Origin of the sequence: Streptomyces sp. NPDC053513, from assembly GCF_044544765.1 — a bacterium.
GTDB lineage: Bacteria > Actinomycetota > Actinomycetes > Streptomycetales > Streptomycetaceae > Streptomyces > Streptomyces litmocidini.
The window spans coordinates 244,606-358,223 of sequence record NZ_JBITXP010000007.1 but is presented as its reverse complement, the minus strand read 5'-3'; the positions used below and the strand labels follow the sequence as shown (position 1 = coordinate 358,223).

Sequence of the window (113,618 nt, the reverse complement as noted above, 5' to 3'; positions counted from 1 at the left end):
ACCGTCCTGGGAGCGATCATCGGCGGCCTGGTCCTCGGCGTGCTCAACAACGGCATGAACCTCGTCGGGGTGGGCACCGACTGGCAGCAGGTCATCAAGGGCCTGGTGCTGCTCGCGGCGGTCGGCTTCGACGTGTGGAACAAGCGCAGGGCGGGCGCCTGACACCCGCCCTGGACATGGCTGTGCCCGCCGGTACCTCCCCACCGGCGGGCACAGCCATGTCGTGTGTACGGGTCGGGGGTTCAGGCGCTGGTACGGAACCGCAGGACCGTCCTCGACCGGTACTCGTCGCCGGGGAGCAGCACCGTCGACGGGTCGTCGGGCCGGTTCGGGGAGTCGGGGAAGTGCTGGGTCTCCAGGGCGATCCCGGCGCCCGCGCGGTACGGCGTACCGCTCTTGCCGAGGACCGTGCCGTCGAACTGCCCCGCGCTGTAGACCTGGATGCCGGGCTCCGTGGTGAGCACCTCCATGCGGCGGCCGGTGGCCGGCGCGTGGAGAACGGCGGCGCGGCGGAGGACGCCGTCGGCGCGCGGGCTCAGGACGAAGTTGTGGTCGTACCCGCCGTCCGTGCCGGGCCGTGCGAGGGCCTCGGCGATCCCGAGCGGCCGGCGGAGGTCGAACGCGGTTCCGGCGACGGGAAGATGGTCGCCGGAGGGGATGAGATCCGCGTCGACCGGGGTGTAGTGGGAGGCGTCGACGGCCAGTTCGTGGCCGAGGATGTCGCCGGATCCCTCTCCCTCCAGGTTGAAGTAGGCGTGGTTGGTGAGGTTGACCAGGGTGGGAGCGTCGGTGACCGCCGCGTACGAGAAGGCGAGTTCGTCCTCGCGGCCGACGAGACAGCTGACGGTGACGTCGAGGTTGCCCGGGAAGCCCTGGTCGCCGTCGGGGCTGCGCAGGTGCAGGAGCACGCCGGTCCACTCGGGGGTGTGCACGCTCTCGGCTTCCCAGAGCCGGGTGTCGAAGCCGTCCGTACCGCCGTGCAGGCTGTGGCCGTCCTCCTGCGTGGTCAGCCGGTACGTCTCCGTCCCCAGGGAGAAGCGGCCGTGCGCGATGCGGTTGGCGTAGCGGCCGACGGTGGAGCCGAAGTACCGGGCGGTGGTGGCCGTGAGGGCCGGGTCGCGAGGGGAGAGGACGACGTCGGCCGGGGTGCCGTGGCGGTCGGGCACCCACAGTGCGTGGAGGCGGGCGCCACGGGTGTGCACCTCCGCCGTGAGTCCGCCGGGGAAGCCGAAGGTCCAGCGCTCCCCCGCGTCCGGGCAGAGTTCGCGGACCGGCGGTCCTCCGGTGGAGGTGGGCGATGACGGGTTCACGGGAGTTCCTTGTCCGAGGATCCGAAGAGGGGTACGGCCCGGAACGGGGGCAGGGAGTCCCTGCCCCCGTTCCGGGCGCGGTCGTCAGGTGGCCGGGGCGGGTCATTCCGCCGTACGGGCTCCGCCGAAGAGGCGCTGGAGCAGGATGAAGACGAACAACAGGCCGCCGATGACGATGCGCGTCCACCACGAGCTGAGCGTGCCCTGGAAGCTGATGACGGTCTGGATCAGGCCGAGGACCGTCACGCCCAGCGCGGTGCCCAGGACGAAGCCGGAGCCTCCGGTGAGCAGCGTCCCTCCGATGACGGCGGCCGCGATGGCGTCGAGTTCCATGCCGACGGCGTGCAGGGCGTAGCCGGACAGCATGTAGAAGGTCAGCAGCAGGCCGCCGAGGGCGGAGCACAGCCCGCTCACGGCGTACACCGCGATCTTGGTGCGTCCCACGGGCAGGCCCATGAGACGGGCCGAGGACTCGTTGCCGCCCAGGGCGTAGACGGTGCGGCCGAAGCGGGTGTGGTGGAGGACGACGAAGGCGAGCGCCAGCACGACCAGGGCGATGACCACGGCGGGTGAGACGAACAGTCCCCCGGGCAGGAGCACCCGCGTCTGGGCGATCCGCGCGGTCGTCGGGTCGGTGAGGGAGATGGACTCGGTGCTGATCATGTAGCAGAGGCCGCGGGCGAGGAACATGCCCGCGAGGGTGACGATGAAGGGCTGGATCTCGAAGGTGTGGATCACCCAGCCCATGAGGGCGCCGCCTGCTGCGCCCACCAGCAGGACCAGCGGCACCGCCAGGGCGAGCGGCACGCCGTTCCGTTCGACGAGCCAGGCCGTCAGCATGGTCGACAGGGCGACCACGGAGCCGACGGACAGGTCGATTCCGCCGGTGAGGACGACGAACGTCATGCCGATCGCCACGACGAGCAGGAAGCCGTTGTCGATCAGGACGTTGAGCAGGACCTGCGCGGAGAAGAAGCCTTCGTACTGCAGGGAGCCGATCGAGAACATCGCGATCAGCAGAGCGGTCGTCACCATGAGCGGCACATGGGCGGCGTGGCGCACCGAGAACCGCTGGAGCGGCCCGGTGAGGGAGCTGAGGGCGGTGCTCACGGGTGGACCTCCTGTCGGCGGGCTCCCGCGGGGGCCGGGTCCAGGGCGGCCGGTCGGCGACGGCGCGAGAGTCGCGCGCGGAACGCGGGCGACTGGACGAGACACACGACGATGACGACCAGGGCCTTGAAGACGAGGGTGGTCTCCGGCGGTACGCCGAGGGTGTAGATCGTGGTCGAGAGGGTCTGGATGATCAGTGCGCCCAGGACCGTCCCGCCGAGGGAGAAGCGGCCGCCCGTCAGGGCCGTACCGCCGATGACCACGGCGAGGATCGCGTCCAGTTCGATCCACAGGCCCGCGTTGTTGCCGTCGGCGCTGGACACGTTGGAGCTGATCATCAGGCCGGCCACCGCGGCGCACACGGCGCTGACGACGTAGACCATGACCAGGAGCCCGGCCGCCCGGATGCCGACGAGCCGGCTCGCGACCGGGTTGCCGCCCACCGATTCGATGAGCATGCCGAGCGCGGTCCGTCGGGTGACGAGGGAGGTGACGGCGACGAGGGCCGCGGCCAGCAGGACGGCGAAGGGCAGGGTGAGCCAGTAGCCGCCGCCGATCATCTTGTAGGCGCTGCTGGACACGCTGATGATCTGGCCATCGGTGATCAGCTGGGCTACGCCCCGCCCCGCGACCATGAGGACCAGTGTGGCGACGATGGGCTGGACGCCGAGACGGGCGACGAGGAAGCCGTTGAGGAGGCCGATCACGGCGGCGACGCCGAGCGCCACGGCGATCGCCGACGTGACGGTGCCCGGGCTTCCGGGGTTCTGCGCGGTGGCGATGTGCTCGCACGCGAGCGCGCCGGCGATGGCCACCGTCGAGCCGACCGAGAGGTCGATGCCCCGGGTCGCGATGACCAGCGTCATGCCGAGCGACACCAGGATCAGAGGGGCGCCGAACTGGAGGATGTCGATCAGGCTGCCGTACAGGTGTCCGTTCTGGACGCGGACGGCGAGGAAGTCGTGGGTGAGTGCGACGTTGCCGAGCAGCAGGGCGGCCAGGACGGCGGCGGGCCAGAAGAGGCGGTGTCCGGTGAGCCGCCGGGCGCCGGGCGCCCGGGCCGGACGTCCTCCGGCGCCGGTGTCGTCAGGTGGTGTCATGAGGTGGCTCCGGTGGCGATGGTGCCCAGGATCCGGTCGGGCGTCAGGGTCGGGTCGTTGGGGAGGGTGGCGACGAGCCGGTGATCGCGCAGGACACCCACGCGGTGGCTCAGCCGCAGGACTTCCTCGAGCTCGGCGGAGATGAAGAGAACCGCGGTGCCCTCCGCGGCCAGCCGGGTGACCAGTCTCTGGATCTCCGTCTTGGCGCCGATGTCGATGCCCCGGGTGGGTTCGTCCAGGATCAGCAGCTCGGGGTCGGTGAGCAGCCACCGCGCGAGCAGCACCTTCTGCTGGTTTCCTCCGCTGAGGTTGCGGACCTGGGCCTCGGGGTCGGCCGGGCGGATGTCGAGGACCTCGGTCCACCGGGCGGCGATCTCGTCCTGCCGGGTGCGGGAGAGGGGCCTGGTCCAGCCGCGTGCGGCTTGCAGGGCCAGCACGATGTTCTCGCGGACCGTGAGTTCGCCGATCAGGCCCTCCGCCTTGCGGTTCTCCGAGCAGAAGGCGATCTTGTGGGCGATCGCGGCGCGCGGCGAGCGCAGGACGGCGCGCTCGCCGTCGATCCGGAGCTCGCCTCCGTCGGCGTGGTCGGCGCCGAAGAGCAGCCGGGCCGCCTCGGTGCGTCCGGATCCGAGCAGCCCGGCCAGGCCGATGACCTCGCCGCGGTGGATGTCCAGGTCGTACGGCTGGATGGAGCCGGTCCTGGCGAGCCCGCGGGCGCTCAGGAAGGGGGCGTCCGCGGACTCGGAGGCGGCCGTGGTGCCGGTGTGGGACGTCTCGGCCAGGTCGTCGAGGGTGCGGAGTTCGCTGCCGACCATGCGGTGTACGAGGGTGACGGGGGTCAGTTCGTCGATCCGGTACTCGCCTTCGAGGCGTCCGTTGCGCAGGACGGTCACCCGGTCGCACAGGTCGAAGACCTGGTCGAGGAAGTGGGTGACGAAGAGGATCGCGGCGCCCCGGTCGCGCAGTCGGCGCACCAGGGCGAACAGCTGGGCGACTTCGTCCCGGTCGAGGCTGGAGGTGGGCTCGTCGAGGACGAGGACCTTCGCCTTGATGTCCACGGCCCGCACGATCGCGACGAGTTGCTGGACGGCGAGGGAGTGCGCGCTCAGCGGCAGGCGGACGTCGAGGTCGAGTTCCAGCTCGGTGATGAGCTGTGCCGCGCGCCGGTGGAGGGCCGACCAGTGGACGAGTCCCAGGCGCCGGGGTTCACGGCCGATGAGGATGTTCTCGGCGACGGAGAGGTTGGGGCACAGGTTCACCTCCTGGTAGACCGTGCTGATTCCGGCGTGCTGTGCTTCCAGGGGTTCGGTGAACCGCTGGGGGCTGCCGTCGACGGAGACCGTTCCCGCGTCGGGCGGGTGGACGCCGGTGAGCACCTTGATGAGGGTCGACTTGCCGGCGCCGTTCTCCCCCATCAGCGCGTGGACCTCGCCGGGGAAGAGGCGCAGGTCCACGCCGTCGAGGGCGACGACGCCGGGGAACGCCTTGCGGATGCCGTGGGCCTCCAGGACCGGTCGGCCGGTGCGTGGGGGTGTGCGGGGGGTGGGTGGGGCTGTCATCCGCCCTCCTCTCCTGAGGGGCCGGGGGCGGCGCGGGAGCCGCCCCCGGTCCGGTGCGGGCGGTGGGTCAGTACTGGCGGCCGGGCAGGGCGGCCGCGGCCTGGTCCTGGGTGAAGACGCCCTCCTTGACCTCGACCCGCCGCGGGACGCTCTCCCCCGCCGCGACCTTCTTGGCGAGGTCCATGAGCTGGTCGCCGAGGAGCGGGTTGCACTCGACCACCACGTTGATCTTCTTCTCCTGCATGGCGACGAAGGCGTCCTTGATGCCGTCGACGGAGATCACCTTGATGTCGACGCCCGGCTTCTTGCCCGCCTCCTCGATGGCCTGGATGGCGCCGAGGGCCATGTCGTCGTTGTGGGCGTACAGGACGTCGATGTCCTTGTGGGACTTGAGAAAGGCCTGCATGACCTCCTTGCCCTTGGCTCGGGTGAAGTCCCCGGTCTGGGAGGCGACGACCTTGAACTTGGGGTCGCCCTTGATGGCGTCGGCGAAACCCGCCTTGCGGTCGTTGGCGGGTGCGGAGCCGGTGGTGCCCTGGAGCTCGACGAGGTTGACCGGCGCGGAGCTGCCCTCGTACTCCTTCACGAGCCACTTGCCGGCCTCCCGTCCCTCCTTGACGAAGTCGGAGCCGAGGAAGGTCCGGTAGAGGGAGGTGTCCTGCGAGTCGACGGCGCGGTCGGTGAGGATCACGGGGATGCCAGCGTTCTTGGCCTCCTTCAGGACGGTGTCCCAGCCGGACTCCACCACCGGCGAGAAGGCGATGACGTCCACCTTCTGCTGGATGAAGGTGCGGATCGCCTTGATCTGGTTCTCCTGCTTCTGCTGCGCGTCGGAGAACTTCAACGTGATGCCGGCCTTCTCGGCCGCCTCGCGTATGGACTTGGTGTTGGCGGTGCGCCAGCCGCTCTCGGCTCCCACCTGGGCGAACCCGAGCACCAGCTTGCCGTCGGAGGAGCCCTTGCCGGTGGTGCCGGTGGTCGCGGGCTCGGTGGTGCAGGCGGTCAGCACACTGCCGGCCAGGGCGGCGGCGACGATGATGCGGAGGGCTCTGTGGGCCATTGTCGTGGTTCCTCTCGGGACGTGCGTCGTACCAGGCGGAGCCCTGAAGGAGACGGGCCCGGTGAAGGCGTGGCTGCGCAGGGGTGGTTGAGCCGGGTGAGGCAGGACGAAGCGTCGGCCCCGACGATCGGCGGGCTGGCGAACGCGACACATTGTGAGCGCTAACACTGCTGTAACTCAAGGGCTTGTACGGCCGTTACCCGTTCTTGACGCGCAGGAGCGAGTCGACAGGGGAGTTCAGGTCGAAAGTTGTGAGCGCTAACACCTCTGTTCATCATTCCGTGCACGCAAGCGGAGGAGGGGCGACATGGTTCCCGCCCACGCGCGCACCCGGCCGGAGGGCCGGCGGGGCCCGGCGAAGCCCGGGGCCACGTCCACGCCGCCGGGATCCGCGGCAGCGAGCGTGATGTCCGCACGGGCCGCCGCCCCGCTCCGTACGTCCGCCGTGCGGTCACCCGGGCCACGAGCGGTCCGGCACCGTCTCGCCGTGGGAGAGGACGCCTCCGCTTCCCTGACCGGCCGCGCCTTCCGCACGGCACGGCTGACGCCGCTCGAACTCCTCACGTGCCGACTGGACATCGACGAGTTCGAGCGGGCTGCGGTCCGTCAGGCGCTGGCGCGGATGACCAGGCGCGTGGGGAGGATCAGCGGGGTGGGGTTCTGCCCGTTGACGAGCGCGACGAGCATGCGCGCCATCTCACGACCGAGACCCTCTACGGGCTGGTGCACCGTGGTGAGCGGCGGATCGGCGATCCGGGCCACGGCCAGGTCGTCGAAGCCGATCACGGCGACGTCGGCGGGGACGCGGCGGCCGCTCTCGCGCAGCGTGCGCAAGGCTCCCGCCCCCATGTTGTCACTGGCGGCGAACACCCCGTCCAGGTCCGGGTGGCGCGCCAGCAGCGCGGCCATGGCTTCCGCTCCGCTCGACTCGGTGAAGTCACCCGCCTCCGGCGGACGGGGTTCGAGACCCGCCGCCAGCATGGCGTCCCGGTAGCCGCGGTGACGGGCGCGCCCCACCTCGGTGTCCAGCCGCCCGCAGATCGTGACGACGCGGGTCCGGCCGAGCGAGATCAGGTAATCGGTCGCCGCGCGCGCTCCGCCGAGGTTGTCGACGTCCACGTACCACCGGGGGTCCAGACCGACCGGACGCCCGCCGAACACCACGGGAATCTCCGCCTCCTCCGCCGTACGGGCCAGCGGATCGTCCTCGCGCAGCGCCATCAGCATCACTCCGTCGGCCCCCTTGGACCGGAGAAGCCGCTCCACGCGCCGGCGTCCCCGGTCGGAGGCGGCCAGACACAGCATCAGGTGCAGCTCCGCGTCTTCCAGCGCGGCCGAGGCGCCCACGATCACCTGGGCGAAGAACGGGTCTGCGAAGATCGACGGATCCTCTCCCGAGACGACCAGGGCGGCCGCACCGGTCTGACGGGTCGCCAGCGCGCGGGCGGTCGGATGGGGAACGTAACCGAGCCGGTGGACGGCCCGTTCGACCGCCTCGCGTTTGGCGCGGCTGACGTGCGGGGCGTTGTTGAGCACGCGCGAGGCCACCGACCTCGAGACTCCGGCCAGTTCGGCCACCTCGTCGAGTGTCGACTGCCGTCGCGGCACGTCTTCGGCCATGATCCGCCTTCCTGCCGCGATCCGAACGCCTGGAAGACCGGGAGCGCTTCCAGTTCCAGGACTGTAAAGCCCGATCACCTTCATGTGAAGTGCCGGTTGCACGAGGCCACTTGACAGTGTCCATCGGTGCAACACACGATACGGCCACGCCCCGGACCCGCAGGCCGCAGACTGGAACCGCTTCCAATGGGAGCGCTTCCACAGATCTCCGTACGGCCGAGGCGTGCTGGTGTCCCGCCGGTCGACCCACCGCCACACGGGGACCTCGTACCACCGCACTTCCTCAGTGCGTCGCCCGCTCGGGACGAGAGCGCGCGACGCGTCCGCCGTCAGGAAACCGAGGTACAGCCATGCGCCGCAGAATCCGCGCCCTCGTCGCATCCCTCTCCGCGCTGCCGTTGGCGCTCGCCGTCGCGCCGTCCGCCCACGCGGCCGATCCGACCACCATGACCAGCGGGTTCTACGTGGACCCGGACTCCAGCGCGAAGAAGTGGGTCGCCGCCCATTCCGGTGACGGCCGGGCGCCCGCGATCAACGCGTCCCTCGCCAACACCCCCATGGCCCACTGGTTCGGCTCCTGGAGCGGCACCATCGGTACCGCCACGGGCGCGTACGTCGGCGCGGCGGACTCCCGGGACAAGCTGCCCGTCCTGGTCGCGTACAACATCTACCACCGCGACTACTGCGGCGGGCAGTCCGGAGGCGGCGCCTCCTCCCCGTCCGCCTACGCGAGCTGGATCGCCCAGTTCGCCGGTGGAATCGCCGGCCGCCCGGCCGTCGTCGTCCTCGAACCGGACTCCCTCGCGGACTACGGCTGCATGAACCAGGCCCAGATCCTCGAACGCCAGGGCATGATCAGCGGCGCCCTCGCCGAGTTCAACCGCCAGGCCCCCAACACCTGGGTCTACCTCGACGCCGGCAACCCCGGCTGGGTGAGCGCGGCGACGATGGCCCAGCGCCTCCACGAGGCCGGGCTCCGACAGGCGCACGGCTTCTCCCTCAACGTCTCGAACTACTACACCACCGCCCAGAACACCGCCTACGGCAACGCCGTCAACAGCGAGCTGGCCGCCCGCTACGGCTACACCAAGCCGTTCGTCGTCGACACCAGCCGCAACGGCAACGGCTCCAACGGCGAGTGGTGCAACGCCGCCGGCCGCCGCATCGGCACGCCCACCCAGCTGGGCGGCGGCGCCGAGATGCTGCTGTGGATCAAGGCCCCGGGCGAGTCCGACGGCAACTGCGGCACCGGGACCGGTTCCACGGCCGGCCAGTTCCTCCCTGAGGTCGCCTACAAGATGATCTACGGCTACTGACGACCGGCTCCTGTGGCCCGGCGTCCGCCGCCCCGCGAGCGGGCCACGGGTATCACCAGCCCTCCTCGCCCCCATCCCCCGACCAGGAGCCCTCATGAAGCCACGCAGCCTACGGCGCCGTGCGACCGCCGCCCTCGCGGCACTCGCGGCCTGCGCCGCCCTCACCGCGACGCAGGGGCAGGCGCAGGCCGTACCCGCCGGGGACACGCTCACCCCCGCCACGAGGTTCTACGTGGACCCGCACAGCAAGGCCGCCGAGCAGGCGCTCACCGACCTCGGGAACGGCGACTTCGCGAACGCCGTGAACATGGCCAAGCTCGCGAGCCGGCCGCAGGCCGAGTGGTTCACCGAGGGCACACCCGACGAGGTCCGGGCCGAGGTGAGAAGCCTGGTCCACAAGGCCCGGGTGGTGAACCGGACCCCCGTCCTGGTCGCCTACAACGTGCCGGGCCGGGACTGCAGCCAGTACTCCAGCGGCGGTGCCGCCTCCTCCGCCGCCTACCGGCAGTGGATCGACGCCTTCGCCGCCGGCATCGGCGACGGCAAGGCCGTCGTCGTGGTCGAGCCCGACGGCCTGGCCCTCCTCCCGAGCGACTGCGGGCCGGGCGTGGACCCGACCGGCGAACTCACGGCGGCCCGTGTCGCCGACCTCGCGTACGCGGTCAGGAGCATCAAGTCCAAGGCCCGCACCACGGTCTACCTCGACGCGGGCAACGTCCTGTGGCGGCCCGTGGGCGACATGGCGCGGCGACTGCTCGACGCCGGCGTCCAGGACGGCGACGGCTTCGCCCTCAACGTGTCCAACACCCACCCCACCGACCACAACGCGCGCTACGGCACCTGGATAGCGAAGTGCATGTGGTTCGCCACCGAGGGGCCCGAGCACGCCCGCGGCCACACCGACTGGTGCGCCACCCAGTACTACTCGTCCGCCGCGCCCAACGACGGCGCCCCCGGCAACGCGGTCGACTCCGCCGACCCCGCCACCTGGCGCTGGACCGACGCCTGGTTCGACCAGAGCGTGGGCACCCCGTCGAACGACGCCCTGCGCCACTTCGTCATCGACACCAGCCGCAACGGCCTGGGCGCCTGGACCCCGGAACCCGGCAAGTACACGGGCGACCCGGAGATCTGGTGCAACGCGCCCGGCCGCGGCCTCGGCCCGCGCCCGACCGCCGACACCGGTGTACCGCTCGTCGACGCCTATCTCTGGATCAAGATCCCGGGCGAGTCCGACGGCAGCTGCACCCGCAACACCGGCGGCACGATCGACCCCGAGTACGGCATCGTCGACCCACCCGCCGGCACCTGGTGGCCCGACCAGGCCCACACGCTGGCCCGCAACGCGGCACCGCGGCTGACCTTCGACCGCTGAGCTCCGCCCCTCCCCCGTCCGCGCCGGCCACGGGAAGCCTCTCGCCCGTGGCCGGCGGCGGTTCGTCGCCCGTCAGGTGGCGTGGTGAGGGGGAGGCGGCGGCATGGTGGGCAGCCCCGGCGGCGGTTCGGGCCACACGAGCAGCACCGGGCAGGGGGCGTGGTCGACGACGAAGCGCGCGGCGGGACCGAGGCTGTGCGGTCCGAGGTGGGTGCGGTCGCCGTCCCGGGCCAGGACCAGCAGGTCGCCGCCCTCGGCCGCGGCGACGACCTCGCGCTCGACGCGGCCGGTGCGTTCGACGCGCGTGCAGGGGCGGTCCAGACGGTCGGCGGCGTCCTGGAGGAGCTGCCGCGCGGAGGCGGCGGCGAGGTGTTCGAGGCGCGTGCCGGGATCCCTCTCGGGATGGCCCCGGCCGAGGAGTCCGGCGAAGGCGCCGTGTGCGGCGCCCGGGACGTCGGCGGGGGTGACGTGCAGGAGGACGACGTCGGCGTCCGCCGGGGTGTGGGCGCGGGCGGCGTCCACGCAGGCGCGCCAGGTGCCCTCGACGATCCAGACGACCACGGCCATGGGTCAGCCTCCTCCGATGACGGTCAGCGAGAGCCACAGTGCCAGTACGGCGGCGGCCAGGCTCGTGGGTACCGCGTACACGCCGAGCCGGGTGAACTCCTTCAGCTCCACCTCGCCGTCGTGGGCGTGGACGATGCGCCGCCACAGCAGGGTGGCCAGCGAGCCGGCGTAGGTGAGGTTGGGGCCGATGTTCACCCCGAGCAGGACGGCGAGGACGGCGCCCGGCCCCGACGGGGCGGTCAGCGGCAGGAGGACCAGGACGGCGGGCAGGTTGTTGATGACGTTCGCGAGGACGGCGGCCAGTCCGGCCAGGGCGAGGAGTTCCGGCAGGCCGGTGCCGTCGGGGATCAGGTGTCCCAGGGCGTCGTCGAGACCGTTGTCCACCACTGCCAGGACCACGATCCCGAGGGCCAGGACGAAGGCGAGGAAGGGCACGGAGGCGGCGCGGACCAGCGCGCGGGGAGTGGTGCGGCGCCGGACGAGGGCCCGTACGGCGAGGGCGAGCGCCCCTCCCAGGGCGGCCCACGCCGGGTCGACGCCGACCACCGAGGTCAGGACGAAGCCCGCGAGCGTGCATCCCACGGTCACCAGGGCGAACAGCGGCAGCGGCGGCGGTTCGACGGCTGCGGGGGCCTGCGCTCCCGCGTCCAGGTCGGTGGCGAAGAAGCGCCGGAAGACCAGGTACTCGACGGCGATCGCGGCCGCCCACGGCAGGGCCATCAGGGCGGCGAACCGGGTGAAGGTGAGCCCGCTGGCCGCGAAGGCCAGGAGGTTGGTGAGGTTGGAGACGGGCAGCAGCAGGGAGGCCGTGTTCGACAGGTGGGTGCAGGCGTACACGTGCGGCTTCGGACGGGCGCCGATGCGGGCGGCGGTGGCGAAGACCACCGGGGTCAGGAGCACGACCGTGGCGTCCAGGCTGAGCACGGCGGTGATCACCGATGCCGCCAGGAACACCTGGGCGAGCAGCCGACGCGGCTGCCCCGCCGCCGTACGCGCCATCCACGCCCCGCAGGCCTTGAACAGCCCCTCGTCGTCGCAGAGCTGAGCCAGCACCAGTACGGCCGCGAGGAAGCCGATCACCGGCCCGAGCCGTTCCGCCTCGGCCAGGGCGTCGTCGAGGGAGATGGCCCCGGTGGCGATGACCAGGACCGCGGCCGGGACGGCCACGACCGCCTCCGGCCACCCGAAGGGGCGAATGACCGCGCAGGCCAGCACGAGGACGAGCAGGGCCGCGGACAGGGTCTCCGCGAGCTGGGGGTTCAGAGTCGGGTCCTTCCGTCGTGGCGGTCGACCGCCTGCACCATTGTGTCGAACGCTACCCGCACGGGCGTCGCGCCCCGCGGACCGGCCGGACGGTCGGCTTCGCGTCATCGCGCCGGTCCCGTTGACGGTGTGGGCGGCCCTCACTAATCTGCGCTCAGATCCCCGCCTGGGAGCGCTCCCACGCCCAGGGTACGAAGCGGGACCGACGGACATGCCCACTTCGCACCGGCACGGACCCACAGCCGCGTCCCGGCCCACCGGGGCGACCGCCTCCGCCTTCCGGCAGGCGGCCCGCCCACCCCGTTGATCCCCTCACCCACCCACAGGAGCCGCACATGCCACCCTCTCGTTCGTTACGGCTCTCCACCGCCCTGCTGACGGGCGCCCTCCTCCTCGGCGGTCCCGCGACCGCTCCGGCCGTCGCGAGCCACACCGCCACGACGGCGGCGGCTGTGACCACGGCCGTACGCGTCAACCAGGTCGGCTACCTGCCCGACGGCCCCAAGCGCGCCACTGTCGTCACCACGGCGACACAGGCGCTCTCCTGGCAGCTGCGGAACGCGTCCGGCGCCCTGGTCGCCTCCGGATCGACCGTCCCGCGCGGCGCGGATACCCCCTCCGGGCAGTCCGTCCAGGTGGCCGACTTCTCCTCGTACCGGAGCACGGGCTCGGGATACGTCCTGTCCGTGGACGGCAACAGCAGTGCCCCCTTCGACATCCGCGCGGACCTCTACGACACCTTGCGTTCCGACTCGATGGCGTTCTTCCACCACCAGCGCAGCGGCATCGCGATCGACGCCTCCCTGGTGGGCTCCGCCTACGCGCGCCCGGCCGGACACCTCGGCGTCGCGCCCAACCGGGGCGACACGTCCGTCCCGTGCCAGGCCACCGTGTGCGACTACACGCAGGACGTCAGGGGTGGCTGGTACGACGCGGGTGACCACGGCAAGTACGTGGTCAACGGCGGCATCTCCACCTGGCTGGTCGTCAACTCCTTCGAGCGGGCCAAGCGGGCCGGCGGGGACGCCGCGCTGGGCGACTCGACCCTGCGCGTCCCCGAACGCGGCAACGGAATGCCCGACGTCCTCGACGAGGCGCGGTGGGAACTCGACTTCCTGATGCGCATGCAGGTGCCCGAGGGAAGGCCGTACGCGGGCATGGCCTTCCACAAGGTCCACGACGCGGCCTGGACCGGCATGCCGCTGCGTCCCGACCAGGACGCGCAGCCCCGCGAGCTGCACCGGCCGTCCACGGCGGCGACCCTCAACCTCGCGGCGGCCGCCGCGCAGTGCGCCCGGGTCTTCCGCCCGTACGACTCCGCGTACGCCGACCGGTGCCTGTCGGCCGCCCGCCGGGCCTGGACCGCGGCCCAGGCCAACCCCGCCCTGTACGCGTCGGCTTCGGACAGCACGGGCGGCGGCGCCTACGAGGACACGCGGGTCACCGACGAGTTCTACTGGGCGGCCGCCGAGCTGTACGCGACGACCGGCGAGAGCGCCTACCGGGACGCGGTCACCTCCTCCTCCTGGCACACCTCCGCCGACGCCTTCAGCCCGTACGGCTTCGGCTGGGCGGACACGGCCGCGCTCGGCCGGCTCGTCCTGGCCACCGTCCCCAACGGCCTGCCCGCCTCCGACCTGGCCCGGATCAGGTCCTCGGTGACGGCGGCCGCCGACGGCTACCTGTCCAGGATGGCCGCCCAGGGCTACGCCGTGCCCGTCCCGGCGGACGGGTACTTCTGGGGCTCGAACGGCGAGGTCGCCAACGACGCGATCGTGCTGGCCGTCGCCGGCGAGCTGACGGGCGACGGGCGCTACCGCGCCGGCGCGCTGGAGACCATGGACTACCTGCTCGGCCGCAACGCCCTCGGCGTGTCGTACGTGACCGGCCACGGCGAGAGGTCCTCGCAGAACCAGCACCACCGCTTCTGGGCCCACCAGTTGGACGCCGCCCTGCCCCACCCGCCGGCCGGGTCGCTCGCGGGCGGTCCCGACAGCGCGCTCCAGGACCCGGTCGCGCAGGAGAAACTGACCGGCTGCGCACCCGCCGCCTGCTACGTCGACGACATCGGCTCGTACTCGACCAACGAGGTGGCGATCAACTGGAACGCCCCGCTGGCCTGGCTCGCCGCCTACGCCGCCGAGCGAACCTCCACCGGCGGCGAACCGCCCGCCGCCGCCTGCGCGGTGACGTACGCGGTGGACAACGTCTGGGACACCGGCTTCACCGCGACCGTCACCGTCAGGAACACCGACCGGACGGCCGTGGACGGCTGGCAGCTGACCTGGGCCTACCCGGGCGGCCAGCGCGTCACGAGCGCCTGGAACGCCACCGTCACCCAGAACGGCACCGCCGTCGGCGCCCGTGACGCCGGCTGGAACCGGGTGATCGCCCCCGGTGCGACCGCGACCTTCGGAGTCCAGGGCACCCACACGGGCTCGAATCCCTCCCCCGCGGCCTTCACTCTCAACGGGAAGGCCTGCGCCTGATCCGCGGTCGGCCGGGACCGGGCGGAGGCGTCCACCCGGCCCCGGCCGTCGCCGTGCCCGGCCGGACCCCCACCGCCAGGACCCCCGTGCGCCGGCTCCTCGCCCGCCCGACGGTGGTGATGGTGGTTGCCGAGGCGGTCATCGAGCTGTCGGCGTACGCGTGAACGTCCCCTCCCCCGTGTACGGACGTCGGAAGAGTTCTCCTCGGAAACCGAGAGTCGCCCAGACGGCGTCGAGCAACTTCGTGCGGCGTTCCGGTGCCCGGGGCCGGTCGGCACGGGCAGGGCCGCTACCGCGACCCGGAAGGAAGGGTTTGCTCCGCCCAGATCACTTTCCCCTCCCGGTGGTACCGGGCGCCCCAGCGCCCGGCGAACTGCGCGACCAGCAGCAGGCCGCGCCCGCCCTCGTCGAAGGTCCGCGCACGACGCATGTGGGGAGCGGTGCTGCTGGCGTCCGAGACCTCGCACGTCAGGGTGTCCTGAAGGATCAGCCTCAGCTGGACGGGGCTCCTGCCGTACCGGATCGCGTTCGTCACCAGCTCGCTGACCACCAGCTCCGTGGAGAAGGACAGCTCCTCCAGCCCCCAGGCGGCCAGTCTGTCGGACGTGAAGCGACGCGCCCGGGACACGGCCGCGGGATCGGAAGGAAGGTCCAGGGCGGCCACATGGTCGCGGTCGAGCGCCCGGGTACGCGCCACCAGAAGGGCCACGTCATCGGCCGGGCCGGTGGGAAGCAGCGCGGCCAGGAGCCGGTCGCAGACCTCCTCCGGCGAATCGGACCCGTGCCCGAGGCCGTCGCGCAGCACCGCCGACAGGGAATCCACGTCGTGTCCGGAACGGGCGACGAGACCATCGGTGAACAGGACCAGCAGGCTTCCCTCCGCCAGTTCGAACTGTGCCGTCTCGAAGGGGAAGCCACCCAGCCCCAGCGGGGGGCCGACCGCCACGTCCGGGAAGTCCACCGACCAAGAGGCCGGACCGTCGCCGCCGGTGCTCGAAGGTTGCGCCACCGCCGGCAGCGGATGCCCCGCGCCGGCCAGGGAGCACAGCCGCGAGACGGGGTCGTAGACCGCGTACAGACAGGTGGCGCTGGTCTCCCCGTCCTGTCGCTCCTCCTCGCGCCCGAGGCGGATGACCACGTCGTCCAGATGTGTGAGCAGTTCGTCGGGCATCAGGTCGATGTCCGCGAAGGCGCGGACGGCCGTCCGCAGCCGCCCCATCGTGGCCGCGGCGTGGATGCCGTGCCCGACGACGTCGCCGACCACCAGGGCGACGCGTGCCCCGGACAGGGGAATCACGTCGTACCAGTCGCCACCCACGCCCGTGTGCGTACCGCTGGGCAGGTACCGGGACGCCGCCTCGACCGCGGACTGTCTCACCGTTCCCCGGGGCAGCAGGCTGCGCTGGAGCGTGAGGGCCGTGTCCCGCTCGTGGGTGTACCGGCGGGCGTTGTCGATGAACACCGCGGCTCTGTCCGCGATCTCCTGGGCCAGGAGCAGGTCGTCCTCGTCGAAAGGGGGAGTCGGCCGGCGGCGGAAGAACTGGGTGAGGCCCAGCGTGGTCCCGCGAGCCCGCAGCGGCAGCAACAGCAGGGAGCCGACATCGGGGACAGGCGTGAGGCCCGGTGCTTCCTGCCGCTCAGGGACATCCGTCGCGGGCATGTGGCGCAGGAGGGCCTGACCCGTGGCCAGTGCACGAGCCTGTTCCGACCCCGTGGGGTAGGTGAACACCCCGTCCGCGCCGGCTACGGAGACGGGAAAGTCATCGAACACGGGCTGCTGGGCGATGCGCCGAAGTCCCGGTGCGTCCTGTGTCGATCGCCTGCTCTCCTCATGAAGAACGGAACAGAACAGATCGACGGTGACGACATCGGCGAACCCGTCTGTACCGACCTCGGCCAGTTCTTCGGCCGTACGAGCGGTGTCGAGCGTCGTCCCGATCCGCCTGCCCGCTTCGTTGGCGAGGATCAGGCGCCGCCGCAGCAGCAGGTCACGCTCCTTCTGGTACACGGCCGCGATCTGCTCCGAGGCACGGTCCACGTACTCGAACGCCGTGGAGACCAGCTTGACCGTCGCTGCGCTGATCAACTCCCAGTCGTCGGAGAGGCGGGCGGCTTCCTCCTGCAGTTGCTGCAGGAGGCTCAGGTGGCCGAGTCGGTACGCGCGCAGGGAGTCACTGATCGACACACCACGCCGGGCAAGCTGAAGGCCGACCTCCAGGGCCACCTCCGGCGCCTCCACATCAGCGACGTCGAGACGCCCCTCGAGCACGTCCAGGAACGTGGAGACGTGCGAGACGCCCTCCTCCAGCGCCAGCGCCGCCAGGTCCTCGTGCTCCAGCAGCGCGGGGAGCTCACCGCGCACGACCTGCAGCAGCTCGTCGGCCGACTGCTCCACCCGAGGCCTGAACTCCCGGGCAAGACGACAAAGGAACACTTCGGCATCAGGCCTCATAGGACGAGCCTACGGAACGCCCAGGTCATGCGCCTCTCGTCCTTCGCGGCCGCGTCCCGTCGAGCCGCGTCCCCGGCACTGAGCGCCCTCGGACTCGGCGGCGGAGCCGGCCCTGATAATCGACGACTGCTCGACGCCCACCGGCATCGGCGCACCCGGGTGAACGTCCCACCCCGGGCTCTTCCCGCCGCGGCCGACGAACAGGAACAGGAAGGAACCGGTGGGGCGGCGCGGGCCCTTGATCCCGGAGCGGGCTCGGATGACGGCGTCCGCGACCAGTTGCACTGCCTCGTCCTGGCCGATCACGCGTTCGTGGAGGATCTCGTCGAGGCGCAGCAGCTTCTTCCGTTCGCCCTCGAGGAGGCGGCTGACCGGGATGCCGGTCCAGCGGGAGACGATGGAGGCGATCTCATCCTCGGTGACGACCTCGCGCAGCAGGCGGCGTCCGCCCTGCCTGACGGCGAGCCGGTCCTCTTCGGCTCGCAGGCGCCGCTCGAGCTCGGGCAGCCGGCCAGTTCCCGGTGCAGCTCCGACAGGCGGTCGCGGCCGGCCGGGTCCTCCTCCTCGGCCAGGGCCGCCTCCTCGATCTCCAGGCGGCGCACGCGGCGGCTGAGCTGGTCCAGCTCGGCGGGCATCGAGACGATCTCGGTGCGTCGGTGCCGGGCTCCAGGAGGGCCAGGGGGACGTGGCGGCGTACCAGGTCGGGTGCGGGCCGGTGAAGGCGGCGAACTCGTCGATGCCGACGCCGGCCGGGTACGCGCCGTACACGGCGGTCACGCGGGCGAGCGGGTAGCGGTTGCGGTGGTGGTGCGCCATGGGTGCTCATCCCCTTCCGCCGGCTGGGGCGCGCGGGTCGAAGCGGGACCGGGCGGCCAGGCGCTCGAACAGCTCGCGCTCGGCGGGCGTCAGGTCGGCGGGAACGGCGATCCTCACCTCCGCGTACAGGTCACCGGCCGGGCCGCGCGGGTTGGGCATGCCGCGTCCCCGCAGCCGGAGCCGGCGGCCGCTGGAGGAGCCCGGCGGCAGGTCGACCCGGGCCGTTCCTCCGGGAGTGTCCACGGGGACCGAGGCACCGAGCGCGGCCTCCCACGGTGCGACGGGGAGGTCGACGGTGATGTCGCGGCCCTCCACCCGGAAGCGGGGGTGCGGGGCGAGACGTACCCGCAGGTACAGGTCACCGGCGGGGCCGCCGCCGCTGCCTGCGCCTCCCTGCCCCGCCAGCCGGATGCGCTGACCGTCCGTCACACCGGGCGGGATGGTGACCTCGTAGCCGCGCGGCCCGGAGGCGGTGTCGAAGGTGATGCGCCTGCGGCCGCCCGTGTAGGCGTCCTCGACGCCGAGCGTGATCTCGGCTTCCCGGTCGGCGCCGGGCATCCGCCCGAATCCGCCGGTGCCGGCGCGTCCACCGGCGCCGGTTCGGCCACCGGCGCCGCCGAACAGTCCGCCGAGCAGGTCCTCGAAGTCCGTGCCGCCGAAGCCGGTCGCACCGAATCCGCCGGCGAAGCCGGGTCCGCCGCCGGTGTCGACGTACACCCGTCGGCCGCCTCCCGCGCCGAACGGGCCGCCCGGCCCGCCGGGTCCGGCCGCGGCGCCTTCGGGCACCTGCTGCCAGGCATGCCCGTACCGGTCGTAGCGCTTGCGGTGGTCGGGATCGGAGAGCACCTCGTACGCCTCGCCGATCTCCTTGAAGCGCTCCTCCGCGGCCGGGTCCTCGTTCAGGTCGGGGTGCCAGCGGCGGGCCAGGTTCCGGTACGCGCGCTGGATCTCCTCCGTACCGGCGGTACGGGACACCCCCAGCACGTCGTAGTAGTCACGGTTCGTCTGCGCCATCGACCACACCACCGATTCCTGTCGTGCCTCTCAGCTCCGTGCCTCTCGTTCGTCCGGTCCGGCCTGCACGACCACCGTCGCGGGCCGCAGCAGGCCGCGGTCGCTGCCGTAGCCGGCGCGCAGCACCTGGACGACGGTGCCCGGCGCGGTCTGCGGCTCCTGACGGACCTGCGCCGCGTCGTGGAGGACGGGGTCGAAGGGTTCGCCGACCGCCGCGATCCGCTGGTAGCCGAGCCGGGCGAGCACGGCGTAGGCCTGCCGGCACACCCCTTCCACACCGGCGATGATCGCCTCCGGGTCGGCCGCGGCGTGCTGGAGAGCCAGTTCGAGGTGGTCCACCACGGGCAGCCAGGCCTCGCTCACCCGGTCGCGCTCGGCACGACGTACCTCCTCCAACCGCCGCTCGTAGCGCTTGCGCTGGTTCTCCGTCTCCGCCACGGCGCGCTGCCACCGGCCGTGCAGCTCCTCGACGTCGAGCTCCGGCAGCACGGGAGCAGCACCGGAGCCGTCGGCGTCCTCGGCCCCCGGGCGGACCTCGCCGGAGCCGACGGCGGGCTCGGGGCTCCGTCGGTCCTCGCCGGCGCTGGCCGGGCCCGGTCGCGGGCCGTGCTCCCGTGCCTGGTCCTCTGCCCCGTCGTACCCCGCCGTGTCCCTCGTCGGGGCCTCGGGTTCCCGTGTCTCGTCCTTCATCGTCGATCACCCACTCCGCAATCCGGTCCGGCTCTCCTCGCGCTCCGTCACCGCGCCAGGCCCGTCACTCAGGCCTGAAGTCGGCGTCGATCACGTCGTCCTGGTCGTCCTCGGCAGTCGTGAAGGTTTCGCCGGGCCGGGGTTGACCGACATGTTGGGGTCCTTGCCGCCGGTCAGCCGTCGCACCCGCGCCCGCACCGCGGGGATTCGGGTCGATCCGCCGACGAGGATCACCTCGTCGAGGTCGTCGGGGGTCACCTCGCCGTCCGCCATCGCCTGCCGGACCGGTCCCGTGCGCCGTTCGACCAGATCGCCGGTGAGCTGTTCGAAGGTCGACCGGGTCACGGTGGTCGTGAGGTGCTTCGGACCGGCGGCGACCTCGTAGGAGACCCGTTCCGCCTCCACGTCGATCTCGTCGAGGCGCCTGCCGACGAACCGCTTCGCCGAGTAGACGGTGCCTTGGGGATTCAGTACGGCCTGGCGGCGCGCCATCTGCCCGACGAGCCGTTCACCGCTCTCGGTGAACGCCACCACCGACGGCGTGGTGCGGCCGCCCTCGCTGTCGGTGATCACCCCCGGTCGGCCGTCTTCGTGGACGGCGACCACGGAATTCGTCGTACCAAGATCGATACCCACAGCCTTGGCCATCGCTCGCCTCCACGCACTACTCGCTCCGAGCGCGTCCTGCCTCCGGGCGCGGCCTGCTCGCAGGGACCGGGTCATCGCCCTGGCTCCACAAAGTTCATATATCCACGGGATAAAACTTGAGCCTCCTCTTGTCAAGAAGAATGCCGAGAGTTATACAAGAAGCGTCGGCACGCGATCGAACGGCACACACGCGAAGGAGTTGATGATCAGATGCTGATGCGGACCGATCCCTTCCGTGAGCTGGACCGACTCACTCAGCGCGTGTTCAACGGCGCGCAGGGGCCCGCGGCGATGCCGATGGACGCCTGGCGCGAGGACGGCGCGGTGTGGGTCAAGTTCGACCTGCCCGGCGTCGACGCCGATTCCCTGGACCTGAACGTCGACAAGGACGTGCTGACCGTCCGGGCCGAGCGGAAGCCGGAGATCAAGGAAGGCGCGGAAACGGTGATCTCCGAGCGCCCCACCGGCACGTTCAGTCGCCAGCTGTTCCTCGGGGAGACGCTGGACACGGAGAACATCGAGGCCACGTACGACGCCGGTGTGCTCAGCCTGCGCATCCCGATCGGCGAACAGGCCAGGCCGCGCAAGATCCGGATCGGCACCGGCAAGCGCGCGGACAGGGAACTGCAGCCGTGACGGGGTGAAGGGGCGTCCCGCCGGACCGGGCCCGGGACGGCGGGCACCCGCAGCCGGGTCCCACGGCGCCGGCTCGCCGTGGGACCCGGCTGCGCCCGCAAGCCCCGCATGTCCCCGCAAGCGACGTGCCCGCATGTCCCGCTGCGGCTGCCGCGCCTACGGAGACCGCCCGGGCGTGCCCGGACAGGACCTCTCAGGACTCCGTACCGGCCGCGCCCGGGAAGAAGGTGATCAGGGTGGCGGCACCGTCCTGATCCACGACTCTGACAGCCGGCTCGGGAACGTCCACCGTCGAGACGTCGATCTCTCTCGGGTGCCGCACCATGTGTCGCAGCACGACGGGATAACGCGGCGAGTCACCGCCGACGGCGACGATCACCACGTCGTCCTTCGGGTCGTACGTGAGGTACGAGAAGGGCAGCCGCTCGGCTTCGTACTGGTGCCCGATCGCCATGTCGAGCACTTCGATGCTCACGAGGCGCCCGCCCTGCGCCTCGGTGAGCTCCTCCAGCGCGGTCACCCAGTGACCGCGGTCGGACACGTCGTTGCCTGCCATGACCTCGATCCTCCTCCACACGCTTCTGGCGAATCGTCGCCTTCCGTCCTCGTCCTCTTCTCGCCCCTCCCCCGCCTCCGCCCTCCCGGCTTCCGCCTCACGTGGCCGCGTCGGTGTCCGGCTGCCGCGAGGCGGCGACCTCGGTGCCGGCGCTGCCGGACCGGCGGTCCTCCCCGTGCCGGCGGGCGGCGAGCCGGACCGCCCGCACCGCACCGTCCGAGTCGACGGTGGACACCGCGAGGCGGGCGAACCGGCGGCCCGGGAACAGTTCCACCACGGCCACCGGGCCCGGAGCCCGGACGGCGACGAAGTCGACGCCGGCCGCATGCCGCCTGGTGCCCGTACAGAAGCGCCCCGGGCGGCAGCGACCTCGTTCGGCGGTCCCCCGCAGGGCCCGCCACCAGTCCGGCTCGACCCAGGCTTCCCGCACGTCTCCGAGGGGAACCCGTACGCCCTTGCGACGGGCCAGGAGCGCCTCCCTCCATGACAGCCGTACGACCACGTCGTCGTTCTGGACCAGCAAGTGGGGCACCGCCCTCGACCTCCTCCTCTGACGCGGGAGACCTCCGTGTACCGGTGCGCTCAGCCGGTCGCCGCCGCCCCGGCGCGCTCCATGGGCGGCCCGAACTGCTGCGGCTGGCTGTGGGCGGACGCGCCGAGCAGCGGAGCGCCATGCCGCTCGGGGCGGTGGCCGGGCGCGTCGACGATGCTCTCGCGCGGGGTGTCAGCGGGTCCGGGGGCCGCCGGAATACGCCTGCGGGCGAGGATGCGGCCCACCCACCTGCGACCGCACCCCGGGCACGGGGCGGCACCGGCAGGGGTGTACGGCGAGGGCACGGCCACACCGTCGCGCGAGAAGTACTCCCAGTCGCCGCCCTGACCGTCCCGGTACTGCTGGACGTCGTAATCGGTGCTCCACTCGTGCCAGCAGTGCCCACAGGTGAACTGGACCCGCTCGAGTGCGAGTTCGATGATCATCTCTCTCACCTCTTTCCCCGGTCCGGCACGGGTTACGGTCTCCTCTCCCTTCGAGCAATTATGTCGACAAAATACAGCAGAGGTTCATGCCTGACCTCGAATGGCCTTACGACAAGGAGGCCGTTCGGGAACAACGGCCGGTACCTCTTGAATCTGCGCCCGCGGCGGCCTATGAACGTGTGGGAGGCCTTTTTGTCGGCCCCTCCGGCTCCGGCAGGAACGCAGGAGGCGAGAAATGTGACCGCATCCAGGCGACCGGACTACTACGCGGTGCTCGGCGTCGACCCGACCGCCTCGGTCAAGCAGATCACGAGCGCCTACCGCGCATCGGTCCGCGCTCTGCATCCGGACGCCCACCCGGAGCGACGGGCCCAGCCCCAAGAGCTCGACGAGGTGATGACCGCCTACGGCACGCTGCGTGACGCCCGGAAACGGGCGGAGTACGACAGGCACCGCGCGGCCGGTTCCCCACACGGAGCGGCGACGCCCGCGGCCGCGGTGCCGGTGCGGCACACCGGGCGCCCCGCACGGCCGTCCGTACGAGCTGTGTACGTCGTGGTCGTCGGCCCGGCATCGACGCCGCGGCACCGCGGTGCATGGCTCGAGGCGGGGCCCGTCCGCATCGGGTTCTAGCGGGCGGGAGACGGCTGGGGCCACGGTGCCGCCGACGCCTGGTCGAGGGTGAACAGCGCGCCGTCCGGGTCGCGCAGTGTCGCCTGCCCCTTCCCCGCCGGCCACGGGCCGTCCTGGACGATCGTGCCGCCGTTCTCCACCGCCGATGCGGTGGCCGCCTCCAGCGACGGGACCGTGAAGTGGACCAGCCAGCGGGGCCGCAGGTGCGGCTTGGGGGCGGCTTCCTCGACGGGCCCGCTGTTGAGTCGCGCCACGGCTTTGCCGTCGCGCCGGAGGACGACCTGGTCCTCCTCGTAGGAGATGTCGCAGCAGCCCGCGCCCTCGGCGCCCCAGTCGAGGACCTCTCCGTAGAAGAGGGCGGCGTCGAACGCGTTGCGGGTGTGCAGCTCCAGCCACAGCGGGGTCTGTCCGCCGACCCGCCAGTCGGACAGGACGCGCCCCTCCCAGATCCCGAACGTCGCGCCCTCGCGGTCGGCGACCAGAGCCGCCCGCCCGCTCGGCGGGTAGGGGACCGGGCCCACGCCGACCGTACCGCCGCGTTCCCGGACCCTCGCCACCGCGACGTCGGCGTCGTCGACCGCGAAGTACGGCGTCCAGGCGACGGGCACCGCGAACTCACCGGCGACGGCGGCGACCCCGGCCACCGGCGTGCCGTCCACCTCGGCGACGGAGAACGCCCGGCCCAGTGTGCCCCGCCGGAAAGACCAGCCCAGAACGGTGCTGTAGAACCGTTCGGCGGCGCTCCGATCTCGCGCCGCGAGGCTCAGCCAGCAGGGTGCGCCGATCAGATCGGAGGTGACGAGGACCATGGGTCGCTCTCCTTTCCGGCCGGTGTACGCCGCGGGTGGGCGGCGCCTTCCGTCGCGCCGGCCCCGGTCGTCCACCAGAGGTCACCGCCCGCCCAAGAGCCTCTTGACGGGCGGCAGGAAGAGAACTACCTAATTGTGTTGACCAGACGATTCTCATGATTTACCCCCCTCGGAAAAGCGGCAAGGCGGCCGCGGGCGGAGGGAGGCGGCCCCCATGGACTACCTTTCTGTCTCCTCCTACCACTACGACGGATTTCCTGTCATCGAGGTCTCGGGCGAGCTCGACTTCGAGACCCGTGAGCAGCTGGGAAAGCGCCTGCACAAGGTCATCGGCACCCACGACCCGGCGCATGTGATCGTCCACCTGAACGGCCTGGAATTCTGTGACGCGGCCGGCCTCGCCGTACTCGTCGCCGCGGACCGCCAGGCCAGGCAGCGGTCCGGCGGGCTCCGGCTCGTGAGCCGGAAGCCGTCGTTCAGGCGCTTGTGGGAGGCCAGGGGGCTGAGTGACTCCCTGCCCCTGTACGAGAGCCTGGCCCAGGCCGCCGGCCAGTCTGTGGGGACGAGAACCGGCCAGAAGTGATCAAGCGTCCCGCTTCCCGTACGGAAGCGCGACCGAGAGGTCCGCGAGCAGGTCGGCCGACCCCTCGGTCCGGGTCAGGAGGATTCGGCAAGAAGGCGGTTGACCAGAGTGGTGAGCTGGGCCGGGGTCTTGGCCCGGGCGAACTCCTCATCCTCGATCGCCACCCCGAACACGCGCTCCAGCCTGCTCAGCGTCTCCAGCAGGGCCAGGGAGTCGTACCCCAGGGCGGTGAATTCGAGGTCCTCGGGACGGTCGGTGGCTTCGACCGGATCGCCCTCGCCGGCGCAGTCCCGGATGATCTCCATGAGTCCGTCGGTCGTCAGCTGCTTCATGGTCGTCTGTTCTCCTGTCACTTGTGGGAGGCGGCCCGGCCGGACCGGCGCGGGCCCTTCACGACGAGGGCCGAATTGAATCCGCCCCGCCCTCGGGCGAGGATCAGCGCCGTGGCGAGCGGAGCCCGGCGCGCCGTCGTCACCAGGTCGACGGCGTACGCGGGCAGCGGTCGCGCGACGTTGACGGTCGGGGGGATGACGCCCTCGCGCAGCGCCAGCAGGGCCGTGGCCACGTCGAGTGCGGGGCCGCCGGCGCTGAGGCGGCCGGTCATGGTCTTGGGCGCGGTCACCGGGACCCCGTGGGGGCCGAAGAGCACGCGCAGCGCCTCGGCCTCGACGGCGTCCTCCTCCAAAGTGCCCGCCGCGTCCGCGAAGACGACGTCGACCTCCTCGGGGCGGAGCTCGGCGTCGTCGAGGGCGGCCCGCGCCGCCCGCAGCAGGTTCGGGGGTCGTCCCGAACCGGGCGGCGGGTCGAAGGTGGCCGCGTAACCCGCCAGCCGCCCGTAGGGGCGGCCGGCCCCGCGGTCCCGGGCGCTCTCCTCGTCCTCCAGGACGAACAGGGCGCCGCCCTGCCCCGGCACGTACCCGCCCGCCTCGGCGTCGAAGGGCCGGTAGGCGCGGGCAGGGTCGGACTCCTCGCTCATCCTGTCGGTGCTGACGTGGGCCACCCAGCCCCAGGGGCAGGGGGACCCGTCCACGGCCCCGGCGAGGACCATCGGCTGTCCCCGGCGGAGCTGGCGGCGGGCCTGCCCGAGGGCGTCGAGTCCGCCGGCCTGTTCGGTGACCAGGACGCCCGCCGGACCGCGCAGCCCGTGCCGGATGGAGATCTGGCCGGTGTTGACGGCGTAGAACCAGGCGAAGGACTGGTAGGCGCTGACGTGTTCGGGGCCGCTGCCCCAGAGCTTCTGCAGCTCCCGTTGGCCGAATTCGAAGCCGCCCGCCGAGGCCGCGGTGACGATGCCCGCTCCGAACTCCGGCAGCCGGGCGGGGTCGACCCCGGCGTCGGCCAGGGCCCAGTCGGAGGCGACCAGGGCCATCCGGGTCATGTCGTCGGTCTGGGGCAGGAGGCGGCTGGGCAGATGGTCCTCCGGGACGAAGCCCGCCACCTCGCCGGCCAGCCGGCTGGGGTAGCTCTCGGCGTCGAAGCGGGTGACGGGGCCGATCGCCGAGGCGCCGCGCAGGGTGTTGGTCCAGTGCTCGGCGTGGCCCAGGCCGGTCGGGGCCAGCACCCCCATCCCGGTGACGACCGCGTCCGCGCTCACGCGGCCGACCGTCCGCGCGCGTCGGGCCCGGACAGCACCATGGCGCTCTGGAAGCCGCCGAATCCGCTGCCGACCGTGAGGACGTTCTCCACCGGCAGGGGGCGGGCCTCCAAGGGTACGTAGTCGAGGTCGCACTCCGGGTCGGGCTCGTGCAGATTGGCCGTGGGCGGGACCACGTCGTGGCGGATCGCGAGGGCGCAGGCGGCGATCTCCAGGGAGCCGATGGCGCCCAGGGAGTGGCCGAGCATCGACTTGATGCTGCTGACCGGGGTCCGGCGGGCGTGCTCCCCGAGGCTGCGCTTGAAGGCAGCGGTCTCGTGGCGGTCGTTCTGCTTGGTCCCCGAGCCGTGGGCGTTGACGTAGTCGATCGCGGACGCTTCCGTACGGGCCCCGGCGAGCGCGACCCGGATCGCCTCCGCCATCTCCAGACCGTCGGGCCGCAGACCGGTCATGTGGAAGGCATTGCTGCGGCTGGCGAATCCGGTGATCTCCGCGTACACCTCGGCGCCTCGGCGGAGGGCGTGCTCCCTTTCCTCCAGGACGAAGACCGCGGCCCCCTCGCCGAGGACGAAGCCCCGGCGGGTGCGGTCGAAGGGCCGGGAGGCCTCGGCCGGGCGGTCGTTGTCGGGGCTCGTGGCCTTGATGGCGTCGAAACAGGCCACGGTGATGGGCGAGATGGGCGCCTCGGTGGCGCCGGCCACCATCACGTCGGCCGCCCCCTCCACGATCAGATCGGCGGCCCGGCCCACCGCGTCCAGTCCGGAGGTGCACCCCGTGGAGACGAGCGAGACGGGCCCTTCCGCCGCGATGCGGTCGTGAGCGACCTCGGCGGCGATGGAGCTGGGTACGAAGTAGTCGAAGAGGTGCGGTACGGCGTAGGTGTGGTCGACCAGCCAGTCGCCACCGCTGTCGCTGACGACCGCGTACTCGTTCTCGAGACTCGTGGTGCAGCCGACGGCGCTGCCGATGACCACTCCGATCCGGGAACCGTCGAGGGCGTCGCGGTCGATCCCGCTGTCCTCGATGCTTTCCCGTGCCGCGACGACCGCGAATTGCGCAGCGCGATCCATACGGCGGATCTGCCGGGGTGTCAGGCCTTCCGCCGAGGGGTCGAAATCACATTCCGCAGCTATTCGGGAACGGTAGGCGGTGGCGTCGAACGCGGTGATGGTGCGGGTGGCGGTGCGACCGGACGTCAGAAGGTCCCAGAACGGCTTCACCCCGATGGCACCCGGGGCCACGATCCCTATTCCTGTGATGACCGCACGGCGATTAACTGTTGTTTTCATCCGCCTCCCCCTCCACCGGAGCCTTTGCCCCGCACATTACGGAGCACAGCCCCGTGTCGGCTTCAACAGAAATGTCCACGGAGCGAGGGTGCGCGGAATGCCTCGCATTCAGCTCAATGGCGCGTGGAGGGGGGCGGAGAGCCTTGACACGGGCGGCGGAAGGGTGTCGGACGGGTCGGCCGGGGGTGCCGGTGCGACGCGCCTCCGTTGGAATCTCGCTGGAGGAACGCTCGAACCGAGGACTCGGGTCGGCCTCGGACACCCCTCCGACCGGGCACTCTGTCGCGGTTCCGGCGTACGACGGGAGGAACTTCGACCGGCCGGCGAGCCCCTCGGGCGGGGCAACGGCACGCGGCACGTGGCGGGAAGAAGTACCCGTGCGCATCAGCTTCCGGCATACGCCTCGGCCCCGACTCACCAGTTGGAAGGGCGAATCCCCGTCGAACGCGAAGTCGACGAGGGGGCCGGATATTGGCCACTCGGAGACGAGCGCGGCTTTACGGGAACTTTTCCAAGGTGCCACGAGTCCGGGCTTCACAAAAAGGACATTCCGAGCCGGTTGCCGGTGACGCACCACGGCCCCTGGAATCCACGGGAGGACATTGACCAGTCGATTTCAAGGATCTACCGTGAAGTCGAGGTGATCACGGTCGACGGCGAAGTGCGCGCTCCCGCACGAGGAGCACGGCACCGCTGCGGGAGGCGATGTGAAAGAGACAGGCAGGAGCGCGATTGCCGCGCCCCCGGACCGCATTGACGCATTCACGAGCCCCTTGCCTTCACCCCGGTCCCGTCCCCGGGCCGGCGCGCCCAGACCGAACCGCCGCGGGCGGACGTGGGGAGCACGACAGGCTGCGCATGACTTACATCGGGAGGAAACATCTTGGAGTTCCGGCTTCTGGGTCCCGTCGAAATTCTCTGGCAGGGTCGCAACATCATGCCGACCGCGCCCAAGCCGCGCCAGGTCATCTCCCTGCTCATGCTGCGGCACAACACCGTGGTGCAGGCCTCCGAGCTGATCGACGAGTTATGGCCCGAACTCCCGCCCCCGAGCGCGGTGACCACCCTGCAGACGTACATCTACAAGTTCCGCAAACTCTTGCTGAAGCAGGGGCTCGGGAACCTGCTCCACACCCAGCCGGGCGGGTACAGCCTGACCGTTCCGGCGTCGAGCCTGGACGTCAGCAGGTTCGAAGAGCAGGCCGAGGAAGGACAGAAGCTCCTCCAACAGGGCGACTCCGCAGGCGCCTCGGAGAGCTTCGGACGCGCCCTGGCCCTGTGGCGCGGGCCCGCGCTCGCCGACGTCGAGACCGGGGGACGTCTCTTCTCTTACGTGACCCGCCTGGAGGAGCTGCGCTTCCGCATCCTCGAACTGCGGATCGAGGTCGACCTGGAAACCGGTAGGCACCGTGAACTCATCAGCGAACTCAAGTCGTTGGTGCTCGCCCACCCGCTGCACGAGCACCTGCACGGGCTGCTGATGCTGGCCCTGCACCGGTCCGGACGTCGGCACGAGGCGCTGGAGGTGTACCAGAGCCTGCGCCAGAAGATGATCGACGAGCTGGGCCTGGAACCGGGCAAGGAACTCGCGCGCCTGCAGCACACCCTGCTCTCCGACTCCCCCGCCGAAGCCCCGGGGCCCGCGCGGCGGCCACGGGCCGAACCCGCCCCGCCCCACGCCCCTTCCTCTTCCCCCTCCCCTTCCCCCTCCCCTTCCCCTGCCCTCGCCCCTTCGCCCGGCCCGGACACGGCTCCGGCTCCGGCTCCGGCTCCGGCGGTCGGCTCCCCGCCGTCCCCTGCTCCGGTCCCCGTACCCGCGCCCACGCCCTCCCTCTCCTTCGGGCCCGGTCCGCTGACCACCCACCCGGCTCCGCCCGTTCCCGGCGCCGGCGACCCCGAACTGCGGGAGTCGATCGGGACACCGGCCCAGCTGCCCGCCGGACTCGCGGGGCTGGTCGGCCGACACGACGTACTGAAGGACCTGAAGGCGGCGCTGCGCGAGCCCGACGGACCGGGCGCCGAGGGCACGGCGGCCCGCATCGGCGTCGTGACCGGACCTCCCGGGGTCGGCAAGAGCGCGGTGGCCGTCCATCTGGCACACATGCTCCGTCCGCGCTTCACCGACGGCCAGCTCTACGCGGACCTGCGCGGCTCCTTTCCCGATCCGCGCGACCCCGCCGAGGTGCTCCGCGGCTTCCTGCGGGCCCTGGAGGTCCCGACCTCACGGATGCCGGAGAGTCTGGAGGAGTGCGGGGCGCTGTTCCGGTCCCGTACGGCGGGCCGCCGTGTGCTGGTGCTGCTGGACGACGTGGCGAGCTCGGCCCAGATACGGCACCTGCTGCCCGCCGACCCCCGCTGCGCGCTGCTCGTCACCGGTCGCCGGAGGATGACCGCGCTGGTCGAGGCCAAGCGCGTCGAGCTGTACCCCCCGCCCCTGGAGGAGGCCCTGGAGATCCTCGCGGCCCTCGCGGGCAGGCGGCGCGTGGAGCGGGAGCCGGGGGCCGCCCACCGGATCGCCGAGTTGCTGGGCCGCCATCCGCTGGCCCTGCGCTGCGTCGGCGGCCGGCTCGCGGCCCGGCCCGGCCTCTCGCTGACGGCGCTGGCCGACCAGCTCGACGCGACGCCGCGGATCCTCGACGTGGCCAGGCTGGGCGAGCTGGACGTGCGGTCCCGGTTCGACGCGAGCTACGCCGGGCTCACCCATGCGGGGCAGGGGGTCTTCCGGCTGCTCAGCATGATGGGCGAGACGCCTTTCTCCGCGGCACAGGCCGCGGAGCTGCTGAGCCGGCCGGTGCCGGAACTGGAGGCGGTCCTGGAGGTTCTCGCGGACAACCACCTGCTGGTCACGGACCACTGTGCCGACGGAGTCGGCCGCTACGCCTTCGACCGCCTGACCCGGGCGTACGCCAAGGAGCGGCTGGAGGAGACGCTCGCCCCGGGGGCGTCCGCGGTCGAGGAGGTGGCCGCCGGATGAGCCCGCGGCACGGCCCAGCCGGTGTCGAGACGTTCTCAACGGACGGCTGGCAGGCTCGCCGCCACGCGTCCGCGGCCGCCGGACGGACACGACGAGACGAGGAAGGCCTTCCCATGCCGAACGAGGAACATCGCTCCGACGTCGACGACGAAGCCGGTACGTCCGGCCCCTCCGGACACGGTCCCGAGGTGACCTTCGTGAACCGGTTCACCGTGCACGGGACGGCCGAGGAGTTCGAGGAGGTGTTCGCCCGGACCTCCGCCTTCATGGCGCGGCAGCCCGGCTTCGTCCGGCACAGTCTCCTGCGGGAGGTGGACGATCCGGTCGTCTACGTGAACCTGGCCGTGTGGACGGACCGGGCGTCGTTCCGACGGGCCGTACGTCACCCGGAGTTCGCCCCGCACGCCGCCGCGCTGCGGGCCCTCAGCCGGAGCGCGAACGGGCTGTTCACGGCCCGGCTGTCGGTGACGGCCGCCGACGCGGGGCACTGACGGCGGTGCGCCCGCGGCGTGCGGTCAGGACCGGGTCTTGAGGACGTCGCGCAGGGCCTCGATGACCCTGTCCTGCGCGTCCGTGGTCAAGGAGGGGTACATGGGCAGCGAGAAGATCTCACGGGCCAGCCGTTCGGTGACGGGCAGGGAGCCCTCCCGGTAGCCCAGGTGCGCGAAGCCGGTCATCGTGTGGATCGGCCAGGGGTAGCTGATGTTGAGCTCGATGTCACGCTCCCGGAGGGCCTCGATGATCTCGTCCCGGCGCGGGTGGCGCACGACGTGCACGTAGTAGACGTGCTCGTTGCCCGGGGCGGTCTCGGGGAGGATCAAGTCGGTGTCGGCGAGCCCCTCGGCGTAGCGCCGGGCCACCTCGCGGCGGGCCGCCACGTAATCGTCGAGCCGTCGGAGTTTGCGACGGAGGATCTCGGCCTGCACCTCGTCCAGCCGGCTGTTGTGGCCGGGCAGGCCGGTGACGTAGTACCGCTCCTCCATGCCGTAGTAGCGCAGCCGTCGCAGCGCGCCGTCCACCTCCGCGTCGGAGGTGACGACGGCGCCGCCGTCGCCGTAGGCCCCGAGGACCTTCGTGGGGTAGAAGGAGAAGGCGGCGGCCCTGCCCATGGTCCCGGCGATCCGGCCGTGGTGGCGGGCGCCGTGCGCCTGGGCGCAGTCCTCGAGGACGGCGAGGCCGTGCCTCGCGGCGAGTTCCTCCAGCGGGGCCATGTCGACGCACTGGCCGTAGAGGTGGACCGGGAGCAGGCAGCGGGTGCGCGGGGTGATGGCGGCCGCCACCTGGGAGACGTCCATGAGGTAGTCCTCGCGGACGTCCACGAAGACCGGGGTCGCGCCGGTGCCGGCGATGGCCACCACGGTCGGGGCCGCGGTGTTGGAGACGGTGATCACCTCGTCGCCCGGTCCCACGCCGAGCGCCTCCAGGCCGAGTTTGACGGCGTTGGTGCCGTTGTCCACGCCGACGCAGTGCGGGACTCCGTGCCGGGCGGCGAACTCCTCCTCGAACGACCGGACGCTGTCGGCGAGGACGAGGCGGCCTGAGCCGAAGACGGTGTCGACCGCGTCGAGAATCTCCTCGCGTTCTGCCGCGTACTCGTCCAGATATCCCCAGACACGAATGGTCACAGGTTTTCTCCATTTCCGCTCGGATGGGCACAGAGTCCAGCGGACACCGCTCGCATCCACCTCGATTGCACCTCGACGCCGGATTGCCGTCCTTGTGGCTCCGGATATCGCGCGGATAGCATCTCCGGCATGAAAGGAATCATTCTGGCCGGGGGCACGGGAAGCCGGTTGCACCCGATCACGCTGGCCGTTTCCAAGCAGCTCTTACCGGTCGGCGACAAGCCGATGATCTACTATCCGCTCTCGGTGCTCATGCTGGCCGACATCCGGGACATCCTGATCATATCCACCCCGCACGACCTCCCTCAGTTCCGGCGACTACTCGGCGACGGCAGCCAGTTGGGGCTCCGGATCGACTACGCGGAGCAGCCCAAGCCGAACGGGATCGCGGAAGCCTTCGTCATCGGCGCCGACCACATCGGCGACGATTCCGTGGCTCTTGTGCTCGGCGACAACATATTTCACGGGCATTCATTCTCCGAGGTGCTCCGACAGGAACGGGAGAATCTTCAGGGATGCCTTCTGTTCGGTTACGAGGTACACGATCCCGAGCGGTACGGGGTGGGCGAGACCGACGCGGACGGAAAGCTGATCTCGATCGAGGAGAAACCGTCCCGGCCCCGCTCCAACCGCGCGATCACCGGCCTCTACTTCTACGACAACGACGTCGTCGCGCGCGCCGCGGAACTGCGTCCTTCGGCACGTGGCGAGTTGGAGATCACCGACCTGAACCGCCTGTACATGGAGTGCGGACGGGCCCGGTTGCGGGAACTCGGCCGGGGCTTCGCCTGGTTGGACACCGGGACCCCCGAGTCCTTGCTCCAGGCGGCGCAGTACGTCCAGACCCTGGAGGAGCGGCAGGGGGTGCGGATCGCATGCGTGGAGGAGGTGGCCCTGCGGAAGGGGTTCATCGCTCCGGAGGACGGTCACCGGCTGGGCGCGCGGCTGGGCAACTCGGCGTACGGCCGCTATGTGATGGCGATCGCCGACGAGCTCGCCACCGCCGTGTGAGCGGTTCCCGGGCGGCGCGCGCCCGGGAACCGCGGGGACCGGAGCCCCGCGGCTCCCGGGGTCTCAGCCGCGGCGCGCGACGAAGAGGCCCCGCGCTGTCCACTCCGGCCGGAGGTACTCCGCCGGGCAGCCGGCGTCGGCGAAGGCGGCCAGGTACTCCTCGCACGTGAAGAGGGTGAGGAGGTCGACCTCGGTGAACTCCCTGATGCCCCCTGCCTCGCCGATCACGAACCGGACCTCCATGCGCGTGGTCCGGCCCTCGCGGGTCGAGTGCGAGATCCTGGCGACCGTCCGGTGCTCGTCGCTCGCCAGGTCGCCCGCCACGTAGCCGTCCAGGAAGCGCTCGGGGAACCACCACGGTTCGACGACGAGCAGCCCGCCGGGCCGCAGGTGACGGGCCATCGTGGCGACCGCCGCCCGCATGTCCGCGAGGGTCCGCAGATAGCCGATGGCGGTGAAGAGGCACACCACGGCGTCGAAGCGCCGCCCGAGGTCGAACGCGCGCATGTCGCCCTGGTGCAGGGGTACGCCGGGGAGCCTGCCGGTGGCACGCTCCAGCATCGCCGCCGAGAGTTCCAGGCCTTCGGTGTGCCCGAAGAGGCCGTCGAAGGCCTCCAGATGGGCGCCGGTGCCGCAGGCGACGTCCAGCAGGGAGTCCGCCGCGGGCAGGCGTTCCCTGATCAGCGTGCCGATCTCGGCGGCTTCCGCGGCCCAGTCCTTGCCGCGGGAGCGGTAGACCAACTCGTAGACGTCCGCCAGGTCGTGTCCGAACATCGGCCTCCTTAGGGTGCGTGCCCGGGATCGGGCGGCGGGGACCCGCGACGGGCGCGCGGGCCGGTGGGGCTCATGCGTCGACGAGTGCGACCGCGCGGGTCCAGCCCGCGCCCGCGCCCGCGATCTTCACGGGGAAGCAGGAGACCTGGAAGCCGTCCGCGCCGGGCAGGGCCTCCAGGTTGGCCAGCCGTTCGATCTGGCAGTACTCGCGGTCCCTGCCGATCATGTGCGCGGGCCAGAGCACCGAGCGGTCCCCGGTGGCCCGGTAGCGGGCGATGATGTCGTGGAAGGGGGCGTCCAGGCTGAACGCGTCCGTGCCGATGACCCGGACGCCCAGGTCGAGCAGCAGGTGGACGGCGGGTCCGTCGAGGCCGGCGAAGTCGGTGAAGTACCGCTGCGTGCCCCGGTGGCGCTGCGCGCCGGTGTGCAGCAGGACGATGTCCAGCGGGTTCGGGCGGCGGCCGACGCGGGCGAACTCCTTCTCCAGCCGGTCCGCACCGATCACGCCCGTCGGCGCGTCGGTGAGGTCGAGCACCATGCCGGGGCGCAGGAACCAGTCCAGCGGCATGGCGTCGATGTGCCGCGGCACGCCGTCGCCGTAGCCGGCCCGGGAGCCGTAGTGGGAGGGCGCGTCCACATGGGTGCCGGTGTGGGTGGTGAGGGTGAGGCGGTCGAGGGAGAGGAACTCGCCGTCGGCCAGCTCGTCGGGGTCGAAGTCGACGCCGAAGTGGGTGCGCATCTCCTCGCTCATGTGCAGGGCGCCCTCGCGGGGCGTGAGGACGTGGTGCTCCACGGGATCGGGTTCCCAGAGCGCCGCGTCCACCGGCGAGGACAGGTCGACGATCCTCACATCGCACCTCCAGGGGGTCGGGGCCGCCGTCAGGGTGGGGATCCTCCCGACCGGGGCCGGAACAACGGTGGAGCCGTACTGGAGCCGGGGACCGGTTCGGGTACGAGCCCGGCTCCAAGGGGGCGCGCGAGCATCTGCGGCAGCGACCCGCGACCCCGCGGGCGAGGAGGGAGATCCCTGATGGAGACCGTCGGCCCCCCGTACGCGCCGCTCGGCCCGGACGCGTCGCTCAGCGCCGGCATCCAGCGGTTCCACGCCCGGCAGATGCACCTGCTGGACTCGGGTGAAGCCGAGGCGTGGGCCGCCACCTTCACCGAGGACGGCCTGTTCGCGCCGCCCTCCCTGCCCGAGCCGGTCCGCGGACGCGCCGCCCTCGCGGCCGGGGTCCGCAAGGCGCACGAGGAGTTGGCCGCCGAGGGCGAGGCGCGCCGGCACCTGCTGACCACGGCGGCGGTGGGCGACCCCGAGCCGGACGGCTCGGTGCGGGTGCGCTCGTACGTCCAGGTGGTGGCGACGCGCCGGGACGAGGCGCCGAAGCTGCTGCTCATGTGCGTGTGCGAGGACGTCCTGGTCGTCGAGGACGGGGAGTGGCGGGTGCGCGAGCGGTACGTGACCCGCGACGACCGGCCCTGACGCCGGCGTGGGGCCCGGCGGACGTCTCCGTGACGTCCGCCGGGCCCCACGCGTGCACCGTCCCCGCCCCCTGTCCGCCCCGCGCGGTCAGCGGACGGAGTCGGCCGAGACGATCACCGGTTTGGGGAAGGGGAGGACGAACCGGCCGCCCGCGCGCAGGAACTCCGCCTCCTTGCGGAGGATCTCCTCCGCGTAGTTCCACGCCAGCATCAGGTAGACGTCCGGCGGATCGGCCCGGGCGTCCTCCGGGCTGCGCACCGGGATGTGCGTCCCGGGCAGCACCTTGCCCTGCTTCAGCGAAGTGGTGTCGGTGCAGTAGGCCACCTCGGCCGGCCCCAGGCCGCAGATGTTGAGGATCGTGGTGCCCTTGGCCGAGGCTCCGTAGCCGGCGACCCGATGGCCCTCCGCGACCAGGGAGCGCACCAGGGCCGGAAGCTCCTCGCGGATGGCCCGCACGCCCCGGGCGAACTCCCGGTAGCCGGCGTCGCTCCCGAGCTCGGCGCGCTTCTCCGCCTCGATCAGGGTGGAGACGGCGTGGGTGACGGGGCGCCCCGCCTCGGGCCTGCCGACGAGGACGAGGAGCGAGCCGCCGTGGACCGGCAGCCGTTCCACGTCGAAGAGGCTCAGGCCGTGGCGGGTGAAGAGGGTGTCCAGGGTGCGTACCAGGAAGTACGACAGGTGCTCGTGGTAGATCGTGTCGAAGGCGAGCTTCTCCAGGAGGTCCACCGCGTAGGGGACTTCGACGGCGAAGACCCCGTCGGGGGCGAGCAGGGCGTGCACGCCGGCGAGCACCCCGGCCAGGTCGTCGATGTGGGCGAAGACGTGCCGGCCGAGAACGAGGCGCGCGGGGCCGTGGGAGCGGCGGACGATCTCGGCGGTGGCTGCGGTGAAGAACTCGGGGAGCGTCGGTGTCCCGCGCTCGTTGGCGACCGCCGCCAGGTTCCGGGCGGGGTCGACGCCGAGCACGCGGGCGCCGTCCCGGGCGAAGACGGCCAGCTGCTGGCCGGTGTTGCTGCCGAGCTCCACCACGAGGTCACCGGGTGCGAGCCCGCCGCGTTCCCGGCAGGTGGCGGCGACGAACTCCATGTGGCGGGTGATGGTCTCGGAGTCCGAGGTGACGTAGCTGTAACTCCGGTACAGCACCTCGGGGTCGACGACGTGGGTGACGCTCATCAGCCGGCAGGAGCGGCAGGAGATCACGCCCAGCGGGTAGGCGGGTTCGTCCTCGTAGGAGGCGGCCGGTGCCAGGAAGGCGTTGGCCAGCGGCACCTCGCCGAAGGAGACGATCTCCTGCCAGTCGGAGGCGCCGCACACCCGGCAACGGGTGACCGGCCGTACGTTCTCCTCGTGGTCGGCGGCGGCGTTCATGTCCGGACCTTCCTCTCCGCGGTCGGCGCCGGTTCCCCCGGCATCAGCAGGCTCTGCAGACAGGCCACCAGACTGCGAGCCTGGATGTTGAGGTAGTGACTGTGCCGCAGCAGCTCGACGAGCTGGTGCGCGGTCATCCACCGGTAGTCGGGATCGTCGGGCGGGACGTCGAGGTCGGTGTCGACGATCAGATAGCGGTTGCGGGCGTGGTGGAAGCGTCCGCCCTCCTCCGAGAGGACGGAGTGGAACCGGACCCGCGCGGGGTCCGGATGCTCCACCTCGTCGAGGAAGCGCGGCCGGGCGCTCCTCGGCAGGTGCTCGTAGGAGGCGGGGGTGCACTGGACGGTGGGCGCCAGTTCGACGACGTCGATGTACCCCGCCTCGACCCGGGCGTTCATCAGGACGTGCAGCACCCCGTCGATGGACCGGGTCAGGAAGGCGACGACGCCGGTGCCGTGCGGTTCGATCATCGGCTGGGACCAGCGGGCGACCTCCCGGCCGCCGGCCTCCACGCGTACGCCGATCACGTCGAAGAAGGCACCGGTGGAGTGGGAGATCCGCTCCGGGGTGCGGTGCCAGCCGGGCAGGCCGGCCAGCGGGACGCGGCGCGCGCGGACCACGGTGCGGGTGCGGGCCTCGGTGATCCAGCTGAGGACGGCGCTCATGGGGTGCCGGGCCTCCGCGTACGGGTCGCAGGAGCGGAAGAGGGCCGCCCGGAAGGCGTCGGCGGGCGGCCCGAATTCCCGGGCCAGCTCCTCGTGGGCGAAGGGCAGACAGGACAGGACGGTACGGGCGTCCATGTTGATCAGGTCGTCCTCGGCGAGGAGCCGGTGGAGCTGGCCGAGGGTCAGCCAGCGGAAGCCGTCGTGGACCTCCACGTCCCCGTCGGCCTCGACGACCATGTTCCGGTTCCGTTTGTGGTGGAAGGCCGATCCCTGTTCGGACTGGCGTACGTCGACGAGCGGGCCGCGCGGGCCCGGGTCCCGGAACAGGTCCAGATAGGGTACGGGGCGGCCGCCGTGGACGCGGGTGTAGTTGCTGCGGGTGGCCTGCACGGTCGGGGAGATCTGCACGCCGTTGGCGTTGCCGGGTTCGACCTTGGCCTGCATCAGACAGTGCAGGACCCCGTCGAACTCCTTGACGAGGATGCCCAGGACGCCGACCTCGGGCTGGTTGATGATGGGCTGGCTCCAGGCGGGCACGGCGCCGGCCGGCATCCGCACCTCCAGGCCCTCCACGGTGAAGAAGCCGCCGGTGTGGTGGCGCAGGTTGCCGGTGCCCGGGTCGGTCTCCCAGCCGTCCAGCTCGTCGAGCGGGACCCGTTCCACCCGGGCGAAGGCACGTTCACCGGCCTCGGCGTACCAGTCGTGGAACGTGGAGTGCGCGGTGAGGCCGCCCTCCCGTGCGTACGCCGAGGCGGCGACGCGGAGGGGTGTGGCGGCGCGCGGAGGGGCGGAGCCGCGCGGCCGGCGCGCGGGGTGCGTGGTGGCTTCGGTCATGGCTGCTCCACAGCGTGGTCCGCGCCTGAGGCGTCCCACATGTCCTTGATCGATTCGGGCAGGTCCGTCGTCGGCCGCCAGCCCAGCAGCCGGGCCGCGCGGCCGATGTCGGCCAGGGTCCAGTCGCCGCCCCGGGAGTCGACGGGCGCGGTGCGCAGCCGGACCGCTCCGGGCGGTGGGCCGGCCGCCGCGATGAGCAGGTCGAGCAGGTGGGCCACGGGGACGGCCTCGCCGCGGCCCACGTTGACGACCTGTCCGGCGACGGGAGCGGTGGCGGCCGCGAGGACGGCCGCGGCCAGGTCCCGTACGTCGAGGAAGTCACGGCGGGCGTCGGCGACGGTCAGCTCGGCCGGCCGGTCGGGCGTGGCGGCGCGCAGCCGGCGGACGGCCGCGCCGAGGAAGCCGACGTCCGTCGTGCCCGGGCCGCAGAGGTTGACGGCGCGCAGCACCACCCCGTCCACGAGTCCGTCGCGGGTGGCCCGGAGCACGGACTCACCGCCTGCGAGTTTGGTGCGCGCGTAGGCGGAGACGGGGCGTGGCACGCGCGTCTCGTCGGCGGCGGTGCCGACGGGGAGCGGGCCGTACTCGTGGACGGACCCGATCTGCACCAGGCGGAGCGGCCTCGGTGCCCGGGCGAGCGCGGCGAGCAGGTTGTCGACGAGGAGGACGTGCGCGCGCTCGTTCGCCGTCTCGCCGGTGACCCAGCCGCCGGCCGCGTTGACCACGGTGTCCACGCCCGCGTCGGCGAGCAGGCCGGCGAGTACGGCGGGGTCGGCGGCGGCCGCGTCGAGGGCGAGGAACCGGCCGCCGGCCCGGCCGGAGGGCCGGCGGCGCGCCACCGCGACGACCGGCCGGCCGACCCGGGCGAACGCGGCGGCCACCGCGCGGCCCACGCAGCCCGTCGCGCCGAACACGGCGACGGCGGGCTCGCGTTCGGCGGTCACCGGGCCGGGCCGCCGCACAACGCCCGCTCTATCTCCAGGCACCTGCGGTACTCGGGGAGCGTGCCGGACTTCTCGGCCGTCTCCAGGGTGGGCGCGGCCCGGTCGCGTTCGGACATGACCGGGTCGATGTCCGTCGGCAGCGGTAGGTCGAGCGCCGGGTCGAAAACGGAGAGGGCCAGCTCGTTCTCCGGCACGTACTCGCCGGAGAGCATGTACGACATCACGGTGTCGTCCTCCAGCGCGACGAAGGCGTGGGCCACGCCCACCGGGAAGTAGACCGCGCGGAAGTCCTCCTGGTCGAGCAGGACGGCCTCCGAGCGGCCGTAGGTGGGCGAGCCGACCCGGACGTCGATGACGATGTCCAGGGCACGGCCGCGCGCGCAGTAGACGTACTTGGCGATGCCCGGGGGCGTGAGGGTGTAGTGGGCGCCCCGGACCGTTCCGCGCCGGGAGCGGCTGTGGTTGGTCTGGGCCACGGGGAACAGGGGGTGGCCGAGGGTCTGTCGGGCGGCGGTCTCCTGGAAGGGGGAGACGAAGAGCCCCCGTTCGTCGGTGAAGACCTTCGGGCGGAACTCGAACGCGCCGTCCACGGCGAGCTGTCGTGACTGCATGACACCGTCCTCGTTGCTGGTGGTGGTGCCGGCGTTGCCGGCGGCGTTCTGCGGTCAGAGAACGCGGACCTCGGGCACGTACACGATCCAGCGCCCCCCGGACTCGCGGAAAAGCCGCTCCTTGGCCATGATCTCCTCGGCGTGGTTCCAGGCGAAGAGCAGCGCGTAGTCCGGGTAGGGGTCGGTGAGGGCCTCGGTGGGACGGACCGGTATGTGCGAGCCGGGCATGAGCTTCCCGTGCTTGGCCGGGGTCACGTCGCAGACCCAGTCGATCAACTCGGGTCCGATGCCGCAGAAGTTGGTCACCGTGGCGCTCTTGGCGGTGGCACCGTAGCCGACGATCCGCTTGCCGTCGGCGCGCAGCTCCCGCAGGAGGCCGGTCAGATCGGTGCGGATGCGTTCGACCCCCGCGGCGAAGGAGTCGAAGACCCCGCGGGTGCCGATCCCCCTGCGGTCCTCCTCGGCGAGCAGCGCCGCCACAGCGGGGCCGGGCGTGCCCCGGCCGGCCCGCTTCAGGGTGTAGCGGAGTTCACCGCCGTGCACCGGGAGCCGCTCGACGTCGACGACCTCGAAGCCGAAGCGGGCGGCGGCGGCCCGGACCGAGCCCACGGTGAAGAAGTAGAAGTGCTCGTCGTAGATCTGGTCGAACGAGGTGCGTTCGAGGATGTCGCCGAGGTAGGGGTCCTCGAAGACGAAGGCGCCGTCCGGGGCCAGCAGGGTGTCGAGGCCCCGGAAGACGGAGTCGAGGTAGGGGATGTGGCAGATGGTGTTGGCCGAGTAGACGAGGTCGGCCGGGCCGTCGGCCGCCACGATCTCGGCTGCCGTCGCCTCCTCGAAGAACTCGGTGCGGACCCGGACCCCCTGCTGGCGGGCGAGTTCGGCGACACCGCCGGAGGGCTCGACCCCGAGGTGGCGGATGCCCTCCTTGGCCAGGGCCCGCAGCATCACCCCGTCGTTGCAGCCGATCTCCACGACGAAGGGGTCGGGGCCGCGCAGGTGTTCGCGGGAGAGCCGGCCCGCGGTCTGCTCGAAGTGGCGGCGCATGTGGACCGAGCCGGACGAGTGGTAGGGGTAGGCCTCGTGGAACATCCGGTCCCGGTCCACCTCGTCCAGGAGCTGGGTCATGCCGCAGGACTCGCAGATGCCGACGGCGAGCCGGTAGAAGTACTCCTCGTCGACGCGGGCGGGGTCCACAAACGCGTCGGAGAGCGGTTGGCGCCCGAAGTCGAAGAACTGACGGACGGGTCCTCCACAGACACGGCACATGGGGCCTTCCTCGGGGTTCATAGGGTCCGGGCCGATGACGACGGCCGGACGTTGCCTGGGCGGGCGGCGGGGAACCGGAGTGCGCCGCCGGTGATCGGGGACCGGAGCCGGCGCACCGTCTCGCCGGTCCGGACCAGTTCGGGCAGGTCGGCGGCGAGGGCCCGCAGGGCTGCCTCGGCCGCCAGCCGCACCACCGGGCCGACGAGGCCGCCGAAGTGGCCGTCGTCCGGAAGGAGGTGCCGGTCGTGGGCGGTCCGGTGGATGTCGAAGCGGTCCGGATCACGGTGGTGGCGCGGGTCGCGGTGGGCCGCCTCGATCAGCAGGACGACCTCCTCCCCCGCCGCCACCGGGGTCCCGGCGAGTTCCAGGTCCTGGCACGCGTACAGGCGGTGCAGGCGAACGGGGGGCGCGTACCGCAGGGTCTCCGCGACGACGGCGGGCGCGAGGCCGGGGTCCTCACGGAGCGCCTTCCACTGATCGGGGTGGTCGAGGAGGAGGGCGGTCGCGTCGGCGATCAGCGTGGTGGCTCCGTCGACGCCGACCAGGGCCAGCAGGGTGCACACGGTCAGGGCGTCGGCGGGCGCGGCCCGGCCTTCGGAGGCCGGGAGGGCCGCGAGCCGGCCGGCGAGGGCGTGCCCGGCGGGGTCGCCGGGGGCACCGGGGGTGCCCGACGCCGCGATCGTCTCGGCGAGCAGGGCGTGGAGTTCGGGGAGCGCGGCGCGGTACCGGCGGGCCGTGTCCAGGCGTGGCGGGCAGAGCGTCGCGTCCAGGACGCCGGCGAGCTGTGCCGACAGCTCGGCGAACCGGGCGGCCCGGCGCTCCGGCAGTCCGAGCAGGATGCGCGCGGCCTCCACGGTGGCGGGCCGGACCAGGTCGTCCAGCAGGTCGAACCGCTCCCCCACCGCGGACGACCTGCTCCGGTAGGCTCGTACGGCCGCCGCGCGCCAGGGGCGCAGCGCCCGCTCGCCGAGCACGGGGTCGGCCCAACGCCGCAGCCGCTCGTACTCCTCCCGGTCCAGCGCGGCCGGGAGTTCGGCCAGGGGAAGCGCCTCCCGCAGGGTCGGCACGTCCCAGGGCGCCGGTTCTCCGGCCGGCTCGCCGTGCGGCTCTCCGCGCACGGTGCCGGGGGGCCTCGGAGTGAGGCGCCGGTCGGTCAGCGCGGCGGAGACCACCGCCCAGTCGGCCGTCACCCATGCCTCGGCACTGCTCCAGTACAGGGGGCCCCGGGCGCGGACGCTCCGGCCGAGTTCGGCCCGGTCGTCTCCCGTCGCGCGGAGCAGCAGGGCGTACGGGTCACCTTTGGTGCCCAGGATCCATTGGACGCCGCGCAGGGTCAGCAGTATCCGCCCCAACGCGCCGTCGGTCATGCTCGCCACCATGGGGACGACGCTAGGCAGGCGTCCTCGACCACCCCTCGACTTCCCGTGGCTCGGACCGGACCGGTGGTCGAGCCGGCCACGAGGGGCGCATGGCATCCGCACCCTAGGGTGACGCGGTCATGGACATCATCGGCAAGGGTTTCATCGCCCGGCATCTGTGGCCGTTGCGCAGGACGCATCCCGGGGTGACGGTGCTGGCGGCGGGTGTTCCGCGCCAGCACCTGCCGGACTCCGAGCACGAGCGGGAGGCGGAGCTCGTGCGGGAGACGGTCGCGCGCTGTCGGCGCCGGGGCGAGCTGTTGGTCTTCTTCTCCACGGTGAGCATGTACGGCGGGCCCGGCTGCCGCGGCCGCGAGGACGATCCGCTCGTCCCGACCACCCGTTACGGCCGGCACAAGTTCGCTCTGGAGTCCGTGGTCCGGGAGTCGGGTGCGGCCCATCTGATCCTGCGCCTGTCCTACGTGCTGGGGCCGCACGGGCCGGGGTTCCGGCTGGTGCCCGCCCTGGTGTCCCAGGTGCGTTCGGGGCGGGTCCGGGTCCACCCGGGGGCCCGGCGCGATCTGCTGCACGTGTCGGACTTCGTCGGTCTGGTCGACGGACTGCTGGCCTCCGGGGTCCGCGACGAGACGGTGAACGTGGCCTCCGGCGACTGCGTGGACGTCCGGGAGATCGTCGCCCATCTGAAGCTGCGGCTGGGGCTCGAGGCGGAGGAGGAAGTGGTGGGCGGCGGTGAGAGCGCCTTCTCGCACTGTCCGTCGGTGGCGAAGTTGCGGGGCCTGGTGCCCGCGCCGGGCGCCCCGGTCTTCGGGCCCGGTTATCACCGGCGCGCCCTGGACCGCTATCTGCGGGAGACCGGCGACTGACCGGTCGCGAGGGAGAAGGCAGTGGCTTTCCAACGGTCGTCGAACCGCTGCGGACATCATCGGGACCGTCCCGATCGCACCGAGCGACCGGGGTCGAGTGAAGGAAGCGGGGAACGCGATGGCGACGCACCACAGGGACCGGGCGGTCACGGCGGATCTGCGCGACCCGAGGACCTCCTCGGGCGGAGCGTTGCTCGATCTGCTGACCGGTCACCTTCCGCGGGTCGGGGACGGGGCCCGTCGGCACGACCGGGACGGGACCTTCCCGGTCGAGGTGTTCGAGGGACTGCGCACGGGCGGGGTGCTCGGGGCCACCGTGCCGGCCGAGCTCGGCGGGCTGGGCGTCACCTCGTTGCACGACGTCTCCCTGGCCCTGACGACGGTGGCCGAGGCGGACGCCTCCACCGCGCTCGCGCTGCACATGCAGCTCAGCCGGGGGCTGACCCTCACCCACGAGTGGCTGTACGGGGACGACCGGGCGCGGGCGCTGGCGGAGCGGTTGCTGCGGGGCATGGGCTCGGGCGAGGCGGTGGTGTGCACGACGGTGAAGGACGCCGGCGGGGGCCGGGTGGTCACGCGCCTGCGGCCGGCGCCGGACGGCGGCTGGCTGCTGTCGGGGCGCAAGACCCTGGCGAGCATGGCGCCGATCGCGACCGACTTCGTCGTCTCGGCCCGCGTGGACGTGGCGGGGGTGACACGGTCGGCCGCCGCCGTCCTGCCGCGGCGGACCCCGGGGCTGACCGTCCTCGACAACTGGGACGGGCTCGGCATGCGGGCCTCGGGGAGCGTGGACATCCTGCTCGAGGACTGCCCGGTCGGGGCCGAGGACGTCTTCCTGCGCGGGCCGGTCGGGGAGGTGGCCGACGCGGCGCTGGCCGGGCAGACGGTCAGTTCGATCACCATGCTGGGGATCTACGTCGGGGTGGCCCAGGCCGCCCGGGACCTGGTGGTGTCCGAGCTCACCCGGCGGGGTGGGTCGCCCTCGGCGGGTGTGCGCACCCTGCTCGCGGAGATCGAGGCCCGGTTGTACGCGCTGCGGACCACGGTGGGGAGCACTCTGTCGGTGGCGGATCACCTGGCGTACGAGTTCGACGGCGATCCGGCGGAGCGCGGCCGGCGCATGATGTTCGACTTCCAGCGCGCCAAGTTGACGGTGAACCGGCTGGCGCCGGAGATCGTCTCCGACTGCCTGTCGGTGATCGGCGGCGCGTCCTACTCGGGGTCCCATCCGTTGGCCCGGCTCTACCGGGACGTCCGGGCGGGCGCGTTCATGCACCCGTTCACCTATCCCGACGCGGTGGACTGGCTCTCCGACGCGACGCTCGGCGGCGCGAAGGAGTGAGCCGGGACGTACCGGAGGGGAGGGGGAGGACCGGGTGACCCGGTCCTCCCCCTCCCTTCGTCGTCCGGCGCCTTCCGGCGGAGCGGGGTCAGGCGCCCAGGCCCCGGGCGTGGGCGACGGCGTGCTCCATGGTGGTCGTGCTGTTACGGCTCAGGGCGTTCCGCACGAACGCGCGGGCGTCGGCGAGGGAGGCGTCCGGTCCCAGGACGGTCGGGACGGCCTCCTCGTTGAGGACCACGGTGTGGACGGAGGTGATCCGCGCGCCCCGCTCGTCCTCCTGGAACAGCCACCGCCCCGTGTGGGCCTTCATCAGGGCGGGGGTGCGCAGCTGCTTGTAGACGATCCGGTCGTGGGGGAAGCAGATGCGGACGGAGCCCGTGGTGTGGGTGGATCCGTCCGGTGACCGGGTCTCCATCTCCAGGGTCTGCACCCCGGGGGCGTCCTCCGTCATGACGGTGTCGGCCACGTGCGGGAGCCGCTCGGGCCAGAGGTCCGCCTCGTTGACGAAGGCGTAGGCGTCCTTGATGCCGCCGCCGGTGAGTTCGACCGTGTCCTCGAAGGTCAGGAGCAGGTCGGCGCCGGCCTCGGCCTGTTCGGCCGCGGTGCGCAGCGCGGCCAGCTCGGCGCCGCTGTTGCGGTCGACGGCCTGCTCGATCCAGGCCGTCTTCTCGGGGTCGTCGGCGACGGCCCGGAAGTCGTGGAGCAGCCGTACCCGACTCTCGGTGGCAGAGATCTCCTCGACGATCCACTCACCGCCCATGGCGGCCACGGGCGGCTGGGAGACCTCCTGCCGGAAGCGGACGCGGAGCCGCTCGTGGTCGAGGAACCGACGCGAGGTCCAGGCCTTGACCTCGTCGTTGGCGGTGGCCCAGATCCGGATGCGCTCCTCGGTCCCGCTCCGTTCGACGTGTTCGACGTGCACAGTGGGCGGAAAGGTCTCGGGCCAGCGGCCGACGTCGACGATCAGGTCGAAGACGCGGCGCGCCGGCGCGGCCACCTCGATCGTGTGCTCGCAGTGGTGGGTTCGGGGCTGTGACATGGTCCTCCGTCCGGCTCCGCTCGGGGTGAGCGGAGCCAGCTTCGGTGCCGCCCCTCGTCGGGGACTCGACAACAACTCGGCACGGGGGCGCCCGGTTCGTCGAGGTGGAGCGGTCAGCCGGCCGGCGGCCGGACGCCCAGCGCGTGGTGGAACAGGTCGAGCGGGTCCCAGCGTTCCTTGACCCGGCGCAGCCGCTCGTAGTGACCGCGATGGTAGAGGGTGCTCCAGGGCACTCCGGAAGTGTTCCACCGCGGGTCGGCGAGATCGGTGTCGGGGTAGTTGACGTAGGCGCCGCCGTTGGCCGCGTTCGGCACCGGGACTCCGCCGGTGTCGGCGTGGAGTTCGCGGTAGAGGCCACGGACCCAGGCCAGTTGGCGCCCGGTCTGCTCCTCCTCGCCCCAGAGGGCCTCGTGCACGGCGCTGAAGAGGCAGTCCCGGTGGGGCATGGCGGTGGCCTCCGGGGGGACCGCGTTGATCCGTCCGCCGAGGTAGGTGAGGTAGACGGCGGCGGTGGCGAACTCCTCGCCGCCCCGGCCCAGACGGTCGTGGAGCACTCCGATCTGACGGTCGTTCCAGGGTTCCCGCAGCAGCGTGGACTTCGACTTGAAGCGGGCGCCGCCGGGCCATTGCACGCCTCCGAGGACCGACTTCAGCCACGGTGTGGTGGCCGTCGCCGCCGTGTGCGGGACCCCGGCCGCGGCCGTCAGTTCGGCGACGAGGGCGTCCAGGAGTTCCTTCGACCGCGGTCGGTCGGCGTCGAGCGCGGCGTCCATCGTGATCCGCCCGTTCGTCCGGTGGCCGAGGGTGAGCCCGCTCGACAACTCCGCGTAGGGCGAGTCGGGTCCGGCGTGTCGTCGGTGCCACTCCCCGTGGGCGCGCAGGAGCCGGGTGAAGGCCTCCCGGTCCAGGTCCTGCCACTGCCAGCCGACGGAGACCGAGCGCACGGCGGCGGGCGGCCTGGGCAGCAGGTCGCCCGGGGCCCCGTCGGCGCCGGGCGACCGGAACAGATAGCGGGTGACGACGCCGAAGTTGCCTCCGCCGCCGCCGGTGTGGGCCCACCACAGCTCGCGCTCGGCGCCCGTCGAGTCCCGGGTGACGGTGACCTGTCGAGCCCTGCCCGACCGGTCGGCGACGACCAGCTCGACCCCGTGCAGGTGGTCGACGACCAGCCCGTACCGCCGGGAGAGTGCTCCGTACCCGCCGCCGGCGACATGGCCTCCGACTCCGACCGTCGGGCAGCCGCCGCCGGGCAGGGTCACGCCCCACCCGAGATAGAGGGTCCGGTAGACCCGCCCGAGCGTGGCGCCGGACTCGACGGCGAAGACCCGGCGCTCCGGGTCGTAGGAGACGGCCGTCATCTCGGAGACGTCGATCAGGGCCCGTACGGCGGGGTCGTCCACGAAGTCCTCGAAGCAGTGTCCGCCGCTGCGGACCGCGACCCGCCTGCCGGCGCGGGCCGCCTCCTCCACCGCCCGGACCACCTGGCCGGCCGAGCCGACCAGGTGCACCACGTCCGGGGAGCCCGTGAACCGGCCGTTGTATCCACGCGTGGTGAGCTCGACGTACCGGGGGTCGTCCGGTCCGAGCACCACCGGGCCCAGGGCCGGCGCGGCCGTGACGGCGGACGGGCGGTCCGGTGGGGCACCGGACGGGGCGGTGGGGGCCGCGGCGGCGGCCGGACCACCGAGGAGTGCGGCGCTCCCGGAGGCCGCCGAGAGCCCCAGCATTCGTCTGCGTGTGAGTCGTACCAAGGGGGACACCGACCTTCCCGTCCGGCCCGCGGCCGTTCGCCATGTCGCGGCCAGCCTGAAGGCGGTCCCTGGCAGGTCGGTGGAAAGGCGCTGGTACGCGCCGCTGCGCCCTCGTTCGAAGGCCGGATCGAAATCGTCAGGGAGGCTGACAAAGACGTCATTAACGCTTCTAAGCTCGAAGAAGTCAAGGCCCCAGAGCCTCTGGCCTTCCCTCAGCCTGCCCGGGACCGAGCCGGCCGGTCCCCAGGCAGCCCGTAACCCCGTGACACCTCTCCATGAACTCTTCTCGGGAGAACCCATGATCCACACCCGCGGGCTCACCCGCAGCTTCCGCACCAGGGGAGAGACCGTCGAAGCCGTGCGCGGCCTCGACATCGACATCGAAGCCGGCTCCGTGGTCGCCTTCCTCGGGCCGAACGGCGCCGGCAAGACCACCAGTCTCCGGATGCTGACCACCCTGCTCCCTCCGTCCTCGGGCACCGCCGTCGTCGCCGGCCACGACGTCGTGGACGACCCCGCCGCCGTACGCCACCGCATCGGCTACCTCGGCCAGGGGAACAGCGCGGGCGGCAACTTCCGGGTCACCGACGAACTCGTCACCCAGGGCCGCGCCTACGGGCTCCGCCGCTCCGAGTCCCGCGCGCGGGCCGAGCGCCTGCTCACCGCCCTCGAACTGGAGGGCCTGGCCCAGCGCACGGTCGGCACCCTGTCGGGCGGCCAGCGCCGCCGCCTGGACATCGCCATGGCCCTGGTCCACGAGCCGGAACTGCTCTTCCTCGACGAGCCCACCACCGGACTCGACCCGCACAGCCGCGCCAACATCTGGGAGCACGTCCTGCGGCTGCACAAGGAGCTCGGCACCACGGTCGTCTTCACCACCCACTACCTGGAGGAGGCCGACCTCTGGGCCGAACGGGTGATGGTCGTCGACCACGGCCGGGTGATCGCCGACGGCTCCCCGGAGCAGCTCAAGGCCGACCTGGCCGGAGACCGCGTCACCGTGGGCACCGCCGACCGCGCCGACGCGGCCCGGGCCGTCGAACTCGCCCGCGCCCTGCCCACCGTCCACGAGGTGACCGCCGAAGGAACCGAGGTACAGGTGCGCGCACCGCACGGCGACGCCCAACTCCCGCTCCTGCTCCGGAACCTGGAGGCGGCCGGGGTGCGGGCGATCACCGCCCGGCTCACCCGCCCCACCCTCGACGACGTCTTCCTCTCCCTCACGGGCCGCACCCTGCGGGAGAGCACCGACGCCACCGCCCCGACCACCACGCGCGACGGAGCCTGACCATGAAGGTGATCACCGACACCCGGACCGCGTTCGCCCGCGAACTGGGGCCCGAGCTGCGGCAGCCCGCGGGACTGCTGTTCACGATGATGCTGCCCTTCCTCTTCCTCGCCCTCTTCGCGCCCCTCCTGCCGGACACGGGCGCCGGCGGGGGGACGGGCACGGGATCCCCCTGGCAGTGGTTCGTGCCCGGAATGCTCGTCCTCCTCGGCCTCTCCGCCACCGCGGGGGCCGGCGCCTCGCTCCTCAACGAGATGTCCTCGGGCGCCTTCGAGCGGATGCTCGTCACCCCGCTCAACCGGGCCTCGATGCTCGTCGGCCGGGCCCTGAAGGAAGTCGTGGTCCTGCTGACGCAGGCCCTGCTGATCCTCGTCCTGCTGCTGCCGACCGACTTCCGGCTGCACCCGCTCGGTGCCCTGGCCGGGCTGGCGCTGCTGACCGTCTTCGGCATCGGGATCGGGGCCCTCTCCTTCACCCTCGCGCTCCACTCCCGCAAGCAGCAGACCCTCTTCTACGGAGTCCAGCAGGTGATCTTCTTCCCGCTGCTGCTGCTCTCCGGGGTCCTGCTGCCCATCACCGAGGCCTCGGCACCGACGTGGCTCTACGTCCTCAGCCGGATCAACCCGGTGACCTACGTCGTCGAGGCCGAACGCGCCCTGTTCGACAACCGGTTCGCCGAGGCGGGCGTCCTGTACGGGATCGTCGCGGCGGCGGCCGTCGCGGTCCTGGGCGTCGTCGCGGGCATCCGCGGCATGCGCAACGCCACCGTGTGACGCGACGTCCGCACACCCCGTCCCCTCGAACGACGTGAAGGAGCACCCACCCGTGACCGCCGAAACCGTCCCGGCCGTCCGGCCCCCCGGCCCGCGCACCGTGGACGTGTGGCTCGACCCCGCCTGCCCGTACACCTGGCTCACCTCCCGCTGGCTGCAGGAAGCGGCCCGGGTCCGTCCGCTGGACCTGCGACGGCACCTGATGAGCCTGGCCGTCCTCAACGAGGGGGCGGACGACGATCCCGAGGGAGATCCCACGGGGTACCTCATGGTGCCGGTGCGGATCGGCACGGCCGTCCTGCACCACCACGGGCAGGAGGCGCTGGCCCGCTTCCACGCCGCCCTCTGGGCGGAGTCGAGCACCGGTGGGGAGGCCGGGCAGAGCAGGAAATGGATCAACGATCCGGCCGTGGCCCTGGTCGACGCCGGACTGCCGGCCGAGCTGGCGGCGGCCGGCGGCACGACCGCGTACGACGAAGAGCTGCGGGCCTCGCACGCGGAAGCCGTCCGGCTCCTCGGCCCGCGCCCCGGGACGCCGGTCGTCGCGGTGACGGACCCGACGGAGCCGGACCTCCCCCCGCTGGTCTTCTTCGGGCCTGTCCTGTCCCGCGTGCCGCGCGGGGAGGAAGCGGGACGGCTGTGGGACGGGACGCTGGTGGTGGCGGGCACCCCCGGCTTCCACGAGCTCAAGGGGACGCCCGCCGACCCGGATCCCGACGTCCGCCGAGGGGACGGTCCGACGTGACGGGCCCCGGTCCGGCGGGCGGTGGGGCGGCGGACGCCGGTGAACGGGCGGGCGGAGGTGCGCGGTCGCCGCCCGTGACCGGCCCCGATCAGTAGTTGCCGAGGCCTCCGCAGACGTTGAGGGCCTGGGCGGTGATCGACGCGGCCGTGTCGCCGATCAGATAGCCGACCAGGCCCGCCACCTCCTCGGGGGTGGTGTACCGGCCCAACGGGATCTTGGCCTCGAAGCGTTCGAGCACCGCCTCGGGGGTGGTGTCCCACGCCGCCGCGTACCCGGCGCGGACCCGCTCGGCCATGGGCGTCTCGACGTACCCCGGGCAGACCGCGTTGACGGTGATGCCGGTCTTGGCCAGTTCGAGGCCCAGCGCCTTGGTGAAGCCGACGACACCGTGCTTGGAGGCCGAGTAGGGGGCGCCGAGCACCACGCCCTGCTTGCCGCCGGTGGACGCGATGTTGACGATCCGGCCCCGGCCGCGTTCGAGCATCCCTCCGACGGTCAGGGCGGCCCGGGTCACCCGGAGCACGCTGTGGAGGTTGGTGTCGATGACGTCGAGCCACAACTCGTCCGTGAGCTCGGCGGTGGGTCCGCCCCCGCTGCGGCCCGCGTTGTTGACGAGGACGTCGACGGAGCCGTACCGGTCGACCGCGGCGCGCACGAAGGCGTTCACCTGCTCGGTGGAGCGCACGTCGCAGGCCTGCCCGTCGGCGTCCACGCCTTCCTCGCGCAACAGTTTGACGGTCTGGGCGACCGCGTCGGCGTCACGGGCGCAGAGATGGATCCGCAGCCCGTCCCGGCCCAGCGATCGCGCCACGGCGAGGCCGATACCGCTGGTCGCCCCGGTGACGACGGCGACCCGTCCTTCAGTGCCGGTCATGGTCCCTCCCGGATCGTGACATCGAGTGTGCGTACGCGGCCCGAGGGTGGCAACGCGCGCTCGACAGGGGCTGGACCGCCGGTGTCGACCGCGGTTCGAGCCGTCCGTCAGGACGGCCGGAAACGTCGGCGGGCCCGTGCCCGCACGACGGGACAGCGGCACCGAAGGGCTCGGTGCCCTGACGAGAAAGCGAAGGAGACGAGAGATGACCGTTCTGGTGACGGGAGCCACGGGGAACGTCGGCCGGCACGTGGTGAGGGGCCTGCTGGCGGCGGGCACCGGGGTGAGGGCGATGACCCGGGCCCCGGAGAAGGCGGCGCTGCCCGCGGGGGTGGAGGTGGTCCGCGGCGACCTGGCCGATCCGGCAAGCCTGGACGCGGCCCTCGCCGGCGTCGACCGGGCCTACCTCTTCCCCCTGCCCGGCACCGCCGAGGAGTTCACCGCGCGGGCGGCGAAGGCGGGGGTACGGCGGATCGTCGTGCTCTCCTCGGTCTCGGCCGAATACGCCGACGGTGACTACAGCGGTGACCACCACACCGCGGTGGAACGCGCCGTGGAGGCGTCGGGCCTGGAGTGGACGCACGTCAGGCCCGGCGAGTTCATGGCCAACGTGCTGAACTGGTGGGCCCCCTCGATCCGGGCCGAGAACGTGGTCCGCGCTCCGTTCGGCGGTACCCGCAGCGCCCCCGTCCACGAGGCCGACATCGCCGACGTGGCGCTGGCCGCGCTGCTGGAGGACGGACACGTGGGCAAGGCGTACTCCTTCGCCGGGCCGCAGTCCCTGACCAAGTACGAGCAGGTGCGCGACCTCGGCGAGGTCCTCGGCCGTGCGATCCGCTTCCAGGAGTTGGCCGTGGAGGAGGCCCGGGCGCTGTGGCTCGGGCAGGGCATGCCGGCGGAGGCGGTGGACTGGCTGCTCCAGGACCCGGTGGACGTGCCGGTGGGACCGACCGCCGAGCAGGTCACGGGACGGCCCGCCCGTACCTTCGCCCAGTGGGTGGCCGACCACCGCGCGGACTTCCAGCCCTCGCGCTGAGGTCCCGTGCCGGCGGCGTTCAGTGGCGGTTGAGCGGGTTTCCAGCAGACCCGCAGACGGTGTTCGGGACCCTCTCCGTGGACCGATGGGAACGCCGTCATGGTGGATGCCGCACAGAACGCAGTGATCCGACGCCTGATCCGAGCCGGAGCCGGCTCCGACGACGAGATCGACGCCCTGCTCAAGGACGTCGGTCTGGCCGAGGTGGCGCGCGTCCTCGTCGAGGAGGTGCTCTTCCGCTGCCCGGAGCCGGCCAACACCGCCTCCGTCGACGTCGCCCTCGACGTCACGTACGGCGGGGAACGGCACGGCGTCGCGCTGCGGATGGTGCGCGACGAGCCGATCCGGGTCGTCGAGGAGGACTCCGCGCGGGTGCGTTCCCGGGTGACCTTCACCGCCGCGGGGTTGGTCCGCCGGCTCTTCGGGCCGGCGGACTCCCCGCGCACCGGGGACTTCCACAACTCCTTCGTGCCCACGCCCGGGGAACCGGAGCAGGTGCGCGAACTCCTCGCCGAGATGAACACCGTGCTGCGCGCGGCGGCCCAGGCCACGGCCACGCTGATGGCCGGCTGCACGGGGCGCTGCCCGGACCTGGGCGAGTTGTCCATCCGCTACGGTTCGGACAAGTGGGCCAGCTTCCACTGGTACACCGCCCACTACGAGCGTCACTTCGCCCCGTACCGGGACCGGCCGGTGCGGGTCCTGGAGATCGGGATCGGCGGTTTCGACGACGACCTCGGCGGCGGCTCGCTGAAGATGTGGAAGCGGTTCTTCCCCCGGGGCTCCGTCTTCGGCCTGGACATCTACGACAAGACCGCGCTGACGGAGCCCCGGCTCACGGCGCTCGTCGGCGACCAGAACGACCCGGAGTACCTGACCGCGTTGGCTCGGGAACACGGCCCGTTCGACATCGTCATCGACGACGGCAGCCATGTGAACGAGCACGTACGGACCTCGTTCCGCACCCTCTTCCCGTACGTGCGCCCCGGCGGCCTCTATGTGATCGAGGACCTGCAGACCTCCTACTTCACCGACTTCGGGGGCAGCACGGGGGGAGTCGCCGGCCCGGACACCTCGCTCGGCCTGGTCAAGGGACTGATCGACGACCTGCACCACAGGGAGCACCGGGAGCCCGCGGTCACCCGCCCCACCCCGACCCAGAGCACCGTCACCGGGGTGCACGCGTACCACAACATCGTCTTCGTGGAGAAGGGGACCAACGGCGAGGACACCCTGCCGGCGTGGATGGACGCCGACGTGTGGACCGCCCTCGGCGCCAAATGACCCGGGACCGGGCGAGACGAAGGGAATCGACCGTGCGCGTTCTGTTCACCGTGTCCTCGTGGCCCACCCAGTACGCGGCCATGGTGCCCCTGGGCTGGGCCCTCCAGGCAGCGGGCCACGAGGTCCGGGTGCTGTGCGCACCCGGGCAGGCCGCCGCCGTGGGCCGGGCCGGCCTCGTGCCCGTCCCGGCCCTCGGGGGGATGGAGGAGGTCCTGCGCCTGCGCCTGCAGTACCACGCGGAGGCGGTGGCGGGGATCTGGCCGTACCCGTGGCTGCCTCCGCACCCGCTGACCGGCGAACGCGTCGACCGCCTCGACGCGTTCGACACCGCTCGCTTCGAGCGGGAGATCGCGCCGGAACTGGCGGACTCGGCCGCCCGGAGCTTCGACGCGGCCGTGGCGTACGCCCGGGACTGGGGGCCGGGGCTGGTCCTCCACGATCCCGGGAGCCTTGAGGGACTGCTCGTGGCGAAGCTGCTGGAGGTTCCGTCGGCGCTGTGTCTGTGGGGACCGGCGAGCCCGCACGACCCCGACCACATGCGGATCGTCCCCACCGATCACAGCGGCGCGTTCCCCCGGTACGGTCTGGGCACGTTCGACCTGAGCATGATCGAGCGGGTGGTGGACCCCAACCCGCCGTCGCTGAAGGTGCCGGTCGAGGCCGAACGGCTGCCCGTCCGCTACGTCCCGTACAACGGCGCCGGGCACGCCCCGGCGTGGACCGCCCGGCCGCCGGAGGGCCGCCGGGTCTGCGTGACCTGGTCCACCGCCCTGTCCACGGTCTCCGGGCCCGACTCCTATCTGCTCCCCCGGATCGTCGCCGCCCTCGACGGCCTGGACGCCGAGGTGGTGCTGACCGCGACCGCGCGGGACGTGGCCGCGCTCGGCGACGTGCCCGCCCCGGTCCGGGTGGTGGAGAACCTGCCGCTGGCCTCCGTGCTGCCGGGGTGCGACGCCGTCGTGCACCACGGGGGCAGCGGCAGCGCGCTCACCGCCCTGTGGGCGGGGGTGCCGCAGTTCATCGCGACCTTCGCGGCGGAGCAGCAGGTGACCGGGGAGCGGGTGGCCGCCACCGGTGCGGCGCTGCACGTGCCCGGGCACCTGGCGGACGAGGCGACGATACGGGGCGGTGTCGAGCGGTTGATCGAGGACGACGCCCACCGGGCGGCGGCCGCTCGGCTCCGCGAGGAGGTCGCGGAGGCCCCGTCACCGGCGGCCCTCGCCGCGGAACTGGTCGCGTCGGCGACGGGCGGCTGAGGCCCGGCGACCGGCGCCGGCCACGGTCGGCGCTCTCGGTGGTCCGCTTCGGTGCGCGGGTGTCGAGGGGCCTGCGAGGGCCGCTGCCGATGCTGCCCGACATGACCACGCGAACCGAGGGAATCGACAGCGCGGAGCCGTCCGGGGACGGCTCCGCGCGCGGGATCGTCATCACCGGCGGCGGCACCGGCATCGGCCGGGCCACAGCCCGTGCCTTCGCCGAGCGGGGCGACCGGGTGCTCGTCGTCGGCCGCACCGAGGCCACGCTGGCCGAGACCGCCGGCGGGCACCCGGGCATCACGCCCTTGGTCGCCGACGTCACCGCGCCGGACGCCCCCGACCGGATCGTCGGGACGGCCCTGGACGTCCTCGGCCGGCTCGACGTCCTGGTGAACAACGCGGCCGCGATGGGATACCGCCCGCTGGCCGCCCTGGACCGGGCGGAGGCCGAACGGCAGCTGCACACCAACCTCCTGGCCCCGGTCCTGCTCACCCGGGCCGCGCTCGAACCCCTGGCGCGGCGCTCCGGCACCGTGGTGAACATCGGCTCCTCCGGGGCGATCGGCCTGCGGTCCTGGCCGGACAACGGCCTGTACGGGGCCGCGAAGTCCGCCTTGGACTTCCTCACCCGCACCTGGGCCGTCGAGTTGGCCCCCCGCGGCATCCGGGTCGTGGGGCTCGCCCCCGGCGTGACCGACACCGCAGGACACGGCGGGCCCGGGCGAAGCGGCGCCGGCCCGGAGTACGCGGCCTTCCTCGAGGAGATCGCCCACCGGACCCCGAGCGGCCGGGTCGGCCGCCCCGAGGAGATGGCCTGGTGGATCGTCCAGCTCACCCGGCCGGAGGCCGCCTACGCCAACGGGACGGTGGTTCCGGTGGACGGCGGGCTCTCCCTCACCTGATCCCGTCCGTCGACCGACGCCCCACGTCCGAGAGGGAGCACCGATGCGCGTCCTGTTCCAGCCGTTCGCCGCCGCCACTCACGTGGCCGCTCAGGTCCCCCTCGCGTGGGCGCTGCGCGCGGCCGGTCACGAGGTCCGCGTCGCGACCCAGCCCGACGTCGCCGAGGACATCGCACGGGCCGGTCTGACCGCGGTGCCGGTCGGCGACCCCCTGCACGTCGCGGCCAAGATGAACCCGGACGACGCGGACCTGGTGGACGAGCTGCGCGACGACGCCTGGCTGCGGGTCCTCGATCCGGGCGAGCTGCGCCCCGAGCGGCTGACCCCGGAGCATCTGCACGGGGTGTTCGCGGCGTGGACGCCGCTGGTGCACCGGAACACGGTGCCGGACCGCATGATCGACGACCTGGTCGCGTACGCCCGGGACTGGCGGCCCGACCTGATCGTCTGGGACACCATGAGCTACGCCGGTCCGGTCGCCGCCCGCGCCTCCGGTGCCGCGCACGCCCGGCTGCTGTTCGGGCTCGACCTGGTGGGCCTGTTGCGCGAGCGGTACCGGGACGTCCTCGACCGGTTGCCCGCGGAGCTGCGGGACGACCCGCTGGAGGAGTGGCTGGGGCACGTCCTGGAACGGCACGGTCTGAAGGGCCCCGGACGGGGGTTCGACGAGGAGCTGGTGGTGGGCCAGTGGACCGTCGACCCGGTTCCCACCTCCCTCGCCCTGCCCCTCCGCGTCCCCCGGGTCCCGATGCGGTACGTGCCGTACAACGGCGCTGCGATCGTGCCCGGTTGGCTGGACGAGCCTCCGGGGAGGCGCCGGATCTGTCTGACCCTCGGTGTCTCCTTCCGCGAGGTGGTCGGCGAGGACCAGGCCTCGGTCGGCGAGCTGCTGGCGGCGGTGGCCGATCTGGACGTCGAGGTGGTGGCCACCCTCAACGCCGAACAGCTCGCCGCCTCGGGCCCGCTGCCGCCGAACGTGCGGGCGGTCGACTTCGTACCGCTGAACGAACTCCTGCCGAGCTGCTCGGCGATCGTCCACCACGGCGGGGCCGGTACGTTCCTGACCGCCCTGGCCCACGGCGTGCCCCAGGTCGTGGTCCCGGCCCGCATGTGGTGCAACACCCCGCGGGCGGAACGGGCCCGGACGGCCGGGGTGGCCCTGACCTGCCCGCCGGAAGAGCTGACCGCCGGCCGGCTCCGCGCGATGGTGAGGCGGGTGCTCGACGACGGGTCGTTCGCGCGCAACGCGGCCCGGGTCCGCGCCGAGATGCTCGGGACACCGACGCCCGGGGAGATCGTCCCGGACCTGGAACGGCTGGTCGCCGCGCATCGGCCTCCCGGGCGTCCCGGCGCCGCATGACATACCGTCGGACGGAGAAGGTCACGGGCTCCGCACGGTCGAGGTGAATCCCTGGTGAGGACACACATCCCCTATCTCCTGGCCGTGGCGAGCACGGTGGCGGCGCGTCGGGTCGACGAACGACTGGCCGACTACGACCTGACGGTGCGTCAATACGGTCTCCTGGCGCAGCTCTCGCTGGAACCCGAGCTGACGATGGCGGAACTGGCCCGCCAGCTCGGCATCGCCCGGCAGTCGGTGCACCAACTGGTCAACGAGCTCGTGGAGGCGGGCCATGTGCGCCGCCGCCCCGGCGCCGACGACCGCTCGCGCCGACTGGAGATCACCGACACGGCGCGGTATCTGCTGACCCGGATCGACGGGCCGCTGCAGCGGGTGGAGGCGGAGTTGCTCGGCGATCTCAGCCCGGGGGAGACCGAGGCCCTGCGCCGGCTCCTCCAGCGCGTCCTGGCGCACGCCACCGACGACGAGGCCTGGCTGCCGGCCCGTTGACGACGGCTCGACGGCCTCGCGCCGGGGCACCAACGGAAGTCGAGGCCGGGTCGAGCCCCGGCCCGTAGCCTCGCCGCCATGCGTGTGCTGTTCGTGACCCTGGCCGCCCGTCCCCACTTCTTCGTCCAGGTGCCGTTGGCCTGGGCCCTGCGCACCGCCGGCCACGAGGTGCGCGTCGCCAGTCAGCCCGATCTGCTGGACGCCATCACCGCGGCCGGACTGCCCGCGACGCCGGTGGGGCCGCCACTGGCCCAGGACGAGTCCGTGGAGGAGCTGCGGCGGCGGCAGGAGAAGGCGGCCGAGCGGCTGACGGATCCGCCCGACGCCCAGGAGCTGATGCGGATGGCGGAGGACCGGCCCGAGCGGCTGACCCCCGACTTCCTGGACGGCCTCTTCACGGTGATGACCTCGGCCATCTTCCAGAACTTCGCGGCCGAGGAGACCGTGGACGACCTGGTGGCGCTGACCCGTCGGTGGCAGCCCGACCTCGTCGTCTGGGACACGCTCATGATGGGCGGGTCGATCGCCGCCCGCGCCTGCGGGGCGGCGCACGCGCGTCTCCTCTACGGGCTCGACCTGCTGGGCACCATGCGGGAGCGGCACCTGGCGTCACTCGCCGCCCGGCCCGAGGAGCTGCGCGAGGACCCGCTCGCCGAGTGGCTGGAGTGGACGGCGGCCCGGTACGGCGGCGGGTTCGGCGAAGACCTGGTGACCGGTCAGTGGACCGTCGACCCCACCCCCGCCTCGCTGCGCCCGCCCACGGAGCTGCCGTGGGTCCCCGTCCGGCACGTCCCGTACAACGGGCGGGCGGTGCTGCCGGAGTGGCTGCGCGAACCGCCCGCCCGGCGCCGGATCTGCCTCACCCTCGGCCTCTCCTTCCGCGAGGTGATGGGCGGTGACCAGGCGTCCGTGCCGGCCCTCCTGGAGGCGCTGGGCGAGCTGGACGCGGAGGTGGTGGCGACCCTGGACGGGGGGCAGCTGGCCGAGGTCGGCCGCGTGCCCGACAACGTACGGACGGTGGACTTCGTGCCGTTGGACGCGCTGCTGCCGTCGTGCTCGGCGATCGTGCACCAGGGTGGGTTCGGTACCTCGCAGAACGCGCTGGTGCACGGCGTCCCGCAGGTCCTCGTCCCCAACGACCTGTGGGACATCCATCCGCGGGCGGAGCTCATCGAGCGGTCGGGGGCGGGAGTGCGGCCTTCCGGAGCCGGTCCGCTCACCCCGGAGGGGCTGCGCGGGTTGGTGACGCGGGTGCTGGACGAGCCGTCGTTCGCGCGGAACGCGGCGCGGTTGCGGGAGGAGGTCCGTGCCATGCCCTCGCCCGCCGAGCTGGTTCCGGTGCTGGAGGAGCTGACCGCGCGTCACCGGTCGGCCGGCTGAACCGGTGACGTACCGGTCGGGAACGGGCCGGTCAGATGCGGCGGTCCAGGGCTTCGGCCAGGGCCTCGCGCCAGGGACGGGGCGCCGGGATGCCGGCCTCGCGCCATCGGGCGTGCCCGAGGACGGTGTACGCGGGCCGGGGGGCACGCCCGCCGAAGACGGTGCCGGGGACGGGCCGTACCCGGTCGGGGTCGGCGCCGACGAGCCGGAACACCTCACGCGCCAGCTCGTACCAGGTGGCCCGGCCCGCGTTGGTGGCGTGGAATATCCCGCGCGCGCCCGGGGCGTGTCCGAGGGCGAGCAGGAGTCGCGCCACGTCCGCCGCCCACGTCGGCTGCCCCACCTGGTCGGCCACGACGTCCACGGGACCGCCGGCCCGCGCCCGCTCGGTCATGGCGCGGACGAAGCTGGATCCGTGTGCCCCGTGGAGCCAGGCGGTGCGGACGACCACGCCGCGCTCCGGCAGCAGGCCGAGGACGGCCCGCTCGCCCGCCCGCTTGCTCCGCCCGTAGGCGTTGCGGGGGGCCGTGGGGTGGTCCTCGGCGTACGGGGATCGGGCGTCGCCGGAGAAGACGTAGTCGGTGGAGAGGTGCAGCAGACGGGTGCCGTGGCGGGCGCACAGGGCGGCGAGGTGCCGGGGGCCGTCCCCGTTCACGCGGAGCGCCCGCTCCTCGTCGGTCTCGGCGGCCTCCACGGCCGTGTAGGCGGCGCAGTTGACCAGGAGGTCGGGGCGGTGCCGGTCGAAGGCCTCGGAGACCGCGCCCGGGTCGGTGATGTCCAGCGCGCGCCGGTCGAGGCCGGTCGCGTCCGCGCCCTCGGCCGCCAGGGCCTTCGTGACCTCGTGGCCGAGGAGGCCGCCCGCGCCGGTGACCAGCCACCTCATCGCGGTGTCCGGTCCGGGGTGGCCGTCGGCTCGCGAAGCCGGCGTTTGAGCGGCTCCCACCAGTCCCGGTTGTCGCGGTACCAGGCGACGGTGTCGGCGAGGCCGTCGGCGAAGGCGTACCGGGGTCGGTAGCCCAGTTCGGCGCGGGCCTTGCCGTCGTCCAGGGCGTAGCGCAGGTCGTGGCCCTTGCGGTCGGGCACCCGCCGGACGCGGCTCCAGTCGGCCCCGCAGGCGTCGAGGAGCAGTCCGGTCAGTTCCCGGTTGGTCAGTTCGGTGCCGCCGCCGAGGTGGTAGACCTCGCCCGCGCGGCCGCGGGTGCGGACCAGGTCGACTCCGGCGCAGTGGTCCTCGACGTGCACCCACTCCCGTACGTTCGTGCCGTCGCCGTAGAGCGGGACGGGTTCACCGTCCAGCAGGTTGGTGACGAAGAGCGGGATCAGTTTCTCGGGGAACTGGCGGGGCCCGTAGTTGTTGGAGCAGCGGGTGACGCGGACGTCGAGTCCGTGGGTGCGGTGCTGGGCCAGGGCCAGCAGGTCGGAGGCGGCCTTGGAGGCCGCGTAGGGGGAGTTCGGGCCGAGCGGGCTGTCCTCGGTCCAGGCGCCCTCGTCGACGGAGCCGTAGACCTCGTCGGTGGAGACGTGGACGAAGGGGCCGACGCCGTGGCGCAGGGCCGCGTCGAGGAGTCTCTGGGTGCCGAGCACGTTGGTGCGGACGAAGGGCTCCGCGCCCTCGATGGAGCGGTCCACGTGCGACTCCGCGGCGAAGTGCACCACCTGGTCGGCCTCGGCCATCAGGCGGTCGACCAGCGCGGAGTCGCAGATGTCCCCGTGGACGAATTCCAGTCGGGGGTGGGACGCGTCGAGGTTGTCGAGCGTGCTCGCGTAGGTGAGCCGGTCCAGCACGGTGACGCGGACGGCCGGATCGTCGGACAGGAGTTTGCGGACGTAGGCCGAGCCGATGAAGCCGGCCGCTCCGGTGACCAGGAGATTCACGGGGTCAGCCTGTCCCGTCCGGTTCGAGCAATCAACGAGGGCCCCTGGTCACGGCCGGCCGGCCGCTCCACCCGTCGTCGACGCGCCGGTGACCGGTTCGGCGGAGACTCGGGCGCGTCGAGACCCCGAGCGTTGGAGGAACGATGGCTCTGTTCGCCGTCCTTGCGACCCAGTCCCCGACCGGAATCCCCGCCGACGAGTTCCGGCGCCGGCTGCCCGAGGGCTTCGCGTACGTCACCGGGCTGGTCGACGCGGGGGTGATCCGGCACAACTGGATCCGGGTCGGCGCCTCCGGCGGGCTGCTGATCTACGAGGTCGACTCGCACGAGGAGCTGAACAGCCTGCTGTACGGGAACCCGCTGAGCCCGCATCTCCGCTTCGAGGTGATCCCCCTGGCGGAGCTCGGCGGCTTCGACCCCGGGGCCTTCGAGAAGCCGGCTGCCTGAGGCGGCTCGTCAGTCGGTCACCAGCGCCCGGGCGAGGCCGCGGTAGAAGGCCACGACCCCGGGTTCCTTCGGGGAAAGGTGGCCGCGCTCGGCGAAACGGGAGCCGACCGCTCGCTGGACCGCCTCCATGCCGAGCCGGTCCTCCCGGTTGACCACTGCGGCGCCCTCCTCGTTCTGCTCGCGGAGCGCGTCGCGGTCCTGGCCGTCGAGCGCCGAGGGGTGCATGAGCACTCCGCCCCGGACCTCGATCCGGTCGACGGTCAGCGGGATCATGGTGATCCAGACGACCGAGTCGCCGAAGGCCGCGAGGCTGCCGCAGGGGAAGACCGCGCAGTTGTACATGGTGGCGCGCTGTTCCTCGGAGAGCGGCAGCGCCGTGGCCGCGAGCGGTTCGCGGAAGGGGCTGAGGAGCCGGGTCACCCAGCGGGATTCGGCCCGCACCTCCATGGCCCCGCCCGGTGGCGTGATGAGTGCCACGGTGGCGGGGTGGAGGCCCATGGCGTGGTAGTTCTCGTGGGCGTTCTGGACCGCGATCTTCCAGTTGCAGTGCCATTTCTCGGTCCAGCCGGCGATCCGCGTCATCTCCGGCAGCCGGTACGCGTCGAGTTCCTCACCGATCCGGCGCAGGTGCGGGGCCAACGGCTCGGCGGACGCGTCGGGGTTGACGAAGACGAACCCCCGCCACTCCTCCACCGCCGGCGCCGGCCGGTGCGGGCCGAGGGCGGACCGGCCCCGCAGGGTCCCGTCCTCGGCCCGGGTCACGGTGAGGGGCCGGCCGGCGGGCGTGAGGGTCACGGACGCGCCGGGCCCGGCCAGATCGTCGGCATGGGCGGCAAGGAGCCAGGACCGTCCGAAGACCCGCTCCCGTTCCGCCTCCCACAGCTCCGGCGAGGTGAAGGCCGCCGGGGGCAGGCTCAGCTCGGGGGCGTCGTCGTCCAGGTACCGCCTCAGCTCCGCCATGATCTCCGCGAGCCTCATGCTCCTCGCCGTTCCTTTCCGTACCGGGCCGTCAGCCGCTCGATCTCGGCGACGGCCTCGTTGGGTGTCGGCATCTCCTCGGTCTCCCGCCGCAGCCGTCGCGCGTGCTCGGCGAACGACGGCTCCTCCAGCACGCGCGCGACCTTCTCGCGGAAGCGCCCGGGGGTGAACTCGCGCAGCGGGAGCGCGAGGAGGTTGCCCTGCTTCTCGTACGCCGCGCCCATCGACTCGGTGACCCACTCCCATCCCGTGAGGAGGAGCTGGGGTACGCCGTGGAACTCGGCCGTGGCCTTGGTCTGGTAGCCGCCGTGGTGCACGACCGCCGCGCAGGTCGGCAGCAGGTCGTGCATCGGGACGTGGTCCACCACGCGCACGGTGTCCGGGAGCGGCGGCAGATGGGCGCGCTGCCGCTCCGAGAGGGCGGCGACGACCTCCACGTCCATCCCGGTGAGGGCGTCCAGCATGCCGATGAGGACCGTGTCGAGGTCCCACAGGTCGTAACCGCTGTCGATGCTCACCCCGAGGGTCAGGCAGACCCGGGGCCGGGCAGGCGGCTCGCGGAGCCACGACGGTACGACCGACCGCCCGTTGTACGGGATGTAGCGGGCGGGGACGGTGGGTACGCCCACGTCCTCGCGGAGACTCGCCGGGCGGGTGTCGATGGTCCACTGGCCGGTGAGCACGGACTCGTCGAACCGGACGTCGGCGCCGAGGCGTTCCAGGGTCCAGTCCAGCCACTCCGCCGTGGGGTCCTCGCGGTGTTCGGGCGGCTGCTCGGCGGCGAGCCGCAGGAAGGTCCGCCGGGTGCCGATCTGCATGGCCAGTTCCGGTCCGGAGACCAGGCGGGCGTGAGCCGCGCCGACGGCGAGCGCCGTGATCGGACCGGCCAGACAGAGCGTCTCCCAGATGACCAGGTCGGGCCGCCAGTGGCGGGCGAAGGCGGCGAGTTCGTCGATCATCGTGTCCGGGTTCAGGCGGGAGTTGAGCGCGGGGACGATGACGCTCTCGTAGCCGAGCTGCTCCTCCCAGGTCTCCTCGTGGTCCGGGTCCCGGCCCTGGTCGGCGGTGCCGAAGTGGGCGATGCCCTCCCGATGGAACTCCCCCAGCCCCTCGTACCACGGCGGGCTCTCGATCGGGACGGCGGTGATCCCGGTCCGGGTGACGGTCTCCACCACGCCGGGGACGCAGGCGGCGCGCACCTCGTGGCCGGCGGTCCTCAGTGCCCAGGCCAGCGGGGCGAGCAGCTGGAAGTGGCTGCCTTCCAGCGACGTGAACAGGACCCTCATCGCTCTGCTCCTCTCCTCGACGTCGGCGCGGCCGTCACCCGTACGGGGATCCGGGCCGGTCCACGGGTCAGCGGTGCCCGGGGCCTGCGCACCGCGGGGGCGGTGGGACGAAGCGCGGCGCCCTTGTCCCCCAGGGCCACGAGCACGGCCTCGGCGAGGGCGCGGTGGAACGGGGCCAGGGCGCGGTGGGCGGGAACCGCCTCGGCGACGGTCCCGCCGTCGAGCAGGACCGCGATCCGCTCTCCGGAGGCGACACGGGCCCCGGCGAGTTCCAGGTCGGCGCCCGTCTCCAGGACGGCGATCCACGTGGGCGGTTCCGCGCGCAGGATCTCCTCGACCGCGGGCCCGACCTCGTCCTCCGGCAGGGGGGAGCGGGCCGCCAGGGCGGTGCGGGCGACGAGGTCGGCGCCGGTGCGGGCGGCGATCGCGACCGTCGCCGGGCCCGTCGCCCCGGGGGCGGCGGCGAGGAGGGAGCGCAGCGTGTCGAGCGCCGGCGCCAGGCACCGGGCGGTGTCGAGGCGCTGCGGGCACACCACCGCGTCCTGGAGCGTCCCGCAGGCTGCGACGGCCTCGGCGAACCGGGCGCGCTCGGGCTCGGGGATCGCGCACGCCTCGGCGAGGGCACCCGTCGCCAGGGGCTCGGCCAGGTCGGCGACGAGATCGAACTCCGGTCCCGCCGCGTCGAGCAGCCGGGCGGACAGGGAGCCGACGTCCGGCACGTCCACGGCGGTGACGCCGGCCTCCCCCGGCACCGCCGGGACGTGTGCGACGGCGGGGTGGGCGAGCAGGGCCGCGGCGGTGGCCGGGTCGGCGGTGACCCAGGGGCCCGGGCCCGAGCGCCACAGCCGCCCGGCGTCCCGGACGCGCGCGCGCAGCGGGCCCGGATCGTCGTCGATGTCGCAGAGCAGGGCGGCGTAGGGGTCGCCCTTGAGCCGGTGCAACCAGAGCGTCCCGTACTCCCGCTGCAGCCGCTCCCCCAGCTCCGCGAGGGCCGTGCTCACGGGGTGGTGCCGGGGTCGCCGGCGATCAGGGGGAAGTCGTCCCCGTCGACGGGCGCGCCCGGTGTCAGGTGGGCCACCGGATGGTCCTGGACCCCGGGCCGGTAGGTGGCGTCGGAGTCCATGTAGACCGACGCGAAGGCGAGTCGGCGTTCGCCGTCGGTGTTGACCCCGGCCATGTGCACGGTGCGGAAGTCGTGGAGGACCACGTCGCCCGCGCGCATGGGGACGGAGATCCGGGGGCTGAACGGGTACGCGGGCCAGATCTCCTCCATCGGCCGGTAGTCCTGGAAGCCGGCCAGGTGGACCTGACGGTGTTCGGGCGCGCGCCGGTGCGAACCGGGGACGTAGATCAGGCAGCCCCGCTCGACGGGCACGTCCACGAGGGGGATCCACGCGGTCAGCGTCCGGGTCAGGCCCGCGAGCGGCAGGCCCGGTTCGTCGTCGTGGACGACGGTGGGCAGGTGGACGTGGGGGTCCTTCTTGAGCACGTCGGTGCCGTAGAGCCGCAGCGGCCCGCCGGCCAGCCCTTCGGCGATCCGGGTGACCACGGGGTGCAGGGCGAGGCGGCGCAGCTCGGGATGCTTGCGCCAGGCCCCCTCGACGTAGTGGACCTGGGTCTCGTCCTCGGAGGCGCCCCAGGTCGCGGGGCCTTCCTCGGCCAGGAGTTCCTCGGCGGCGGCCCGGAAGCCGGCCACCTCGTCGGGGGAGAGCACCGACCGGAGGTGGACGAATCCCTGGTCGCGATAGCGGCGGAGGGTCTCCTCGGTGGGCAGGCCGCTCTCGGTCAGATCGACGGATGTCAGCATGTGATCGTCTTCCTCGCTCGTGTGGGAGGGCTTTCAGCCGAGGGACGCGACGAGCCGGCCGACCGTCTCGGCCGGCGTGGGCATCGCGAGCAGTTCGTCCCTGACCTGCCGCGCGTTCTCGCGCAGGCGCGCGTCGTCGAGCAGCGTCCGGCACTCGGCGGCACCGAGGGTCCCGGGCTCCGCCACGATCCCGATGCCGCGGGCGGGCAGCAGGTCCGCGCCGGTCTGCTGGTAGGAGCCGCGCGGGATGACGCACTGCGGGAGGCCGGCGGCGGCGGCCGTCAGCATGGTTCCGCTGCCGCCGTGGTGGATGATCGCGTCGCAGCTGTCCAGGAGGATGTCGAGCGGGGCCCAGTCGACCAGGCGGACGTTGGGCGGGACGTCTTCGAGCAGCTCGGGGTCGCCACCGCCGAGGGTCAGGACGAATTCGGCGTCCAGGCCCCTGACCGCCTCCATGAGCGGACCGAGGATCGCGATGCCGCCCCACTGGGCCTCGATGGTGCCGAGGGTGACGGCGATGCGCGGCCCGCGTGCGGGTTCCCTCAGCCACTCGGGCAGGACGGCCCCGCCGTTGTAGGGCACGTGGCGCAGCGACCGGGCCCCGGGCGTGCGGCGGTCCTCGGGGAGCAGGGCGGTGAGGCTCGGCGGGAGGGTGGTGAGGGGCACGGTGGCCGGGGGTTCGTCGGTGACGCCGTGGCGGGCCCAGTGAGGTTCCATGCCGGCCCGGAGCAGGGTGCGCAGGCGGGCACCGCTGTCGTACGAGCCGAGGCGGGGCTCGATCAGCGGGACGCGCAGCGCGGCGGCGAGGAGCCGGCCGGCGCCCTGGAGGGGCGGTGCGACGACGAGCTCGGGCGACCAGTCACGGGCCGCCGCCAGCGCACCGTCCACCATGACGCCGGACACCCTGGCGAAGAGCGTGGCCAGTTCGGCGTCCTCGGGGTCCTCGGCGAACATGGGGTGGTCGGCCGTGCCGTCGGCCGCCCCCGGCTCCTGTGGCAGGTACACGGGCAGGTAGTCCAGGCCGGGGGTGACGTCCACGACGTCGAAGCCCGCCTCGGCGGCGGCCAGGCTGAGTCCGCCCGTCGCGTACCGGACGCGGTGACCGGCCGCGCGGAAGGCCTGGGCGAGGGGGATGGTCGGGAAGAGGTGGCCGAGGCCCGGAGAGGTCACGAACAGGACGCGCATGCTGCCCCCAGCCAGAGGTCGTCGGGCGGATCGTCAAGGGGTGCGGAGCGCCGTGGCGACGGCCCGGTCCGGAGGCCGCGCCGCGCGGAACTCACGGGGCGACCCCGAGGAAGAGGCCCCGGCCGGAGTGCGGGCCGGGGATGTACTCGACGGCGAGGCCGGCCGCCCGGAACGCGGTCTCGTAGGCCTCGCGGGTGAACAGGGAGATGCGGTGGGTCTCGGTGAAGTGCCGGGCGCCGCCCCGGGCGTCGGCCACCACGTAGTGGACGTCCATCCGGCACGCGGTCCCCTCGCGGGTGGAGTGCGAGACCCGGGCCACGGTCCGGCCCGCCGCCGTGGTCACGTCCGCCGAGACATGTCCGTCGAGGTAGGTCTCGGGGAACCACCAGGGGTCCACCGCCACCACCCCCTTCGCCGTCAGGTGGCGGGCGAACGAGGCGAGGGCGGCGTGGAGTTCGGCCTCGGTGGTCGCGTAGCCGATGGACCCGAACATGCAGGTGACCACGTCGAACCGGGCGTCGAGGTCGAAGGCGCGCATGTCGCCGACGTGGACGGGGACGTCCGGCAGCGCGCGGCGCGCCGCGTGGACCATCGGCTCGGACAGTTCGATCCCCGCGACGCGGTCGAAGAACCCGGCGAAGTGGCGCAGGTGCGCTCCGGTGCCGCAGGCGACGTCGAGCAGGGAACTCGCGTGCGGCCGCAGCCGGAGCACACGTCGGGTCAGCTCCCTCGCCTCGGCTCCGTAGTCCTTGCCGCGGCTCTCGTGGATCAGATCGTGGATCTCGGTGAGGTCAGCGCCGTACATGGACGGATCGTCGGAAGGACGGCTGGAGAAACCGCCCAGGACGGGTGGAGGCGGTGCCGGTGCGGGGTCGATCGGGCGGCGACCGTTTCACCAGCGCGCGCGGTCACCGTCGGCCGGACGGGATCGAAGAGGGACCGGGCCGGACCCGCGCGGGACCCGGACGAAGGGAGGGCCGACGTGGACGTCGGGGAGATCTTGGCGGAGCTGGAGCGCTATCTGGGGCCGGACGCGGAGGCGTTGAGCCTGCCGCCGGCGGCCTTCACCTCACCGGAGCTGTGGGAGGCGGAGCGGGAGCGGGTGTTCGGTCGTTCCTGGGTGCTGGTGGCCCACGTGGACGAGCTCGCGGAGGCCGGGGCGTACGTGGCGCTGTCGGTGGCGGGCGAGCCGGTCGTGGTCGTCCGGGGCGAGGACGGGGAGCTGCGCGGGCTGTCGCCGGTGTGCCGGCACCGGTTGATGCCGGTGGTGGAGGAGGGCGCGGGCCGCACGGACGTCTTCACCTGTCCGTACCACCTGTGGCGGTACGGACTGGACGGCCGTCTGGTCGGCGCCACCTACATGAAGCGGAATCCGGCCTTCGATCCGGCCACGTGCCGGCTGCCGCAGTTCGCGGTGGAGGAGTGGCGGGGATTCGTCTTCGTGAACCTCGACGCCTCGGCCGAGCCCCTGGGGCCGCACCTGCGGCGGATCGACGAGGACCTGGCCAACTACCGGCTGCCGGAGCTCACCCAGGTCGCCGGCTGGACCGAGGAATGGCACTGCAACTGGAAGGTCGCCGTCGAGAACGCGCACGAGAACTACCACGTCATGGGCTTCCACCCGGAGACCCTGCAGCCGACCACGCCGGGCGGGGCGGAGACGACGGTCCGCGCGGACTCGCCGTGGGCCGACAGCATGCGGGTGCGGTACGCGACGCCCCTGGAGCCGGCGTTCCTGGACCTCACCGAGGAGGAGCGGGCCCATCTGTACGGCTTCTTCACCTTCCCCTCGGGCAGCCTCGCCGCTTCGGGCGACATGGTGATCTGGCTCAGCCTGATCCCGTCGGCCCTCGACCGCACCCTGGTCCGGGGTGGGGTGTTGATGCCCGCGGCCATGATCGAGGGCCAGGACCGCGAGTCCGTACGGAAGGGGGCCGAGGCCTACGCCGCCGTGATCAACGGCGAGGACCGGCGGGGCCTGGAGGCGGTCCAGCGTGGCGCCGGCTCCCGCTTCGCCGAGCGGGGCCACCTCTCCCCCAAGGAACCAGGGGTGCTCCTCTTCTACCGCTCCCTGGCCCGGGCGCTGCTCCGCGAGAACGCCGACTGGCCCGGCGGACTCTGAACCCCCCGACGGCCCGGCAGAGGAAAACCCCGGCTCAGCGCACCCTCCCCCGCGCCTTCAGCTGGGTCGCCGGGACCTCCGGGGCGTCCAGGCGGTCGCCGTCGTAGCCCTTCACCTCGCCGAAGCGGTCGCCCGACATCCAGTCCTCGCGCGCCTGGCGGATCTCCTCGTCCGTGCGGCCCACGAAGTTCCACCACCACTTGATCCGTCGACGTTTCCTCAGGTCAGAGGCGACCTAGTCCATCAAAGTCAGCAAAAGTCAGCATCGGAGTGCCTCTGGACGGCCGATTCAGCCCGTAGTCCAGCCGCTGTTTGCGGGGGCAGGTAGCAAGGATCAATGCGGGTCATCCGGTCGCAGTCGACGAGGTGCAGCGGAGGCTCCCGGGGCGCGGTGCGCGCCCCGGGAGCCTCCGGAAGGCCGGCCGTCCTGCGCGGAGGACTAGAGCGCGATCCACTCGGTGGAGGCGGTGACCTCCTTCAGGACGTCCGGGAGCGGCTCGATGCCGAGCCCCGGGCCCGTCGGGACGTCGAGGTGGCCGTCCGCGAGGACGAACGGTTCCGTGATGTCCGTGGCGAAGTAGCGGTGCGAGCCCGAGGTGTCGCCGGGGAGGGTGAAGCCGGGGAGGGCGGCGAGGGCGACGTTGGCGGCGCGGCCGATGCCGGTCTCCAGCATGCCGCCGCACCAGACGGGGACGCCGTGGGCGCGGGCGATGTCGTGGATGCGGCGGGCTTCGAGGTAGCCGCCGACGCGGGCCGGCTTGATGTTGATGATCGAGCAGGCGCCCAGCGAAATGGCCGCGGCGGCGTCGGCGGCGGACTCGATGGACTCGTCCAGGCAGATCGGGGTGCGCAGCAGCTTGGCGAGCTGGGCGTGCTGGACCATGTCGTCGTTGGCGAGGGGCTGTTCGATCAGCAGCAGGCCGAAGTCATCCAGCTTCGCGAGCTGTTGGGCGTCGACCAGGGTGTACGCGGCGTTGGCGTCGACCTGGAGGAGGAGGTCGTCGCCGAAGCGTTCGCGGACGGCGCGGACCGGCTCGACGTCCCAGCCGGGCTCGATCTTCAGCTTGATCCGGACGTAGCCCTCGGCGACGTATCCCTCCACCGCGTCCAGCAGCTCGGGTATCGAGTCCATGATGCCGACGGAGACGCCGCAGGGGACGCGGTCGCGGGAGGCGCCGAGGTGGGAGGCGAAGGATTCACCGGCCGAGCGGAGTTGGGCGTCGAGGACTGCCGTCTCCAGGACCGACTTCGCCATGTGGTGGCCGGTGAAGGGTTCCAGCGCGCGGCCGACGGTGGCCGCGTCCACGCCCTCCTTCGGCAGGGCCGGGACGAGGAAGCGACGCAGGACGTCCTGGGCCCCGTCGACGTACTCGGAGCAGTAGCGCGGTTCGGACATGGCCGCGCACTCGGCCCAGCCTTCCGTGCCGTCGGAGGTGACGACGCGGACGAGCAGGACGTCGCGGCTGGTCTCGACGCCGAAGGAGGTTCGGAAGGGGGCGACGAGCGGCATCGCGATGCGGCGCAGTTCGACGCCGGAGATCTTGGTCTTCATGTGCGGGTGACTCCTGGTCGGTTGTTCAGGCCGTGCGGTGGACGACGTAGCTGCGGCGGTCATGGAAGCCCGCGACGCGGGCGCCCTCGGCGAGCAGGCCGCCGAGGACGTGCCGTACGGCGAGCCGCCATTCGCGGGCGGCGCCCGGGTCGGTGCGGCGCAGGGACTCGACGTCGTCGGGGAGATCGATGAGGACGGTGCCGGCGTCGGTCGGGGCGATCACGGGACGGCCGTCCTGGTTGCGGACGGCACGTACGGTGTCGGCGGGCAGGTCGAAGGTGTACGGCCCCGCGGGCGCGGTCAGGTCCCAGGCGGTCAGGACGCGGTCGGACTCGTCGCCGCCGTTGATGGCGTCGTCCATGGCGCCGTAGAAGGACGGCAGGTACTCCTCGGGGCGGGCGCCGAGTTTGACGAGGTTGAAGTGGGCGTTGCGGCGGATCAGCGGGTCGTAGGTCCAGGTGATGCGCTTCAGTCCGCGGTCGAGGGCCCATCGGCGCTGGTGCAGCTTGAGGGCGAGGCCGATGCCCCGTCCCTGGGAGGCGCCGGTGATGTGGGAGTGCAGGGTGGTGCCGACGGGGTCGCCGTAGAAGCCGACGGAGGCACCGACCAGGTGGCCCTGCTCGTAGGCGCCGGCCACGTAGTTGCCCGCGTGGGACAGGGCGCGCATCACCTCGGCGGAGACGGGCGGGCTGTCGGAGGCCGTGCCCCAGATGTCGGTGTAGAGGCGGCTGACGGTGTCGAGGTCCTCCATGGTGTGGAGTTCCCGGACGTCGAGTGCGGTCACTGCATCGCTCCGACGAGGTGGGCCAGGAGCCGGGCGCGGTCCGGCATCGTGGCGGTGACGACGTGTTCGTGGTCGGCGTGGGCGCCGTCGCCGACGGCGCCGAGGCCGTCGAGGGTGGGGCAGCCGACTCCGGCGGTGTAGTTGCCGTCCGAGGCGCCGCCGACGGTTGCCTGCCGGAGGGGTTCGAGGCCGAGGCGAACGGCGATGTCGCCGGCCAGGGCGAAGAGCCCGCGGGAGGCGTCGGGGTCCAGGGGCGGACGGTTGGGGCCGCCGGTGATCTCCAGGCGCGCGTCGGGGTGTTCGGGTCGCAGGGCCCTGATGAGCTGGTCGACCGCGTCCTGGGCGGCGGCGCTGGGAACGCGTACGTCCACACCGAGGCCGGCCCGGGCAGGAACGGTGTTGTTCGCGGTGCCGGCCGACATCACGGTGGGAGTGACCGTCGTCCCGGGGCCGGCCTCGGCGGTCACCGTGTCGGCGATCCGGCTCAGGGAGAGGACGTGGTGGGCGAGTTCGGTCGCCGCGTTGACGCCCTTCTCGGGTTCGAGCCCGGAGTGGGCGGCGCGGCCGTGGACGGTGATGTCGTAGAGGGAGACGCCCTTGCGGCCGGTCTTCAGGGCTCCCCCGGGCGCCGGCGGCTCCAGGACGAAGGTCGCGGCGCACTGCCGTGCCAGGTCCTCGATGAGCACGCGGGAGGTGTCCGAACCGACCTCCTCGTCGCCCGTGACCAGGACGCAGATCCCGTCGAGGGACGGCAGGGCGGCCAGTGCGTGGAACATCTGGACCAGGCCGCCCTTCATGTCGAAGACGCCCGGGCCTCGGGCGATGCCCTGCTCCACCTTCCAGGGGTGGGTCTTGAGGGAGCCGATCGGCCAGACGGTGTCGTGGTGGCCCAGGAGCAGCACGCGAGGGGTGCCGAAGGTCCATTGGACGTGGGTGACGCCGTCGATCACCAGCGTCTCCGCGCGGGTGCCGAGCAAGCGGGCGCCCTGCTCGGCGACCACCCTGGCGCTGCGTGCGACGGCGGCGTGGTCGGCGGAGTACGACTCGCAGGTCACGAGCTCTTCGAGGTCGGTGAGCATGGCGTCGAGAGCGGGCGTGGGGGTGGACAGGTGGTCCGTTCGCAGGGGGTGGGGTTCGTGGTCAACCGGCACGGTGGGTCCTCCAGGTCGGGATGTCCGCCACGCTAGGCAGGCCCGCGATGGCCCGGTTGGTGTCGTGGTGACAACCTGGGCGCCCGGTTCGTACCGGGGACCCAACATCGGTGGAACGGGCGGGGGGGGGGGGGGGGGGGGGGCGGGGGGGTGGGGGGGGGGGGGGGGGGGGGGGGGGGGGGGGGGGGGGGGGGGGGGGTGCCGCCCGCCGCCGGGCGGTGGGTCCCCACAACCCCACCCGCGGGGGCCGGGCGGCGCGGCCGGCCCCCCCCCCCCCCCCCCCCCCCCCCCCCGCCGCGGTGCAGGTCGTCAGCCCATGTGCTTGGTCATGAGCTGCCGCATGTTGCCGCCGAGGATCTTCAGGACGTCCGCCTCCGGCAGCCCTCGGCGGACCAGTGCCTCGGTCACCAGGGGCATTCCGGCAGGGCCTTCGAGTCCGGGGAAGTCGAACATCGGGTCCTCGTCGTCGAGGCTTTCACAGCAGGGCGGTGTGACGTCGTGCATGACCTCGCGGACGAAGTCCGAGCCGAGGCCGACGTGGTCGATCCCGGCGACGGAGACGATGTGCTCGATGTGGTCGACGATCCGGTCGGCGCTCACCTTCGCCTGGTCGTCGGTGAGGAAGTCCGGTACGAAGTTCACGCACACCACGCCGCCGGTGGCGGCCACGCCCCGGATCTGGTCGTCGGTGAGGTTGCGGTGGTGGTCGCGCAGGGCACGGGCGCACGAGTGGGTGGCGATCAGCGGCCGGGTGGCCAGTTCCAGGACGTGGGCGACACCACTGGCGCCCAGGTGGGAGATGTCGAAGAGCATCCCGAGGCGCTCCATCTCGTGCACCGCCTCGACGCCGGGCGCGGTGAGCCGGCTGCCGGTGGCGTCCTCGCGGCTGCCGTCGGCGAGCGGGGTGCGCCCCCAGTGGGCGATCGAGGCGATCCGTACGCCGAGCCGGAAGAGGGTGGGGAAGAGTTCGACGGAGGCGTCGATGCCGGGGGCGCTCTCCAGGGCCAGGACCAGCGCGACCTTCCCCTCGGCGAGGGCAGCGTCGATGTCGGCGCCGTCACGGCACAGCGCGACCTGGTCGGCGTTGGCCTCGGCGAGGACGTGGGCGCACTCGATCATGCGGAGGGTCTGCCGCAGCGCCCCCTCGGGACGATACTGGTCGTCGATGAACACGGGCAGGACCTGGATGTCGATGCCGCCCTCGCGCAGCTGCGGCAGCCAGCGTTCGCGGAAGAAGGGGCCCCAGCGCTTCGGGGGGCGGGCGGCGACGGCCATGAGGAGGTCGTTGTGCGCGTCGGCGACGACGGCGCGGTGGTGAAGGTCGTGGGACACGAAAAGACCTTTCGGAGGCGGGAGCGCGTCCGGCGGCCCCTGGAAGGGGTGGCGGGCCACCGGACGCGAGGGAGGAGGAGCGTGGGGCTCAGACGTGGGCGAGGCGCGGTACCGCGTCGAGCAGGGTGCGGGTGTACGCGTGCCGGGGCGTCCCGATCACGTCCTCGACGGGGCCGGACTCCACGAGCCGGCCGTGGTGCATGACGGCGACGTCATCACAGACGTAGCGCACGACGGCGAGGTTGTGCGAGATGAACAGCATGGTCAGGCCGAGCTCGCCGCGCAATTCGCGCAGCAGGTTGAGGACGGCTCCCTGGACGGAGACGTCGAGGGCTGAGGTGATCTCGTCGGCGATGAGCAGTTCGGGCTGTGCCGCGAGGGCGCGGGCGATGGCGACGCGCTGGCGCTGGCCGCCGGAGAGTTCGCGGGGGTACTTGCCCGCGTACGTGGCGGGGAGGGCGACCAGTTCGAGGAGCCGCCCGACCTCCGCCGTCCGCTGGGCGCGCGGGACGCGGGTGCCTTCGGCGATGGCGTCGCCGACGCTCATGCGCGGGTTCAGCGAGGAGTACGGGTCCTGGAAGACCATCTGGGCGCGGCCGGGCGCGACGCCGGTGACCGTCCCCCGGTACGGGGTCAGGCCGGCCACCGCGCGGGCGAGGGTGGACTTCCCGGAGCCGGACTCCCCGACGAGACCGGTCACGGACCCCTTCGGCACCTCCAGGCTGACGCCGTCGACGGCGGTGACGGAGCCGTATCGGACGGTGAGTCGGTCGATGTTCACAGGACCTCCCAGCAGGCCACGGAGTGGTCTTCCGTACGGGCGAGCAGCTTGGGCCGGATCGCGCAGCGGGCGGTGGTGAAGGCGCACCGGTCGGCGAAGGCACAGCCGTCGCCGACGTCGCCGGGCGCGGGCTGGCGGCCGGGGATGGTGGTGAGGGGGCCCGACCGGTCGGTCTCCATGTCGGGAAGGGAGCCGACGAGGGCGCGGGTGTAGGGGTGACGGGCGAGGTGGAGGGCGTCGGCGGGGAGTTCCTCGACGATGCGGCCCGCGTACATGACGGCGATCCGGTCGCACAGTTCGCTGACGACGGCGATGTCGTGGGAGATGAACAGGGCGCCCGCCCGCGTCTCGTCGACCGCCTCGCGCAGGACCCGCAGCACCTCGCGCTGGACGGTGACGTCGAGGGCGGTGGTGGGCTCGTCCGCGATGATCAGGCGGGGCGTGCCCATGAGGCCCATGGCGATGACGGCGCGCTGGCGCATACCGCCGGACAGTTCGTGCGGGTACCGCTTGGCAACGTCGGCGGGGTGCTTGATGCGGACTCGGTCGAGGCGTTCGACGGCGCGGGCCCGTGCCTCGGTGCGGGTGGCTCCGCCGTGCAGGGTGGCCACTTCCGCGAGCTGGCCGCCGACCCGCAGGGCCGGGTTGAGCGAGGAGGTGGGGTCCTGGAAGACCATCGCCAGCGACGAACCGAGCAGCTTGCGGCGCTCCGCGTCCGTGAGGCCGTCCAGGTCCACCCCACCGAGCCGCGTGCGGGCGCTGCCGGCGAGGCCGGGGTAGGGCACGATCTGTCCGATGGCGGCGGCGGTCATGCTCTTGCCGCTGCCCGATTCGCCCACCAGGCCGACGATCTCGCCCTGGCGGACGGTCAGCGACACCTGGCGTACGGGGGTGATGTCGCCGGGGAAGACGACGGTCAGGTCCCGGACCTCCAGGACGGCTCCGGGCACGGGCTCGTCCCGGGCGGGGGTCACCACGGGCGCGACGGGCTTGCCGAGCGGTGCGCGGGTGTGGGCGGCGGCCTTCGCGAAGGTGTCGCCGAGGAGCATGAAGCCGAGCCCCGCGAGGGTGACGGCGAGCGCCGGCGCGACGACCACGGACGGGGTGACGTAGACGTGCCCGAAGGCTTCGTTGAGCAGCCGGCCCCAGTCGTACGAGGGTGCCTGGACGCCCATGCCGAGAAAGGACATCGCGGACAGGCCAAGGAGGGCGCCGCCCATGACCTGGGCGGTGTTGAGGATGAGCGGCTCGGCGATGTTGGGGAGGATGTGCCGGGTGAGGATGCGGCGGCGGGGCACGCGCAGCATGCGGGCCGCGGCGATGTAGTCGGATCCGGCGACGGTCGCCGTCATGGTGTGGGTGAGCCGGGCGAAGGTCGGTGCGAGGGCCACGCCGATGCCGAGCACGGCGCCCTGTGCTCCGAGGCCGGCGATGACGGCGGTGAACATGGCGAGCAGCAGGGTGGGGAAGGCCACCAGGAGGTCGACCGTGGCGACGACCGCGCGGCCGGCCGGTCGCGGCAGGACCTGCGGCAGGGTGCCGAGCAGGATTCCGGAGACGGTGCCGATGAGAGTGGCCAGGAACGCCAGGCCCAGGGTCAGCCGGGTGGCGACGAGGGTCCGGGCCAGCAGGTCACGGCCGAGGGCGTCGGTCCCGAGCAGGTGCGCGGACGAGGCTCCCTGACTGATCTCCTCCGGGTTGATCCGGGCTGCGGCGTCCTCCCAGATCATGGGGCCGACGACGGCGAGAAGGACCATGAGGGCGACGAGTACGGCGCCCAGCAGGCCGACGGGGTTTCTCAGCAGGCGGCGCATCAGCCCTCCCTGCGGGTGGAGGCGGACGGGGTGGACAGTGTCGACTTGGGATCGAGGAACCCGAGCAGGAGGTCGACGAGGAAGTTGACGACGAGGACGAGGGCGCCGTAGACGAGGATCATGGCCTGCGCCACGGGGTAGTCCTTCTGCGTGATGGCCTCGACGGTGCGCAGCCCGAGGCCGGGCCACGCGAAGACGTTCTCGACCAGGACGCTTCCGGTGATCAGTCCGCTGAGCAGCAGGCCGCCCATGGTCAGGGTCGCGGTGAGGGTGTTGGGCAGCAGGTGGACCGCGTACAGCCGCCGGGCGGGCAGCCGCTTGGCGCGGGCCAGGCGCATGTAGTCGGTGTCCAGTTCGCGCAGGGTCTCCACCCGGGCGAAGCGGGCGATCATCGCCGCCGGGGCGATGGCAAGCGCCGTGACGGGCAGGACGAAGGAGGCGGGCCCGGTCAGACCGGCGGGCGGGAACAGGCCGAGCCCCAGGGCGAGGACGAGCAGCAGCGCCAGACCGTAGAGGTATTCGGGGATGGCGACGGCCGCGCCGGTGAGCGTGGTGAAGGCGGTCTCGGTGCCGCGCCGGCGTCCGTTGTGGGTGCGGACGGCGGCCCACAGGCCCAGCGGCACGGCCACGGCGAGGGCGACGAGGGTGGCGAGGACGGCGAGGGCCAGGGTGTTGGGCAGGCCCTCGCCGATGATGTCGCTCACCGGCTGGGCGGAGAAGAACGAGGTGCCAAGGTCACCTGAGGCAAGGTCGCGGACGTAGTGCGTGAACTGGGTGAACAGGGGATCGTCCAGGCCGAGTTCGCTCCGGCGCTGTGCGACGAGTTCCTTCGGGGCGGTCGGGCCGAGCATCTTGCGCAGCGGGTCGCCGGGGATCAGGTGGATCATCGCGAACGAGGCCACGACGAGAACGGCGAGCGAGCCGGCCAGCCGGAGCAGCTGTCGGGCGAAGAAGGCCGGCGTGAGCCGGCGGTGGCGGCGCGGCGCAGCGGCGACGGGCGTTTGGTGCGGGGTGAGCACGTCAGATGGGGTGGTCACTTCCGTCCTCCCGTCATGCGGATCGACGTCGGGTCGAAGAGCCCCGCCGTGATGCGGAAGGTGGCGTTGTGGGCTGCGGTGGTGAGGGTCTTGTCGACGACGGGGACGAGATCGACGTTGTCGATCAGCGCGCTCTCCGACCGGGCCCACAGGGCGCAGCCCGACGTTCCCGGAAGCTTGCTCGCCTCAGCGGTGAGTTCCTCGTACGTCGTGTTGGTGAGGTGGGCGAAGTTGCCGCCCTCGGGGGTGAAGGGGCCGGACAACGAACCGATGAGCTGCGTGGGCAGGGTGACGCCGAGCGAGACCCAGTCCACGTCCCAGTCCTGGGTGACCGCTTCCACCTCGTCGTAGGCGGCGTCCGACAGGGCCCGCAGCCGCACGTCGACGCCGACCTTCTTCCATGCCTCGGCCAGGTACTCGGCCGCGGCGGCCATGCTCTCGCCGCCGAAGGTGCCGTAGATCATGCGGATGGTGAGCCTCTTTCCTTCCTTCGTCCGGAAGCCGTCGGGGCCTTTGCGCCAGCCGGCCGCGTGGAGCGCCGAGCCGGCCGCGATGGGGTCGAAGGCGGGCAGGTGGCCGGTGACCGTGTCATCGGGGCAGGGGTTCGGCTTCAGGACCAGACCGGTGGGCCGTTGTCCGGTGCCGCCGGTGGAGATCGCGCCGAGGGCGTGCAGGTCGACCGCCTGGAGCAGCGCCTTGCGGACGGCCGGGTCGTGTCCGGGGTGTCCCTTGCCCTGGTGGAAGAAGAACTCCTGGGTGCCGTTGGCCTGCACGGTGGTGGTCACGCCGGGGACGTTGGTCACCCGGGCACGGTCGGGGCCGGCGAACTGCGCGGCGTTCAGCTGGTGGGAGAGCAGCAGGTTGGCCGCGGTCGACTCGCTGCCGACGACCTTGAGGACGACCGAGCCCGGCATGGCGGGATCGGATGCCGTGGCTCCGCCGGGTCCCCAGGCGTAGTCCGTGCGCCGCGTGAACGTGTAGCTCTGGTTCGGCCGGGCCTCCGTGAGCTGGAAGGGGCCCGATCCGGAGGTTCCGCTCTTGAGCAGGGAGCGATCCTTCAGGCCCTTGCCGCAGACCATGAACAGGTACCGGGTGCTCTGCAGGATGAGCGCGAACGGCTCGGGCGTGGCAAGAGTGACCGTACCCGCCTGGTCATCGGCCTTCGCGGTCAGGCCTTCGGGGACCACGACACCGATGGCGGGCGACTTGGTGGCCGGATCGGTGATGTGGTCGACGTTCGCGGCGATCGTGCTCGGCGTCACCGGGCTGCCGTCCGCGCAGGTGACGCCGCGGCGCAGGGTGAAGGTGACCGACGACGGCCTGACATCCCACTTCTGGGCCAGGCCCGAGACGATGCGGCCGTCGGGGTCGATGTTCACCAGTGTGTCGTAGGCGAGCGACAGGGCGGTGTACGTGGTGCTGTTCTGGAACTGGGCCGGATCGAGCAGACCCGGGTCGGTCTTGATCGCGAAGGTGAAGGCGTCGCCGCCGGACGACCCGGCCTGCGCGACGCTGCCGCAGCCGGCCGCAAGCAGGGACGCCGCGAGACAGGCGGATATCGCCTTGGCTCTTTTCATCGAGGGCTTCATAGGGGGACTCCTTGGAGCGGGAGAGTTGCCCCACAGTCGCGGCTCGTGGCCGGAATTGATTCAGTCAGGGCGACGAAAGCGGCGGTGCTTGTTGGGTGCGGGATCCGAAGTTGGGCACCGGGGCTGAAGACACGAGGGCCCCGGGCCGCGGGAAAGCGGTCCGGGGCGGTCTGGGGCCGGACGAGTTCGTACGGCACCGGTGGCTCGTTCATGTCCGGGTACGGAGATGGTCCACGGCGGCCCTGGCGACGCGCCCGATCGCACGGTCGGCGAGGGGCTGCCGGGTGGCCGCGGTCGAGGTGCGCAGGAAGACGCCGACGGCGTACCGCTTGCCGTCCGGGTACGCGATCACGCCGGCCTCGTTGCGTACGGCGAAGTCGGTGCCCGTCTTGCCCGCGAGCCGCACGTCCGGTTCGGGGAAGCCCGAGACGAGGCGGTGCTGCCATACCTGCTGTCCCATGATGTCCCGGACCTCGGCGCAGGCGCTCGCCGGCCCGGCCTCGTCGTGCCAGATCGCGGCGAGCAATGCGGTCACCTCGCGCGGGGTGCTCGACGGGCTGGTGCCGGGGGCGCAGGCGCGCAGGGCGAGAAGCCGTTCGTCCGGAACGCCGACGAGCTGGTCGTCGAGGGAGCGGTCGGGATCGAGCCCCAGTTCCTGGCGGATGTCGTCGTCCAGGGCGGCGCAGGAGGAGAACCCGAAATCGGGAAAGCCCAGTTCGTCGAGGGTCGCGCGGACGCGGTCGGTTCCGACGATGTCCAGGAGGAGGTCGGTGGCGGCGTTGTCGCTGATCGTCATCATCATGAACGCGAGGTCGCGGGCGCTCATCTCGACGTCGTACGCGCAGCCGTCCGTGCCGCTGCCGCCCGCCCGGTACGCGGCGGTGACCGTATGGCGCTGGGCCGGGTCGAGTTCCCCTGTCGCCACCTGCCGGGCGTACTCCAGGGCGATGGGGATCTTGAAGACGGAGGCGAGCACCACCTGGGTGTCGGCGCCGTGGTCGAACTCGGCACCCGTGTCGAGGTCGCGGACGTGGACGAAGCCTTCGACACCGGCCCGGGCGAAGGTGGACGAGAGCGTGGTGCGGACCTGGTCGGCGCCTGCCGTCCGCGCGGCTGTGGTCATGTCGTCTCCTCGGGTGTGGCGGCGGCCGGGGCTCGGCGCAGGTGGTCGACCGCGGTCCGTGCGGCGCGGCCGATCGCGGCGTCGGCGGCCGGGTTGCGACCGCCCAGGGCGGGGGTGCGCAGGAAGACCGCGACGGCGTAGCGGCCCCCGTCGGGGTACTCGACAACGGCGGCTTCATTGAGGACGCCCCACAGGGAGCCGTTCTTGGCCGCGATGCGGACGTCGTCGTCGAAGCCCGCGACGAGGCGGTGGACGGACAGCCGATGGCTCATGAGCTCGCGGACCTCGGCGCAGGCTTCGGCCGGTCCGGCCCGGTCGCGCCAGATCGCCGTCAGCATGGACGTGACCTCCCGGGGCGTACTGGACGCGGAGCGGGCGGGGTCGAGCATGGCCAGGCCCCTGATCCGGTTCTCGCCCACCCGGTCGAGCTGGGCGTCGATGTCGCCGTCCGGGTCGAGGCCGAGCTCCTCCCAGACGGGGTCCCACAGCTCGCGGTAGCGCCCGACGGGCAGGCGGGGGCAGCCGAGTTCGGCGGCGACGGCGCGTACCCGGTCCGTGCCGAGGATCTCCATGAGCTTGTCGGTGGCCGCGTTGTCGCTCATGGAGAGCATGAAGAAGGCGAGGTCGCGGGTGCTCAGGGTGACGTCGTGCCGGCAGCTGTCGGTGCCGATGCCACCGCCCTCGCGGTTGGCCGCGGTGATGGTGTGGCGGGCGGCCCGGTCGAGGGAGCCGGCCGCGGCCTGGCGGGCGTAGGCGACCGCGACGGCGATCTTCCGTATGGAGGCGACGATGACGGGGGCGTTGGCGCGGAAGGCGACCTCGCGGCCGCCGCCCTCACCGGCCCCGCCTTCGCCGCCGCCGTCGATGTCGCGGGCGTGGACGAAGCCCTCGACTCCCGCCTCGTCGAAGATCGTCCGGAGAGCGGAGGTCGCCGCGTCTGCGGTGGGGGGTGGTGCCATGGGGATCCAATCCTGCGGTGGTCAGCTGGTCTTGGGGGTGGCGCGGCCGCTGTAGTGGAGGTACGCGGGGCCGTCGGGGCGCCGCTCGAACACCACCGCGTCCCCGGTCGAGTCGTCTTCGTCGCGGCCGACGAACGTGGTCGTGTCGACGGCGACGAGGTCGAGGGTGCGGGACCGGGCGAGGCCGACGAGGATGCCCGTGGGTTCGGTACGCAGGCGCAGCCCGCCCTCGTGCGCGGTCACGTGGATCCTGCTGCCGGCCCGCTCGTACACGCCGGTGAAGGGCTCGACGTCGACGTGGACGGGCGGCTCGGGCGGCGCGAGAGGGGTGGGGACGTCGATCGCGTGCAGGTCCCCGAGGAGTTCGGTGGCGAGACGATGCTGGAACTCCACGCTGCGGCCGCCGTTGATCAGTACGGCGACGACCGTGCCCAGCTCGGGCAGGACCCAGAGCGCGGCGTGCTGGCCGATGGTGTCGCCGGTGTGGGAGACGATCTGGTGGCCGTCCCACTCGTCCAGGCACCAACCGATGCCCCACTGCCGTCCGCCGGTGTGCGGATTGGGCAGGTCGACCTGTGCCTGCCGCAGGGCGGCGGGGTCGGCGAGGAGCGCTCCGGGGGTGAGGTGGGCGCGGCCGAAGGTGACCACGTCGGCAGCCCGGGCGCAGATCAGTCCGGCGGGGCCGACGGACCGGGGCAGTCCCCACTGCGGCACCACGGCACCGTGCTCGTCGTGGCCGACGGCCGCGCCGAAGCGCAGCACGTCCTCCGGAAGGGTCCAGGTGTGGGAGAGGCCGAGCGGGTCGCAGATCTGCTCGCGCAGGGCCCGGTCCCACACCTTTCCGGTGAGCTGCTCGACGACACGGCCCGCGATGGCGAAGCCGGAGTTGCAGTACGAGTGGGAGTCTCCGACGGGGAAGGTCTGCTCCAGGCCGGCGCAGGCCTCGACGTACCGGCGCAGGCAGCCGTCGCCGCGCCCGGTGTCGAGGAACAGGTCGCCGTCGATGCCCGAGGTGTGGGTGAGCAGGTGGCGCAGGGTGATCGTCTCGGTGGCACGGGGGTCGCCCACCCGGAACTCCGGAAGGATCTCCACGACGGGGGTGTCCAGCGTGACGCGGCCCTGTTCGACCAGGAGCATCAGCTGCGTCGCGGTCCACACCTTCGTGACCGAGCCGATCTGGAACAGCGAGTCGGTGTGGGTCGGCGCCCCGGTCGCGGTGTTGAGGACGCCCGTCGCGCACTCGTGAAGCTCGCCGCCGTACCAGAACGCCAGGCTCGCGCCGGGCACCTCGCAGTCGGCGGCGAGCGCCGTGAGGCGCCTCGTCCAGTGCTCGATGTCGGCCTTCACGCTCGCCCTCCGGGTGGCTCGATGTGTCTGCTTGCGGCTCGGTGAGCTTGGCCGGAAGCGTACGTACGAAGACGCCGACAGGGTTCGTACGGGGACACGAACGTGCAGGTCGGGGCTTGTTGCGGCGGACGACTCCGAAGGCGGTCGGCGTTCCTAGGGTGGCGGGCACCCGACGTACGAGGAGACGAGACGACGATGCCGCTGATCGACCGCGACGACTGCGCTCTGGTGATCATCGATGTGCAGACCGATTTCTACCCGCCCCACCGCCTCGACGTGGACCGGCAGCGGTTCCACGACATGGTGCGGCGCATCGCCTGGATCACGTCCGTGGCGGACCGCCTGGAGATCCCCGTCGTGGTGACCGAGGAGGACCCGGCGGCCAGCGGCCACACCGTGCCGGAGATCCGTGAGGTGCTGCCGGCGAAGGCGGTCACCCTGCCGAAGAACGCCTTCGCGGTGTGGGACAACCCCGACATCGCCGCCGCGATCGAGGCCACCGGACGCACGACGATGATCCTGGTCGGCATCGAGACGGACATCTGCGTCGCCCACTCGGCGATCCAGCTGCACCACGCCGGCAAGCGCGTGGTGGTCGTGGACGACGCCGCCTACTCCCCCGGTCAGGCCCACGAGCGGGGCCTGCGGCGGCTGGCGGGCCGGGGCATCGAGACGCTCTCCACGAAGGAACTCTTCTACGACTGGGTGCGCACCATCCAGGACGCGGACGCTTTCCACGACACGCACGCGGACCTGATGCTCCCGCCGGGCGTCCGGCTCTGACCCCGCTCAGTCGACGGCGGCGGCGGGGCCCGGGCCTTCGGTTCCGGTCCCGCCGCCCTTCTGCGTCCGTCCCGGTTCCAGCAGGCGCAGCTGCAGCATCGCGGCGAACCGGGCCGACGGGTCCTGGAGGTCGATCTCGCCGACCTCGGCCACCCTGCGGATCCGGTACCGGAAGGTGTTGGGGTGGACGAACACGCTCGCCGAGGCGGTGATCACGTCCCCGAAGGCGTCCAGCCAGGCCCGCAGCGTCTCCACCAGGTGGGCGTTGTGCTTGGCGTCGTACGCGACGAGGCGGGCGAGGGGTCCGGAGAGCTCGTCGCGGTTGGCGACGGCCAGGTCCCGCATCTCCAGGAGCAGGGCGTCGACGTACACGTCGGCAATCGAGGCGACGCGCTTGCCCGTCCGGCCGGTGAACAGCACGCGCAGCGCCCGGTCGGCGTTGGCCCGCGATCGGGGGAGCGCCGCGGGTTCCTCGGCGACCGAGCCGATCCCGATGACGGCGCCGGTGCGGTCGCCGGTGCGCTGGAGGAAGTTCGCCGCCACCTGCAGGGCGCGTTCCCGGGTGTGGGCGTTGTCGCCGGGGACGGGGAAGAGCGCGTACGCGACGTCGCCGAGCAGCGCCACGGCGGAACGCGGCTGTACGGCGGTGAGGTGCACGGCCAGGGCGGAGGCCAGGCGCTGGCGCTCGGCCGTCACGTGGGCGTGGTCCTCACCCTGCTCGGGCGCGAGCCCCATGGCCATCACCAGTGCGGGCTCGTCGACGAGGCCGAGCCGACCGAGGGCTTCCACCGCGCCGGCTCCGCCTTCGAGGGCGGTCGTGACGAGGTCGGCCCGCAGGCGGTTCTCGGCGTCTGTACCGGCCCGGAAGCGGAGCATGTGGAGGGCGACGAGCTTCGCCGACTCCAGGAACGCCTTCTCCCGCTCCGGGGTGAGGGGCTTGCGCAGCGCCGCCCACACGGAGCCGAGGAACTCGTCCCCCGCCCGGACGGCGACGGCCACCCTCGGCAACGCCACCTCGCCGCCGAGAGTGGGCGCTGGCACGTGCACCAGGCCCTCGCTGCGGTAGAGCTCCTTGAAGACGCCGTGCTCCTCGTGGTGGCGCAGATAGCGCTCGGGCACCTGGCGGGCCAGGATGCTCTCCACTCGGGGAGCATCCGCCTCGTCCTGCCGCCCGGAGAACGCGAGGATGCGGGAACGGCGGTCCTCGATGGTGACCGGAGCGTCGAGCAGCGTGGCGATGGCGTTCGCCAGGGCGAAGAGGTCCCCGGACGGCACCCCGCCGAGGGTCTGCTCCTCGCCCTCCCCCACGTCGCCTTCGGCGAGCAGGGTGCGCAGCATCGCCGCCAGCTGGGCCCAGGAGGCACCGCGGGTCAGGGCGAGCAGCGCGACACCGGTCTCGTCCACGACCGGCTCCAGCTCGTCGGCGTCGTCGACGGGGCCGCGCACGACCAGCGCGGTGGCGCCGAGCGCGGCGAGGTACCGCAGCAGCCGGGCGGTCTCCTCCGCGCCGTGGACGCCGACGCCGAGCACGATGGCACGCTCCGGGTGGTGCTGTTCGTCGTACGGGTCGTGGATGCCGACGCCGCCGATCTCCCCGGCCGCGTCGGGGTCGCCGTACAGCAGGTCCAGGAGGGTGTGGCCGAAGTCCTCGAGCACCCGGCTGAGGCTCCGTGCGGGGTGCGTCGACATGTGCCTGATCATCTCCGCAGGTTAGGACGGGCGCGCCCCTGCGACGTGGTGCGTGCGGACGAGGGTACGTCAGCCCGTTCGTACCAGGGTACGAACGGGTTCGGTGGGCTGCCACAGGCGGGCGACGGCGGCTTCGGCGAGGGCCTCGGTCGAGTCGATCAGCGGGAGCACCCGGGCGGCGGCCGCGCCGATCAGAGGGATCTCGGTGCAGGCGGCGATCGCCACCTGGGCACCCTGCTCCTTGAGGCTCTCGGCGGCCGTGGCGATCCAGCGCTCGGGCCCGGCGGGATCGGCGCCGCCCTTGACCGCGCGGATCGCCGCGTCGACGTACTCCTCCTGTACAGCGGCGGGCACCTGCACGACGTCGAGCCCGAGCCGGGCGCCGGTTCGCTCGTACAACCCGGCCAACCGCGTCCCCCGGGTCGCCAGGACGCCCACCCGCTCAAGGCCGGACATGCGGCGGGCCGCCGTCTCAAGCGCGGCCCTGATCATGTCGAGGACCTCGACACCGGTCGCCTTGGACAGCTGCTCGACATAGGCGTGCGCGGTGTTGCAGGGAACGGCGATGCAGCTCGCTCCCGCGCGCTGGAGCCAGCGGGCGCCTTCCACGAGGGCGGGCACGGGGGACGGCCCCTCCCCGAGCAGCGCCGCGGTCCGGTCCGGGACGGCGGGATCGGCCCACATGACGACGGGCAGGTGCGCCTGGTCGGAGCCGGCCGGGGTGCGCTCGACGAGCCGCCGGTAGAAGTCGGCCGTGGCGAGGGGGCCCATCCCGCCGAGGATGCCGAGGGTGGGGCGGGTGACGTGACGCATGCGGAGCGGCCTTCCGTACGTTCCCGCTGTCGTCCGCGGGGTCTCGACGCGATCGTCGTCCGATCCGACCTGCGGGATGTCGTCGCCGGCACCGAAAGAGGCGGACCGGATTGGTACGGAACGCCCGAGCGCCCCGAGCAGAACGGCGAGTTCGGCCGAGCGGACGAAATGACCGCCCCAGACCTGTGGCAGGCGCCGAACCCCTCCGCATAGGCACGGATTTGACTGACCTCCGCCCCTGCCCCAGCCCGCCTGCCGGGCTGAGCTCGCTCGTCGTCGACACGAAAGCCCACCATGCACACGTACGACCCTGCCCTCACCGACCTCGTCCTCGGCTCCCTGCGTGACCGCCTCTCGAACCGGCCCGCGCTCAACCACCCGGGCGAGGGGGACAAGCTCGACCGGGTCCTGGCGGGGCTGATCGGGCCGGAGGGCAACGATCCGGCGGAGGTCCTGCGGCTGTGGACCGAGCAGGTGGCACCCACCACGATCACGGTCGACAGCCCCCGCTTCCTCTCCTTCATCCCCGCGGCCCCCACGCAGGCCGCCGCCCTCTTCGACGCGCTCGTCTCGTGCTCGTCGATCCAGGGCGTCTCGTGGCTCCTCGCCTCCGGCCCCATCGCCGCCGAGAACCAAGTCCTGCGCCTGCTCGCGGACCTCGCCGGGATGCCGGCCGCCGCGGGCGGCTGCTTCGTCTCGGGCGGTTCGGCCGGGAACCTCTCCGCTCTGGTGACCGCGCGCGACACGGCCCGGCGCCGCCGGGGCCTCGGCCCGTACGATCGCGTCAGGTTCGCCGTGTCCGACCAGGCCCACTCCTCCGTCGGCAACGCCCTGCGCATCATCGGCGTCGAGCCGTTCACGGTGCCGACCACGGATCACCGCCTGACCGGCCCCGCGCTGCGCGCGGCGCTCCTCGCCGACGCGGACCCGTCGGACGTCATCGGGGTGGCGGCGACCGCCGGCACGACCAACGCCGGCATCATCGACGACCTCGCGGGAATCGCCACCGAGGCCCGGGAGTTCGACCTCTGGTTCCACGTGGACGGCGCCTACGGGGGTGCCGGCCTCCTCGCCCCGAGCGTCCGCCACCGCTACCGGGGCATCGAGCACGCCGACTCCCTCGTCATCGACCCCCACAAGTGGCTGTTCGCCCCCTTCGACTGCGCCGCCCTCCTCTACCGAGACCCGCGCCTGGCCAGGGCGGCCCACACCCAGGACGCCTCTTACCTCGACGCCCTTCACACGGACGACGACACCCAGTGGAACCCCAGTGACTACGCCCACCACCTCAGCCGCCGCGCCCGCGGCCTGCCGCTGTGGTTCTCCCTCGCCGTCCACGGCACCCGCGCCTACGGCGAGGCCGTGGAGAAGGCCCTCACCCTGGCCCGCGCTACCGCCACCCTCATTCGTAAGTCCCCGCACCTCGAACTCGTCCGCGAACCAGAGCTGTCCGCCGTACTGTTCCGCCGGACCGGCTGGACCGCCGAGGACTACACGGAATGGTCCGCCCGCTTGCTCGCCGGCCAGACCGCATTCGTGGCCCCGACCGGCTGGGAAGGCGAGACCGTCGCCCGACTCACCTTTCTGCACCCCGAGACCAGCCTTGACATGGTCAGAGAGATCATCGAGACGATGAGGTAAAGGCCGCCGCGAGGAGCGCCCCAGGCCGCCAGGAAGACGCGGTGACGGAGGCGCCGAGGCTGGACCCGTCCGGCGGATGAAGGCGATCCCCCGGGCGAGCACTGAATGAGGTCGCCGCATCCGAACCTGACCGCCCTCCACGAGCCACACCTCGGAAGCCTGCGGCTGAAGGCGGCAAGGGCCACGTAGAGCTGGACCCGGACGGTTCAGCTGCGCGACCGTTGCCTCGGCCGTACGGACCTCCTGTGCGTTTTCGACGGCCGCGCTCTGCGGACGATCGCCGTCCTGGCCGCTGTCCCGAAGGCGTGCAAGGCCCGGCCGAGCAGCCGGGCCTTGCGGGAAGTCGTTGACGATGCCGTCCAGGTCGGCGAAGAACGGGTCGCTGCGCAGACCGGCGGAGAAGCGGTAGCCGTTGCTGTTGAGTGCCCGACATCGTCTGCGTGTCCAAGTCGATCAGCGGCTACGGGATGCCCATGGCCCTCACCTTGATCCGCCCGGAGTACGACGTGTGGCGCCCCGACGAGCACAACGGCACCCTCCGCAGCTACAACCGGGCCTTCGTCACCGCCGGCCGGGCGCTGGAGACCTTCTGGTCCGACGGTGCGCTCCAGACCAGGACCACCGTGCTGGGCGAACGGGCATCCCGCTCCCTCACCGAGACGGCCCGCCTCCACGGACTCGCCACGCCGCGTGGGCGGGGTCTGGTCTGGGGTCTCACCCTCGACCGCCCGGGTGCGGCCCAAGAGGTCTGCGACGCCGCCTACCTGGCCGGGCTGCTCCTGGAGACCGCGAGCCTGCAGGACGAGGCGGTCAAACTGCTGCCGCCGCTCACCGTGACCGACGAGCAGCTGGAGCAGGGGCTGGCGGTACTCGACGAGGCCGTCGCGTCCGTGGCCGGCGTCCGGGACCTGGCGATCCGGCCGTGACCCTGCCCTGACTGCCCCCTGCGGCGAGGGGGCCAGGGCCTCGCGCGTACGGGAGGCCCCGTCCTCACTCCCCGGTCAGCGGGTTCGGAAGCGGCGGTACAGGTTGCGGGCCACGTACACGCCCGGTCCTCCGAAGCCGACGATGTCGACGCGTCCGTCACCGGTGACGTCGGCGAGGAAGCGGGGGTGGTGACCGACCCGCCAGGCGCCGGCGTCGTCGTTGTACCCGAAGCCCCGACAGACCAGCTGGGCCTGTTCGAACGTGCCGTCACCGCGGTTGTGCGCCACCCAGACCCCTTCGTCGCCGAAGCCGACGATGTCGGGGTTGCCGTCGCCGGTCACGTCGGCGAGGAAGCGCAGGTGCTTCTTGGCCGTCCATCCCTGGGCGGTGCCGAAGTCGTTCAGGACGAGCTTCGAGGGCTCGAAGGTGCCGTCGCCGAGGCCGCGTGCGACGACGACGCCGTGGGGGCCGAAGCCGATGATGTCCGTCGCCCCGTCGCCGGTGGTCCTGAGCAGGAACCGGGGGTGCTCCTCGGCCGACGTCCACCCCCGGTCGGCCCCGAAGTCGTCCAGCACGTACAGAGGTTCGGCGTAGACACCGTCCTCGTCCTGGAGGGAGATCCAGACGCCGTCGTCGTGGCAGCCGACGAGGTCGAGTCGGCCGTCGCCGGTGGTGTCGGCCAGGAAGCGGGGATGCCTGTCGGCCAGCCACCCGCCGGCCTTCTCGCCGTGGCCGAACGCCCGGAGAGCGGGCTCGTCGGGAAGCAGCGTGAACTTCCCCTCCTCGTCCTGGAGGGAGATCCACACCCCGTCGTCGTGGCAGCCGACGAGGTCGAGTCGGCCGTCGCCGGTGGTGTCGGCCAGGAAGCGGGGATGCCTGTCGGCCAGCCACCCACCGGCCTGGTCGCCGTGACCGAACGCCTTGAGGGCCGGGTCGCCGCCCGGGGGTGCGAACGTCCCGTCCTCCTCCTGGGAGGACACCCGGACACCGTCCGCGGCGAGCACCACGATGCCGGGCTCGCCTTCGCCCGTGACGTCCGCGAAGGTCCACAGGTCCGCGGGGCTCGCAGAGGGAGCGGGCGGGTGCAGCACACGCTCCTCGTCTTCGAACGTGCCGTCACCTCGCGCAGCCGCCGTCACCGTCCCCTTGGCCGGCTTGAGCGCGACGATGTCCGCCGGCGCCTTTCCGGCGGTCTCGGCGAGGAACCGCGCGCCGAGTCCGGCCCACCAGCCCGGCTGTCCGCCGGAGCCGGGCACGACCCCTTCGCTCTTCCAGCCGCCCGCGTCCTGGTCGGTTCCGAACCGGTCGAGGACCAGCAGCAGGTCGCTGAACGAGGGTGTCGCGTCGGGTGCGGGCCGCAGCGCCGGAGAGGGAGCCAGCCGCCAGGACTGCCGGCCGTTCCAGTGGCCCAGCCGTGCCCAGCGCAGTACGGGATCGCTGACGCGTTCGGGCTCGGCCGGGACGAGACGCCACCGCTGGCTGTCCGTGTCCTCGTCGTACGCGCGGAGGACGACCGGAATGCCGTGCTCGGCGGACGCGTCGAGAGCGGCACCGGGGTCGAGTCCGAGGTCGAGGACGGTGTCGTCGGCCGCGCTCTCGATGCAGTAGAGGTCGGCTTCCCCCTCGACGGGGACGAGGCGCCACTGCTGGCTCTTCTTTCCGTCGGCGGCGTCCGCCTGCCGGACGCCGCCGCCCGGGGCGGCAGGCCGTTCCATCGCCTTGCCGCCCGTCGCGTTGCGGATCACGTAGACCTGTTCGTCCTGCGCGGACCGCACGGGGACGATCTGCCACTGCTCCGGGGACGGACCGTCCTCGGGGAGTCCACGGACGACGAGCGCCCCGGCCTGCCCCGGCGCGGCCCTGCCGTCCAGGGTCTTCCCCGTGGCGGCGTTGACGATCTCCAGTTTCAGTTCTTCGGTGGGCACGGGCATCGTGGTGCCTCTTCCAGGCGGTGCGGACGGTGACTCGGAGTGGGTGGGGTGCGGCGGTGGCCGCCGGTCACGTGAAGACGTGGTGGTACGGCACGTTCCACTCGCTGGGCAGGCGCGGGTAGAAGGTGTTGATGACCGTCCCGGTGAAGTCCCCGCCCCAGTTGTGGGTGAGCCGCACCTCGCTGTTGGCCGTCACCGCGTGGTCCTTGAAGCCGAGGATGGTGTCGGGGTGGGTGATCGGCACGAAGGTGATGCCGCCCCACGGCGTGACCGTGACGACCCAGAGTTGGGTGTCCTCGGGTGCGCCGTTCTTCCCCCGCCATTTGTCGCCGACCTTGTCCGGCAGACCCACCTGGACGGTGTCGGCCGTGCTCTTGGGCGCGTCCTGGTGAACGGTCATGCGCCTGCGCTGCGGCTTGGGCGTGCCGTCGTCGCCGCGTCCCGCGTCGGTTCCGCTCGCACCTGCGCCGGCGGGCTTGGGCGTCACCTGGCCGGCGGCGCTTTCGATGAAGTACAGGGGACGCTGCCCGAAGAAGCCGGCGGGGGTGATGTGCCAGAGGTGGCCCTTGGCCTCCTTGACGGTCTCGTCCAGGGCCGTGGCCAGCTGGACGCCCTTGTCGTGGCTCTCCTCGCCCAGCTCGGCGGGCCGCAGATAGCCGCCGTTGAAGGCGTGGACGAGCATGACCGGACGGTTCTCCACCAGCGCGGCCACGATCGCGTTGTCGTAGCTGTTCACCGCCACCGGGCCGCCGACCACCAGACTGGACATCGCCGTGCGCTCTTGCGTGTACATCGCGAAAACCTCACCTGTTTTTGAACGTGAAGAGTAATTCTTCGGGCGCTCCGGGAAGCGGTTTACCGAACGGTTTTCTACAGCCTTCATTGACTTTGGCCTGCACGTGGCCAGAACTGATCGGGTGGCTGAAAACGCAACATCGCTTACGGTGGCGGCCGAGGTCACGCTACCCGCTTGCAGGAACGTCGAAAATCCACCGATCGTGTGGAGAGCGGTGAAGAAAGGTCACTTCATCGGCGTTTCGGAAGCGATTTCCGAAAGTCGACCCACTCGATTGAGCGGAAGAGGCCTATTCCTCTTCTCGGGGAAAGGGAGAGTGAGATAACTTCAGATGCCGGGACATGCGCACATTCATGTTTGCTTTTCATTGGGCATGGTTCGGCCGAAAACAGTCGAGGACGGGTAGATGCCTTCCACCGCATACAGCCTGGTAGATGCCAAGCGTCAGCCGCTGACGAAGAAGAACCTGCGGGAACTCAACATCGAGCAGACCTGGCAGGCCATCCTGGACCACCCCAGCCTGGTCTACGTCGACCCTTCCGGCGTGAAGCACAAGCCCGTCGGGTTCTCCGTGAACAAGTCGAGCTTCGGCACCTTCTCCGGAACCGCGTCCCAACTGGGCTGGCTCGCCTACATGAACCTCGGAGAGCCGCTGATCGAGGTGCGGGGCGACATCGGCCAGCCTCCGCCCGACACCTTCTCCTCGCGCACCTACGTCAACCGCAGCCAGTCCGAGATGACCTTCACCGACTCGGTCGACTTCACCGTGTCGAACGGCGTCACGTGGTCGCTGCACGGGGACGCCAAGCTCACTTTCGGCGGCAGCGTCGGCGCCTCGCTGCAGCTGCAGTTGCAGAACCAGCTCCGCCTGGACCTGCAGTCCCAGCTCGCGGCGTCGTGCCAGAACGGTACGGCGAACAAGAACGCGAACACGGTCACCAACAAGAACAGCAAGGACAGCGTCGGCGTCGACAACGCCAACACCACCGAGACGTCCGCGAGCAGTTCCGCGACGAACTCCTCGTCGAACACGATGACCAACTCGGTCGGGTTCACGACTTCGGGCAGTGCCACCGGCAACGCGTCACTCAACGCCTCGCTCGCTCTCGGCATCGCGGCCACCGTCGGGGGTTCCCTGACCACCAGCTGGGCCTCGAAGTCGCAGATCTCCGGCAAGGTGCCGGCGAACTCCCGCGTCCAGACCATCGTCACGCAGCGGCGCACCCGCAAGCAGTACACCTACGAGATCCCGGTGAGCTTCTCCGGGCTGATCGCGGTGCAGTACGCCGTGCCGGTGAAGGTCCTGTCTCCGCCGCAGCCCGGCACGTACCCCGGCCTGAGCCCCTTGGTCGCCCGCGACATCGGCGACATCGACCTGGCACCCGGCGGCTTCCGCATGAAGGGACTGGCCGAGGTCGTCTCCGCGCTCGATGTCCACCACACCTTGCTCGGCGTCGAGGCCCTGTCCGCCAGCCAGCAGACGCTCTACAAGCAACCCTGACCGCGCGGCACCGCCGCCACGACGACCAGAGGTGACGACCATGGTGTTCGACAACATCTTCCACTCCGCGGGCAAGGGCGCCGGGCTCTTCTCCGTGACCACCGACAGCACGAAGCCCCAGCCGGGTGCGGACGTCGACTTCGAGGACTCCGACGACATCACCTACGACGACACGATTCCCAGCCTGTTCAACAGCGCGATCCACGGCGCCTCTTCCCGCGCGAAGATCGTGCAGGAGACATCGCCCGAAGCGCGGGCCGTCCTCGGCTTCCTCGGCTCCTTCATCCAGACCACCCAGGCGTCCGCCGGCGCGCAGGCCCAGTACGCGCAGGATCCCGGTTCGGTCAGCAAGGCGGCCTCCGCGGGCATGCAGGAGGCCAGCGCCACGGTGAAGGAACACGGCGACCTCCAGAAGGACGAGGACCTGGAGAGCAGGCCGAAGAAGAGCGACTTCAGCAAGCCGCCCAAGACCCCGGACGCGCCCAAGGCCCCGGAGGCCCCCCAGGCTCCCAAGGCGACCGCACCGAAGCCGTCCTGATCCGGGTAAGGCCGGAGCGGCCTGTGGGGCAGGTGACGAGACCGTCCCTGCCCCACACGCGTGCTATACGGGAAGCAGCTGCCACTGCCGTCCTCGGTGGTCGCCCTCCGAGTCGTGTTGCGTGACGGGCGTGCGGGCGTTGGCGTCCACCCGTAGCAGCAGACCACTGTGGTGATTGGCGATCTCGAACACCCGCGGGGCGTCGTTCGCCGGGCCGGCCGGGATCAGCCGCCAGTGCTGGTGGTGCGCGTCACCGCCCTCGTAGGCCCGCTGCGCGACCGCCGCCCCCGCTGTCTCCCGCGCGTCGGCAACCTCCAGGACCTTGCCGCTGCGCACGTTCTCGATCCGGTACAGCACCTCACCGTCCACCTGGCCCGCCGCGATCAGCCGCCACCGCTGGTGACTCCTGGGCGAGGCGAGCACCTGGTGGATCTCGGCACCGTCCTTGAGGGACTCGCGGTGAACCCCGATCCGCAGCCTGCTGCGGACGTTCGCCCAGGAGACCACCGCACCCGAATCGGGCAGCCCGGCCATCTTCTCCGAGGTGACCTTCCGGATCCGGTTGTTGGTGAAGTCGGCGATGTAGAGGGTGTCGACGCAGTCCACGGCGAGCCCGTACGGCTGGTTCACCTGTGCCGAAGCGGCCGGGCCGCCGTCACCGCCGAAACCCGCGGCGCCCGTGCCGGCGACCGTGCTGATCGTCCCGTCCGCCGCCACGCGCCGCACCCGATGGTTGCCGTAGTCACCGATGAAGACGACGCCCGCGCTGTCGACCACCACTCCCACAGAACCGTTCAGTTGGGCGGCGGTGGCCTGGCCGCCGTCACCGCCGAAACCTGCGGCGCCCGTGCCGGCGACCGTGCTGATCGTCCCGTCCGCCGCCACGCGCCGCACCCGGTGGTTGGCGTAGTCGGCGATGTAGAGGTTGTCCGCACGGTCCACCGCAAGCGCGTGCGGGCGGTTCAGCTGAGCTGAAGTCGCCGCGCCCCCGTCCCCCTTGGCACCGATGGTCCCGTTGCCCGCGACCGTGCTGATCTTGCCGTCGGGCGTGATCTTCCGAACGCGGTTGTTGTGGTACTCGGAGACGTAGAGAACGCCGGCACTGTCCACCGCCACGCCCATGGGAAGGTTCAGTCGGGCAGCGGTGGCCTGCCCGCCGTCACCGCTGAAACTTGCGACACCCGAGCCGACGACCGTGCTGATGATGCCGTCGGTGGTGACCTTCCGCACGCGGTTGTTGTTGCCATCGGCGATGTAGAGGTTGCCGGCGCTGTCCACCGCCACCTCGCGCGGCCAGTTCAACTGGGCAGCGGTGGCGAGACCGTTGTCTCCCTTGAAGCCTGCGACCCCGGTCCCCGCGACCGTGCTGACCTTCCCGTCGCTGGTGATCTTCCTGACCCGATGGTTGTGGAAATCGGAGAAGTACAGGGTTCCCGTGCTGTCGATCGCGATCCCGTAGGGGCGGTTCAACTGCGCCGTAATGGCAGGCTCACCCTCCCCCTGGAATCCCGGGACTCCGGTCCCGGCGACCGTGCTGATCACGGGGGCGAAGCTTCCGCCGTCTTCTGTGGAGGAAGTACTCACCGATGCCCTCCCAGCTTCCGCCGGTCTGTTCCCTGCAACTGCTCCACACGCTCCCGGGCCAACCTCATAACGCACCCCTTTTCCGACATCGACTTTCTGCTCACCCGCCCCGAGGCGGACCGCAGAGCCGATCTTTCAGTCGCCCCATGAAAGAGGAAAGGGGAATGTATGTGCAAAAGGGAGTTTCGGACACGCGGCTAAGAATGCAAAATGGTTTCTCCGGCACATGCGGGCCCCCTCTCTCTCCGGGCCCGGCCAAGAGAAGCAGGCCGAGAGACGACCACCCACACGAGCGGCAGGGGTGACGCCCCCGTCACGCGCGCGCTCGCGCCGTGACCGGTGGCGGTTTCCGTCAGCCCGCCGCCTAGGTCCGCGTCCGGCCCCCGGCCCAGGGCGCTCCCTTCGAATCATCTGTTCGTTGGTTGATGCGTGTCGTTGGCCGACGCCCGGTGAGCGAAGATCGAGCCCTTACCAGCAGACCGGGCACCGAAGCGGAGAGGGCGATGGCGTGATCACCGACAGGTCATCGACGTGATCACGTTCAAGTACGGAAGACGCAACCATGACGGTGATGGGTGTTCACTGTGCGCGGGGTTCGCGTCAGGTGTTCGAACAACGGGCCAGGCAGCGACAGCCGCGCCTCTTGCCGTCGGACCTGACCCATACGAGGGCGTCCGAACCACGATTGACTGTGATCCCACGATGGACAACTCGCCTGGGCGCTCCATCCGCTCATGATGCAAGCAGCGACGCCGAGGACACGGCGGTCCGATGATCGGCACTGCCTCGGGATGCAGGCTGAGCATGCCAGATCGCTGCACGACCACCAGGCGAGGAAGCCACTTCCCCCGGCAACACACCTGATGACCCATCAGTAAAGTCAGCAAAAGGTCAGCATTCAGCTGACCAGACCTGCTCCCACACGAGCACACCATAGAAGCGCGCCGCACTGGCTGCGCCACCCAGAGAAGGTGCGAAACCACCCCTCCCGGTGGCACGCCGAAACTCGGAGGCACGGCCGAGCGAGCCTGCTGCGGACATCGGCCGCGAGGAGAAAACCCCAGGTCAGCGCACCCTCCCCCGCGCCTTCAGCTGCGTCGCCGGCACCTCCGGCGCGTCCAGCCGGTCGCCGTCGTAGCCCTTCACCTCGCCGAAGCGGTCGGACGTCATCCAGTCGTCCCTCGCCTTGCGGATCTCCTCGTCCGTGCGGCCCACGAAGTTCCACCAGCACTTGATCTGCCAACGTTTCCGCAGGTCAGAGGCTCCTTAGTCCATCAAAGTCAGCAAAAGTCAGTATCAAAGCACCTTCGGGAGGCCCGAGCCGTCCGTAAATCACCGGCCGATCCCGGCCGTAAAGAGGGAACCAGCCGTCGCCTCTTCCCCGGATCTGGAAGCGGTCCCAGCCAGTCCCTCCGATGATGTCCGGCGTTCCCGAACGCCGCGGCCACGACCGTGTCCGGATGGCACCTCCTCATTTCGATCGCGGATGCAAGGCGCACCTACGCCCGCGTATCGCCCGTCGCCGATTGCCGAGCGCTGATGCGAATCCTCACCAAGGCAGCGCCGGTGGTGCCGAGTGCACAGGACGGCGCGAACCAGGGTGCGGCGTGTCGTACCCAAGGACGGTCCGGATCGTGACAGTGAAGCACCACCGTCGACCGACAAGGACAACGAGATGCCGGAGTTGACGGCCTCTCAGCGACGAGCACGCGGAGCTGCCGCCGTAGGCGTGGGTGCAGTCGCCACGGTCATGATCGCGTCAGGGACGTTCCTGGGACTGGTTGCCGACGACTTCACCTGGGTGTTCATCGGACAGGCCGTCGCCGCTGCGGGGCAGCCCTTCCTCTTGAATGCCATACCGGGTCTCGCCGTGGGCTACATCGCCGAGAAGCACCACGCCACCGGAATCGCCGCCGCCTCCTCCGCCACGTTCGCCGGCACGGCCCGGAAAACCCACAGGGGTGTGCCGTCCGGCCGGGCGGTGAACTGGACGTTCATGCCGTGCTGCTTGTGCTTCTGTGAGTAGTACGACTCGTCCGCAGCGATGCGGTCGGCAGGGACCGGGTGCCGTCGACAAGGACGAAGTCGCCCTCGTCCAGGCTGGTGAGGGCCTCGTACAGGCCCGGTACCCAGGCGGCGAGCACCTCGATCGTCTCATCCACGTAGCGCCAGGCCGTCGCGGTCGAGACGCCGAACCCTGCCGCGAGCCGGGCGAACGTCTCGTCCTTCCGAAGACGGGCCAGGACAAGCAGTGCCTGCTTGAAGCAGCCGAGCCGTCTCCATGGCGAGTTCAGTTCACGCCTTCGGCCGTAGACGAGCCAGGAGACATGCTCGACGAGTTCATACGGGACGTCGAACGTGGAAGGACACGGAAACCTTCAGGGCCCCTTGGTCGCCGGTGTGATGAGTGAGATCACCACGCAAACGACCAGGGGCCCTGCCCTGTCACACCCCCACCCACCAGGGCATTTCACCCTCCCGGCACGGGATGGAAGAGGTCCGCTCAGACATCGCACGGACCGTCGAGGGTCACCCCTCAGAGCGCCCCGGGTGGCCTTCGCCCAGCAGTGCGGGATGCGCACGTGACCTGCGGGACTGCGCTGGAAGCACAAGCGGTCCGGTGGGTCGCTGCCGTTACGGAACCACAGCGCGCAGCAGGAGCCACGTGCGCAACCCCCCTTCCGCGATCGCGGCCACCCTCGTGACCACGATGCGCGCTCGCTGTGGTGGTCAACGCGGCCAGACAGGGTCCGGCGTGATGTTCCAGCCTTCGATGAGCCCCCACAGCTCCCGCCGGGTGTGGGGAAGAGCCATTGCCAGGGCCCGCCCCAACATCTCGCGACTCTTCAGGCAGGGCTCGATGAAGGTGTAGTGCGCCGTGTCCTCGAGGTATCCGCCCGGGCTCTCCAGAAGGGCCTCGACGAAGGCGAAGCAGCGGGTGAGGAAGTCGCCGTCCCGGCCCTCGGCGAGGGCGGGCAAAAACAAGGGGTACGCGAGTACCTCGGACAGCAAGGTGCCTGGATGGGTGTTGAGCTGCTCCCAATGTGAGACGTCGGCGACACTCAGGTCGTGCCGCTCGGCCGCGACCTCGACGTACGGGAGCACCTCAGGCAGATGCCGCAACAGGCTGGTGTACAGGTTGTCACTGGTGATGGGGTGCATGGTTCGGTACTCCAGAGGTGACGACGGCGGGGACCGACGGACGGGGAACTGCTCCCCGTCCGTCGGTCTGGGGTCACGCTACTTCCACCACTACGTAGCATTCACCGAAGAAGACGCAGTCCGCGCCCTGTCCGGGAGGAGACATGTCGAACGGGTCGGTGATGCCTTCGGCCGCGCGTTTCGCCGCCTCCTTGAGACCGTAATTGTAGATGTCGACGGGGAACTGGGCCGCGGAGGCGAGACTGCCCACGATGCCGAAGCCCTTGGCGAAACCGCGTCCCTTGATGGCCTCGCCGCTGGGCACGGCTCGCTGCGGGGCCTTGGGGTGGAGGTTCGGCGGGACGGCGAACTTCTGACCCGTGATCTCGCTCATCGACTCCGCCGCGATGACGGTCTTGACGAGGTTGGTCATGGTCTTCTCCATCACCGGGTTGTCCTTGACCCGTTTGGTGACGGCCCCGGCCACGTCGTCGGAGTTGAGGGCGGTCCACAGCTCCTTGGCATTGTCGATCGCCACCTTCCGGTCGGCGTCGGAGAGGATGCCCTTGCCGTCCTTGACCTTCTGCTTGCGGTCGTCTTCCAGCAGGTCGCGCAAGCCGCCGAGCTTGGCGATGGCCTTCTCGATGTGCCACCTCTCGCCCTTCCCGCCGAAGGGCTTGCCCTCGTTCAACTCCTCGATGAGCGCGGTCCCGGTCTTGCCATCGCCCTTGACGTCCTTGTCGGCGACGGACTCGCGGATGTACAGCTCTTCCACGATGTCCTTGAGGCGCTGGTTCTCCACCTTCGGCATGTGGGCTCGGGGCTTGTTCATACCCGGGTTCGAGTTCTTCTTCGGCTTGCCCGGCTTGTTCGGCGTGGGCTTGACGTGGCCTCCCTCGCAGGTGCTCGGGTTCTTGTTGCACCAGTCGCGTTCGTCTGGGTCGTAGGCTCCCGACGGATCGCTGCGGCGCAGCGGGTTGTTGTGACCGTAGGCGTAGCCGCTCAGCTGTTGCGGGTCCTTGGGGTCCATGACCGGGTCCCCGCTGACGAACCGACCCAGGGCCGGGTCGTACTCGCGGGCGCCGAGGTGCGTCAGGCCGGTTGTGTCCTGGGTGCCGCCGACAAATCCCCGGTCCGTGGGCCAAGCACCGGTCGTGCTGCCCCTGAGGCCGCCGAAGGGCAGGAGCCGTCGCTGGGTAAGGGCTTGGGTGTCGGCCGCGATCGACAGTTCTCCAGTGCCGTGGTGGTCGGCGACGACGAAGGAGACCGAACCGTCGTCCTGTCGGACCGCGGTGGCACCGCCCAGGTCGTAGCTGCGACGGGCCGTGGTCTTCCCCGTCTCCTTGGTCCAGGTGACCTCCTGTGCGCCGAGGTAGAGGGTGGTGGTGCCCGCCTGGCGGCGCAGCAGACGCATGCCGTCGGCGTCGTACAGGTATTCGCTTGTGTTGGTGGAACCCGTTACGGAGGCCAGGTTGCCCTCGGTGTCCCAGTTCAGGGTCTGGACGGGCTCGCCTGCCCGTCCCCGGGTGCTGGTGTTGCCGGCGGTGTCATAGGTGTAGGTGTCGGTGCCCGTGACCGCGCCGGTGGAGACCACCGAGGTCAGTGTGTCGGGCTGGTTCTTCCCGTTCTCGTCGTAGCGGTAGGTACGCCGGGTCTCGGTGCCCGGGCCGCCGCCCGCCGGGTCGTGGATCGTCTCCGTGTCGCGGTTGCCACCGATGGTGTACGTGTACGAGTGCCAGTATCGGGCTGGTCCACCGAGTGGAGTGGTGCCCGGGTCGGCGGAGCAGTCGTCCTGCGGGGTCCAGGCCTCCGTCAGCCGCTGGAGGTGGTCATAGCGGAAGCACTGCCGATCCGTCCCGGATCGGGAGGTGTCGGTGACCGAGGTGACGTTCCCGGACGGGTCGTAGGTGTACACGGCGGCGCGGTCGACGCCCGCGACCCCCTCGCGGTCCGTACGACTGGAGGCCAAGCGCTGGGTGCCGGGCTCATAGGTGTTGCTGACCCAGGTCTTCTTGCGGCCTGTGGACAGTTCAAGTTGCAGGGGCTTGCCTGTGTGGGTGTATGTGACCCCGGTCAGGTAGGTGGACAGGCCCTCGACCGCGACGAGACGCTGCAGCGCGTCGTAGGTGGGGGTGACCACCTCGGCGGGCAGCGAGCCGGCCGCAGGAAGGCTCGAGGATTTCAGGGTGCCGTCGAGGTTGTACGTGGTGTTGACCTGGTAGGTGGCGCCACCCAGCCCCGGCTCGGCGCTCGGGATGCTCAGCGTGGTGCGCAGGGGCCGGTACAGGTTGTCGTAGGCGTTGATCGTCCGCGTGTACTGGGCTCCGCCGGCGCCGCCCACGTAGCGGGTCGACGAGGTGAGGTAGCCCTTGCGGAGCGTGTCGAAGGTCCAGGACGCCAGCAGCGTGCCCGTCGGTGAATTCTCCCGGGTCTCGGTGTGACGGCCGAGGCCGTCGTAGACGAACGCGATCGTCTTCTTACGGCCGGTGTCGGTGGTGGTGGTGACCCGGTCCCGGTCGTCGTAGGTGATCGCGGTGCCGCCCGAGTCGGGGTCGGTGGAGGAGGTCTGGCGGCCCAGCAGGTCGTAGCCGTAACGGCGGACCGTCTTGTCAGGGGTGGTGACCTTGGTGATCCGGCCGCCCCGGTCGTACTCGTAGACCGTGCTGTCGTAGGCGCCGGTGGGTGCGGAGCCCTTGAATTCGCGCAGTTCGGTGGTGTTGCCGGCGGCGTCGAGGACCGTCTCGGTCGGGGTGGAGCCCGCGGGCGGGTCCACGGTCACCACGTCGGCGCTGTAGGAGGTGGTGGTGCTGCTGAGCTCGGTGCCCTCACCGTTGCCCCGCAGGGTGCGGGTCGTGGTGTTCCGGCCCAGGCCGTCGTACTGGTGGACGGTCTGAGTGTCGATGTCGCCCTGCGCGATGACGCCGAAGAGCGTCGGCTCCGGGGCACCGAGAGCATAGTAGGGGGCGAAGACGCGTTCGACGAGGCCTCGCTCGTCGTAGAAGGTGTCGTCGATCAGGCGTCCGCCGTCGGGGCCCGCGGACTGCGACTGGCGGGGCCGTAGCCAGCCGTCGTACAAGATGTACGAGGTGATCTGGCTGCCGTCATTGGCGAGCTTCTTGGCTCCGATCGCGGCGATCTTGCCCTCGGCGATCCGGTAGGTGTACTCCAGGCTCGGGGTGGGGCTCGATCCCTTGGGTCGGTTGGCCAGCCAGGCCTTGGAGAGTCGGCCGAGAGCGTCGTACTCGACCTCGCTGCGCTTGCCGTTGGGGTCGATGGTGGCTGTCGTCAGTGAGCGGACCGGGTCGAATTCGGTGGTGACGGTCTGGGCGGTCGCTGAGTTGCCCGCGACGGCAGCCGGTCCTGTGATCCTGACGGTGCCCGGGGTGGTGTTAGTCGCAGCGGTGTACACCGTTGTGGTGGTGGTCCCGCCGGGCGCCGTGGTGGAGGTGATGCGGCCGAAACCGTCGTGGGCATTGTCCGTGGCACGGTAGCGCGGGGTCGTCCCGGCCCAGCCGGTCAGTTCCTCCTGCCGAGTGACGAGACCCCGGGTGGGGGCCGCACCGAAAGCGAGCTTGTCGTAGGTGTTCCGCTTCCGGGCCAGGACATGCGCCGGATAGATCACCGCCGTCCCGCAGGCCACGTCGAGGACCTCGACCTGCTTGGGGAGGGCGAGGATCCATGATTTGGTGTTGTCCGCGTACTGAGTGGTGGTGCATTCCTCGTCGCCGGCGGCGGGCTCGCCGAGGTCGGTGACGGCGATGGCCCGGCCGTAGCCGTCGAAGTCGGTGCTCGTCCCGGTCTCCCGGTAGGTGCCGTCCCGCTTTCGTTCCCAGGTCCGGGTGGCCTCTGTGCCGGTCAGGTTGGCGGTGACGGTGCCCCAGTCGCGGACCCTCTTGGCGGTCTCCTTGCGCCATGGGGTGTTCACCACACGGGACTCGACCGCGCCAGAGGGACCGTTGTACGTGACGGTCCGGTACTCGAAGCCCTGGTGGGCCTCGTGGTCTACGAGGGTGCCGCCCTCACCGTCCGGAACGCTGACCTCCTTGGTGCCGCCGTCCGGGCCCTTGCGGTCCCCGTCCATGCCGCGTAGGAAGCGATGCTCGGACTTGGCCCGCATCCCGTCCCAGCCGCCGGCCTCCACGACGACCCGGCCGTAGCCGTTCCACTGCGACCAGGTCTTGTACTTCTCCTTGGTCAGGCCGTCGTCGTCGGCCCAGTGCCAGGCCGCGCCGTCGAGGTAGGAGTAACGGGTCACCATGTCGTCGGCGCCGCCGGTACGGTCGGTCGCGGTGACCTGCGTGACGACGTACTTGTTGAACCACTCGCGGACCGGGTCGGCCGCGCCCGGCGGCTGCCAGTACTGCGGGAAGCAGCGAGTGGTGTTCGTCTCCGGGGTCGGCAGCGCGTCGAAGGAGCAGTCGGGCGCGGAGTAGGCCACGTCCAGGGAGCCGCCGGATTCGTCGGAGATGTTGGAGAGCCGGTACTTGATGAACGGGGCAATGCCGTCGCCCAGCCGGTCGAGCCGGTTGGGGTCATGCCGGTAACCGAAGGTCACCGGGGGCAGTGTGATCGGGGTCGTACCGGACAGCCCGGTGTGCCGCACGGAGGTCAGCAGAAGCGACCGGTCGATGTCCGCGTCGCCCCAGGCGTGGGAAAGCTCCCAGACATCGGCGCTCGCGTAACTCCCGGACGGCTGGAGGATCTGCGTGGTGATCTTTGTCAGACGCTTACGGGTCCAGAAGCTCGGGGTGAACCGCCCCTTGTCGCACACGGTGGCGCTCGCGCAGTTCAGGTACCAGGGCGTGTCCTCCCACCGGTTCGGGTTCTTCGCGATCTCGCCGGGATCGCAGGCGCCGGTGGCGGGGTCGAGGCAGCGCTCGGCACTGACGAAGTTGATCCGGCCGGTTGCCTTGGCGGTCAGCATGGTGTCAGATCGCTGGCCGTATTCGATGTGGTCCAGGCTGCCGCCCCGCTCGTAGGGGGTGTCATCGGCGGCTACCCGGTTACGGCCGTAGGAGTTGGTCTCCGGCTCGTACCAGTACGACATGGCATTGCCGTTGGTGTCGACGACGTAGTCCAGGTTCCACCGCCAGGCCTGGCGGCACCAGGACGCGGCGAACGTGGCCTTGTTGCAGGGCTCGCCTGTGTTGTTGCCGAAGACCGGAACCGTCCAGGTGGACTTGGTCTCGGGCTTGCCCGACGCCCAGCCGGGCAGATGGTTCCGGCCGAAGAAGTACTGGAGGCCGTCGGTGGTGGTCACCTTCCAGTACTCGCCGTCGTCATCGCGGTTCCCGGTGGTGGCCGCGTCCCGCAGACGCTCGACCAGGGTGCCGTCGTCATTGCGGATCCGCCAGGTGTCCGGACCGGTCGGGATCAACTCGCCGGCGCGTCCGTTGAAGGAGATCGTGGCGTTGTCGTAGCCCCAGCACAGGTCACCGGGGGCGTCGTCCTTGTTCCACGTTCCGTCCTCTGAGCACGCCTTGTAGCGCCGCTCGATGAATCCGGTGTTCATGTCGAAGCCGGCGCCGACCCACGAGCCTTGGTTATTGGTTGCGGCGGTCTGCCCGTCCACGCTGCCGGAGGAGTAGTCCAGCGCCAGTTTGGGCACCAGCCCACCCGGCACGGTCGGTGGGGCGAGCGGGTACGACCAGGAGAAATCGCCGGTCTGCAGACTTGTCTGCCAGGCCGCCGACGAGGACAGTGGCGTGGCCCCGTAGTCACCGCCGACGGTCCCGGAGTCCGCGCCAGCTGCGACGGCGGCGAGCACCATCGGTGCGCTGGCGGACTTGAGCGGCAGACCGGTCGCGGAAAGCGATTGCCGCTCGGTGTCGTTGCCGCCGGGCAGGGGCGTGGCTTCGCGGCACACGTGCCGCCGAGGGGTGGTGAGTGCGCAGGCGGGCAGCGAGACCAGTCTCAGGCTCTGTCCGTAACCGCCTCCGAAGGCCTCACCGAACGAGGAGTAGTCCACGGTGACGTCGACGAGGCCGGTGGTACCGGACGTCCCGGTCAGGGACAGGAGCAGGCCGTCGATGCCGGCGGCTCGAGCCTGTTCGGATGTGTGGACACGGACGGCGGCGGTGCCGGGACTGGCCGAGCCGGTGCCGGGAGTGCGGCGCAGGCCGACCGGCAGTCCTGGGGCAGCGACGGAGAGCGGTTGGGTGGTGGAGCGGGACCTACTGGCGATGCTGCCGGCGATCACACCCTGTGCACTCGTCGGACCGTCAAGGTGGACGGTGGCCGAGCTGGCCCGCGGGAGTTCGCCGCGTGCGGCACGCCGTGGTCCGGTCGGCAGACCAGAGCCACGCCGGGAATCGACCCCCTGGGTGTGACCCGCGACGGGCTTGTCGGTGTCGATGGTGCGGGGACGGTTGGTTCCGACCGGCAGGGCTGTGGCGGGCGCTGCCTGTATGAGCGAGCCTGCCATCAGGGCGGCCGCCGCCAGAGCGGCGTACCGATGGATACGGGCCGCTCGAGGCAGCCTCGTGGGTCTGGACAACCCGATGGTTCCTTTCGTGGTGCCGTAACAGGTCCGGCCCCGGACGCCGAGGAATGGTGCCGTGGCGTCCGGGGCCGGGAGTGCGAAATCAAGGCCGTGCAGAAGGGGCCTGATCGGTTGACGGGACGGCTGGGTCAGGGCCCCGGGACGGTGCCCAGCTCCTCGCCGTTGCCGAGCTTGGCGATCTGCGCGTCTCCGGCGACACCGGAGAACACCCAGACGTCGTCGATGACGCCGGGCCAGTACTCACCAAGGACGCCGTTCTCCTTGTTCCGGCCGAACTGGAGCGACTTCGTCGCTTGGAACGTCCTGACGTTGTTCCGCCAAGAAGTGGCAGCCTCGACCTGCTCCAACCGGCCGTTGACGTAGAGCCGGATCTCATCGGCGAAGGCGTCGTAGACGACCGCGAGGTGGTCCCAGTCGAAGTCGCTCTGGAAGGCGCTGTGGCCAACGACGGGGCGTGTAGCGCCCGCCGCGTCCGCCGTCGGGACCTCCAGCTGGTAGCCACCGCTGTTCGTGGGATCGGCCGGATCGGGTGCGTAGCGGACGGTGAAGGCACTGTTGTAGACGCCTTCGGCGGACAGGACGGTCACCTTCTTCTGCGGACGGGAGGCGGTGTTCACCCAGGCGGTCGCGGTGAAGCTGTCTCGTGTGTTCACAGGCATGGAGGTGGTTGCCGCGTAGTCGTCGACGCCGTCGAGGACGAGGCCGCCGGCGCCGACCCAGCCGGCGCCTGGAGTGACGGCTGCATGGCCGCCGAGCACGGCGGGACGCTTGCCCGGGCTGTCGTCAGGGGCGGCTGGCGGGGTGCCCGTCGCGCCGTTGAACGTCCAGCGGCCCTTGACCTGCGGGTGCTGCTTGAACAAGTCGCCAGCCTCCTCGGGGGCGACCACCCGGTCGTACAGCCGGACGTCGTCGATCTGTCCCTTGAAGAACGAGCCGGGCTTGCCTCCGTAGGAACCCGCCCCGACCATCACCGGGCCCATGGCGTCGATCGGCGTGGCGGTGTACGCCACCTGGGAGACCATGGCGCCGTCGACGAACAGCCGCAGTTGCTTGGCGGTCGCGTCGTACACGCCGACCAGGTGGTGCCACTCGTCACCGGGGAAGACCTGTTCAGCGGGCGGCTTGCCGAGGTTGACCATGGCCACAGTGCCTCGTGCGTCAGCGGTGTCGGTGTTGTACCGGTTGAACACCCAGCGGCGGTAGTAGCCTGAGTAGTACAGCTCGAAGCCACTCTTCTGCGTGGCGGCCTGGGTGGCGATGATCTGCGCCGCGTCGGACTCCGTCTTCGGGAGCCGAGCCCAGGCGGCGACGGAGAAGCTCTGCAGCGTGTTCAGCTGTGGTCCCGAGGTGCTTGCGTAGGAGGCGGCCGGAGCACTCAGGTCGAGAGCGCCGCCGACCGGGCCGCTTGCGCCGAAAGTTGCGTCCCCCTTGAGGGCAAGCGGATGGACGGGGCTGGAACCCGCGATGACGGACGAGCCGGCGGCGTCATCGAAGTGCCAGACCGCCTTGGCCGGACGACCCGTGGTGACCGTCTGCCCCTGGGCCAGCCGGGCCACGTCGGCGGCACCGAGCGCGCGGTCGAAGACGGCGGTCTCGTCGACGGCGCCGTTGACGAAGTCCACGTAGTTCCCGTTGTACTTCGCCCGGCCGATCTGGAGCGGACCGGCCGCATACCACGGGGCGGTGATCGGGGTGCCGCCCTGAAGAACGCCGTTGACGTACAGCCGGTATTCCCTGGCGGCACTGTCACGGACCGCGACCAGGTGCGTCCAGACCCCGGTCTCCGGCGCATCGGTCGAGAGCACCCGCTGGGTGGAAAACACGGCTCCCGAGCCGTCCTTGGTGGGAGCACGCAGGGACCAGCGCTGTGTGCCCTTCTCGTAGCCGAGGTAGAACCCGGCGTGGGTGGAGCCGTCGACGCTCACCACGGTGTGGGTGTCTGTGAGCGCGTCGAGGCGTGCCCAAGTGGAGACGGTGAAGTCGCCGTCGGATGCGATGAGGTTCGGACCGGCCTCGACGGCGGCATCGGTTCCGTTGAGCCGGACCGCCGCGCCCGCGGTGCCAGGTTCGCCAAGGACGGCTCCGCCGACGGGCGTGGCGGGCCGGTCACCGCCGATGCCCGGGTCGGTGGTCACGCCGGCCGCCGGGTCGAGGCTCCAGGCCGCCCGCTCAGGTTGTCCGGCGGAGACCCTGAAGGCGTAGGTCCCGATGGTGCTGGCGTTGTTGTTGGCGTCCCATGCCTTGACGTAGAGGTGGTTCACACCAGCGCGGGTCGGCATCAGGTCGACGGTCACTGGACCGCCCGGTGTCGCGGGCTTGCGCTCGTTGGCGGCGCTCGGCTCTGCGTTCAGGCCGAACTGATACCTGGTCACGTCCGAGGCGACGGAGTCGATGGTGAACCGACCGTACCGGCCGACCCCGTCGAGCCAGGGATCGAGCGGATCGGAGGGGTCCGACGGAGGGTACTGCTGCGAGGTGACGGTCGGAGCCTCAGGGACTTTGGAGTCGTAGGTGAGATAGCACGCGGTCTGGTCGTCGCCCTCATAGCTCCACGGGCCCCAGAGACGGTTGTCGGAGGTCCTCACACTCCACGCGGCGGTCTTGTTCTGCGGGATCGTGGACGGCAGGGTGATCGTGAACGACTGACCGGAGGCCTTGGGCCCGATCCGACCGGAGCTCCAGTGGGTCTTCCACCCGTCGCCGGCGTCCCAGTCGACCTTGAACTCGGCGTAGACCTGGTCGTTGTCGGGGTCGGTGAGCACCGCGGTCGCCTTGGGGATGACGTTGACCGGCTTCGCAGTGGCGGTGCAGGCCCCACCCGGACTCATGGTCAGCTGACTCTGATCGGGTCGGCGCGGCGGGTTGTTGTACTCCACCCGCAGGAAGGCTGCCGAGGAGAACCGCTTCCACATCTGTTCGGCGCTCTCGTTCGGCGCTTTCAGGCCGAAGGTGAGCGAGGTCTGCTTGTTGTTCGCGGCCCACACGACCGCGTCCTTCGCGTTGAACTCGATATCGCCGTCGGGGCAGGAGGCCGTGGCGCCCTTGGCCGCCCACACCGTCGGCATCTGATCAATCCAGAAACCGGCGGCTGTCGTCGTGTTCCAGGTAGTCGACTTGGTGAGCGGCTTGGTCCGCCAGAACTCCACCGGCTGCTTGGTGCAGTTGTAGGCGTGGGTCTCGCGAACCACGAACTCGGCACTGTCGATGCTCTTGCCGGCGAAGCTGGTCACCGGCACTTGGTAGAGCAGGCGCTTGGCGTCGTTCGGGGCGCACTGCATGCCGGTGAAGTTCGGCGGACAGAAACCAAGCCCCGCGTCGTCCTTGCCATCGAACTGGTAGAAGGACGAGCCCGGATACGCGCGGGAGACCATCGCCCAGCCGGTGGCCCGGGGGGACTTCCAGGTCGGGTCGATGAAGACCGGATAGCGGGTGTCGGCACCACGAAGCAGGCCGGTGTCCGGGGTGAGCTCCACAGCCCCGGAACCGACGGTCGTACCGACCGGGGCGATCCGTGAGGTCTCGGCCGGTCCGTCGAGCAGTCCGGGGTCCACCGGGCCGGCTTGCGTCTGCGTGGTGGAGTCGGACTCGGCGGTCCGGGCAGCGGCTGCCTTGTTCGTCGTGTCGGGGGCTGCCGAGGTATCGAACGGCTGCCCGCTCGAATCCCACATAGTGGGGCGGGGGGCCTCGAAGGCCACGCCGCCGGCTTGGGCGTCGACCGCCTCCAGGCCGCCTTCCTGCGTGCCGCGAACCGTCAGCCCCTTGCCTGAGACGGGCATCCTCAACTTGACCAGGCGGGGATCAGCGGCGGCCTTCGCATTCTTGACCACGAGAACCTGGGAGAAGCCGTCGGCGTCCGCGGACACTCGCAGGTCGATGTCGGGCAACACGTCGGGGTAGGTGGCCGAGGAGCCGGAGAGCACCGGAGTGGGCAGGGAACCAGGCCAGCCCAACGCCAGTTCACGGCCGGCCCGGTTCATCCGGACCAGCGGTCCGGTGCCGCCGCCGGAGAAGACGATGTCCGTGGCAGTGGCAACGGGTGCGAGACCCCCGTCCGGTCGGGCGTGGAGGGTGGTGTCGATGTCCACCCAGGTACCACCCTTGCGGGTGCGAACCGGCTGCAGATGGGTGATTTCGGTGAGGGTGCCGCCTGGATTGGCGTACACCTCTCGGGTCGGGCCGCGTTCGGCCTCGACCTCGACGCGCTCACCGGTCCGCTGGGCCTTGTCCCTGGCGCGCGACACGGCGTCGGCAGGGAACCCGGCGGGAGCGGGCGGGATGCTTGAGGCCGCCGATGCGGGGCCGCCGGGAGTCGTCGCCGCGCCGGCCGGCACGGCGGACCCCGATATGAGTCCGGTGATCAGGGCACCGACCGCCAGGGAGGCGGCGCCGGTTGCGGCTGCCCCCCTCGTTCTGAGAGCCACGCGTTCCACTTCCATGCGAGCCGCAGGCCGATCGAGTCGTGCCATGCGGAGAGAATGAGAGCTGGCATGGGGGAACAGCGGCGGGGGGGTTGTAGCCGTCCCCGTCGCACCGTCTCGTCGCGCCCCCGCACACCAGAGGGCTGGTCAGGCCCACAGGTCTCTTGAATGTCCATGTCGAGACGGTGATCACTATTGATGGCCGTTCAGGGATGGTCAATGTGACCCTGGTCACAAAATGAGTATATTCCGACCAAAAATCATCGGCCTGGGCGGTGGGCGGCGTGACCGCGGAACGGGTCGGTCTAAAGACGCGACCGCGAGTACCGTCCAGAGTCTGATCGATGCGTCGAACTCGGCCTCGTTCGACGTCAATGCCGTCTACAGCGGTTTCGTCTACGCACTCACGGTCGCGGAATTCAGAACGATCCCCGCCACGGCACGGACGGCACAGTCACCCCGCCCGTGCCGGCGCTGGCCCGGTGCCTCGGCAACGCGGCCGGGGAGACGCAGCGCCTTCCCCGCCTGCCGTTCCCACGCCAAGCTGCAAGCTCGGCTCCTGCTTCAGCGCGCTTCCCGACGCGCGTGGGGCAGCGGCTCGACCTCGTCACCGGCCTGGACGATTCCACGGGTACGTCGGCCGAGAACCGAGCCACCGTGCACGCCCGCCTGGAGCGGGCGCCAAGGCCGGCGCGCGATGGGCTGTCATGGTCTTGAAGGGCGGTTCGTGAGTCTTCGAGTGGCTCTGTCATCGCCTGGTGGTATGGGTGCGCGGCGGAACCCGCCGGTCCGCAGGCGCTCGCCTACTGGCGTGACGATGCGAGTGAACACATGTCCTACCCCAGCGACTCATCCCAGGCGCAGTGGGCTCTGATCGAGCCGGTGATCACGGCGTGGAAGGACCGGCACCGCTCGGTCAGCGGTCATCAGGGGCCTACGCGATGCGGAAGATCGTGAACGCGATCCCCTACCAGGGCCGGACCGGCTGCCAGTGGGCCTACCTCCCGCACGACCTGCCGCCGAAGAGCGCGACGTACTACTACCTTGCGGCCTGGCGGGACGAAGGAACGGACCAGGTCGCCGACCGCGCCGGCGGAAGCGCCAACAAGGCCTTGGTCGACCAGGGCTTCAAGAATCAGGTGACCGCGCACGGAGCCGGCCTGGACATCGATGTCGAGACCGTGCAACGCACTCCGCAGGAGAAGGGGTTCGTTCCACAGACGAAGCGGTGGAGGGTCGAGCAGACCTACGGGAACCTGATACCGCACCGGTGTCCGGTCCGCGACCACGAACACTGCCCGGCCTCGTCCGCCTCCCGGGTCTACTGGGCCACGACCCATGTGATGGCCCGCCGCCTTACCGGCGAGAACACCCCCACATGGCGCGAACGGCAGACGGTGAGCGCGTGAACCTCCAGCCCCTGCTCGACGCGCTCGACATCCAGGAGAACGCCGCCCGGCGCCTGGCCGACGACCTCCACACTCGCATCGGCGAACTACAAACCCGCCTGCGGGAGGCCGAGACCCCACTCGAACACCTCGCGATCACACGGAAACCATCACCGGTCTTGCCGACCGGCTCCCGACCGGCCCGCCAGACCTGCCCGAGCACCCGGACCATCTCCGCATCCTGGGCGTCTTCAACGACGCGACCGGCCCGCTTCGGGCCCGGGACGTCTGCGAAGCTCTGGACCACGAACTGCTGCCGAAGAACATCGAGGGAACCCGCGTCAAACCGAAACGTCTGGTCAAGTCGACATCCTCACCGAAGTCGATACCGGCGGCTTCGCCAGGAAGCAGTAACCGGCCGAGCACCGTAACCAGCAGCTCTGTCCCGACCTTACCCGGAAACAGACATCAGCCCATGAACCGCCCTCTGAGAACCCTCACCGGCGAGAGCACGGCAGACAGTGCAGAAGGCCCCCTATGGCGTCGGAGAGGAGCCCTCGGCTCATCGCCTCCCTCCTGTTCGACCAGGGCAGGAGGCAGCACCCCACGTCGAGTCGATCAAGCCGGCCAGAACAGCCGCACCACGACATCCCGCCGACCCATGAGCCGCGCCCGCTACGGTGTGGGTGCCGACGCGCTACCGCCAGAGCACCTGATGCTGCGTCAGCAAAGTCAGCAAAAGGTCAGCATTCAGCTGACCAGACCTGCTCACACACAAGCACAGTGTGGAATTGAACCCGCCGACTGGGCGACTGTGGAAGGAGCTGCGGTACGCCCCCTCCCGCAGCCGCGACGACAGCCACGGGCGGAGCGAAGCGCCCCCGACCCCACATCGACTCGGCAGTGAAAACTGCAGGTCAGCGCACCCGTCCCCGGGCCTTCAGCTGGGTCGGGGGGACCTCCGGGGCGTCCAGCCGGTCGCCGTCGTAGCCCTTCACCTCGCCGAAGCGGTCGCCCGACATCCAGTCCTCGCGGGCCTGTCGGATCTCCTCGTCCGTGCGGCCGACGAAGTTCCACCACATCACGATCTCCTCCTCGAAGGGTTCCCCGCCGAGGAGCATCAGGGCCGCGTCGGAGTCGGCGCGGAGGGGGAGTTCCGTGCGGCCGCAGCCGAGGTAGAGCATGGAGCCGGGGAGGACGGGGACGCCGTCGACGTGGGCCTCGCCGGACATGCCGAGGACCGCGTACTCGAAGTCGGGTTCCAGGGGGAGGTTCGTCTCGGCGCCCGCCGTGAGGGCGAGGTCCGCGCCGACGAGCGGGGTGTACGTGGCGCCCGGCGAGGCGGCTCCGTCGAGGGCGCCGAGGATCACCGTGGCGGTGAGGCCGGGCGCGGTGACCCGGGGCAGGTCGGCGTGGTGCTGGAAGTGCGGCTCCACGTGCCGGTGGGCGTCGGGGAGGGCGACCCAGAGCTGTGCGCCGTGCAGGAAGCGGGCGTGCGGCCGGGGGCTCTCCTCCGAGTGGGAGATCGCCCGGCCCGAGGTCATGAGGCCCAGTTCGCGCGGGCGGATGGTCTGCAGGCTGCCGGTGGAGTCGCGGTGGAGCACCTCGCCCTCGTGGAGCCAGCTGACGGTCTGCAGGCCCATGTGCGGGTGCGGCGGGACCTGCATGCCGGGCTCGTCGGCGATGTCGTCGGGGCCGTAGTGGTCGACGAAGGCCCAGGCGCCGACCATGCGCCGGCCGAGGTTCGGGAGCAGTCTGCGGACCTCGGTCGACTCGCCGAGCCGGACGCGGCGGGGGCTGAGCAGCTCCCGCACCGGTTCGGCGACGACGAAGCCCCGGCCGCCGCACACGGACAGAGTGGCCTGACGATCGAGATTGCTCATGGCGCTCAACCCATCCTTGGTGGAATGTTCAACTAACCGGTGGTGTTGACGTGGTCGACCACCCCCCAGGGTGGCAGATCCGGAGCTCTGGAAAGGGAGCGCAAGTGAGCGACACGTACTACGAGTTCGGTACGGCCGGGGAACGCTGGGAGCGGGCGCAGCTGTTCTTCGACGCGAAGGAGTACGGAACCGCCGTCCGCATCCTGCGCGGCCTCGTCGCCGAGCACCCGGAGCAGACGGCCCAGCGGCTCCTCCTCGCCCGGGCCTACTACCACTCCGCGCAGCTCTCCCGCGCCGAGACCGAGCTGCGCGCCGTCCTGGAGCGCGACCCGGTCGAGCACTACGCCCGGCTGATGCTCGGGCGGACCCTGGAGCGCCAGGGGCGCCCGGAGGAGGCCGCGCCGCACCTGCGGATGGCCGCCGCCATGACGGGCGACACCCCGTCCTGACGCGCTGCTGATACCCCCGCGCGGTATATTCGCCGCCAGGAGGTCCTGGCTGTGCGTACACACCGAGCGGAACGCGGTGAGCGAGCGGGAGGTGCCGTCGGGCACCTCCTGCTCGTCGTCGTGCTCGCCCTCGGGGTGTTCCTGATGCACGCCGTCGGGCACCCCGAGGGCTCCGGCGGAGACATGGGGACGGGCATGGACACCGTGTCCGTCTCGCATCACGGCTCCCCCGCGCACGAGGCCGCGCCGCACGACGGCGGGAACTCCGATGCCCGGCACGAGCCGGGCACGGGGATGGACATGACCACCCTCTGCGTGGCCGTTCTCGGCGCCTGGCTGCTCGCGGGACTCGTCCGGGCCGCGCTCGGACGCCGCCCCGACCGGCTCGCCCTCCCCCTCGCGCGGCTCGTCCGCGCCGCCGGGCCGCGCGCCCCTCCCCCGCGACCTCCCGACCTCGCCCAGCTGTCCGTTTTGCGGATCTAGACCGGACTCGAAGCGCCCCGGGCCGCTCCACGCCGCCCCCGCGCGCCACCGGTCGTTCCCTTCCGCCCGTACGTGCACACAGCATCCGTACGTACACACAGCACACGAGGTACCCCATGCACGCCTTCACGCACCGCACCACCCGCAAGCTCGCCCTGGTCGGGGCGCTCGCCGGGGCCGGACTGCTCCTGACCGCCTGCGGCAGCGGCGACGGCACGAGCGGGACGGACCACGGCGGTACGTCCGCCCCGTCCTCCGCCACGGCCCCCGTCGCGCCTTCCGCCTCCGCTCCCGCCGCCGGCGCGGACTCCGCTCCCGGGGACTTCAACGACGCGGACGTCATGTTCGCGCAGATGATGATCCCCCACCACGAGCAGGCCCTGGAGATGGCGAGGCTCGCCGACGGCCGGGCCGAGGACCCCGAGGTCAAGAAGCTGGTCGCCGCGATCGAGCGGGCCCAGGAACCGGAGATCCGGAAGATGAGGGCCTGGCTGAAGGGCTGGGGCAAGCCGGAGTCCGCCGGCCACGGCTCCGGACACGGCATGTCCGGGATGATGTCCGACCAGGACATGAAGGACCTGGCCGCGACGGAGGGCAAGGCCTTCGACCGGAAGTTCGCGGAGCTGATGGTCGCCCACCACGAAGGCGCCGTCGCCATGGCGAAGGACGAGCAGAAGGGCGGCGCCAACGCCACGGCCAGGAAGCTCGCCGACGACGTCGTACGGACCCAGTCCGCCGAGGTCGACCAGCTGCGGAAGATCCTCGACCGCCTCTGATCCCTCCCGGCGGGGTCCTCGACCTCCTCCGATCCGCCCGGCGGAGGTCCTCGGCCGTCTCTGCTCCCGCCCGGCCCGGGCGGCCCGTCCTCCTCGGACGGGCCGCCCCCGCCCTCACGCCCCCGCTCGCCGGTCCACGACCACCTCGCCACCCACCACGACCGTCTCCGCCACCGTGCCCGGGATCTCCTCGGGGGCGATGCGGAGGATGTCGCGGGAGAGGACGACGAAGTCGGCGAGCTTGCCCACCGTCAGCGAGCCGCGCTCGTGCTCCAGGAAGTTGGCGTAGGCCGAGCCCATCGTGTAGCCCTCGACGGCGGTGGCGACGTCGATCGTCTCGCCGGCCGTCCAGGCCTCGCCGCCGCCGGGCGGCCGGCGGGTGACGGCCGCGTGGATGCCGACCATGGGGTCCATCTCGGCG

94 protein-coding genes and 5 pseudogenes (2 of these 99 only partly in view) are annotated in these 113,618 nt (G+C 71.7%); 35 read left to right on the top strand and 64 right to left on the bottom strand.

Going from position 1 to position 113,618, the window contains the following annotated elements; genetic code table 11:
• Positions 1 to 162: the end of a multiple monosaccharide ABC transporter permease gene (gene mmsB / locus ACIGW4_RS15465; protein WP_359589598.1), read on the top strand. It extends 1,083 nt beyond the left edge of the window; only the last 162 of its 1,245 coding nucleotides appear in the window; the start codon falls outside the window, past its left edge; its stop codon occupies positions 160 to 162.
• Between the two features lie 80 nt (positions 163 to 242).
• Here the strand turns inward: mmsB and ACIGW4_RS15460 are convergent, their stop codons facing one another.
• The 6 genes from ACIGW4_RS15460 to ACIGW4_RS15435 form a co-directional block, all read right to left on the bottom strand.
• The gene (locus tag ACIGW4_RS15460) at positions 243 to 1,310 is read right to left on the bottom strand and encodes an aldose epimerase family protein (protein ID WP_399580814.1); all 1,068 of its coding nucleotides are present in this window, start codon (positions 1,308 to 1,310) and stop codon (positions 243 to 245) included.
• A gap of 102 nt (positions 1,311 to 1,412) precedes the next feature.
• Positions 1,413 to 2,420 (bottom strand): galactofuranose ABC transporter, permease protein YjfF, encoded by a 1,008-nt coding sequence (yjfF, locus tag ACIGW4_RS15455; protein ID WP_399580811.1) that lies wholly within the window; start codon positions 2,418 to 2,420, stop codon positions 1,413 to 1,415.
• Entirely contained in the window at positions 2,417 to 3,520 is a 1,104-nt protein-coding gene (locus ACIGW4_RS15450) for an ABC transporter permease (RefSeq protein WP_399580808.1), read from the bottom strand. Before ACIGW4_RS15450 ends, yjfF begins: the two co-directional genes overlap by 4 nt.
• On the bottom strand, positions 3,517 to 5,079 hold the full coding sequence (locus tag ACIGW4_RS15445) for a sugar ABC transporter ATP-binding protein (RefSeq protein WP_399580805.1): 1,563 nt from the start codon (positions 5,077 to 5,079) through the stop codon (positions 3,517 to 3,519). Before ACIGW4_RS15445 ends, ACIGW4_RS15450 begins: the two co-directional genes overlap by 4 nt.
• 67 nt (positions 5,080 to 5,146) lie before the next feature.
• Complete coding sequence (locus ACIGW4_RS15440; protein WP_399580803.1) at positions 5,147 to 6,139, bottom strand: ABC transporter substrate-binding protein; 993 nt, start codon at positions 6,137 to 6,139, stop codon at positions 5,147 to 5,149.
• Between the two features lie 606 nt (positions 6,140 to 6,745).
• Positions 6,746 to 7,759, bottom strand: coding sequence for a LacI family DNA-binding transcriptional regulator (locus tag ACIGW4_RS15435; protein WP_123456852.1), 1,014 nt, complete (start codon positions 7,757 to 7,759; stop codon positions 6,746 to 6,748).
• Between the two features lie 350 nt (positions 7,760 to 8,109).
• Between ACIGW4_RS15435 and ACIGW4_RS15430 the strand changes: the two genes are divergently transcribed.
• Together ACIGW4_RS15430 and ACIGW4_RS15425 are read left to right on the top strand one after the other, a co-directional pair.
• Positions 8,110 to 9,075 (top strand): glycoside hydrolase family 6 protein, encoded by a 966-nt coding sequence (locus tag ACIGW4_RS15430; protein ID WP_399580798.1) that lies wholly within the window; start codon positions 8,110 to 8,112, stop codon positions 9,073 to 9,075.
• Between the two features lie 94 nt (positions 9,076 to 9,169).
• Positions 9,170 to 10,450, top strand: a complete 1,281-nt coding sequence (locus ACIGW4_RS15425; RefSeq protein WP_399580795.1) for a glycoside hydrolase family 6 protein — start codon at positions 9,170 to 9,172, stop codon at positions 10,448 to 10,450.
• A gap of 72 nt (positions 10,451 to 10,522) precedes the next feature.
• Here the strand turns inward: ACIGW4_RS15425 and ACIGW4_RS15420 are convergent, their stop codons facing one another.
• Both ACIGW4_RS15420 and ACIGW4_RS15415 read right to left on the bottom strand, forming a co-directional pair.
• A complete protein-coding gene (locus ACIGW4_RS15420) occupies positions 10,523 to 11,017 on the bottom strand; it encodes a universal stress protein (protein ID WP_123456849.1) in 495 nt (164 codons plus the stop codon).
• 3 nt (positions 11,018 to 11,020) lie between these two features.
• Positions 11,021 to 12,280, bottom strand: coding sequence for an SLC13 family permease (locus tag ACIGW4_RS15415; RefSeq protein WP_399580860.1), 1,260 nt, complete (start codon positions 12,278 to 12,280; stop codon positions 11,021 to 11,023).
• Between the two features lie 335 nt (positions 12,281 to 12,615).
• Between ACIGW4_RS15415 and ACIGW4_RS15410 the strand changes: the two genes are divergently transcribed.
• Positions 12,616 to 14,769: a glycoside hydrolase family 9 protein gene (locus tag ACIGW4_RS15410; RefSeq protein WP_399580792.1), complete on the top strand. Its 2,154-nt coding sequence runs from the start codon at positions 12,616 to 12,618 to the stop codon at positions 14,767 to 14,769.
• Between the two features lie 289 nt (positions 14,770 to 15,058).
• Here ACIGW4_RS15410 and ACIGW4_RS15405 read toward each other — a convergent pair whose 3' ends face one another.
• The 5 genes and pseudogenes from ACIGW4_RS15405 to ACIGW4_RS15385 form a co-directional block, all read right to left on the bottom strand.
• Positions 15,059 to 17,221 (bottom strand): SpoIIE family protein phosphatase, encoded by a 2,163-nt coding sequence (locus ACIGW4_RS15405; RefSeq protein ID WP_399580790.1) that lies wholly within the window; start codon positions 17,219 to 17,221, stop codon positions 15,059 to 15,061.
• Positions 17,222 to 17,422: 201 nt separating this feature from the next.
• A pseudogene (locus ACIGW4_RS15400) lies at positions 17,423 to 17,874 on the bottom strand (type VI secretion system ATPase TssH); the annotation flags it as partial.
• Between the two features lie 169 nt (positions 17,875 to 18,043).
• Entirely contained in the window at positions 18,044 to 19,051 is a 1,008-nt protein-coding gene (locus tag ACIGW4_RS15395; RefSeq protein ID WP_399580787.1) for a DnaJ C-terminal domain-containing protein, read from the bottom strand.
• 30 nt (positions 19,052 to 19,081) lie between these two features.
• Entirely contained in the window at positions 19,082 to 19,741 is a 660-nt protein-coding gene (locus tag ACIGW4_RS15390; protein WP_399580784.1) for a nucleotide exchange factor GrpE, read from the bottom strand.
• Between the two features lie 138 nt (positions 19,742 to 19,879).
• Positions 19,880 to 20,389 (bottom strand): annotated as a pseudogene (locus tag ACIGW4_RS15385) (Hsp70 family protein); the annotation flags it as partial.
• A 210-nt stretch (positions 20,390 to 20,599) separates the two neighbouring features.
• Here ACIGW4_RS15385 and ACIGW4_RS15380 point away from each other — a divergent pair.
• The gene (locus ACIGW4_RS15380; RefSeq protein ID WP_123456845.1) at positions 20,600 to 21,025 is read left to right on the top strand and encodes an Hsp20/alpha crystallin family protein; all 426 of its coding nucleotides are present in this window, start codon (positions 20,600 to 20,602) and stop codon (positions 21,023 to 21,025) included.
• A gap of 193 nt (positions 21,026 to 21,218) precedes the next feature.
• Here the strand turns inward: ACIGW4_RS15380 and ACIGW4_RS15375 are convergent, their stop codons facing one another.
• The 3 genes from ACIGW4_RS15375 to ACIGW4_RS15365 all read right to left on the bottom strand — a co-directional run bounded on the left by ACIGW4_RS15375 (position 21,219) and on the right by ACIGW4_RS15365 (position 22,559).
• Positions 21,219 to 21,581, bottom strand: coding sequence for a DUF5335 family protein (locus tag ACIGW4_RS15375; protein ID WP_123456844.1), 363 nt, complete (start codon positions 21,579 to 21,581; stop codon positions 21,219 to 21,221).
• Between the two features lie 97 nt (positions 21,582 to 21,678).
• Positions 21,679 to 22,113, bottom strand: coding sequence for a hypothetical protein (locus ACIGW4_RS15370; protein WP_399580782.1), 435 nt, complete (start codon positions 22,111 to 22,113; stop codon positions 21,679 to 21,681).
• Between the two features lie 50 nt (positions 22,114 to 22,163).
• Positions 22,164 to 22,559, bottom strand: a complete 396-nt coding sequence (locus ACIGW4_RS15365; RefSeq protein ID WP_398706413.1) for a hypothetical protein — start codon at positions 22,557 to 22,559, stop codon at positions 22,164 to 22,166.
• 237 nt (positions 22,560 to 22,796) lie between these two features.
• Here ACIGW4_RS15365 and ACIGW4_RS15360 point away from each other — a divergent pair, with 237 nt between their 5' ends.
• Complete coding sequence (locus ACIGW4_RS15360; protein WP_398706412.1) at positions 22,797 to 23,192, top strand: J domain-containing protein; 396 nt, start codon at positions 22,797 to 22,799, stop codon at positions 23,190 to 23,192.
• Here the strand turns inward: ACIGW4_RS15360 and ACIGW4_RS15355 are convergent.
• On the bottom strand, positions 23,189 to 24,001 hold the full coding sequence (locus tag ACIGW4_RS15355) for a VOC family protein (RefSeq protein ID WP_123456842.1): 813 nt from the start codon (positions 23,999 to 24,001) through the stop codon (positions 23,189 to 23,191). The two genes, ACIGW4_RS15360 and ACIGW4_RS15355, sit on opposite strands and share 4 nt — an antisense overlap.
• A gap of 214 nt (positions 24,002 to 24,215) precedes the next feature.
• Between ACIGW4_RS15355 and ACIGW4_RS15350 the strand changes: the two genes are divergently transcribed.
• On the top strand, positions 24,216 to 24,584 hold the full coding sequence (locus ACIGW4_RS15350; RefSeq protein WP_399580778.1) for an STAS domain-containing protein: 369 nt from the start codon (positions 24,216 to 24,218) through the stop codon (positions 24,582 to 24,584).
• 74 nt (positions 24,585 to 24,658) lie between these two features.
• On the opposite strand, the gene ACIGW4_RS15345 is transcribed toward ACIGW4_RS15350, so the two are convergent.
• From ACIGW4_RS15345 to ACIGW4_RS15335, 3 genes are read right to left on the bottom strand one after another with little or no spacing between them, the layout of a single operon-like run.
• Complete coding sequence (locus ACIGW4_RS15345) at positions 24,659 to 24,916, bottom strand: acyl carrier protein (protein ID WP_399580775.1); 258 nt, start codon at positions 24,914 to 24,916, stop codon at positions 24,659 to 24,661.
• 17 nt (positions 24,917 to 24,933) lie between these two features.
• Positions 24,934 to 26,178 (bottom strand): ketosynthase chain-length factor, encoded by a 1,245-nt coding sequence (locus tag ACIGW4_RS15340; RefSeq protein WP_359589583.1) that lies wholly within the window; start codon positions 26,176 to 26,178, stop codon positions 24,934 to 24,936.
• Positions 26,175 to 27,467: a beta-ketoacyl-[acyl-carrier-protein] synthase family protein gene (locus ACIGW4_RS15335; protein WP_398706411.1), complete on the bottom strand. Its 1,293-nt coding sequence runs from the start codon at positions 27,465 to 27,467 to the stop codon at positions 26,175 to 26,177. The genes ACIGW4_RS15340 and ACIGW4_RS15335 overlap by 4 nt, the downstream gene beginning before the upstream one ends.
• Positions 27,468 to 28,404: 937 nt before the next feature.
• On the opposite strand from ACIGW4_RS15335, the gene ACIGW4_RS15330 reads away from it, so the two are divergent.
• Positions 28,405 to 30,441 carry a BTAD domain-containing putative transcriptional regulator gene (locus ACIGW4_RS15330; protein ID WP_399580774.1) on the top strand — a complete coding sequence of 679 codons (2,037 nt, stop codon included), beginning with the start codon at positions 28,405 to 28,407 and terminating at the stop codon, positions 30,439 to 30,441.
• Between the two features lie 113 nt (positions 30,442 to 30,554).
• Positions 30,555 to 30,932, top strand: a complete 378-nt coding sequence (locus ACIGW4_RS15325; protein WP_123456837.1) for an antibiotic biosynthesis monooxygenase — start codon at positions 30,555 to 30,557, stop codon at positions 30,930 to 30,932.
• Between the two features lie 24 nt (positions 30,933 to 30,956).
• Here the strand turns inward: ACIGW4_RS15325 and ACIGW4_RS15320 are convergent, their stop codons facing one another.
• Complete coding sequence (locus tag ACIGW4_RS15320) at positions 30,957 to 32,066, bottom strand: DegT/DnrJ/EryC1/StrS family aminotransferase (protein ID WP_359589581.1); 1,110 nt, start codon at positions 32,064 to 32,066, stop codon at positions 30,957 to 30,959.
• Between the two features lie 129 nt (positions 32,067 to 32,195).
• On the opposite strand from ACIGW4_RS15320, the gene rfbA reads away from it, so the two are divergent.
• Positions 32,196 to 33,077 carry a glucose-1-phosphate thymidylyltransferase RfbA gene (gene rfbA / locus ACIGW4_RS15315; RefSeq protein WP_123456835.1) on the top strand — a complete coding sequence of 294 codons (882 nt, stop codon included), beginning with the start codon at positions 32,196 to 32,198 and terminating at the stop codon, positions 33,075 to 33,077.
• Positions 33,078 to 33,140: 63 nt separating this feature from the next.
• On the opposite strand, the gene ACIGW4_RS15310 is transcribed toward rfbA, so the two are convergent.
• Together ACIGW4_RS15310 and ACIGW4_RS15305 are read right to left on the bottom strand one after the other, a co-directional pair.
• A complete protein-coding gene (locus tag ACIGW4_RS15310; RefSeq protein WP_398706405.1) occupies positions 33,141 to 33,851 on the bottom strand; it encodes a class I SAM-dependent methyltransferase in 711 nt (236 codons plus the stop codon).
• A gap of 70 nt (positions 33,852 to 33,921) precedes the next feature.
• Positions 33,922 to 34,701: a cyclase family protein gene (locus ACIGW4_RS15305; RefSeq protein WP_123456833.1), complete on the bottom strand. Its 780-nt coding sequence runs from the start codon at positions 34,699 to 34,701 to the stop codon at positions 33,922 to 33,924.
• A gap of 180 nt (positions 34,702 to 34,881) precedes the next feature.
• On the opposite strand from ACIGW4_RS15305, the gene ACIGW4_RS15300 reads away from it, so the two are divergent.
• A complete protein-coding gene (locus tag ACIGW4_RS15300) occupies positions 34,882 to 35,334 on the top strand; it encodes a nuclear transport factor 2 family protein (RefSeq protein WP_123456832.1) in 453 nt (150 codons plus the stop codon).
• 87 nt (positions 35,335 to 35,421) lie between these two features.
• Here the strand turns inward: ACIGW4_RS15300 and ACIGW4_RS15295 are convergent, their stop codons facing one another.
• From ACIGW4_RS15295 to ACIGW4_RS15270, 6 genes are read right to left on the bottom strand one after another with little or no spacing between them, the layout of a single operon-like run.
• Entirely contained in the window at positions 35,422 to 36,702 is a 1,281-nt protein-coding gene (locus ACIGW4_RS15295) for a methyltransferase domain-containing protein (RefSeq protein WP_398706402.1), read from the bottom strand.
• Positions 36,699 to 38,201 (bottom strand): NDP-hexose 2,3-dehydratase family protein, encoded by a 1,503-nt coding sequence (locus ACIGW4_RS15290; protein ID WP_359589579.1) that lies wholly within the window; start codon positions 38,199 to 38,201, stop codon positions 36,699 to 36,701. Before ACIGW4_RS15290 ends, ACIGW4_RS15295 begins: the two co-directional genes overlap by 4 nt.
• Positions 38,198 to 39,145: an NAD-dependent epimerase/dehydratase family protein gene (locus tag ACIGW4_RS15285; protein WP_399580770.1), complete on the bottom strand. Its 948-nt coding sequence runs from the start codon at positions 39,143 to 39,145 to the stop codon at positions 38,198 to 38,200. Before ACIGW4_RS15285 ends, ACIGW4_RS15290 begins: the two co-directional genes overlap by 4 nt.
• On the bottom strand, positions 39,142 to 39,756 hold the full coding sequence (locus ACIGW4_RS15280; protein WP_399580768.1) for a dTDP-4-dehydrorhamnose 3,5-epimerase family protein: 615 nt from the start codon (positions 39,754 to 39,756) through the stop codon (positions 39,142 to 39,144). Before ACIGW4_RS15280 ends, ACIGW4_RS15285 begins: the two co-directional genes overlap by 4 nt.
• Before the next feature lie 54 nt (positions 39,757 to 39,810).
• Positions 39,811 to 41,022 carry a class I SAM-dependent methyltransferase gene (locus tag ACIGW4_RS15275; RefSeq protein ID WP_123456828.1) on the bottom strand — a complete coding sequence of 404 codons (1,212 nt, stop codon included), beginning with the start codon at positions 41,020 to 41,022 and terminating at the stop codon, positions 39,811 to 39,813.
• 17 nt (positions 41,023 to 41,039) lie between these two features.
• The gene (locus ACIGW4_RS15270; protein ID WP_399580765.1) at positions 41,040 to 42,401 is read right to left on the bottom strand and encodes a P450-derived glycosyltransferase activator; all 1,362 of its coding nucleotides are present in this window, start codon (positions 42,399 to 42,401) and stop codon (positions 41,040 to 41,042) included.
• 119 nt (positions 42,402 to 42,520) lie between these two features.
• Between ACIGW4_RS15270 and ACIGW4_RS15265 the strand changes: the two genes are divergently transcribed.
• Together ACIGW4_RS15265 and ACIGW4_RS15260 are read left to right on the top strand one after the other, a co-directional pair.
• A complete protein-coding gene (locus tag ACIGW4_RS15265; protein WP_399580764.1) occupies positions 42,521 to 43,264 on the top strand; it encodes an NAD-dependent epimerase/dehydratase family protein in 744 nt (247 codons plus the stop codon).
• A gap of 118 nt (positions 43,265 to 43,382) precedes the next feature.
• Positions 43,383 to 44,606, top strand: coding sequence for an acyl-CoA dehydrogenase family protein (locus tag ACIGW4_RS15260; protein WP_123456825.1), 1,224 nt, complete (start codon positions 43,383 to 43,385; stop codon positions 44,604 to 44,606).
• An 88-nt stretch (positions 44,607 to 44,694) separates the two neighbouring features.
• Here ACIGW4_RS15260 and ACIGW4_RS15255 read toward each other — a convergent pair whose 3' ends face one another.
• A complete protein-coding gene (locus ACIGW4_RS15255) occupies positions 44,695 to 45,645 on the bottom strand; it encodes an aromatase/cyclase (RefSeq protein ID WP_123456824.1) in 951 nt (316 codons plus the stop codon).
• A 113-nt stretch (positions 45,646 to 45,758) separates the two neighbouring features.
• Entirely contained in the window at positions 45,759 to 47,372 is a 1,614-nt protein-coding gene (locus ACIGW4_RS15250) for an FAD-binding oxidoreductase (protein WP_399580761.1), read from the bottom strand.
• Positions 47,373 to 47,694: 322 nt separating this feature from the next.
• Between ACIGW4_RS15250 and ACIGW4_RS15245 the strand changes: the two genes are divergently transcribed.
• The 3 genes from ACIGW4_RS15245 to ACIGW4_RS15235 are packed head-to-tail and all read left to right on the top strand — an operon-like array spanning position 47,695 to position 50,202.
• Entirely contained in the window at positions 47,695 to 48,684 is a 990-nt protein-coding gene (locus ACIGW4_RS15245; protein ID WP_399580759.1) for an ATP-binding cassette domain-containing protein, read from the top strand.
• Between the two features lie 2 nt (positions 48,685 to 48,686).
• On the top strand, positions 48,687 to 49,457 hold the full coding sequence (locus ACIGW4_RS15240; RefSeq protein ID WP_123456821.1) for an ABC transporter permease: 771 nt from the start codon (positions 48,687 to 48,689) through the stop codon (positions 49,455 to 49,457).
• Positions 49,458 to 49,509: 52 nt separating this feature from the next.
• Positions 49,510 to 50,202, top strand: coding sequence for a disulfide bond formation protein DsbA (locus ACIGW4_RS15235; protein ID WP_123456820.1), 693 nt, complete (start codon positions 49,510 to 49,512; stop codon positions 50,200 to 50,202).
• A gap of 88 nt (positions 50,203 to 50,290) precedes the next feature.
• On the opposite strand, the gene fabG is transcribed toward ACIGW4_RS15235, so the two are convergent.
• The gene (fabG, locus tag ACIGW4_RS15230; protein WP_123456819.1) at positions 50,291 to 51,076 is read right to left on the bottom strand and encodes a 3-oxoacyl-ACP reductase FabG; all 786 of its coding nucleotides are present in this window, start codon (positions 51,074 to 51,076) and stop codon (positions 50,291 to 50,293) included.
• 205 nt (positions 51,077 to 51,281) lie between these two features.
• Here fabG and ACIGW4_RS15225 point away from each other — a divergent pair, with 205 nt between their 5' ends.
• The 7 genes from ACIGW4_RS15225 to ACIGW4_RS15195 all read left to right on the top strand — a co-directional run bounded on the left by ACIGW4_RS15225 (position 51,282) and on the right by ACIGW4_RS15195 (position 58,786).
• Complete coding sequence (locus ACIGW4_RS15225) at positions 51,282 to 52,112, top strand: NAD(P)H-binding protein (protein WP_123456818.1); 831 nt, start codon at positions 51,282 to 51,284, stop codon at positions 52,110 to 52,112.
• Positions 52,113 to 52,211: 99 nt separating this feature from the next.
• Positions 52,212 to 53,396, top strand: a complete 1,185-nt coding sequence (locus tag ACIGW4_RS15220; protein WP_123456817.1) for a class I SAM-dependent methyltransferase — start codon at positions 52,212 to 52,214, stop codon at positions 53,394 to 53,396.
• Positions 53,397 to 53,428: 32 nt separating this feature from the next.
• Positions 53,429 to 54,652, top strand: a complete 1,224-nt coding sequence (locus tag ACIGW4_RS15215) for a nucleotide disphospho-sugar-binding domain-containing protein (RefSeq protein ID WP_399580754.1) — start codon at positions 53,429 to 53,431, stop codon at positions 54,650 to 54,652.
• A gap of 101 nt (positions 54,653 to 54,753) precedes the next feature.
• Positions 54,754 to 55,554: an SDR family NAD(P)-dependent oxidoreductase gene (locus ACIGW4_RS15210; protein ID WP_123457643.1), complete on the top strand. Its 801-nt coding sequence runs from the start codon at positions 54,754 to 54,756 to the stop codon at positions 55,552 to 55,554.
• A gap of 43 nt (positions 55,555 to 55,597) precedes the next feature.
• Complete coding sequence (locus ACIGW4_RS15205; protein WP_399580751.1) at positions 55,598 to 56,914, top strand: activator-dependent family glycosyltransferase; 1,317 nt, start codon at positions 55,598 to 55,600, stop codon at positions 56,912 to 56,914.
• A 54-nt stretch (positions 56,915 to 56,968) separates the two neighbouring features.
• The gene (locus tag ACIGW4_RS15200; RefSeq protein ID WP_221211261.1) at positions 56,969 to 57,406 is read left to right on the top strand and encodes a MarR family winged helix-turn-helix transcriptional regulator; all 438 of its coding nucleotides are present in this window, start codon (positions 56,969 to 56,971) and stop codon (positions 57,404 to 57,406) included.
• A gap of 78 nt (positions 57,407 to 57,484) precedes the next feature.
• Complete coding sequence (locus ACIGW4_RS15195) at positions 57,485 to 58,786, top strand: activator-dependent family glycosyltransferase (protein ID WP_398706382.1); 1,302 nt, start codon at positions 57,485 to 57,487, stop codon at positions 58,784 to 58,786.
• Between the two features lie 31 nt (positions 58,787 to 58,817).
• Here ACIGW4_RS15195 and rfbD read toward each other — a convergent pair whose 3' ends face one another.
• Both rfbD and rfbB read right to left on the bottom strand, forming a co-directional pair.
• Entirely contained in the window at positions 58,818 to 59,669 is an 852-nt protein-coding gene (gene rfbD / locus ACIGW4_RS15190; RefSeq protein WP_398706380.1) for a dTDP-4-dehydrorhamnose reductase, read from the bottom strand.
• Positions 59,666 to 60,661 carry a dTDP-glucose 4,6-dehydratase gene (rfbB, locus tag ACIGW4_RS15185; protein WP_398706378.1) on the bottom strand — a complete coding sequence of 332 codons (996 nt, stop codon included), beginning with the start codon at positions 60,659 to 60,661 and terminating at the stop codon, positions 59,666 to 59,668. Before rfbB ends, rfbD begins: the two co-directional genes overlap by 4 nt.
• A gap of 143 nt (positions 60,662 to 60,804) precedes the next feature.
• Between rfbB and ACIGW4_RS15180 the strand changes: the two genes are divergently transcribed.
• Positions 60,805 to 61,107: a muconolactone Delta-isomerase family protein gene (locus ACIGW4_RS15180; RefSeq protein ID WP_123456810.1), complete on the top strand. Its 303-nt coding sequence runs from the start codon at positions 60,805 to 60,807 to the stop codon at positions 61,105 to 61,107.
• A 9-nt stretch (positions 61,108 to 61,116) separates the two neighbouring features.
• Here ACIGW4_RS15180 and ACIGW4_RS15175 read toward each other — a convergent pair whose 3' ends face one another.
• The 6 genes from ACIGW4_RS15175 to ACIGW4_RS15150 all read right to left on the bottom strand — a co-directional run bounded on the left by ACIGW4_RS15175 (position 61,117) and on the right by ACIGW4_RS15150 (position 67,168).
• A complete protein-coding gene (locus ACIGW4_RS15175; protein ID WP_399580744.1) occupies positions 61,117 to 62,085 on the bottom strand; it encodes an SRPBCC family protein in 969 nt (322 codons plus the stop codon).
• Positions 62,082 to 63,371 (bottom strand): activator-dependent family glycosyltransferase, encoded by a 1,290-nt coding sequence (locus ACIGW4_RS15170; RefSeq protein WP_398706375.1) that lies wholly within the window; start codon positions 63,369 to 63,371, stop codon positions 62,082 to 62,084. The genes ACIGW4_RS15175 and ACIGW4_RS15170 overlap by 4 nt, the downstream gene beginning before the upstream one ends.
• Positions 63,368 to 64,372 carry a hypothetical protein gene (locus ACIGW4_RS15165; RefSeq protein ID WP_399580741.1) on the bottom strand — a complete coding sequence of 335 codons (1,005 nt, stop codon included), beginning with the start codon at positions 64,370 to 64,372 and terminating at the stop codon, positions 63,368 to 63,370. Before ACIGW4_RS15165 ends, ACIGW4_RS15170 begins: the two co-directional genes overlap by 4 nt.
• On the bottom strand, positions 64,369 to 65,178 hold the full coding sequence (locus tag ACIGW4_RS15160; RefSeq protein ID WP_123456806.1) for a phytanoyl-CoA dioxygenase family protein: 810 nt from the start codon (positions 65,176 to 65,178) through the stop codon (positions 64,369 to 64,371). Before ACIGW4_RS15160 ends, ACIGW4_RS15165 begins: the two co-directional genes overlap by 4 nt.
• Before the next feature lie 33 nt (positions 65,179 to 65,211).
• On the bottom strand, positions 65,212 to 66,363 hold the full coding sequence (locus ACIGW4_RS15155; RefSeq protein WP_398706372.1) for a nucleotide disphospho-sugar-binding domain-containing protein: 1,152 nt from the start codon (positions 66,361 to 66,363) through the stop codon (positions 65,212 to 65,214).
• A gap of 91 nt (positions 66,364 to 66,454) precedes the next feature.
• Positions 66,455 to 67,168, bottom strand: coding sequence for a class I SAM-dependent methyltransferase (locus tag ACIGW4_RS15150; RefSeq protein WP_399580738.1), 714 nt, complete (start codon positions 67,166 to 67,168; stop codon positions 66,455 to 66,457).
• A gap of 177 nt (positions 67,169 to 67,345) precedes the next feature.
• Between ACIGW4_RS15150 and ACIGW4_RS15145 the strand changes: the two genes are divergently transcribed.
• Positions 67,346 to 68,485, top strand: a complete 1,140-nt coding sequence (locus ACIGW4_RS15145) for an aromatic ring-hydroxylating dioxygenase subunit alpha (RefSeq protein ID WP_399580735.1) — start codon at positions 67,346 to 67,348, stop codon at positions 68,483 to 68,485.
• A 34-nt stretch (positions 68,486 to 68,519) separates the two neighbouring features.
• On the opposite strand, the gene ACIGW4_RS15140 is transcribed toward ACIGW4_RS15145, so the two are convergent.
• The 12 genes from ACIGW4_RS15140 to ACIGW4_RS15085 form a co-directional block, all read right to left on the bottom strand.
• Entirely contained in the window at positions 68,520 to 68,690 is a 171-nt protein-coding gene (locus ACIGW4_RS15140; RefSeq protein WP_399580858.1) for a pirin-like C-terminal cupin domain-containing protein, read from the bottom strand.
• A gap of 234 nt (positions 68,691 to 68,924) precedes the next feature.
• Positions 68,925 to 70,037, bottom strand: coding sequence for an o-succinylbenzoate synthase (menC, locus tag ACIGW4_RS15135; RefSeq protein WP_399580733.1), 1,113 nt, complete (start codon positions 70,035 to 70,037; stop codon positions 68,925 to 68,927).
• A gap of 25 nt (positions 70,038 to 70,062) precedes the next feature.
• A complete protein-coding gene (locus ACIGW4_RS15130) occupies positions 70,063 to 70,821 on the bottom strand; it encodes a GNAT family N-acetyltransferase (protein ID WP_399580731.1) in 759 nt (252 codons plus the stop codon).
• Positions 70,818 to 71,900 carry a M20 family metallopeptidase gene (locus tag ACIGW4_RS15125; RefSeq protein WP_399580855.1) on the bottom strand — a complete coding sequence of 361 codons (1,083 nt, stop codon included), beginning with the start codon at positions 71,898 to 71,900 and terminating at the stop codon, positions 70,818 to 70,820. Before ACIGW4_RS15125 ends, ACIGW4_RS15130 begins: the two co-directional genes overlap by 4 nt.
• Positions 71,901 to 72,281: 381 nt before the next feature.
• Positions 72,282 to 73,304, bottom strand: coding sequence for a dipeptidase (locus tag ACIGW4_RS15120; protein WP_399580729.1), 1,023 nt, complete (start codon positions 73,302 to 73,304; stop codon positions 72,282 to 72,284).
• Between the two features lie 88 nt (positions 73,305 to 73,392).
• The gene (locus ACIGW4_RS15115; RefSeq protein WP_399580726.1) at positions 73,393 to 74,085 is read right to left on the bottom strand and encodes an ABC transporter ATP-binding protein; all 693 of its coding nucleotides are present in this window, start codon (positions 74,083 to 74,085) and stop codon (positions 73,393 to 73,395) included.
• Positions 74,082 to 75,899 carry a dipeptide/oligopeptide/nickel ABC transporter permease/ATP-binding protein gene (locus ACIGW4_RS15110; RefSeq protein WP_399580724.1) on the bottom strand — a complete coding sequence of 606 codons (1,818 nt, stop codon included), beginning with the start codon at positions 75,897 to 75,899 and terminating at the stop codon, positions 74,082 to 74,084. The genes ACIGW4_RS15115 and ACIGW4_RS15110 overlap by 4 nt, the downstream gene beginning before the upstream one ends.
• Positions 75,899 to 76,936, bottom strand: coding sequence for an ABC transporter permease (locus ACIGW4_RS15105; protein ID WP_399580722.1), 1,038 nt, complete (start codon positions 76,934 to 76,936; stop codon positions 75,899 to 75,901). Before ACIGW4_RS15105 ends, ACIGW4_RS15110 begins: the two co-directional genes overlap by 1 nt.
• Positions 76,933 to 78,513, bottom strand: coding sequence for an ABC transporter substrate-binding protein (locus ACIGW4_RS15100; protein ID WP_399580721.1), 1,581 nt, complete (start codon positions 78,511 to 78,513; stop codon positions 76,933 to 76,935). Before ACIGW4_RS15100 ends, ACIGW4_RS15105 begins: the two co-directional genes overlap by 4 nt.
• A gap of 220 nt (positions 78,514 to 78,733) precedes the next feature.
• Positions 78,734 to 79,648, bottom strand: coding sequence for a serine hydrolase (locus tag ACIGW4_RS15095; protein ID WP_399580720.1), 915 nt, complete (start codon positions 79,646 to 79,648; stop codon positions 78,734 to 78,736).
• Positions 79,645 to 80,607: a serine hydrolase gene (locus ACIGW4_RS15090; protein WP_399580718.1), complete on the bottom strand. Its 963-nt coding sequence runs from the start codon at positions 80,605 to 80,607 to the stop codon at positions 79,645 to 79,647. Before ACIGW4_RS15090 ends, ACIGW4_RS15095 begins: the two co-directional genes overlap by 4 nt.
• Positions 80,608 to 80,628: 21 nt before the next feature.
• Positions 80,629 to 81,954, bottom strand: coding sequence for a serine hydrolase domain-containing protein (locus ACIGW4_RS15085; RefSeq protein ID WP_399580716.1), 1,326 nt, complete (start codon positions 81,952 to 81,954; stop codon positions 80,629 to 80,631).
• Positions 81,955 to 82,149: 195 nt separating this feature from the next.
• Here ACIGW4_RS15085 and ACIGW4_RS15080 point away from each other — a divergent pair, with 195 nt between their 5' ends.
• A complete protein-coding gene (locus ACIGW4_RS15080; RefSeq protein ID WP_399580714.1) occupies positions 82,150 to 82,737 on the top strand; it encodes an isochorismatase family protein in 588 nt (195 codons plus the stop codon).
• 6 nt (positions 82,738 to 82,743) lie between these two features.
• Here the strand turns inward: ACIGW4_RS15080 and ACIGW4_RS15075 are convergent, their stop codons facing one another.
• Positions 82,744 to 84,426: a PucR family transcriptional regulator gene (locus tag ACIGW4_RS15075; protein ID WP_399580712.1), complete on the bottom strand. Its 1,683-nt coding sequence runs from the start codon at positions 84,424 to 84,426 to the stop codon at positions 82,744 to 82,746.
• A 69-nt stretch (positions 84,427 to 84,495) separates the two neighbouring features.
• Positions 84,496 to 85,239 carry an aspartate/glutamate racemase family protein gene (locus tag ACIGW4_RS15070; protein WP_399580710.1) on the bottom strand — a complete coding sequence of 248 codons (744 nt, stop codon included), beginning with the start codon at positions 85,237 to 85,239 and terminating at the stop codon, positions 84,496 to 84,498.
• Between the two features lie 294 nt (positions 85,240 to 85,533).
• On the opposite strand from ACIGW4_RS15070, the gene ACIGW4_RS15065 reads away from it, so the two are divergent.
• Entirely contained in the window at positions 85,534 to 86,880 is a 1,347-nt protein-coding gene (locus tag ACIGW4_RS15065) for a pyridoxal phosphate-dependent decarboxylase family protein (RefSeq protein WP_399580709.1), read from the top strand.
• Between the two features lie 422 nt (positions 86,881 to 87,302).
• A complete protein-coding gene (locus ACIGW4_RS15060) occupies positions 87,303 to 87,806 on the top strand; it encodes an aminotransferase class III-fold pyridoxal phosphate-dependent enzyme (RefSeq protein ID WP_399580706.1) in 504 nt (167 codons plus the stop codon).
• A 75-nt stretch (positions 87,807 to 87,881) separates the two neighbouring features.
• On the opposite strand, the gene ACIGW4_RS15055 is transcribed toward ACIGW4_RS15060, so the two are convergent.
• Positions 87,882 to 89,738, bottom strand: coding sequence for an FG-GAP-like repeat-containing protein (locus ACIGW4_RS15055; protein ID WP_399580704.1), 1,857 nt, complete (start codon positions 89,736 to 89,738; stop codon positions 87,882 to 87,884).
• Between the two features lie 67 nt (positions 89,739 to 89,805).
• A complete protein-coding gene (locus ACIGW4_RS15050) occupies positions 89,806 to 90,531 on the bottom strand; it encodes a hypothetical protein (protein ID WP_399580702.1) in 726 nt (241 codons plus the stop codon).
• A gap of 409 nt (positions 90,532 to 90,940) precedes the next feature.
• On the opposite strand from ACIGW4_RS15050, the gene ACIGW4_RS15045 reads away from it, so the two are divergent.
• Positions 90,941 to 92,035 carry a hypothetical protein gene (locus ACIGW4_RS15045; RefSeq protein ID WP_399580699.1) on the top strand — a complete coding sequence of 365 codons (1,095 nt, stop codon included), beginning with the start codon at positions 90,941 to 90,943 and terminating at the stop codon, positions 92,033 to 92,035.
• Positions 92,036 to 92,075: 40 nt separating this feature from the next.
• Positions 92,076 to 92,573: a hypothetical protein gene (locus ACIGW4_RS15040; RefSeq protein WP_399580696.1), complete on the top strand. Its 498-nt coding sequence runs from the start codon at positions 92,076 to 92,078 to the stop codon at positions 92,571 to 92,573.
• A 63-nt stretch (positions 92,574 to 92,636) separates the two neighbouring features.
• Here ACIGW4_RS15040 and ACIGW4_RS15035 read toward each other — a convergent pair whose 3' ends face one another.
• Positions 92,637 to 94,157 carry an RICIN domain-containing protein gene (locus tag ACIGW4_RS15035; protein ID WP_399580694.1) on the bottom strand — a complete coding sequence of 507 codons (1,521 nt, stop codon included), beginning with the start codon at positions 94,155 to 94,157 and terminating at the stop codon, positions 92,637 to 92,639.
• A gap of 1,065 nt (positions 94,158 to 95,222) precedes the next feature.
• Positions 95,223 to 95,381, bottom strand: a pseudogene (locus ACIGW4_RS15030) (pirin); the annotation flags it as partial.
• A 451-nt stretch (positions 95,382 to 95,832) separates the two neighbouring features.
• On the opposite strand from ACIGW4_RS15030, the gene ACIGW4_RS15025 reads away from it, so the two are divergent.
• Positions 95,833 to 96,183, top strand: a complete 351-nt coding sequence (locus tag ACIGW4_RS15025) for a hypothetical protein (RefSeq protein WP_399580867.1) — start codon at positions 95,833 to 95,835, stop codon at positions 96,181 to 96,183.
• On the opposite strand, the pseudogene ACIGW4_RS15020 reads toward ACIGW4_RS15025, so the two are convergent.
• The 4 genes and pseudogenes from ACIGW4_RS15020 to ACIGW4_RS15005 form a co-directional block, all read right to left on the bottom strand.
• Positions 96,066 to 96,577, bottom strand: a pseudogene (locus ACIGW4_RS15020) (transposase family protein); the annotation flags it as partial. The gene ACIGW4_RS15025 and the pseudogene ACIGW4_RS15020 sit on opposite strands and share 118 nt — an antisense overlap.
• A 310-nt stretch (positions 96,578 to 96,887) precedes the next feature.
• Positions 96,888 to 97,319: a hypothetical protein gene (locus ACIGW4_RS15015; protein ID WP_399580691.1), complete on the bottom strand. Its 432-nt coding sequence runs from the start codon at positions 97,317 to 97,319 to the stop codon at positions 96,888 to 96,890.
• A 73-nt stretch (positions 97,320 to 97,392) separates the two neighbouring features.
• Positions 97,393 to 103,497 carry an RHS repeat domain-containing protein gene (locus ACIGW4_RS15010; RefSeq protein WP_399580689.1) on the bottom strand — a complete coding sequence of 2,035 codons (6,105 nt, stop codon included), beginning with the start codon at positions 103,495 to 103,497 and terminating at the stop codon, positions 97,393 to 97,395.
• Between the two features lie 431 nt (positions 103,498 to 103,928).
• Positions 103,929 to 108,041, bottom strand: coding sequence for a LamG domain-containing protein (locus ACIGW4_RS15005; RefSeq protein ID WP_399580687.1), 4,113 nt, complete (start codon positions 108,039 to 108,041; stop codon positions 103,929 to 103,931).
• A 1,008-nt stretch (positions 108,042 to 109,049) separates the two neighbouring features.
• On the opposite strand from ACIGW4_RS15005, the pseudogene ACIGW4_RS15000 reads away from it, so the two are divergent.
• A pseudogene (locus ACIGW4_RS15000) lies at positions 109,050 to 109,627 on the top strand (transposase).
• 896 nt (positions 109,628 to 110,523) lie between these two features.
• Here ACIGW4_RS15000 and ACIGW4_RS14995 read toward each other — a convergent pair.
• Positions 110,524 to 111,489, bottom strand: coding sequence for a pirin family protein (locus tag ACIGW4_RS14995; protein WP_399580684.1), 966 nt, complete (start codon positions 111,487 to 111,489; stop codon positions 110,524 to 110,526).
• 104 nt (positions 111,490 to 111,593) lie between these two features.
• Between ACIGW4_RS14995 and ACIGW4_RS14990 the strand changes: the two genes are divergently transcribed.
• From ACIGW4_RS14990 to ACIGW4_RS14980, 3 genes are all read left to right on the top strand, one after another.
• Positions 111,594 to 111,938, top strand: a complete 345-nt coding sequence (locus tag ACIGW4_RS14990; RefSeq protein WP_359589555.1) for a tetratricopeptide repeat protein — start codon at positions 111,594 to 111,596, stop codon at positions 111,936 to 111,938.
• A gap of 51 nt (positions 111,939 to 111,989) precedes the next feature.
• Positions 111,990 to 112,421 carry a DUF6153 family protein gene (locus ACIGW4_RS14985; RefSeq protein ID WP_399580682.1) on the top strand — a complete coding sequence of 144 codons (432 nt, stop codon included), beginning with the start codon at positions 111,990 to 111,992 and terminating at the stop codon, positions 112,419 to 112,421.
• Between the two features lie 116 nt (positions 112,422 to 112,537).
• On the top strand, positions 112,538 to 113,197 hold the full coding sequence (locus ACIGW4_RS14980) for a DUF305 domain-containing protein (RefSeq protein WP_399580680.1): 660 nt from the start codon (positions 112,538 to 112,540) through the stop codon (positions 113,195 to 113,197).
• Between the two features lie 114 nt (positions 113,198 to 113,311).
• Here the strand turns inward: ACIGW4_RS14980 and ACIGW4_RS14975 are convergent, their stop codons facing one another.
• On the bottom strand, positions 113,312 to 113,618 hold the 3' end of the coding sequence (locus ACIGW4_RS14975; protein WP_123456798.1) for an amidohydrolase. 1,355 nt of this gene lie beyond the right edge of the window; the window shows 307 of its 1,662 coding nt (coding positions 1,356-1,662); the start codon falls outside the window, past its right edge; it ends in the stop codon at positions 113,312 to 113,314.

Excerpts from the sequence above, each read along its gene's own strand:
- ACIGW4_RS15450 (WP_399580808.1), bottom strand. The coding sequence starts at position 3,520 with ATGACACCACCTGACGACACCGGCGCCGGAGGACGTCCGGCCCGGGCG.
- ACIGW4_RS15445 (WP_399580805.1), bottom strand. The coding sequence starts at position 5,079 with ATGACAGCCCCACCCACCCCCCGCACACCCCCACGCACCGGCCGACCG.
- ACIGW4_RS15440 (WP_399580803.1), bottom strand. The coding sequence starts at position 6,139 with ATGGCCCACAGAGCCCTCCGCATCATCGTCGCCGCCGCCCTGGCCGGC.
- ACIGW4_RS15435 (WP_123456852.1), bottom strand. The coding sequence starts at position 7,759 with ATGGCCGAAGACGTGCCGCGACGGCAGTCGACACTCGACGAGGTGGCC.
- ACIGW4_RS15430 (WP_399580798.1), top strand. The coding sequence starts at position 8,110 with ATGCGCCGCAGAATCCGCGCCCTCGTCGCATCCCTCTCCGCGCTGCCG.
- ACIGW4_RS15425 (WP_399580795.1), top strand. The coding sequence starts at position 9,170 with ATGAAGCCACGCAGCCTACGGCGCCGTGCGACCGCCGCCCTCGCGGCA.
- ACIGW4_RS15420 (WP_123456849.1), bottom strand. The coding sequence starts at position 11,017 with ATGGCCGTGGTCGTCTGGATCGTCGAGGGCACCTGGCGCGCCTGCGTG.
- ACIGW4_RS15410 (WP_399580792.1), top strand. The coding sequence starts at position 12,616 with ATGCCACCCTCTCGTTCGTTACGGCTCTCCACCGCCCTGCTGACGGGC.
- ACIGW4_RS15405 (WP_399580790.1), bottom strand. The coding sequence starts at position 17,221 with ATGAGGCCTGATGCCGAAGTGTTCCTTTGTCGTCTTGCCCGGGAGTTC.
- ACIGW4_RS15395 (WP_399580787.1), bottom strand. The coding sequence starts at position 19,051 with ATGGCGCAGACGAACCGTGACTACTACGACGTGCTGGGGGTGTCCCGT.
- ACIGW4_RS15390 (WP_399580784.1), bottom strand. The coding sequence starts at position 19,741 with ATGAAGGACGAGACACGGGAACCCGAGGCCCCGACGAGGGACACGGCG.
- ACIGW4_RS15380 (WP_123456845.1), top strand. The coding sequence starts at position 20,600 with ATGCTGATGCGGACCGATCCCTTCCGTGAGCTGGACCGACTCACTCAG.
- ACIGW4_RS15375 (WP_123456844.1), bottom strand. The coding sequence starts at position 21,581 with ATGGCAGGCAACGACGTGTCCGACCGCGGTCACTGGGTGACCGCGCTG.
- ACIGW4_RS15365 (WP_398706413.1), bottom strand. The coding sequence starts at position 22,559 with ATGATCATCGAACTCGCACTCGAGCGGGTCCAGTTCACCTGTGGGCAC.
- ACIGW4_RS15355 (WP_123456842.1), bottom strand. The coding sequence starts at position 24,001 with ATGGTCCTCGTCACCTCCGATCTGATCGGCGCACCCTGCTGGCTGAGC.
- ACIGW4_RS15350 (WP_399580778.1), top strand. The coding sequence starts at position 24,216 with ATGGACTACCTTTCTGTCTCCTCCTACCACTACGACGGATTTCCTGTC.
- ACIGW4_RS15345 (WP_399580775.1), bottom strand. The coding sequence starts at position 24,916 with ATGAAGCAGCTGACGACCGACGGACTCATGGAGATCATCCGGGACTGC.
- ACIGW4_RS15335 (WP_398706411.1), bottom strand. The coding sequence starts at position 27,467 with ATGAAAACAACAGTTAATCGCCGTGCGGTCATCACAGGAATAGGGATC.
- ACIGW4_RS15330 (WP_399580774.1), top strand. The coding sequence starts at position 28,405 with ATGCCGACCGCGCCCAAGCCGCGCCAGGTCATCTCCCTGCTCATGCTG.
- ACIGW4_RS15325 (WP_123456837.1), top strand. The coding sequence starts at position 30,555 with ATGCCGAACGAGGAACATCGCTCCGACGTCGACGACGAAGCCGGTACG.
- rfbA (WP_123456835.1), top strand. The coding sequence starts at position 32,196 with ATGAAAGGAATCATTCTGGCCGGGGGCACGGGAAGCCGGTTGCACCCG.
- ACIGW4_RS15310 (WP_398706405.1), bottom strand. The coding sequence starts at position 33,851 with ATGTTCGGACACGACCTGGCGGACGTCTACGAGTTGGTCTACCGCTCC.
- ACIGW4_RS15300 (WP_123456832.1), top strand. The coding sequence starts at position 34,882 with ATGGAGACCGTCGGCCCCCCGTACGCGCCGCTCGGCCCGGACGCGTCG.
- ACIGW4_RS15295 (WP_398706402.1), bottom strand. The coding sequence starts at position 36,702 with ATGAACGCCGCCGCCGACCACGAGGAGAACGTACGGCCGGTCACCCGT.
- ACIGW4_RS15290 (WP_359589579.1), bottom strand. The coding sequence starts at position 38,201 with ATGACCGAAGCCACCACGCACCCCGCGCGCCGGCCGCGCGGCTCCGCC.
- ACIGW4_RS15280 (WP_399580768.1), bottom strand. The coding sequence starts at position 39,756 with ATGCAGTCACGACAGCTCGCCGTGGACGGCGCGTTCGAGTTCCGCCCG.
- ACIGW4_RS15275 (WP_123456828.1), bottom strand. The coding sequence starts at position 41,022 with ATGTGCCGTGTCTGTGGAGGACCCGTCCGTCAGTTCTTCGACTTCGGG.
- ACIGW4_RS15270 (WP_399580765.1), bottom strand. The coding sequence starts at position 42,401 with ATGGTGGCGAGCATGACCGACGGCGCGTTGGGGCGGATACTGCTGACC.
- ACIGW4_RS15265 (WP_399580764.1), top strand. The coding sequence starts at position 42,521 with ATGGACATCATCGGCAAGGGTTTCATCGCCCGGCATCTGTGGCCGTTG.
- ACIGW4_RS15260 (WP_123456825.1), top strand. The coding sequence starts at position 43,383 with ATGGCGACGCACCACAGGGACCGGGCGGTCACGGCGGATCTGCGCGAC.
- ACIGW4_RS15255 (WP_123456824.1), bottom strand. The coding sequence starts at position 45,645 with ATGTCACAGCCCCGAACCCACCACTGCGAGCACACGATCGAGGTGGCC.
- ACIGW4_RS15250 (WP_399580761.1), bottom strand. The coding sequence starts at position 47,372 with ATGCTGGGGCTCTCGGCGGCCTCCGGGAGCGCCGCACTCCTCGGTGGT.
- ACIGW4_RS15245 (WP_399580759.1), top strand. The coding sequence starts at position 47,695 with ATGATCCACACCCGCGGGCTCACCCGCAGCTTCCGCACCAGGGGAGAG.
- ACIGW4_RS15240 (WP_123456821.1), top strand. The coding sequence starts at position 48,687 with ATGAAGGTGATCACCGACACCCGGACCGCGTTCGCCCGCGAACTGGGG.
- fabG (WP_123456819.1), bottom strand. The coding sequence starts at position 51,076 with ATGACCGGCACTGAAGGACGGGTCGCCGTCGTCACCGGGGCGACCAGC.
- ACIGW4_RS15225 (WP_123456818.1), top strand. The coding sequence starts at position 51,282 with ATGACCGTTCTGGTGACGGGAGCCACGGGGAACGTCGGCCGGCACGTG.
- ACIGW4_RS15220 (WP_123456817.1), top strand. The coding sequence starts at position 52,212 with ATGGTGGATGCCGCACAGAACGCAGTGATCCGACGCCTGATCCGAGCC.
- ACIGW4_RS15210 (WP_123457643.1), top strand. The coding sequence starts at position 54,754 with ATGACCACGCGAACCGAGGGAATCGACAGCGCGGAGCCGTCCGGGGAC.
- ACIGW4_RS15205 (WP_399580751.1), top strand. The coding sequence starts at position 55,598 with ATGCGCGTCCTGTTCCAGCCGTTCGCCGCCGCCACTCACGTGGCCGCT.
- ACIGW4_RS15195 (WP_398706382.1), top strand. The coding sequence starts at position 57,485 with ATGCGTGTGCTGTTCGTGACCCTGGCCGCCCGTCCCCACTTCTTCGTC.
- rfbD (WP_398706380.1), bottom strand. The coding sequence starts at position 59,669 with ATGAGGTGGCTGGTCACCGGCGCGGGCGGCCTCCTCGGCCACGAGGTC.
- ACIGW4_RS15180 (WP_123456810.1), top strand. The coding sequence starts at position 60,805 with ATGGCTCTGTTCGCCGTCCTTGCGACCCAGTCCCCGACCGGAATCCCC.
- ACIGW4_RS15175 (WP_399580744.1), bottom strand. The coding sequence starts at position 62,085 with ATGAGGCTCGCGGAGATCATGGCGGAGCTGAGGCGGTACCTGGACGAC.
- ACIGW4_RS15170 (WP_398706375.1), bottom strand. The coding sequence starts at position 63,371 with ATGAGGGTCCTGTTCACGTCGCTGGAAGGCAGCCACTTCCAGCTGCTC.
- ACIGW4_RS15160 (WP_123456806.1), bottom strand. The coding sequence starts at position 65,178 with ATGCTGACATCCGTCGATCTGACCGAGAGCGGCCTGCCCACCGAGGAG.
- ACIGW4_RS15155 (WP_398706372.1), bottom strand. The coding sequence starts at position 66,363 with ATGCGCGTCCTGTTCGTGACCTCTCCGGGCCTCGGCCACCTCTTCCCG.
- ACIGW4_RS15150 (WP_399580738.1), bottom strand. The coding sequence starts at position 67,168 with ATGTACGGCGCTGACCTCACCGAGATCCACGATCTGATCCACGAGAGC.
- menC (WP_399580733.1), bottom strand. The coding sequence starts at position 70,037 with ATGAAGACCAAGATCTCCGGCGTCGAACTGCGCCGCATCGCGATGCCG.
- ACIGW4_RS15125 (WP_399580855.1), bottom strand. The coding sequence starts at position 71,900 with ATGCTCACCGACCTCGAAGAGCTCGTGACCTGCGAGTCGTACTCCGCC.
- ACIGW4_RS15110 (WP_399580724.1), bottom strand. The coding sequence starts at position 75,899 with ATGCGCCGCCTGCTGAGAAACCCCGTCGGCCTGCTGGGCGCCGTACTC.
- ACIGW4_RS15100 (WP_399580721.1), bottom strand. The coding sequence starts at position 78,513 with ATGAAAAGAGCCAAGGCGATATCCGCCTGTCTCGCGGCGTCCCTGCTT.
- ACIGW4_RS15095 (WP_399580720.1), bottom strand. The coding sequence starts at position 79,648 with ATGACCACAGCCGCGCGGACGGCAGGCGCCGACCAGGTCCGCACCACG.
- ACIGW4_RS15090 (WP_399580718.1), bottom strand. The coding sequence starts at position 80,607 with ATGGCACCACCCCCCACCGCAGACGCGGCGACCTCCGCTCTCCGGACG.
- ACIGW4_RS15080 (WP_399580714.1), top strand. The coding sequence starts at position 82,150 with ATGCCGCTGATCGACCGCGACGACTGCGCTCTGGTGATCATCGATGTG.
- ACIGW4_RS15075 (WP_399580712.1), bottom strand. The coding sequence starts at position 84,426 with ATGTCGACGCACCCCGCACGGAGCCTCAGCCGGGTGCTCGAGGACTTC.
- ACIGW4_RS15070 (WP_399580710.1), bottom strand. The coding sequence starts at position 85,239 with ATGCGTCACGTCACCCGCCCCACCCTCGGCATCCTCGGCGGGATGGGC.
- ACIGW4_RS15065 (WP_399580709.1), top strand. The coding sequence starts at position 85,534 with ATGCACACGTACGACCCTGCCCTCACCGACCTCGTCCTCGGCTCCCTG.
- ACIGW4_RS15055 (WP_399580704.1), bottom strand. The coding sequence starts at position 89,738 with ATGCCCGTGCCCACCGAAGAACTGAAACTGGAGATCGTCAACGCCGCC.
- ACIGW4_RS15050 (WP_399580702.1), bottom strand. The coding sequence starts at position 90,531 with ATGTACACGCAAGAGCGCACGGCGATGTCCAGTCTGGTGGTCGGCGGC.
- ACIGW4_RS15045 (WP_399580699.1), top strand. The coding sequence starts at position 90,941 with ATGCCTTCCACCGCATACAGCCTGGTAGATGCCAAGCGTCAGCCGCTG.
- ACIGW4_RS15040 (WP_399580696.1), top strand. The coding sequence starts at position 92,076 with ATGGTGTTCGACAACATCTTCCACTCCGCGGGCAAGGGCGCCGGGCTC.
- ACIGW4_RS15025 (WP_399580867.1), top strand. The coding sequence starts at position 95,833 with ATGCCGGAGTTGACGGCCTCTCAGCGACGAGCACGCGGAGCTGCCGCC.
- ACIGW4_RS15015 (WP_399580691.1), bottom strand. The coding sequence starts at position 97,319 with ATGCACCCCATCACCAGTGACAACCTGTACACCAGCCTGTTGCGGCAT.
- ACIGW4_RS14995 (WP_399580684.1), bottom strand. The coding sequence starts at position 111,489 with ATGAGCAATCTCGATCGTCAGGCCACTCTGTCCGTGTGCGGCGGCCGG.
- ACIGW4_RS14980 (WP_399580680.1), top strand. The coding sequence starts at position 112,538 with ATGCACGCCTTCACGCACCGCACCACCCGCAAGCTCGCCCTGGTCGGG.